The organism is Streptomyces sp. ICC4 (assembly GCF_003287915.1).
GTDB classification, from domain to species: domain Bacteria; phylum Actinomycetota; class Actinomycetes; order Streptomycetales; family Streptomycetaceae; genus Streptomyces; species Streptomyces tritrimontium.
This window is the reverse complement of sequence record NZ_CP030286.1, coordinates 3,445,948-3,560,306: the sequence shown is the minus strand read 5'-3', so window position 1 is coordinate 3,560,306 and position 114,359 is coordinate 3,445,948. Positions and strand designations below refer to the sequence as shown.

The window sequence follows — 114,359 nt, the reverse complement described above, 5'->3', positions numbered from 1 at the left end:
TCGCGGACCTGGTCGAATGCGGCTCGGTCGCCGAGGCCCGCTCCAAGGGCAAGGCCCGCATGGAGGGCAAGGACTACGTCATGCAGGACGGCGACGTGGTGGAGTTCCGCTTCAACGTGTGATCGAGTCGCCGCTGCAAGCTAGGTGATTGTCGAGCTTGCAGGTCGGAAGGGGTCGGACTCCGATGAGTCCGACCCCTTCCGCATTTCAGCCGCTTCGGGGCTGCGTGAGCTTGTCGAGGTCCAGGCTGACCTGGAAGGGCACCAGGCGTTGGAGGGTGCCCCGGAAGATCCCGGCGAGGAGCTTTACTGTGCGATCGCGATGGGCGGACTCGGGGGAGACGACCTCGATGACGAGCTGGACGTCCTCCGGTGCGAACCAGGTGCGGTCACCGTCGAAGTCGGCCCGGTCCGGGGGCGCGGCCAGTGGCCGGGTTTGGGGCCGGCCGGGCCCGCGGTGACGGTCAGCGGGCCAGGGGCCGTGCACGGTCGTCGGCGGGCTCGCCGCGGCCTTCGGCCGCTTTCCCGCGGGGCGGTCGGGCCCTGGTCAGATCGTGACCGGGCCGTGGGCGGTGGCGAACTCGACCGAGACCAGGCCCGGTTCCTCATCCTCGACCCAGGTGACGTCGATCTGGTCGAGGGGGTGGTCGGCCGGTTCGCCGAGGAATTCGGCGATGGAGGCGGCGTCGCCGGCGATGGAGACCCCGTGGATGGTGCTGGAGGTGCGCGGGTCGGCGCTCGGGCGCTCCTCGATGGGGACCGACCACTGAAGGAAGTAGGGCAGTTGCGGGTCCTCCAGCAGTTCCAGGAGGCCGATCTGCTTCCACCTCAGGTCGAACCCGTCGGGACGGACACGATGGCCCTCGGCCGAGGTGCGGCCGAGGCGGGCCTCGACCGGGGCGATGTCGTCGACGGAGACCACCCAGCCGAGCCAGCCGCCGCCCTCGGCGGCGCGGCGCGCGACCGCCTGGCCGAAGGGTGCGCGGTCGGCGGCGGGGTGGTCGAGTGTGGTGACGACCTCGACGTAGGTGCCGCCGCTCAGCGGGAGAATGAAATTGCGGGTGCCGAATCGTGGGTGCACGCCCCCGTCGACGAACCCGGCGCCGAGCGCCGATCCGATCCACTGGACGGTCGAGACGAAGCTGTCGCGGGCCACCGCATAGGACACGTGATCAAGTCGCACGGCGCCATCATCACCCGACAACCCGCACAAATCCCGACGCCACGCCCGCCGTCCCGGCCGCGTCCGCCGTGGATTCAGCCGTGGAGCGGATCGATCATCGTCATCCCGGCGGGGAGGCCCGGTCGAAGCCAGGCAGCAGCGCTGCCGCCTCGTCGAGGCCCACGACTGCCCCAGGCGGGCGGTGAGCGGGGGTGTGACCGGGGTGCGGGCGCCGAGTTCGGTCAGGGCTCAGCGGATGCCGACGGGCTCGCTCCAGTCCGGTGGGGTCGCCCGTTCCAGGCAGGCGCGGTCGGCGCGGCGCGGCGCGGCGCGGCGCAGGGATTCGACCGCGCCGTCGATCTCCAGGTTCCCCAGGGCGACCGCCGCCCATTCCCTGACGGTGGGCTCGTCGTCCTCCAGGAGGGCGATGAGGGCGGGGCCGTAGCGTGGGTCGGCCACCTCCTCGAAGACCTCGATGGCGGTCAGTCGGCCGAAGCGGCCCAGGGCGGGCGGCCCGTCGGCGATCGCGAGGGTCGCGCCCCCGCCGATGGCCACCAGCCGCGCGCGGGCGCCGTACGAGGCGTCGTCGTCACCGTCGAGCTGTTGGACGAGTGCCTCGATGGACGGGGAACGTCATGACGCTGCCGGTTGGTCGCGGCGCCAGAAGGTGGGGAGCCACCAGCAGAGCACCGAGCGGTCATCGGGCCACGGGGCGCGGTCCTCGGCTTCCCAGTCCTCGAAGGAGTCGCGCGTCAGGTCGATGGGGCGCCAGGCAGGATCGAGCGGCTCGTCCTCGGCCGGAGGGCGGACGTACTGCCGGCCGTGCTGGTCGCAGGCGCCGAAGTCCTGGTAGTTGAGCTGGGCCTCGATCAGGGAGATCTTGTTCGCTCCGCCGTCCATGGTCGGCCAGCGGAACTGGACCCCGTCGTCCTCCCAGGAGCAGACGGGGCAGATCTCGTAGGAGCCGGGCACGGCGTCGAGCACGCGGTGTCCGCAGCAGGGGCAGGGACAGGGGTAGCGGTGGCTCACCTGCGCAGTCTTGTTTACGGTCCGGCCGGAGTGCCATGGATTTCCGTGCCTCGGCACACCCGGCCAGTCCGCAGGACACTCGTAAACAGCCATCGGGAGCCACCGCACGTTAACGGACAAATGGCTGTTCAGGGCCCTGTGCGGGGCACCGCCGCAGGGCAGGGGCGGGGCGCAGGCATTCGGTCCCTGACGTGGCAAACATGCAGGTCAGGACGGGTTGCGCTCTGTCGAGTCCGACCCCTTCGTCGTGACCGTGCTGGATTGGTGCCGGATATTCTGACGTGGGGTCAGCGGCAATCAGGTCTCGTAGACGGTGGACCGGTGTCCCACGTGAACGATCCAGACCACCAGCTCTCCGTTGTCGATCGTGTAGACGACGCGGTAGTCGCCGACGCGCAGACGGCGGCGCTCGGGCTGGGACACGAGGGCGGTGGTGTTGAAGCCGAGGGGGTCGGTCTCCAGTTCGGTCAGCTTGGCCAGGATGCGCAGCGCCGTGTCGCGGGGGATCTTCCGAAGCTCGGCCTGTGCCTCGGGGCGGAAGACGGTTCGGTACTCACTCACCGCGTGCCAGCGTCTCCCTCATGATGTCCTCGATCGGGATGCCGGGCGCGGGGTTGGCCATGCGCTCGTCGATGATCCGGTTGATCTCGCGCTCTTCCCATTCCTGGTACTTGCGCAGCACCGCGATGGAGACGACGGCGGCCACTTCCTTGCCCCGGCGCGTGATCACCGTGGGTACGTCGTCACGGTCGGCGCGCTCCACGACCTCGGCCAGGTGTGCGCGTACGTCGCGGATGGACTCTATGGGTAGCGGCTGCGTCATGCGCACAAGCGTACCGAGTGTCCCATGTGTACACAACGTCTGGGGATCTGTGCCGGCCCATCGATGGTGCTGGAGAGGTGCCTACCGTGCTGGATCTGTGCTGGATGCGATCACTGGGAGCCGCGTTTTTTGCAGGTGGGAGCCCTGCACTCGATGTTCCGCTTCAACGTCTGACGCGTGACGTGCCCACGGGGCCCGGTTCTTCGGAGTCGGGCCCCGTGGGCTTACCTGCTTGCCGGATCAGCTTTCGTCCTCGTCCTTGTCTTCGCCAGCGCCAGTGCCGTCGCCCTGGTCGGGCGTCGGGAGGAGGGTTCGTCTGATCTCGTCGGCGGCCTCGTACAGCTCGGCCATCTCCAAGCTCATCACGACACGGTTCACGAGCACCGTGTACTCGTCCATGTCCGGCTTCACGCCCACCGCCGCCAGCAGCAGAACCAGCCGGTCTGCGGCCCCGACCTCCGCCTCGCGGTCGAGCGGCCCTGCTCCCGGGCCGGGGTCGTCCCACAGCGGGCGACCGCCGACGGCCGCTTCGCTCCGCGCGCCCACGGGTGGGACGAGCAGGTGACGGAAGAGTTCGGGCACCTCCTCGTCGTTGGCGGCCGCGGCGATCTGGGCGAGCGGTCCGATCATGTCGACCGCCTTCTCGATCTCGTTCTCGTGCCGGGCGAGCCACCAGACCACCGCACTGCCCGCGCTCTGGAGCACGTCGTCACCGAGGTAGCGCCGCTTGTTGCGTTCGTGTTGGCGCTCGTGCTCCCAGATCTCCTCGTCCTTGCGCAGGTCACTCAGCTTCCGCAGGCGCTCGCGGTCGGCGGGGGCGAGCGTCAGCGTCGCTTCGGCCGCCATGGCCATCACCCGTCCGTTCCGGTCGGGGAGCGGGACGCTCAGCTCTCCTTCCAGGAAGAACCGCGCGAAGCTCGCCCGGCCCGGCTGCTCGCGACGGACGATCTCCAGGGCCCGGCTGACGACCGCGGACACGGCGAGAGCCGGGGAGGCGCCGTCGGACCGGCCGGTGTGGTCGGGGACCGGCCGCCACCACACGGTGGCCGAGAAGAGGAAGTCGTAGCCGTCCACGGCGCTCGGCAGCGCCGCGTCGATCACCCGCGTCTCCTGGTACGGCTGCTCCGTGGGCGCTAAGGGCGGCGCGGGCTCCCCGGTCCGGGACGGATCGGCGGGCGGGTGGCCGCCCCCGAGGAACGTCAGCGCGAGCAGCAGCGAGCCCGAGGTCGTGCCCATGGACATGAAGCCCCACAGCCACGCCGACCAATGCAGGAGGTTGCCGAGCACAGCCGGTGCGAGGCCGCAGAGAGCGACGAGCAGCAGGCTGGGAGAGCGGAGTCTCATCGTGCCTCTTCCGTGGTCCGTGGTTCGTTGCCCGCACGCTGAGTACGGTCGGCGCGGGCGTACTGCGCCTGGTCGATGTGCTGCCACAAGCGGGCGGCGGCGGCCGTCCGGACCGGGTCGCGTGCCGCGCCCGCCCAGTCGCAGGCGATGGCATAGAGGCGGTGGAGGGCGATCGTGCGGCCGTGCGTCGCCCCGACCATCAACTCCAGCGCCATCTCTCGCGTACGGTCGCCCGCCACGGTGTCGAGCCAGCTCTTCACCAGTGGGTCCCAGAGCTTCGTCGGCGGCTGGGAGAACACCGTCTCCCAGCCCAGGAACAGGACCGGCCACCGTGGCGGGTCCGGTACCCGATCGCTTCTCAACAGCTCGGTGAGGAGCCGAAGAGGGGGCTCGGCCGCGCGGGACTCCCGGCGCGCCGGAACCCGTAGACGGTCGATCAGCAACCGGTACAGCCGGCGGTCGTTTCCGACGAGCCCGAAGAGCGCCTCCCCCGCCGCGCGGGCCGCCTCCCCTTCCCGTACGGCGAGGTGCCGCAGCCGCACCACGGCCTGATCGGGGTGGGTCGAGGCGAGACTCTGGACGCACGCGGCGGTCAGGGCGCGGACGAGACCGTCCGACAAGGAGGTGGAGTGCACGCAGTCGTACATCCGCCTGCGGAACCAGACCCCGAACCCCTCGTGGCTGAGGCCGAGTTCGAGGGCCGCAACGGCTCGCGGGTCGCTGGACGCCCCGGCCGCACCGTTCGCCCACAGGGCCGCGAGGTCGAAGAGGTCGTCGGGTCGCCCGGCGGCCAGCGATCGCTCGCCGAAGCGGACGACGACGTTCACCCGGTCGTCGGTGGTCAGACCGGGAAGCCCGGCGGCCACGCCGATCCATTCGGCGAGCTTGTCGCGCAGTCCGGGGAAGTTCGTCCAGAAGTACGTCCGTACCGCTTCGGCGTAGGCCAGTTGCTCGAAGCGGATCCGTCCGTCCGGGCCCCGATCGATCCCGAGGGCCGTCAACCGCTGCCCGAAATCCATCCGCGCGAGCTCGGTGGCCGCCTCTTCCTCGTGACCCACCGTCTTCAGCAGGCCGCGCCACGCCTCGTGGACGGTGTCGGCGTGCGCTTCCTCGAACACCGCCGCCGCGAGCAGCAGGGCCCGCTCGGGCGCGGTACTGGCCGCGGTCACTCGCTCGCGCACCTCGGTGGCGCGCCCGGTCACCGCGCTCAGGGCCTGGTCGAGCCAGCTTGTGAAGTCGGTGCCGAACCGGCCGCTGTCGCGAGCGGTCCTCACCAGGCCCGCCAGCCGGGCCAGTTCGCGCATGGGGGAGCGGTCGCACAGGAACCGGAGGTCGGGGCGCTCCAGGTCCGCGGGTCGGAAGGACATCAGGTCCATCCGGAGGTACCCGTTGATGACGGCGATGCCCCGGGGGCGTTCCAGCGTCACCGTGTGCGGTGCGAGCTCCGGTGGATGGGCGTGCATCATGCCCGAGGGCAGGACGACGACCAAGTGGGCCCCGGCCTCCTGGACCTGTGACCGGAGCCTGGCCAAGCGGTGCTGGGCCTCGGCGTACGCCTCCTCATCGGCGATCCGGGAGAGGTCGAGGAGGAAGAGGTCCCCCGCACCGGGGGCAGCAGGTTCCGCGTCCGCGTCCGCGTCCGCGTCCGCGTCCCCGTCCCCGTCCCCGTCCGTGGGCTTGTCCGGGGTGGGAAGCTCCTCGAACCGGACGTCTTCCCCTTCGGTGTCGCCGTCCTCACCGAGCTCGTGCAGCAGCATGATCGCCGCGGCGCGACGGCCGGTGCCGGGCTGGGCGTCGAGCAGCACCACCGAGCCGGGTTTCTCCAGGCGGTCGGCGGCGACGCGGTAGTTCACCGGCGGGGCGAACCGGTCGGCCAGATACAACCGGTCTTCGCGGACGATCCGCAGGGGTTCCGCAGTTCTGCGGATCTTCCGGGCAGCTCGGGCGCCGTAGATGACGTACTGGGGCCCCGGGCCGTTGTTCACCGGGCCACGCGCATCGTTGACGGTGACGCGGTCCTGCGCGGTCATCGTTGGTCGTCCGAGGGCCGGCGTTCGCGCTCGAAGCGCTGGTGGACCGTACCGCTGTTGTCGCCCGCGGTGAACTGCACCCCGGTGTTGTCGCCCTCGAAGTGGGGGGCGTTGTACTGGGGCCCCGGACCGGTGTTCACCGGCCCCTGCGGCTCGTTGACGAAGGTGCCGAGGTCGCCGTTGAGGTTTCCGATGCCGCCGCGCACGCGTTGCTCGACGTCGCGCGCCCGCATCCTGGTGTGCCCCGCGTCCTTGGCCGACCCCTTGCGGGACTTCGTTTCCGCCCTGTCGCGCGCCGCGGGGGCGTCGCGGTCCGCCTCACCCAGCTTGGGCAGCTGCCGGGCCAGGCGGTCGCCGAGCACCGCCAGGTCCGCGTCGCTGTTGCGGTGGTCGAAGCGCTTGTACTGGCAGTCCGCCAGCTCACGCAGGTCTTCCGGGAGGCCGGCGCGGTCGATCCGCGTGGTCCTCCCGACGAGCACGGGGATGACCACGACTCCGCGGTCGAGCACGGTCCGGATCTCGCGGCGGGTCCAGTCCTGCTCGGCTTCGATGGCGGGGCGGCCGTCGGGCCCCAGGACCTTCGCCCAGCGCGGGCCGATCACCGCGATGAGCGCGTCGCACTTCTCCACCGCCCCGTCCAGTTCCGCCGGGAAGCGGTGTCCGAGCTCGATCGAACTGCTGGCGAAGAAGATGTGCTCGCGGCCGAACCGCCGGACGAGCTCCCGGGCGATCAGGGTCGCGGCGGATTCCTCGTCGCCTGTGCGGTAGTTGATGAAGACGTCGGACATGCCGAATCCCTTCGTCAGAGGAACAGAGGGTGGAGATGGGGGCCTCGTGGTGGCATGGCGCAGCCATCGGAGGCGTACGGAGGAGGGCGCGCCGCCCGGCGGGTCACTGGGCGCGGGCAGCCTGAACGCAGGTCCCGACGGACCGGGAGCGGGGATCCGGCGAGCCGGGCGGCTCGAGCCGGTGTCGGTCGTGGAGCGGCTGTCAGTCGTGCGCGGGGGCGAGTACGCGTGCCAGCGCGGGCTGCAGATCACGTACGGCGCGGTTGCTCCGGAACCTGGAGAGTTCCCGTGCGAGACGCCGGACGTCGCTGTTTACGGTCGCCGACGGAACGGCCGGCATGACGCCGAGCAGCTCCGCGGCGATCGTGCACGCGTGCTCGACCTCTCCGGAAGCGGCATGGGCCAGGGACCTGCGGAAGCCGTACCGGGCGCGGGTGCGCAGCGCGTGCGGCGGGAGGCGGCGGTACTCCTGGTCGAGCACCTCGGCGGCGGCCTTGGGGCGGCCGAGGTCGTGCAGGCACCAGCCGGTCGACATCGCCGCCGGATCGCTCACATGGGAGGTGCCGATCACGGGCTCGGCGCCGTTGCGGGCGTCGTCGCTGCCGAGCAGTTCCCGCGCCCTGTCGAGGCTGCGGAGGCAGTCGACTTCGTTGCCGACGAGCGCGTGCCCCTGGGCCTCCCGTTGGGCCGCGAGTCCCCGGATGCGCGGCGGGAGTTCGCTGCTCTGGGCGCGGCGGGCCAGGGCGACGGTGCCGGCGGCGTCCCCGCCGTACATCGTGACCAGGGCGCGTCGCACCAGTGCGTAGGAACCGAGGTACGGGTCGCCCCCGGCGCGCGCCAGTTCGGTGGCCTCGCCCGTCCAGCCGAGTGCCGCGTCACCGTCCCCGGCCTCCTGGGCCATCCAGCCGGTGAACTCCGCGAACCGCGAGGCGAGCAGGAGCGCGGGGGCCCGAGAGGCGGACCGGGAGTCGGCGGCAAGTCCGGCGATCATGCGGGTCTGTGTCTCCAAGAGGGGCAGCAGGACCTTGGGCGCGGTGGACTGGCCGAGCTTCCGCAGCTGGTCGAACTGCATGCGGAAGGAGGGCAGGAGGGGGTCGTCGGTGGTTGAAACCGCCTGACCGCCGAGTTTGAGGCCGAGGTCGATCAGCGCTCCCGTACCCGCCGAGAGGACCGCCCGGCGCCCGACGAGCCAGCGGCTCGGACCGGCGGGGGATTCGGTGGTGCCCGAGCCCGAGCCCGAGCCCGAGCCCGTCTCGGGACGGGTGACCAGGAGCTGCAGCTCGCCGTCCGCGCCGAGGAAGGCGTCGCACCGCCGGGCCAGTTCGGGGGACGCGGAACGCTCCCCGCGCTCGACCTTGCTGAGGTGCCCCTTGTCGTAGTTGAGCGCCACGGAGAACTCGGTCAGAGTCAGCCCCGCTTCTACTCGTAAACGGCGAAGTTCCGGGCCGAAACGTAAAGTCGTGCTCATCGTCAACCTCCCCTTGAACAGTGACCGCGAGAGCCGTCCGCCCTCACGGGGAGCCGCCATCCGACGATCGCCGGGCGACACGAACCCGACGGCGAACACCCGCTGTGACGACGCCGTTTCGCTTCGCATTCGAGAGCGAGTCTGGCACGACGCGAGCCTGGAGAATCGGGGTTCGGCGGGGTTGCCCGTTGCCTCTTTCGTTCTCCCTTGTTCCCCGTCCGTTCCTTGGAGTGACCGAGGTCGAGCGTGATCGGGACAAAAGTGATCGGGAATGGTGGGGCGCTTGCGCGATCGCCCGGGTGCGGTCGTGGGCGGTGATCGACATAGGCTGCACGGCGAGGGCGCGATCGAGTAAGAGGAAAGCCGGGTAGGGAAGTTGAATCGCATGCGTATGACGGCAGTGGTCGGTACGGCACTGTCGCTGGGCCTTGTCGCCGGGTGCTCCGCAGGGGCGGGGACGGACGCCAAGGCCGGTGGGGGGACGCAGAAGGCGGGGGAGGCGTCACCGTCTGCCGCGAAGGGCCCGGTCTACGCGGGCGCGCCGGTGCCCGGGCTGGCCAAGGAGCAGGCGTGGAGCCTGCCGGGCGGCGGCGGGATGACCTGCGCGGGTGAAGCGTCCAAGGGGGACAAGACGGAGCGCAGCATCTGCGCGCTGGGGGACGCCGTCGTCGTCACCGGGCCATCGGACACGGGCGGCCTCACCGCCCGGCTCCTCGACGCCAAGAGCGGCGAGGTGCGCAAGAAGTTCGACTTCGAGAAGCCCGCGGACGGCGGGTCCGCGACGTACGCGCCGGAGCGGCTCGTGCAGGTCGGCGAGTGGCGGGACGGTTCGCCGGCGCTGCTGGTGCGTACCCGTGTCGACACGCCGGAGAAGGACCTGAAGAAGGCCTCCACCCAGACCGTGCTGACCATGTACGCGCCGTCCGGCGAGCAGTTGGGGAGCTCGACCTTCGACGGGGATTCCCGTATGGACACCCCGGTCCGGGGCGGCTACGTCGTGGACACCAGCGCCGGCGGCGGCGACGCCAGGTTCCTCCCGATCGGTGCCGGGGAGACGTTGAACCCCGGCTTCTCGTACCTCGGAAGCAAGGGGCAGGTCGGCCCCGGCCTCGGCTACTCCTGGACCGAGGAGACCACCTTCCAGCCGTACGCCGGGTGGCTGGTCGCGACGGACATCCGATCGGGCAAGAAGGCGTGGAGCACGAAGGACCTCGCGCCGCCGGCCGCCATCGCCAAGCTGGTCACCCCGGAGTCGGCGACCACCGCGCGGATGGCCCCGCTGCACGGGGACAAGGCCGTCCTCGAGTGGTCCGCGTACGGCCGGACCGAAGCGGTCCTGACGTCGATCGACCTCAAGACCGGTCGCCGGATCGCCGAGGGCCCGGGCATCGACGCCAACGGCACCGTCGATGACGACGGCCAGGCCGTCTCACCCGACGGCAAGACCGCCGTCGTGCAGTACGGCAAGGGCGCCGTCGCCTGGAATCCGGAGACCGGCAAGGAGCTGTGGCGCCAGGCGAAGGACGAGCAGAACATCAGGCCGCGGGCCCTCCCGGGCAACGGCGTCCTCTACGCGGTGCTGGAGAGCGGGAAGGCCGTCGCCCTCGGCGCCGGGGACAAGAAGCTGCTCACCGCCGAGATGGAGGAACTGCCGCAGTTCACGGCGAACGGGTACGCCGTCGTCCGCAGCGCCGACGGCCTCTTCGTCTTCGCCACCCAGCCCGTCTGACGGTCACCCCGGCCCCGCGCCTTGCGCCCGCGCGTGGCGGCGCAGCGCGCGGGCCGCCGGGAGGAGGGTGCTCAGGATCGCGAGGACGGTGCAGACGGCGGCCGCCGCGGCCATCGGGAGCCAGGGGACCACGACCGGGGAGTCGACACCGAGGACCGCCAGGGCGGCGCGCATGCCCGCCAGGTTGAATGCCGTGACCGCCGTGCCGAGGAGGGCTCCGACCGCGGCCGTCAGCAGGGACTCGGCGGTCGTCACGGCGAGGACCTGGGTGCGGGTGGCGCCGGCCAGGCGGAGCAGGCGCAGTTCGCCGGCCCGGTCCGAGGTCGCCATCAGCAGGGTGTTGGCCAGCGCGATCGCCGTGTAGACCAGCGCGATGCCGATGACCAGGACGAAGCCGAGCACGGTGAAGCGGTTGGCGCGGGGGTGCGTCGCCTCCACCCAGTCGGCCTTCGAGCGCAGCGTCGCGTCCCAGCGCCCCGCCGCCTCCCGGACCGCGGCGGACGCGGCCGGCGGGGCCTTCACCTCGATCCGGGAGACCTGCGCGCCCGGGGCGTTGCGCGCCGTCACGTAGGCGCCGTTGTCGCCGGTGCCGGTCCGCATCACCGCCACCACGCGCAGGTGCGCGGCCGTCCCGTCCGCCCGCCACAGGGGTACGGAGTCCCCGACCCGGTGCTGCCACCACTCCTCCGTGACCACGATGCCCCCGTCGTCCAGGTCCGCCACCGACCCCGCCACCACCGGCAGCCGGGAGACCGCCGCCAACGCCGCCGGATCGACCGCCGAGGCCTCCGTCCGGACCTTCACGAAGCCCTCCTCCAGGACCGTCAGCTCCGTCCCGGCCACCGACAGGGCGCTCGCGCCCGGGATCTCGGGGTGCTGCGGCAGCCGGCCGCCCGTCAGCACCCAGTCCGCGCCGGTCCTGCCGCGGGCCTCCACCGCCTTCGCCTCGGCCAGGGTCAGGACCGAGCCCACGAGCGACCCGGTCAGCGCGACCATCACCAGCACCGGCGCCGCCACCGCCGCCGTCCGGCGGATCCCGGCCGAGGCGTTCGCCCGCACCAGCCGGCCCGCGTAGGAGGTCAGCCGGACCGGGACCCACATCAGCAGCCGCACGACGGGCCGTACGAGCACGGGGGCCAGCAGGCCGCACGCGGAGATCAGCAGCATCGGCTGCCAGGTGTACGTCTTGCGCTTCAGCAGGCTGCCCGGATCCGTGCCGAGCCGCCAGCCGGCGAAGGCGACCGCGAACAGCAGCAGCCCGCCCCCGGCCGCCCACCGGCCCGGCGTCATCGGACGCTCGTCCGTCGCGGCCTCCCGCAGCGCCTCCAGCGGGCCGACCCGGCCCGCCCGGCGGGAGGCGGCGTACGCCCCCGACAGGGCGACCACCAGGCCGGTCCAGAACGCCGCGTGCAGCGGCCAGGCCTGATCCCCGATCAGGTACGAGGCGGGCGCCAGCCCCTGCGAAACCGTCCACCGCGCCATCAGCGGCGCACCCGCCCGCCCCAGGACGAGACCCGCCGCGGACCCGGCCAGCCCGACGGCCGCCGCCTCCGTCATCACCAGGCGCCGCAGCTGCCCCGGTGTCGACCCCGCCAGCCGCAGCAGCCCCAGCTCGCGCCGCCGCTGCGCCACGGCGTACGAGAACGTGGACGCGACCACGAACACCGACACGAACGAGCTCACCGCGCCCGCCGTGCCCAGCATCGAATTGAGGCCCACCACCTCCACACCCGCGGGCAGCGCCGCCGAAGCCGCGAGCCCCAGTCCCATGACGGTCATCAGCGCGACCCCCAGGGCCACTGCCACGAACGTCCCCACCTGTGTCATCCAGCGCCGCCGCAGCGACCTCAACGCGATGTTCAGCATGGTCCCCAGCCAACCGCCGCGGCCGCGCCCGGTCAGCGGGGCAGGGGCGAGTCCCGAAGGTAGGGCCAGCACTACCGCGCGGGGCCCGGCCACCCGCCTACGGTGGCCGCATGCCGCCTTCCCCCCTCGGCCGTCTCTTTCGGATCTTGCCGGGCCCGCGACGCCCGGCACCGCGCCTGGCCGCGTTGGCGGGACGCCCGAGTACGTCCAGTACACGGAGCGCCCCTCCGCCTTGCCATGCACGGCACCAGACGCCGCGGGTTCGGCCGACAAGATCCGAAAGAGACGGCCTCGGCCCGGATCCGGGCCGGTACCTGCGCTCCGCCCGGCCGTGGCGCTCCGCCGCCTACCTGCTCGGCGGCGGCCTCGGCGGCGCCCTCGCGTTCCTCGTGCTGCTGCTGCTCGCCGTCTGCGGGACGGTCCTCGCCGTCGTCCTCGTCGGCCTGCCGCTGCTGGCCGCCCTCGCGCTGGCCGGAGTGCCCTTCGCCGCCCTCGAACGGCGCCGGCTGCTGCTGGTCGACCCCGTGCCCGTGCCCGACCCGCACCGCGATCCGGACCGTACGGGGCTCACGGCGTGGGCCCGCACCCGCTTCCGCGAGCAGGCGACCTGGCGGGAACTGGGCTACGTGCTCCTCGCCGCCACCGTCCTGTGGCCGCTGGAGCTGCTCGCCGTCGGCGCGGCCCTCTACGTCCCCGCCGACCTCATCGCCACCCCCGTCCTGCTCGCCCTCGACGGACAGCAGGCCAACCCGCTCTCCTTCCACGGCGTCACCGGCTACCCGGCCGCCCTGCTGTGCGCCGCCGCCGGACTGCTGCTGCTCCCGCTCTTCCTCTACGGGCTCGGCGTACTGGCGGCCGCCCGCGCGGCCCTGGCCCGCCTGATGCTCAGCCCCGGCCGGGCCGATCTGGCCGTCAGGGTCACCGAGCTGACCAGCTCCCGGGCCCGGCTGGCGGCCGCCTTCGACGCCGAGCGCCGGCGCATCGAGCGGGACCTGCACGACGGCGCCCAGCAGCGGCTCGTCGCGCTGTCCATGACGCTGGGCCTGGCCCGGCTCGACGCCCCGCCGGGCAGCGCGCTCGCCGGGCAGCTCGCCGCCGCGCACGCCGAGGCCGGCCGGGTGCTGACCTCGCTGCGCGAGCTCATCCACGGCATCCACCCGCAGGTCCTCACCGACCGGGGGCTGCCCGACGCCGTCGCCGATGTCGCCGACCGTTCGCCGATCCCCGTCGACACCGACTTCGACCTCCCGGGCCGGCTGCCCGAACAGGCCGAGTCCGCCGGGTACTTCTTCGTCAGCGAGGCCCTCGCCAACGCGGTCCGGCACAGCGGGGCGAAGCGGATCACGGTCACCGGCCGCCACGACGGCGCGCGCCTGACCGTGGAGGTGGCGGACGACGGCCGCGGCGGCGCGGACGCGGCGCGGGGGAGCGGACTGACGGGACTGGCCGACCGGGTGTCGGTCGTGGACGGCAGACTGACCCTGACCAGTCCTCCCGGAGGCCCGACCCTGCTGCGTGTGGAGATCCCTTGCATTCCGAGCCCGCCGAAGGAACCGCAGCTCCCCTGAGCAGCACCGGCCCGACCGACCCGACCGGCCCGACCGACCCGACCGACCCGACCGGCCCGAGCGGACCGTCCGGCCCGAGCGGACCGACCGCCCGGGCGTCGCTGCGCGTCGTCCTCGCCGAGGACTCCGTCCTGCTCCGCGAGGGCCTCGTCGGCCTGCTCACCCGCTTCGGGCACCGCACGGTCGCCGCCGTCGGCGACGCGCGGGAGCTGGAGGAGGCCGTCGCCGAGCACCGGCCGGACATCGTCGTCACCGACGTGCGGATGCCCCCGGACCACACCGACGAGGGGCTGCGCGCGGCCGTGCGGCTGCGCGCGGCCCGGCCCGGCCTGCCCGTGCTCGTCCTCTCCCAGTACGTGCAGCGCTCGTACGCCGCCGAACTGCTCGACTCCGGCGACGGGACGGCCGTCGGCTACCTGCTCAAGGACCGGGTCGGCCAGGTCGAGGAGTTCCTCGACGCGGTCGCCCGGGTGGCGGCCGGCGGGACGGTGGTCGACCCCGAGGTCGTACGCCGCCTCATCAGCCGCCGGCGCGATCCGCTGGAGCGGCTGACGGTCCGGGAGGGGGAGGTCCTCGCGCTGATCGCCGAGGGCCACTCCAACGCCGAGGTGTCCCGCCGGCTCACCGTCTCCGAGGCGGCGGTCGGCAAGCACATCGGGAACATCTTCATGAAGCTCGACCTGCCCCCGGCACAGGAGTCCCACCGCAGGGTGCTCGCGGTCCTGGCCTACCTGCGGGGCTGACGGGCCCGGGCCGGGATCCGGCCGTGCCCCCCCCGCGTCAGAAGCCGCGGACCGAGGCGACCGTGAACGCGGTCGGGGCGCCGCTGGTGGAGGGCATGGGGCCGCCGTCCCGGTCGAACTGCGAGCGGACCACCAGGGTGCGGCCCGGGACCCGCACCAGCGTCGTCGGGATCTGGAGCGAGGGGTCCGTGACCGTGCGGACCAGGCGCGCCCGGGTGCCGTCCGCCGAGAGCTGCCAGCGGCTCAGGGTGTTGCGGGTGTTCTGGGCCGCGCGCAGTACGCCGCCGGGTGCCAGGTCGAGGCCGTCGGCGGTCTTCAGGTCGCCGCCGGTCAGGGCGGTGCGCGAGACCTCGCCCGAGCGGAGGTCGATGCGGTACAGATCGCCGGCCGTCATGTCGACGGTGAGGAGGAAGCGGCCGGCCGGGTCCGCGGCGATGCCGTTGAGGCTGAAGCTGCCCGCAGGCGACGGGGTGAGCCGCCCGCTCAGGTCGTACGCGGGCAGCAGCGGGCCGGAGCCGGCGGCGAGCTGGTCCGGGGTCACCCGGTAGACCACCGCGCGGACGCTGTCGGTCAGGTACGCGGTGCCGTCCGGGGTGATGGCCAGGTCGTTGAGGAAGCGCGGCGCGCTCCCGGGGATCTCGAAGTGGGCCACGCGCGCCCCCGAGCGGGTGTCGTACACCGAGACGCCCGAGGTGGAGTCGGTCACCCAGAGCCTCCCGCGGGCGTCGACCCGCAGCCCGTTCGCCGTGTGGCGGCCGTCGGTGCCCGAGGGCAGGAAGACCTCCGCGGCGCGGGCGCCGGGGCGGGCCCGGTAGACGGTGCCGTCCGTGTAGGAGCCGACGTAGACCGTGCCGGTGCGGGGGTCGGCGGCTATGCCCTCCGGGAAGACCTTGGCGCCGGGGAGGGTGAACGCCGTGGAGATCCGCGCGTCCGCCGGCCGGCTGCCGGCGGTCCGGCCGTCTGCCGTCGGGCCGTCCGAGGCGCGGGCGGCCGAGGCGCGGGCGGCCGAGGCGTGGGCGGCCGGGGCCGCGCCGAGGGCGAGGGCGGTGGTCAGGGTCAGCAGGGCCGCGGGCAGGAGCTTCTTCATCATCAGACGTCCTCTTCTGTGTAGGTGAGCACGAAGATAAGTTAGAGCTCTAATGCCTGCAAGGGCTTTATGATGCGGGAATGACTTCCATGCCCCCCGAGGAGCGCCTCGGCTCCCACATCAAGCGCGCCGAGCAGGCGCTCCTCGGGGCGAAGAACACGGCGGTGAAGCCGGCCGCAGTAACGGTTCCGCAGTACGCCGCGCTGCTCTGGCTCGCCGAAAAGCCCGGCATCTCCGCCGCCGCGCTCGCCCGTCTGTGCGGGGTGACGCCGCCGACGATGAACACCGTGCTGAAGAACCTCCAGGAGCGCGGGCTCGTCGAGCGGACCCCGCACGAATTGCACCGCAACGTCCTGGAGACCCGGCTCACCGACGAGGGCCGCGCCGTGATGGAGGTGGCCGACGCGGGGGCGGTCGCGGTGGAGCGGGCGCTCGCCGCCGAGTTCAGCGGCGAGGAGCGGGAGTCGCTGATCCGGCTGCTCGGGCGGTGCGCGGAAGCGCTCGATGCCCTGAGGTGATTCCGCGGGGCCCGGTTCCGGACTCCTGAGATTCGACGCATGTTTTTGCGTTGTTTTGGAACTCTCCGGGGGATTCACGCATCAGGACTAATGGTGATCCCAGTCCGTTCTGTCCCACCGGGGGGCAGCCCGACCGTACGGAGCGAAGTTCGTGCCCCAGAACCCGCAGCGTCCGCGGCCCGATGGCGAGCCGCACCGGCAGTACCCGCCGCCGCAGCACCAGCCGTCGCAGCACCAGCCGTCGTACTGGGAGGATCCCGAGGGCCGGCCGCAGGAGCCCCAGCAGGAGCCGCACCAGCCGTCGCCGGGCGGCCCGTACGTGCCCCCGCACATATCCGGGCCCCCCGCGGACCCCCTCCACCGCCAGCTCCGCCGCGTGCGCCCGCGCGATCTGCCGCGCCATCGCCAGCCCCAGCCCGGACCCCGGCAGGGCCCGGGCCGCGCCCGCCCGGTAGAACCGGTCGAAGACGTACGGCAGGTCCGCCTCCGCGATCCCGGGCCCGTGGTCCCGTACGGTCACCTCCGCGCGCCCGCCCGAGACCCTCAGCCCGACCTCCACCTCCGCCCCGCCCGGGCTGAACTTCGCCGCGTTGTCCAGCAGGTTCCCCAGCAGCCGGCTCAACCGCGCCGGCACCCCCGCCACCACCGCCAGCGCCTCCTCCCGCGCCGGCGTCCGCACCCGGAACTCCACCCCCGGCCAGTGCGCCCGCGCGGCCCCCACGCAGTACTCCACCAGGGGAGCCAACCGCACCTGTTCCACCAGCAGCTGCGGCTCCTCGTCCCGCGCCAGCTCGATCAGGTCGTTGACCAGCCCCGTCACCTCGCGCAGCTGCCGACCGAGCGCCAGTGAGGCCCGCTCGCGCTGCTCCACCGTCAGCCGCTCCCCCCGCGCCAGCAGCTCCGCGTTCGTCCGCAGCGCCGTCAGCGGCGTCCGCAGCTCGTGCGAGGCGTCCGCGACCAGCCTGCGCTGCGCGGTCACGGACTGCTCCAGCTCGCCGAGCATGGTGTTGAAGCTGCCCGCCAGCCGGGTGACCTCGTCTTCCGCGCCCCGCCCGGGCCCCGGCGGCGGCAGCTCGATGCGGTGCCGCGGATCCCGCGTGGCCGCGATCCGCTCGGCCATGGCGGTGAGCCGGGTGACCGGTGCCAGGCCCGTCCGCGCGACCCAGTAGCCGAGCAGCGCGGCCAGCAGCACCCCGGCGGTGGCGGTGAGGGCGAGCCAGCGGGCGGCCCGGTCGATGCCGGTCTCCACCGAGTCGGAGCGCACGGCGACCTGGAGGGCCCGGTCCTTGAGGAAGTCGGTGGTGAGCATCCGGGCGGGATGCCCCTCGACGACGATGTCGGTGTAGAAGGGGGCCCGCGCCTCCACGGCGACCTGCCGGGTGGCCGGTGCCACCGGCATCCGGTAGGCGGCCTCCCCTCCCGCCGGGTCCTTCGACGGGTCGGCCGGGACGATCTGGACGCAGGCGGGCGCGGCCAGGTACCGGCAGTCCCACGAGGCGGTCCCCGGCGGCGAGTCCCCGTACTGCTTCGCGGCGAGCCGGGCGGCCTGCGTCAGGCTCAGGTCGAGCTGCCGGAAGAGCGCGGCCCGCCCCTGCAGGAAGGCCGCGGTGCACACGCCGAGCGCGACGAAGGCCACGGCCGCGGTGACGGACAGCGCGAGCCGGGTCCGCAGCGGCCGGCGGCGGCGCCACGGCGCACCGCGCCGGCGCCGGCCCCCGCCGCCCCCGCCGGCCGCAGCGCCCGCAGCGCCCGCGCCGCTCACGCGGTCTCCAGCCGGTACCCGACCCCGTGCACGGTGTGCACCAGCCTGGGCTCGCCCCCGGCCTCCAGCTTCCGCCGTAGGTAGCCGACATAGACGGCCAGCGAGTTGGAGTCCGGCCCGAAGTCCCGCCCCCACACCAGTTCCAGGACGAGCTCGCGCGGCAGCACCTGCCCGGGGTGGCGCAGGAGCAGTTCGAGCAGGGCCGCCTCGGTGCGGCTGAACTCCAGCGGCCGTCCGCCGCGCCGCCCGGTGCGGGTCACCGGGTCGAGCACCAGGTCCCCGTAGGAGAGCTCGGGCGCGGCCCCGGCCGGTTCGGGGGCGGCCCGCCGCAGGAGCGCCCGCACCCTGGCCACGAGCTCGTCGAGCGCGAACGGTTTGACCAGGTAGTCGTCGGCCCCGGCCTCCAGTCCGTCGACCCGGTCGCTGACCGCGTCGAGGGCGGTGAGCACGAGGACCGGCGTACGGTCGCCCACCGCGCGCAGCTGCCGGCAGACACCGAGCCCGTCCAGCACCGGCATCATCACGTCGAGGACCACCGCGTCCGGCTGCCAGAGCGCCACCTCGGACAGGGCGGCCAGTCCGTCGGCCGCGCCCCGTACGTCGTACCCCTCGACGGCGAGGCCGTCCTCGACGGCGGCCCGCACCTCGGGCTCGTCGTCCACCACCAGAATCCGCTGCATGCCGCAAAGCCTGCCAAACCGGCGGCCGCAACCTCTTAGAACCTTCTTAGGACGCACCGGGAGTGTGCGTCCATGACCACTTCACCCTCGCGCGCACCGTCACACCGGCCGCTCTCCGTCGTGATCGGCGCGGGCGGAACCGGCGGCCACATCTACCCCGGACTGGCTCTGGCCGAGGCGCTGCGCGCCGCGGTACCCGGCGCCGTGGTCTCGTTCATCGGGACCGAACGCGGGCTGGAGACGGAGCTGATCCCGGCCGCCGGCTACCGGCTGCACACCGTCGACATGATCCCCTTCGACCCGGCGCTGGGCGCGGCCCGCTACCTGCTCCCGGCGGCGCTGCTGCGCTCGGCGGGGCAGGCGCGGGCCGTGATCCGGGCCCAGGGCGCGCACGTGGCCGTCGGCATGGGCGGCTATCCGAGCGCGCCCGCCGTGCTCGGGGCCCGGATGGCCGGGCTGCCCGCGGTGATCCACGAGTCCAACGCGGTGCCGGGCCGGGCCAACCGGTTCGCGGCCCGGCTCACCCCGCACATGGCGGTGGCCTTCGACCGCAGCCGGGCACACCTGGCGGGCGGGGCGCGGGCGCTGACCACCGGGATGCCGATCTCGGCGGCGCTGGCGCGGCTCGCGGTCCTGCCCGCCCGCGAACGGGCGGCGCTGCGCGCGCGGGCCCGCGGCGAGCTCGGGGTGCCGGACGGCCGGCGCCTGGTGGTGTTCAACGGCGGCAGCCTGGGCGCCGTCCGGCTCACGGAGGCCGCGGCCGGACTGGCGGCTGCCTGGCAGGCACGGGACGACGTACAGCTGCTGATCAAGACGGGCCCGGCCGTGCTGGCGGACACGGCGGCGCGGCTGTCGGCTTCGGGCGGGCAGCGGATCGCCCGGGCCGTGCCCTACCTGGACCGGATGGACCTGGTCTACGCGGCCGCCGACCTGGTGGTGTGCCGGGCCGGCTCCGCGACGGTGGCCGAGCTCGCCGCGACCGGCGTTCCGGCCGTGCTGGTCCCGTACCCGCACGCCCCGGGCGACCACCAGACCCACAACGCCCGGGTGCTGTCCGACGCGGGCGCCGGGCTGCTGCTGCCGGACGGGGACGCGACCGCCGACCGCCTCGCGCGGCTGCTCGCCCCGCTGCTGGCCGATCCGGCGGGGCTCGCCGCGATGGCCGGCGCGGCCGACCCCGGACCGCACGCGCGGGCCGCCGAACTGCTGGCGGCGCAGGTGCTGCGCGTCGCCGGCTTCCCCTCACTCTCCCCCTCTCCCCTGGAGCTCGTATGACCATGCCCACGACCCCCACGACCCCGATCATGCCCGCGCCCGCGCCCGCGGACTGGACGGGCCGCACGGTGCTCGTCACGGGCGCCGAGGGGTTCATCGGCTCCACCCTCGTGGACCTGCTGGTGGAGCGGGGCGCGAAGGTGCGCGCCTTCGTGCACTACAAGCCGTACGCGGAGAAGGGCCACCTGGCCCGTTACCTGGCCGGCGCCGAAGCTGACGCCTCCGCCCCCGCCTCCGTCGAGATGTGGGCGGGCGACATCCGCGACGCGGGCCGCGTGAGCGACGCCGTGGCCGGCTGCGACACGGTCTTCCACCTGGCGGCCCTGATCGGGATCCCGTACAGCTACGCCTCGCCCGGCGCGTACGTCCAGACCAACGTCACCGGCACCGAGAACATGGCGGAGGCCTGCCGCCGGCACGGCGTGCGCCGCCTCGTGCACACCTCCACCAGCGAGGTCTACGGGACGGCCCTGACGGCCCCGATCTCCGAGAGCCACCCGCTCCAGCCGCAGTCCCCGTACTCGGCGTCGAAGATCGGCGCGGACATGATGGCGCTGTCGTTCCACCACGCGTTCGAGCTGCCGGTGACGGTGGTCCGGCCGTTCAACACCTACGGTCCCCGCCAGTCGGCGCGCGCGGTCATCCCCACGATCCTCGCCCAGCTCCACTCGGGCGCCCGGGAGGTCCGCCTCGGCTCCCTGACCCCGACCCGGGACTTCACGTACGTGACGGACACGGCGGCGGGCTTCCTCGCGGTCGCGGAGTGCGACCGGGCACTGGGCGAGGTGGTCAACCTCGGCGCCGGCGAGGAGATCTCCATCGGCGACCTGGCGCGGGCCCTGATCACCGCGTCGGGCCGGGACGCGGAGGTCGTCGTGGACCCGGCCCGGCTGCGGCCCTCGGGCAGCGAGGTCCAGCGCCTGCTGTCGGACAACGCGCGGGCCCGCGAGTGGGCGGGCTGGAAGCCCCAGGTCTCCCTCCACGAGGGCCTGACCCGCACCTCGGACTGGATCGCGTCCCACCTCCACCTCTTCGCCCCGGACCGCTACCAGGTGTAGGCGGAGCCCAGGGACCGCGGAGCCCAGGACCGCGGGGCCTAAGGACTGCGCAGGCTGCGGACGTCCAGGTGGCGGAGCACCCGGTCGACGATCTCGGGATCGGCGCCGGGCTCGCTCCGGGCGGCCAGGACCTCGTGGCGGGCGGCGGACATCATCTCCAGCTGGATCCGCTGCACGTCGCGCAGCCGCTCCACCCGCTTCGCGTACGCCTCGCGCCGCTCCTCGTCGACCATGTCGGGGCTGATCCTGGCCCCCACGTCGTACGCCCGCCGGTAGAGGATCTCCACCAGGTCCTCGGGGAGGTCCTCCGCCTCCTCGATCTCCTTCAGCCTGCGCTTGGCGGCCTTGGCGGCGCGGATCGCGAGGGTACGGGCGATCTCCGCCTCCGCGTCGGTGTCCGCCTCCACGCCCAGCCTGCGGACCAGCCAGGGCAGGGTCAGCCCCTGGACCACCAGGGTCACCATGATCACGGCGAAGGCGATGAAGATGATCTGGTCGCGGCCCGGGAAGTCGGTCCCGGCGTCCGTCTTGAGCGGGATGGCCAGGGCGAGCGCCACCGAGGCCACGCCGCGCATCCCGGCCCACCACATCACCACGGACTCCCGCCAGCTCAGCGGGATCTCCTCGTCGTAGTCGCGCAGCGAGTGGAGCCGTTTCGCGAGCCAGCCGGCGGGCAGCAGCCACGCCAGCCGTACGCCGATCACCACGGCGACCACGGCCGCGGCCCAGCCGGCCATCTCCCACTCCCGGCCGCGGGCGACGCCGAACACGTTGTGCAGCTCCAGCCCGATCAGCCCGAACGCCACACCCGTGACCAGCATGTCGACGACCTCCCAGAAGGTGTGCCCGGCCAGCCGGCCCAGCACGTCGTCGGCGTCGGTCGCGTACTCGGCGAGGAACAGCGCCGTGGTCAGCACGGCCAGCACGCCCGAGCCCCGGAGCTCCTCGGCCACCACGTAGGCCACGAACGGCACGAGCAGCGTCAGCCCGATCTGGAGCGTGGCGTCGCCGAGCCGCCCCATGAGCCGGTTGGCGGCCCAGCCCAGCGCGAGCCCGACGGCCACGGCGACGACGGCGGAGAGCACGAACTCCCCGAGCGCCGCGGGCCAGGAGAAGCTGCCGCTCACGGCGGCGGCGATGGCCACGTGGTAGAGCACGATGGCGGTGACGTCGTTGAAGAGCCCCTCGCCCTCCAGGATCGACACCATCCGCCGGGGCAGCCCGAGCGAGCCGGCCACGGCGGTGGCGGCGACGGGGTCGGGCGGTGCGACGAGCGCGCCGAGCGCGACGGCGGCGGCGATCGGCAGCCCGGGCACGACGGCGTTCGCCACGGCGGCGACGGCGGCCGTGGTCACGAACACGAGCGCGACGGCCAGCAGCAGGATGGGCCGCACGTTGGCGGCGAACTGGCGCCAGGAGGTCCGCTGCACGGAGGCGTAGAGCAGCGGGGGCAGCACGAGCGGCAGGATGTACTCGGGCGGGATCTCGACATTGGGCACCGCGGGCACCAGCGCGAGCACCACCCCGCCGATGGTCATCAGCACCGGCGAGGGCAGCCCGAGCCGGTCCCCGAGCGGCACGGTCACCACGGCCCCGAGCAACAGCACGAACAGCAGAGCTAGCTGATCCACTCGCCCAGCCTGCCAGCCCGCCGTGTCCGGCGGCGCGGACCGGGACCCCGCACCCGCGTGTCGGGCTCCGCCGGGCCTCCCGGGGAACCCGGCCGGGGTCGCGGCACGGATGGCAACGGGTTGCGACGGGTTGCCGCGGGGGTTACGGCAGGGCGCGCCGCATGGACCGGTGCGGGATGTCCGCGTCCTGGAACTCCGGCCCGTAGGCCTCGTACCCGAGCCGCTCGTAGAAGCCCAGCGCGTGCGTCTGCGCGCCCAGGTCGACGAAGGACAGCCCCAGCCGCCCCGCCTCCGCCTCGATCGCCCGTACCAGCAGGGCCCCGACGCCCAGTCCGCGCGCGGACCGGGAGACGGCGAGCCGGCCCAGCGAGCCCACGTCGGCGGAGCCCGTCTTGCCCAGGGCCTCGGGCCCGTGGAGCAGCCGGCCGGTCCCGAGCGCGACCCCGTCCGGCCCCTCGGCCAGTACGTGGACCGCGATCGCGTCGTACGCGTCGTACTCGATCGACTCCGGCACGGACTGCTCGATCACGAAGACCTCGGTCCGCACCGCGAAGCAGGCCTTCATGTCGGCCTCGGTCTCGGCGACCCGCACCGAGACGGCGGGGGGACCGGGGTCCGTCACTCGCTTTCCTTCCGGATCACGTCCAGCGCGTGCTGCAGGTCCGCCGGGTAGGTGCTCGCGAACTCCACCCACTGGCCGTCCGAGGGGTGCTCGAAGCCGAGCCGCACCGCGTGCAGCCACTGCCGGGTGAGCCCCAGCCGCTTGGACACGGTCGGGTCGGCGCCGTACGTCAGGTCGCCGACGCAGGGGTGCTTGTGGGCGGCCATGTGCACGCGGATCTGGTGCGTGCGGCCGGTCTCCAGCTTGATGTCCAGCAGCGACGCGGCGCGGAACGCCTCGATCAGGTCGTAGTGGGTGACGGAGGGCTTGCCCTCCGTCGTCACGGCCCACTTGTAGTCGGCGCTGGGGTGGCGGCCGATCGGCGCGTCGATCGTGCCGCTCATCGGGTCCGGGTGGCCCTGGACCAGCGCGTGGTAGCGCTTGTCCACGATCCGCTCGCGGAACTGGTTCTTCAGGGAGGTGTAGGCGCGCTCCGACTTCGCGACGGCCATCAGGCCGGACGTGCCGACGTCGAGGCGGTGCACGATGCCCTGGCGCTCGGCGGCACCGGAGGTGGAGATGCGGTAGCCGGCGGCGGCGAGGCCGCCGATGACCGTGGTGCCGGTCCAGCCGGGGCTGGGGTGGGCGGCGACGCCGACCGGCTTCATGATGACGACGATGTCGTCGTCGTCATGGACGATCTCCATGCCGGGGACGGGCTCGGCGACGAGCTCGATCTTCCGCGGCGGTTCGGGCATCTCGACTTCGAGCCAGGCGCCACCGTGCACACGCTCGGACTTCCCGACGACACTGCCGTCGACCGACACCTTTCCCGCGGCCGCGAGGTCGGCCGCCTTCGTCCGGGAGAAACCGAACATACGGGCGATGGCGGCGTCGACGCGCTCGCCCTCTAGGCCATCGGGAACGGGCAGGGTTCGGATCTCGGGAATCGTACTCACTCGTCGAGTATGCAGGACCGGACAGACGACCGGTCCCGCGATCACTTCCGCGATCGCTTCCGCGACCCTCCGGAGGCCGGTCCCCCGGTCCGCCCCGGCGGGTCCCCGTCAGTCCTTGTGGACGGTGCCGTCCGGGTCCAGGCCCTTGAACGACAGCAGGACGATCAGGATCCCGCCGCACACGATCGCCGAGTCCGCGAGGTTGAAGACCGCGAAGTGGGAGGGGGCGATGAAGTCGACGACCGCGCCCCGGAAGACGCCCGGCGAGCGGAAGATCCGGTCGGTCAGATTGCCCAGCGCACCGCCCAGCAGCAGGCCCAGGGCGATCGCCCACGGCAGGCTGTAGAGCTTCCGCGCGAGGCGCACGATCACCACGATGACGGTGGCGGCGATGCAGGTGAAGATGATCGTGAAGGCCTCGCCGAAGCCGAAGGCGGCGCCGGGATTGCGGATCGCCTCGAACTTCAGGAGATCGCCGATGACCTGGATCGGAGGCTGGTGCTCCAGCTTCGCGACGACGAGCATCTTGCTGCCGAGGTCCAGCAGGTAGGCCAGCACCGCCACGACGAGCAGCGCCGCGATCCGCCGTCGCCCCTTGGGCGCCGCGGACTCCGGCTGGGTGTCGTCTTCCCCGGCCTCCGGCGTACCGATGATGCGCTCCGCCTCTGTCACGTGAGTCCCTCGAACTAGCTCGAACCAGGTGTTGGACGGCACCGCGCCGACCGCCCCGCCAGGTTCCTGGACCCTGACGAGACACGAGGGTACGTCAGGGCACCCACGGGCCGCCGCCCGGCGTCGTCACCGGACGGCCGGGGGCGTGCGTCACGCAGACCCGCCACACGCCCGGCAAGATCCGAAAGAGACGGCCTAGTGCCGCCGCTCCTGCTTCTGCTTGCAGTCCACGCACAGCGTGGCCCTCGGGAAGGCCTGCATCCTGGCCTTGCCGATGGGCTGGCCGCAGTTCTCGCAGATCCCGTACGTGCCCGACTCCAGGCGCTCCACGGCCCGCTCCGTCTGCTCCAGCATCAAGGAGGCGTTCGCCGCGAGGGACAGCTCGGACTCCCGGGTGATGTTCTTGGTGCCCGTGTCGGCCTGGTCGTCGCCCGCGCCGTCGCCGGAGTCCCGCATCAGGCCCGAAATGGCCGCCTCGGAGGCGTCGAGCTCGGCGCGCAGCCGCAGCACCTCGCTCATCAGCTCGCTGCGGGCCTCCTCGACCTCCTCGTGCGTCCACGGGTCCTCCCCGGGCCGTACGGCGAGCTCGCCCGGCGTGCCCGCCCCCGCGCCCCGCGCCTTGGGCAGCCCGCTCCTCGCGGCCGCGGCCGTCTTCCTGGCCGTGCCGGTGCTCTTCTTGGCGACCACTTTGCGGGCTCCCGTCTGTCGCGCGGCCTGCGCCGCCCCCTCGGCTCCGGCCGTCTTGGCCGTGGCCTTCTTCGCGGCCGTCTTCTTGACGGCGGCAGCCTTCTCGGCGGGCGCCTTCGCGGCGGCCGTCTTCTTCGCCGGCGCCGGCGAAGGCGCCGGCGTATCGGCGGCGGACTTCTTCGTCACGGCAGCCTTCTCCGCAGCCTTCTCGGGTGTACTCCCGGCGGTCTTCTTCGCCACCATGGCCGCGGCCCCTTCACATACTGTGATCATTGCTCGCGAATCATGCCGGAACGATAAATCGACTCCGGCCCCACGGCAACGGGGCACGCGTCCAACGAGGTCAACCTGCATCCGTTGTGCCCAGCGGGGGGCCCGGTAATCCGCCCCTCGCACCCCACCGCACCCCGGAACGCCGGATCGGCCCATTCGGGTCATTCCCCGCCCCGCCAACGGCCCTCTCCGGCACCCCCGCGCCACGCCCCGTAAACCGGTCTGCCGAGCCGCGCCCCGGCCCGTACACTGGGGCCCAGCGAGAGGCATGGATGGGGACGAGTAGCGTCGGACGCAGCCAGGAGCGACCCGGGGACGGTGAGAGCCCGGGGGCGAGCGCGATGCGAAGGATCACCCCGGAGCCGCCGGAAGAAAGCCGCAGGGAGCCGCAGGGGCTCCCGCGGACCGTAGAACCGGCTTCGCACCCCAATGAGGGGGCCCTCGGACCACGTGTCCGGAGGCCAAGGAGGGTGGTACCGCGGGAGCAGTCCCTGATCTTCAGGGCGTGGCTCTCGTCCCTCCGGACGGAAGTGACACCCCGCCGGAGGAAGAGTTCAGCCTCATGACCACACCGCCGCAGTACCGCCCGGTACCCGCCCAGGTCGACCTGCCTGCCCTCGAGCACGCCGTCCTCGACTTCTGGCGCGAGAGCAAGACCTTCGCCAAGACCCTGGAGCAGTCCGAGGGCCGCCCCGAGTGGGTCTTCTACGAGGGCCCGCCCACCGCGAACGGCATGCCCGGCGCGCACCACATCGAGGCCCGCGTCTTCAAGGACGTCTTCCCCCGCTTCCGCACCATGCGCGGCTACCACGTGGCCCGCAAGGCCGGCTGGGACTGCCACGGCCTGCCCGTCGAGCTCGCCGTCGAGAAGGAACTGGGCTTCAACGGCAAGAAGGACATCGAGGCGTACGGCATCGCCGAGTTCAACGCCAAGTGCCGCGAGTCCGTGACCCGTCACACCGACGCGTTCACCGAGCTCACGACCCGCATGGGCTACTGGGTCGACCTGGACGACGCGTACCGGACCATGGACCCCGAGTACGTCGAGTCCGTGTGGTGGTCGTTGAAGGAGATCTTCAACAAGGGGCTGCTCACCCAGGACCACCGTGTCGCCCCCTGGTGCCCGCGCTGCGGCACCGGCCTCTCGGACCACGAGCTGGCGCAGGGCTACGAGACGGTCGTCGACCCCTCGGTCTACGTCCGCTTCCCGCTGACCTCCGGCCCCCTCGCGGGCCAGGCGGCACTCCTCGTCTGGACGACCACCCCCTGGACCCTGGTGTCCAACACCGCGGTGGCCGCGCACCCGGACGTCACGTACGTGGTGGCGACGAACGGCACGGAGAAGCTGGTCGTCGCCGAGCCGCTGCTGGCGAAGTCCCTCGGCGAGGGCTGGGAGGCCACCGGCGAGTCCTTCACCGGCAAGGAGATGGAGCGCTGGACGTACGAGCGCCCGTTCTCCCTCGTGGAGTTCCCGGAGCCGGCCCACTACGTCGTGAACGCCGAGTACGTCACGACCGAGGACGGCACGGGTCTGGTCCACCAGTCCCCCGCCTTCGGCGCCGACGACCTCGCGGTCTGCCGCGCGTACGGCCTGCCCGTCGTGAACCCGGTCCGCCCCGACGGCACCTTCGAGGAGGAGGTCCCGCTCGTCGGCGGCGTCTTCTTCAAGAAGGCCGACGAGAAGCTCACCGCCGACCTCGACGCGCGCGGCCTGCTCTTCAAGCACATCGCCTACGAGCACAGCTACCCGCACTGCTGGCGCTGCCACACCGCGCTGCTCTACTACGCGCAGCCGTCCTGGTACGTCCGCACCACCGCCGTCAAGGACGCGATGCTGCGGGAGAACGAGAAGACCAACTGGTTCCCGGACTCCGTCAAGCAGGGCCGCTTCGGCGACTGGCTGAACAACAACATCGACTGGGCGCTCTCCCGCAACCGCTACTGGGGCACCCCGCTGCCGATCTGGCGCTGCGAGGAGAACCACCTCACCTGCGTCGGCTCCCTCACGGAGCTGAGCGAGCTGACGGGCACGGACCAGGCGAGCCTGGACCCGCACCGCCCCTACATCGACGAGGTCACCTTCACCTGCACGCACGAGGGCTGCGCCCTCGAGGCGGTCCGCGTGCCGGAGGTCATCGACGCCTGGTACGACTCGGGTTCGATGCCGTTCGCGCAGTGGGGCTACCCGCACAAGAACAAGGAGATCTTCGAGAAGCGCTACCCGGCGCAGTTCATCTCGGAGGCCATCGACCAGACGCGCGGGTGGTTCTACACGCTGATGGCGGTCGGCACCCTCGTCTTCGACAAGTCCTCCTACGAGAACGTGGTCTGCCTCGGCCACATCCTCGCCGAGGACGGCCGCAAGATGTCCAAGCACCTGGGCAACACCCTCGAGCCGATCCAGCTGATGGACCAGCACGGCGCGGACGCCGTCCGCTGGTTCATGGCGGCCGGCGGCTCCCCGTGGGCGGCGCGGCGCGTCGGCCACGGCACGATCCAGGAGGTCGTGCGCAAGACCCTCCTCACGTACTGGAACACGGTCGCCTTCCAGGCGCTGTACGCCCGTACGTCGAACTGGGCCCCCTCGGCCTCCGACCCGGCGCCCGCGGACCGCACGGTCCTGGACCGCTGGCTCCTCTCGGAGCTCCACGCCCTCACGACCGAGGTCACGGAGGCGATGGAGTCCTATGACACCCAGCGCGCCGGCAAGCTCCTCTCCTCCTTCGTGGACGACCTCTCCAACTGGTACGTCCGCCGCTCGCGCCGCCGCTTCTGGCAGGGCGACGCGGCCGCGCTGCGCACGCTGCACGAGGTCGTGGAGACGGTCACCCGCCTCCTCGCCCCCCTCACCCCCTTCATCACGGAGCGGGTCTGGCAGGACATGATCGTCCCGGTCACCCCGGACGCCCCGGAGTCGGTGCACCTGTCCACGTGGCCGGTCCCGGACACCGCGATGATCGACCCGGAGCTGTCCCGGCAGATGCTGCTGGTACGCCGCCTCGTGGAGCTGGGCCGCGCGACGCGCGCCGAGTCGGGCGTCAAGACCCGCCAGCCGCTGTCCCGCGCACTGGTCGCCGTATCGGGCTTCGAGACCCTCTCCCCCGAGCTGCACTCGCAGATCACGGAGGAGCTGAACGTCTCCTCGCTGGCCTCCCTCTCGGAGGTCGGCGGCTCGCTGGTCCACACCACGGCCAAGGCGAACTTCCGGGCGCTGGGCAAGCGGTTCGGCAAGGGCGTGCAGGACGTGGCCAAGGCCGTGGCCGCGGCGGACGCGGCGGCGCTGTCGCTGGCGCTGCGCTCCGGCGGGGCGACCGTCGAGGTGAACGGTGAGACGGTCACCCTCACCCCGGAGGAGGTCATCATCACGGAGACCCCGCGCGAGGGCTGGTCGGTGGCGTCCGACTCGGGCGCGACGGTCGCGCTGGACCTGGAGATCACTCCGGAGCTGCGGCTCGCGGGCCTGGCGCGTGATGCGATCCGGCTGATCCAGGAGGCCCGGAAGAACTCCGGCCTGGACGTCGCGGACCGGATCGCCCTGCGCTGGTCCTCGCCGGACCCGGAGGTCGTGACGGCCCTGACGGACCACGCGGGCCTCATCGCGGACGAGGTCCTCGCCACGGACTACGCGTCCGGCGACGCGGACGACACGTACGGCGACCCGTTCGAGGACGAGCCCCTCGGCCTGACCTTCCGCCTCCGCAAGGCGTAGCCCAGGCCCCCTGTGGCCCGGCACCCCTCCCGGGGGGCGTCGGGCCACAGCTGTTTCTCTCCCCTCCCCGCCCTTCCACCGTTCCCCGGGCCGGCCCGGACCCGGTCCTCGGGGCTGGATCTATCCAGCCCCGCCGGCGTTTGAGGCGCGGGGTCCGGGGCGGAGCCCCAGGGGGTCCGGGCGCAGCCCGGGGGCCGCGTACCGGCCGGGGTACGAAAACGGGCCGGGCCCGGTGCCCCCGAAGGGGAACCGGGCCCGGCCCGACCGTCTGCCGACGGATACCGCTTAGTTGTCGTCCTCGTCGATCAGGAAGCCCCGCATGGGAGACGGCGCCTGCTGCATCGGCTGCGGAGCGACAGGCCGCACCGGAGCCATCGGCTGCGTCATCGCCGGGGACATCTGCTGCTGGCCGCCACCGTAGGACGGGGCCATCGGCGACGGACCGCCCATCGGCGAGGGGCCGCCCATCGACGGACCGCCCATGGAGTGCATCGCACCGGCCGGGGCCATCGAAGGAGACGGCGACGGAGGCAGCGCGGGACCGGCGGGGTTCCGCGGCGGGGCCAGCGAGTCGTCGGCCTGGGTCTCCAGCTGGCGCAGCTGCGATTCCAGGTAGGACTTCAGACGGGTGCGGTACTCGCGCTCGAAGCCCCGCAGGTCCTCGACCTTGCGCTCCAGCGTGGCGCGGGCGGACTCCAGGGAGCCCATCGCGACGCGGTGCTTCTCCTGCGCGTCCCGCTCCAGCGCGTCGGCCTTGGCACGGGCGTCCCGCTCCAGGCCCTCGGCGCGCGACCGGGCCTCGCCGACGATCTTGTTGGCCTCGGAACGGGCCTCCGCGATCGCCTGGTCGGCGGTCTGCTGCGCGAGCGACAGGACGCGGGCGGCACTGTCGCCACCGGGGCCCTGCTGCGGGAGCTGCTGCGGCTGCTGCTGGTGCATCTGCTGGCCCATGGGCTGCATCTGCTGCCCCATCGGCTGCATCTGCTGGCCCATCTGCTGCTGGCCCATCTGCTGGCCGAGCGGGTTCTGGCCGCCCATGGACTGCTGCTGCATCGGGCCGCCCATGGGGCCGGGGCCCTGCTGGCCCATGCCCTGCTGGCCCATGCCCTGCTGGCCCATCTGCTGGCCCATGCCCTGCTGGCCCATCTGCTGCTGCCCACCCATGGTGTGCTGCTGCATGGGGCCGCCCATCGGGCCCGGACCCTGCTGGCCGTGCCCACCGGGACCGGCCGAAAGCTGGGGCTGGCCACCCGGAAGCTGCGGCGGACCCATCTGGGGCTGCTGCTGCGGGGGGCCGGATATGGCCGCGGGCACGGGGGCGCCGGGGCCGCGCTGGTCCTGGGGTTCCGGCTTGCGCATGCCCTGCTGCTGCTGGTTCTGCGCGGCGGCGCGCGTGGCGGCCGCGAGCTTGGCGCGCAGGTCCTCGTTCTCGCGCAGCAGGCGCGTCAGCTCGGACTCGACCTCGTCGAGGAAGGCATCGACCTCGTCCTCGTCATAGCCTTCTCGGAGGCGGACGGTCGTGAACTGCTTGTTCCGCACGTCCTCGGGGGTCAGCGGCATGTCTTCTTCACCTCTACGTAGTCGTCGGCAGTCGGCAAGACCGTATCGGGACTGTCCCCGCGCCTGCGGGGAAGCACATCGTTCACACGCTTCTCGCAGCGGTGCTCACGAAACTGATGAGGATGTAAACGATGATCATCAGAACGAAGAAGGACAGGTCGAGTGCCACGCCCCCGAGACGCAACGGCGGGATGAGCCGCCGGAGAAGCTTGAGCGGTGGATCGGTGACAGTGTAGGTGGCCTCCAGAACGACCACCATCGCCTTGCCGGGTGTCCATGAACGTGCGAACTGGAACACGTAGTCCATGACCAGTCGGAAGATCAGCACGATGAGGAAGCACATCAGCGCGATGTAGACCACTTGTAGTGCGACACCCATCCCGCGCTTCCCTCTCCCCTGCTCCCGCTCAGTTCCCGGTCCCGTATCTGACGGATCGGTCTAGCTTTGGTTGAAGAACCCGCCCTCCGCGATGCGGGCCTTGTCCTCCGCCGTGACATCGACGTTAGCAGGCGACAGCAGGAACACCTTCTGTGTCACGCGTTCAATGCTGCCGTGCAGGCCGAACACGAGGCCGGCGGCGAAGTCGACCAGACGCTTCGCGTCCGTGTCGTCCATCTCCGTGAGATTCATGATCACCGGAGTGCCCTCACGGAAGTGTTCCCCGATGGTACGGGCCTCGTTGTAGGTCCGGGGGTGGAGTGTCGTGATGCGGTACGGCTCCCGCTCGGAGACGACCTTGGGCATGATCACGGGGGCGTTCTTCTCCAGATTCGAGCGTTCGGGTGTGATGGATGCCACGGGGGCGATTCGCGCAGGACGTCCGTTTTCAACCGGCATTGGGAGGGGTTCCCTTGGCGCCGGAGGCTGTGCAACTCGTACCGGTTCGTCCGATACGGGCGATTGGTGCGAAACGGGCTGCTGTCGGCGGTCCCGCTCGCGCGACCGCTCCGGTTCCGGCTCGGGCTCGAACTCGTCGTCGGGGTCGTACCCCGGGTTGTCGTACCGGTCGTCCTCCACGAGGCCGAGGTAGACCGCCATCTTGCGCATCGCGCCGGCCATTCTCTGAGTCCTCCGCTCTGTGGTGGATCGCCCTGTCGCAGGTGTCTCGCCGTGTCACGAATGTCACCAACTGCCCGCGATCCACGTGGTCCATCCGCTCATCTGCGGAAATGACCATATTTTCTGCTGTGGTCCGACTTTCTTCGCGACGTTACCCGAGCCGGGGTCTCGCGCCGAGTACCGCAGTGCCGACGCGTACATGTGTCGCACCGGCCGCAATGGCCTGTTCCAGGTCCGCGCTCATCCCTGCGGACACCATCGTGGCAGCAGGATGGTCCACGCGCAGGCGGGATGACAATTCCATCAGCCGCTCGAAGGCCGCTTGTTCGCGTCCCGCGTAGCTCCCGGCCAGCGGTGCGACCGTCATCACGCCCTCGATCCGCAGTCCGGGCGCCGCCGCCACGAGGTCCGCCAGCTCCGCGAGCTGCTCCGGCGCGGCGCCGCCGCGGTCCCCCCTCCCGCCCGACTCGGCGTCGAGGGCGATCTGCACCAGGCAGCCCAGTTCGCGCCCGGCGCCCTCCGCCGCCGCCGAGAGCGCCGTGACGAGCTTCGGCCGGTCGACCGACTGCACGAACTGCGCGTATCCCGCCACGGAACGGACTTTGTTCGTCTGCAACTGGCCGACGAAGTGCCAGTCGAGTCCCAGATCCGCGCAGGCCGCCGCCTTGGGGGCCGCGTCCTGGTCCCGATTTTCCGCCACGTGACGGATGCCCAGGTCCGCCAGCAGTCGTACGTCGCTCGCCGGGTAGGTCTTGGTGACCACGATGAGGGTCACCTCTTCCCGCTTGCGCCCGGCGGCGGCGCAGGCGGCGAGGATTCGTTCCTCCACCCGCGCGAGGTTCTCGGCCAGCTCGGCCTTACGGTCCGTCATTCTTCAGTCCAACCAGACATATCCGGCAAGCCGCCCGGTCACCCGGTCGCGGCGGTACGAGAAGTGGTCCCGCGACTCCAGTGTGCAGAACGGGGAGCGGCGCGCGTCGGCCACCCCCGCCTCCGCCAGCTGCGCGTGCACCCCGGCGACCACGTCCACGGCCGGTGTCCCCCAGCTGGTCTCGGCGTACGCGGCCGGAACCACCTCGGCGACGGCCGCCCGCATCTCGGCGGGCACCTCGTAGCAGCGCCCGCACACCGCGGGTCCGGTCCGGGCGACCATGCGCGCGGGGTCGGCCCCCAGCGAGACCATCGCCTCGACGGCGGCGGTCACGACCCCGGCGACCAGCCCGGGCCGCCCTGCGTGCGCGGCCCCCGCGATCTTGGCGACCGGGTCGGCCAGCAGGACGGGCGTGCAGTCGGCGGTGAGGACCGCGAGGGCGAGCCTCCGACGGGTGGTCACCACCGCGTCCACCGGGGGGATCTGCGCGTCGGCGGCCCACGGGCCGTCGACCACCGCCACGTCGCGGCCGTGCACCTGGTTCATCCAGACCACCAGGTCCGGAGCGATACCGAGGGCCTGGGCCGTGGCGGTCCGGTTCGCGCGAACGGCGGCCGGGTCGTCTCCGACCGCGCCGCCGAGATTGAGCTCCTCGTACGGAACGGCGCTCACCCCGCCCCACCGGTCGGTGAAGGCGAAGTGGGCGCCGCTCTCGCTGTGCTGCTCCAGGGTCACTTCAAGAAGTCCGGGACATCCAGTTCCTCGGCCGGGCTGTCCTGGTACGGGCGGGCCGTCGGGACCTGCGGGGCCGGCGCCTCGGCGACCGGGACCGGCTCCGAGCGGACGGGCTCCTCGCGCGGGGTGACCGAGCCGAGTCCGCCGAAGGCCGGACGGACCGGGTCGGCGGCACGGACCGGAGCCGGGGCCGGCTCCTCGCGCTTGGTGGACGCCGCGCCGATGACGTTGTCCCGGCGGGCCGGGGGCTGTCCGCCGTCGAACCCGGCCGCGATCACGGTGACCCGCACCTCGTCGCCGAGCGCGTCGTCGATGACGGCGCCGAAGATGATGTTCGCCTCGGGGTGCGCGGCCTCGCTGACCAGCTGCGCGGCCTCGTTGATCTCGAAGAGACCGAGGTCCGAGCCACCGGAGATGGAGAGCAGCACGCCGCGGGCGCCGTCGATGGACGCCTCCAGCAGCGGCGAGGAGATCGCCATCTCGGCGGCGGCCACCGCGCGGTCGTCGCCGCGGGCCGAGCCGATGCCCATCAGGGCCGAGCCCGCCTCGGACATCACGGACTTGACGTCGGCGAAGTCGAGGTTGATCAGACCCGGGGTGGTGATCAGGTCGGTGATGCCCTGGACGCCGGACAGCAGGACCTGGTCGGCCGACTTGAAGGCGTCGAGCACGCTGACCTGGCGGTCCGAGATGGACAGCAGTCGGTCGTTGGGGATGACGATGAGGGTGTCGACCTGCTCGCGGAGCTGGGCGATGCCGTCCTCGGCCTGGTTCGCGCGGCGCCGGCCCTCGAAGGTGAACGGCCGGGTGACCACACCGATCGTCAGGGCGCCCAGCGAGCGCGCGATGTTGGCGACGACGGGTGCGCCGCCGGTGCCGGTGCCGCCGCCCTCACCGGCGGTGACGAAGACCATGTCGGCCCCCTTGAGGACCTCCTCGATCTCCTCGCGGTGGTCCTCTGCCGCCTTGCGCCCGACATCCGGGTTGGCGCCTGCGCCAAGTCCCCGGGTCAGTTCGCGGCCGACGTCGAGCTTGACGTCGGCGTCGCTCATCAACAGCGCCTGGGCGTCCGTGTTGATGGCGATGAACTCGACGCCCTTGAGACCGACCTCGATCATTCGGTTGATGGCATTGACACCACCGCCGCCGACACCGATGACCTTGATGACTGCGAGGTAGTTCTGCGGTGCTGCCACGTCGAAGGCCTCTCGCCTCGAGTTACGTGTCGTTCGCCTCGCGGGCCTGCGGTGCGACGACTGATGCCGAAATTGGGACGGTTCGTACACGCCGACCCGAACCCTAACCCTGAAGTTTAGGGTTATGAGTGTGTCTGTTCCTTGGACTCTCCGAACAGGACACTAAGTCGACAAGTAGCGCGTGTTCAACGAACACGCCGAACCTCCCGTTTTTCTTTTCACCCTATGTGATCACCCGTATCGCTGGCCAACCAGGGTGCGTCGGTGTTCGACCCGACGTCAACTACCGGACACCGCCGGGGCGGTGGGGACGCTCACGTCGAAGCGGTCAGCCTTGGGCGAGGCCTTCAGGAGCGCCGTCAGGGCTCGGCCCTTCGCCTCACCCTGTTCGCCGCTCCCCCAGACCACCGACCGGCCCCCCGACAGCTCCAACACCACGGAGTCGTAGGACCGGACCTTGACCTGCACGGTCTCCTTGCGGACGGCTTCCGGGAGGTCGCCGGCGACGCCGACGGCCTCGTGCAGCAGCCGCTCCTCGTCGAAGCGGCGGCCGCTCGGAGACTGTCCGGCGTTCAATTCGAGGACCGGAACGCCACCGGGTGCTTTCGCAACCGTGTCGAATCGCACACCGGTTGCGTCCACTTCGACGAACTCGGCGTCCTTTTTGATGAGCAGAACGGGCTTGCGTTCCGTCACCTTCAGCCCGATTCCGTGCGGCCAGGCCCGCACCACGTCGACCGAATCGATACGGGGCAGCCGGCCGCGGAGCCGGGCTTCGATCTCATCGGTGTCCACGGACACCATGGGCGCCCCGACGGGCACGGCCGCCGCCGACAGGACCTGCTCCGGGGTCAGGACCTCGGTGCCGCCCGCGGTGACCTTCTCGACCCGGAGCCAGGAGGACCCGTAGAACACCCAGGTGAGCCCGGCCGCCAGGAGCAGGACCAGGACGAGCCCGGCCACCAGGGCGGGGCCCCGGCGCAGGCCGCGCAGGGCGCGCGGCCCGCCCGGGCCGGATCGCCCGGGCGGCTTGGGAGCCTTGGGGCGGCCCGGAGAGCCGGCCCCCTTGCCCTGGCGGGCGGGCCCCGGACTGCCGCGCTGTGCGGTGCTCGCTCCGGCCACTCCTCGTGCCTCCTGCGTCAGTGCTTCCTGTTGGCGGCGATCGCCTCGTACACCATGGCGACCAGCAGGTCGTCCGCGTCCCGGCGGCCGAACTCCGCGGCCGCTCGGGACATCTCGTAGAGCCGGTGCGGGTCGGCCAGGACCGGGACGATCTGGCCGAGCACCCATTCGGGCGTCAGTTCCGCGTCGTCCACGAGCAGGCCGCCGCCGGCCTTGACCACCGGCTGGGCGTTGAGCCGCTGTTCGCCGTTGCCGATCGGCAGCGGTACGTAGGCGGCGGGCAGCCCGACGGCGGAGAGTTCGGCGACGGTCATCGCCCCCGCGCGGCACAGCATCATGTCGGCGGCGGCGTACGCGAGGTCCATCCGGTCCACGTACGGTACCGGCACGTAGGGCGGCATCCCGGGCATGTTGTCGACACGCGGCAGTTCGTTCTTCGGCCCGACCGCGTGCAGGATCTGGATCCCGGAGCGCTGGAGGGTCGGCGCGACCTGCTCGATCACCTCGTTCAGGCGGCGGGCGCCCTGCGAGCCGCCGGAGACCAGCAGCGTCGGCAGGTTGGGGTCCAGGCCGAAGGCGGCGCGCGCCTCCGGGCGGACCGCGGCCCGGTCCAGGGTGGAGATGGTGCGGCGCAGCGGGATGCCCACGTAGCGGGCGCCGCGCAGCTTGCTGTCGGGGGTGGAGACCGCGACGGCGTGCGCGTACCGGGAGCCGATCTTGTTGGCCAGTCCGGGCCGCGCGTTGGCCTCGTGGACGATGATCGGCACCCCGAGGCGCTTGGCCGCGAGGTAGCCGGGCAGGGCCACGTAGCCGCCGAAGCCGACGACGCAGTCGGCCTTGGTGCGGATGAGGATCTCCTCCGCGGCCTTGATGGTGCCGCGCAGCCGTCCGGGGACGGTGATCAGCTCGGGCGTGGGCCTACGGGGCAGCGGGACGGCCGGGATCAGTCCCAGCTCGTAGCCGCGCTCCGGCACCAGGCGGGTTTCGAGTCCGCGTTCCGTGCCCAGGGCGGTGATGCCCACGGAAGGGTCCTGCCTGCGCAGGGCGTCCGCGAGGGCGAGCGCCGGCTCGATGTGTCCGGCGGTCCCCCCACCGGCTAGTACGACATGCACCGAAATTCACCGCTCTCCGGACGGACGCTTCTTGACGCGCCGTCTCATCGACTTCCATCTCTGCCCGGTCCGCTGCCTGCCGTTCTTCGGCTTGCGCATCGCGAGTGCCGCGCGTGCCGCCGGTTCCTCACGCGCGAACGCGATGAGCAGTCCGACCGCGAACATGGTCGGCAGCAGGGCCGACCCCCCGTAGGAGAACAGCGGGAGCGGGACCCCGGCGATCGGCAGCAGACCGAGCACCGCACCGATGTTGATCACGGCTTGCGCCGTGATCCAGGTGGTCACGCCTCCCGCGGCAAACCGTACGAAGGGGTCCTCCGTGCGTCCGGCCACGCGGATACCCGCATAGCCTAGGGCCGCGAACAGGGCGAGCACCGACAGAGTCCCCGCCAGACCCAGTTCCTCGCCGGTGATGGCGAAGATGAAGTCGGTGTGGGCCTCTGGCAGTTGCCCCCATTTTTCCACACTGGCACCCAGACCGGAACCGAACCATCCGCCGGAGGCGAGGGCGTAGATTCCGTGGACCGCCTGCCAGCACAGGTCGTTCTTGCCCGGCTCGGTCGCGCCGATGCACTCGAGCCGGTCCATGCGGTGCGGGCTGGTCTTGATGAGCAGCACGACGAGCACGCCCGCGAAGGCCAGCACCGCCGCGAACATCCGCGTGGGCGCCCCGGCCAGCCACAACAGGCCGAACAGGACGGCCCCGAGGATCATCGCGGTGCCCATGTCCCCGCCCAGCATGATGAGCCCGAGCAGCAGGAAGGTGACCGGGACCAGCGGCACCAGCAGGTGCTTCCACTGGCTCAGCAGGTCCTTCTCGCCCTTGCGCGCGAGCAGGTCGGCGCCCCAGAGGATGAGGGCGAGTTTGCCGAACTCACTGGGCTGGAGCATGAACGGACCGCCAAGGGAGATCCAATTCTGGTTGCCGTTGACCGATACGCCTATCCCCGGGACCTGGACCAGGACCATGAGGAAGAGGGTGCCGGCGAGCACGGGGTAGGACAGCGCCCGGTGCAGTTTGACGGGCATCCGGGAGGCGATCAGCAGCAGTCCGGTGCCGATCAGGGCGGCGAGGAACTGCTTCTTGAAGAAGTACGCGTCGCCCAGGCCGAGCTGGAGGGCCTTGATCATCGAGGCCGAGTAGACCATCACCAGGCCGAGCACGGTGATGAGCAGCGAGCTGCCGAAGATCAGGTAGTACGCGGTGAGCGGCCGGTCCCAGGCCCTGCGCAACTGCCGCTGCGTACGCCGCAGGCCGGCCAGCGGCCCGCCCGCGGCGGACCGTCCCGCGCGCGCGGCGGGGCGCGGCCGGCCCGGTGTCCGGTCGGCCTTGGGTGCTCTGGCGCCCTTGGCGGGCTTGTCGGCTGACGGCCGCCGCCCCGGCAGCATCTGCTTGGCCGGCATCTGTGATCTTCCCCTCCACTCGTACGAGGCGAGCGGCCGGTCGGCCCGAGGGAACCCGCCCTGGAGCGGGCCGGCCCTAGGCCTTCTCGGCGGCCAGTTCGCGCACCGCGTCGGCGAACGCGTCGCCACGCTCGTTGTAGTTCGCGAACATGTCCATCGAGGCGCAGGCCGGTGCCAGCAGTACCGTGTCGCCGGTTTCCGCGAGCCGGGCCGCTTCCCGGACCGCCGCGAGCATCGCCCCAGTGTCGGTCTGCCCGAGGTCCACGACCGGGACCTGCGGGGCGTGTCGCGCCAGCGCCTCGGCGATCAGCGCCCGGTCGGCGCCGATCAGCACGACGGCGCGCAGCCGCTTCGCCGACTTCCGCACGAGCTCGTCGAATGTGGCGCCCTTGGCGAGGCCGCCGGCGATCCAGACGACCGGCTCGAAGGCGGCCAGGGAGGCTTCGGCGGCGTGGGTGTTGGTGGCCTTGGAGTCGTCGATGTAGGTGACCCCGGCGACCTCGGCCACGTGGCTGACCCGGTGCGCGTCGGGCCGGAAGGCCCGCAGTCCGTCACGGACGGCGCGCGGGGTCACTCCGAAGGCGCGGGCCAGGGCCGCGGCCGCGAGGGCGTTGGCGATGTTGTGGGGGGCCGGCGGGTTGACGTCCGCGACCTCGGCGAGCTCCTGGGCGTTCTTCTGCCGGTTCTCGACGAAGGCTCGGTCGACGAGGATCCCGTCGACGACGCCGAGCATGGAGGGGCCGGGGGCTCCGAGGGTGAAGCCGATGGCGCGGCAGCCCTCTTCGACGTCGGCCTCCATGACCAGGTTCTCGGTGGCCTTGTTGTCGGCGGCGTCCGCGTTGTAGACGCAGGCCACCGAGTTGCCCTCGTAGATGCGGCCCTTGTCGGCGGCGTAGGCGTCCATCGAGCCGTGCCAGTCGAGGTGGTCCGGGGCCAGGTTCAGGACGGCCGCGGAGTGGACGCGCAGCGAGGGCGCCCAGTGCAGTTGGTAGCTGGAGAGTTCGACGGCGAGGACGTCGTACCTCTCCTCGCCGGTGACCACGTCGATGATCGGGGTGCCGATGTTGCCGACGGCGGCGGTCTTGAGGCCGGCGGCCCGCAGGATCGACGCGAGCATCTGGGTCGTGGTGGTCTTGCCGTTGGTCCCGGTGATCGCGAGCCACGGCGCGGCGTTCTCGCCGCGCAGCCGCCAGGCGATCTCCACGTCTCCGACGACGTCCACGCCGGCCGCCGCGGCAGCCGCGAAGAGCGGGCTGCCGGGCTTCCAGCCGGGCGAGGTGACCACGAGGTCGGTGCCCTCGGGGAGGGTCTCCGCGTCCGCCAGGCGTACGGAGATCCCGGCCGCCCGGAGTTCGGCGGCCCGGGCCCGGTGGCCCTCGCCGTCGCCGCCGTCGACCACGGTGACGACGGCGCCGAGGCCGGCCAGGGCGCGGGCGGCGCTGACGCCGCTCACGCCGAGACCGGCGACGGTGATGTTCTTGCCGTGCCAGGACGTCACTTGTCGGCTGCCCATCCCGCGTAGAAGAGTCCGAGGCCCACGATCACGCACATGCCCTGGATGATCCAGAACCTGACCACGACAAGGACTTCGGACCACCCCTTCAGTTCGAAGTGGTGCTGCAGTGGCGCCATCCGGAAGACGCGCTTGCCGGTCATCTTGAAGGAGCCGACCTGGATGACGACCGACATGGTGATCAGGACGAAGAGGCCGCCGAGGAGCGCCATCAGGAACTCCGTGCGGGAGCAGATCGCCAGGCCGGCGAGCGCTCCGCCGAGGGCCAGCGAACCGGTGTCGCCCATGAAGATCTTGGCGGGCGAGGTGTTCCACCACAGGAAGCCGAAGCAGGCGCCCATCAGGGCGGAGGCGACGACCGCGAGGTCCAGTGGGTCCCGTACCTCGAAACAGGCGGCCGGGTTGGTCAGGGTCTGCGCGTTGGCGCAGGACTCCTGGTACTGCCAGACGCCGATGAAGGTGTAGGCGCCGAAGACCATCACGGCGGCGCCGGTGGCCAGGCCGTCCAGACCGTCGGTCAGGTTCACGCCGTTGGACATCGCCAGGATCATGAACAGCGCCCAGACGACGAACAGCACCGGGCCGATCGACCAGCCGAAGTCCGTGACGAACGACAGCTTGGTGGAGGCCGGGGCGAGCCCGCGCGCGTCCTTGAACTGCAGCGCGAGCACCGCGAAGGCGATGCCGACGATCAGCTGGCCGGCCATCTTGGCCTTGGCCCGCAGACCGAGCGAACGCTGCTTGACGATCTTGATGTAGTCGTCGAGGAAGCCGACCACTCCCATGCCCGCCATCAGCATGAGGACCAGCAGGCCCGAGAAGGTGGGCTGGCTTCCGGTGATCACCTTGGTGAGGGCGTACGCGATCAGCGTGGCCAGGATGAAGGAGATGCCGCCCATGGTGGGCGTGCCCTTCTTCCCGGCGTGGCCGCGCGGACCGTCGTCGCGGATGAACTGGCCGTAGCCCTTGCGGGCCAGACCCTTGATCAGCAGCGGGGTGCCGATGAGCGTGAGGAAGAGTCCGATGACTCCGGAGAACAGGATCTGCCTCATCGGCCGGCGACCTCGCCCTCGCGCTCCAGCAACGCCAGCGCGACCCGCTCCAGACCAATGGACCTGGAAGCCTTCACCAGCACGACGTCTCCCGGGCGCAGTTCACTGCGCAACAGGTCGACCGCCGCCTGCGCGTCGGACACGAGCACCGACTCCTCACCCCACGAACCCTCGTTATATGCGCCCAGTTGCAGCCAGGACGCTTCCCTGCCCCCGACTGCTACGAGCTTGCTCACGTTGAGCCGGACGGCAAGCCGTCCCACCGCGTCGTGCTCGGCCAGCGACGCGTCACCCAACTCGGCCATGGGGCCGAGCACCGCCCACGTACGTCCCCCGTTGGCCCTGGCGCTGCCGCCCATCGCGGCAAGCGCGCGCAGGGCGGCCCGCATGGACTCGGGATTCGCGTTGTAGGCGTCGTTGACGATCGTCACGCCGTCCGCCCGCTCGGTGACCTCCATCCGCCACCGGGACAGGGTGCCCGCCCCGGAGAGCGCGGTGGCGATCTCTTCGACGGACATGCCCAGTACGTGGGCGACGGCGGCCGCGGCGAGCGCGTTCGACACGTGGTGCTCACCGTACAGCCGCAAGGTCACTTCGCCGCACCCGGTGGGTGTGTGGAGTGTGAAGGAGGGCTGTCCCGCCGGTGTCATCCGCACCTCGGTGGCCCGTACGTCGGCGTCCTCGGCCTCCCCGAACAGGACCGTGCGGGCCTTGGTGCGCGCGGACATCGGGCGGACCAGGGGGTCGTCGGCGTTCAGCACGGCGATCCCGCCGTCGGCCGCCGCCGGCAGGGCTTCCACCAGCTCGCCCTTGGCCTGGGCGATCTGTTCCCGGCCGCCGAACTCGCCGATGTGGGCGGTGCCGACGTTCAGGACGAGGCCGATGCGCGGGGGCGTCAGGCCGGTGAGGTAGTCGATGTGGCCGATCCCGCGGGCACCCATCTCCAGCACCAGGTGCCGGGTGTCCTCGGCGGCCTTGAGCGCGGTGAGCGGCAGGCCGATCTCGTTGTTGAGGGAGCCGGGCGTCCACACCGTGGGCGCGTGGGTCTGGAGCACCTGGGCGATGAGGTCCTTGGTGGACGTCTTCCCGGCGGAGCCGGTCAGGGCCACCACGTCGGTGCCCAGGCGTTCGACGACGGCCCGGGCGAGGGCGCCGAGCGCCTTCTCGACGTCGGGGACGACGATCGCCGGGACGCCGACGGGGCGGGCCGCGAGCACGGCCGCGGCGCCGGCGGCGACCGCGCGCTCGGCGTAGTCGTGGCCGTCGACCTGCTCGCCGGCGAACGCGGCGAACAGGCTGCCGGGCTCCACCTGGCGGGAGTCGATGACGACCGGCCCGGTGATGCGGACGGACGGATCCGGTATGTCGTGGGGCCGCCCGCCGGTGATGTCGGCGATCTCGGCGAGGGAAAGGGCGATCACTACTGGTTCACCTCGGCCTGTCGGGGACTTTGACGCGCTTGGGTCTCGATGGCCGCGCGCAGGACCGCACGGTCGTCGAAGGGGCGTACGACGCCCGCGATGTCCTGGCCCTGCTCGTGGCCCTTGCCGGCCACCAGCACGGTGTCGCCGGCCTCGGCGCGCGCGACGGCGGCGGCGATGGCCGCCGCCCGGTCGGGGTCGACGAGGACGGCGCCCCGCTCGGCGGGGGGCACGGACACGGCGCCCCGGAGCATCGCGGCGAGGATCGTGAGGGGGTCCTCGGAGCGCGGGTTGTCGGAGGTCAGTACGGCGGTGTCGGCGTACCGGGCGGCCGCGGCGCCCATCGGGGCCCGCTTGGTCGTGTCGCGGTCGCCGCCGCAGCCGAGCACGATGTGCAGCTTGCCGGTGGTGACCTCGCGCAGGGCCCGCAGGACCGATTCGACGGCGTCCGTCTTGTGCGCGTAGTCGACGACGGCCAGGTACGGCTGCCCCGCGTCGACCCGCTCCAGGCGGCCGGGGACTCCGGGGACCGCGGCGACGCCGTCGGCGGCGCTCTGCGGGTCGAGGCCGGCGGCGGCGAGGGTGACGATCGCGGCGACGGTGTTGGCCACGTTGAACGGGCCGGGCAGCGGGGCGGTGGCCCGTACCCGCTCGCCCTGCGGACCCACCAGGGTCAGCGTGGAGTCCATGTGGCCCGATACGACGTCCTCGGCGCGCCAGTCGGCGGCCGGGTCGCCGGCGGCGGAGAAGGTGACGACCGGGATCGGCGACTCCTTGGCGAGGCGCCGGCCGTACGCGTCGTCCACGTTGACCACGCCGAGGCGGGCGCGGCGCTCGGTGAAGAGCTGCGCCTTGGCCTGGAAGTAGTCCTCCATGTCCGAGTGGAACTCCATGTGCTCCGGGCTCAGGTTGTTGAAGACGGCGACGTCGAAGACGCATCCGTCGACCCGGCCGAGCACCAGGGCGTGGCTGGAGACCTCCATGGCGACGGCCTCGACGCCGCGTTCGCGCATGACCGCGAAGAGCGCCTGCAGGTCGGTGGCCTCGGGGGTGGTGCGCTCGGACTTGATGCGCTCGTCCCCGATGCGCGTCTCGACGGTGCCGATGAGCCCCGTCGTACGTCCGACCCCGCGCAGGCCGCCTTCGACGAGGTACGCCGTGGTGGTCTTGCCGGAGGTGCCGGTGATGCCGATCCGGAGCAGGGCCTCGCCCGGCCGCCCGTAGATCGTGGCGGCCAGCTCGCCCATCCGGCCGCGCGGGTCGGCGACGGCGAGGACCGGGAGCCCGGTGGCCGCGGCGCGCTCGGCGCCGGCCGGGTCGGTCAGCACCGCCGCGGCGCCCAGGGCGGCCGCCTGCGCGGCGAAGTCCGCGCCGTGCATCCGGGCGCCCGGCAGGGCCGCGTACAGGTCTCCGGGGCGCACGGCACGGGAGTCGTGCGTGATGCCGGTGATCCGCGTCAGAGGACCGTGGGCGCCAGGGGCTCCGACTCCCAGCAGGTCCGCCAGCTCGCCGAGGGGGATCGGGTGGACGGACAGGGGGCGTGGCGCTCCCGGCGGCGCTGCCGGGGCGTCGTTCTGGGTGGTTCTGGGCTGATCAGCGTGGGGCACGGCGGTGAGCGTACCGGGCCCGGCGGGCCGCCCGCGAAGCGAGGGCCCGGCCTCGGTGGCGGCCGCCGTCTGGTTCCCGGGTCCGGGAGTGATCGTTGTCACTTATGGTGCCTCACGCGTTTCTGGGCGGGCCGCCGGGCGGACGGGTCACTGGCCGGGCTGCGGGCTCGGCTGGGTGCCGGGCTGCGCGCCGGGTTCGTAGGTGACCGGGAGTCCGGCGGGAGCGGTTCCTGTGGGGGCGACCTGGAGGGTCTTGAGGGCGAACTCCATGACCTTCTTGTAGATGGGTCCGCAGATCTGGCCACCGAAGTAACTGCCCTTGGTGGGGTTCTGGATGGCGCAGTAGACCGTGATGCGGGGGTTGTCCGCGGGCGCGAAGCCGGCGAAGGAGGCGGTGTAGCCCTTGTAGCGGCCGGTGGTCGGATCCACCCGGTTGGAGGTGCCGGTCTTGCCGCCGACGCGGTAGCCGGGGATCCGGGCCTTGGTGCCGGTCCCCTCCTGGTCGTCGACGACCGACTCCAGCATCTCCGCGAGGGTCTTGGCGGTCTCCGGGCTGACCACGCGGTGCTGCGCGGGCGCCGGGGCCGGGGTGAACCGGCCGTCGGGGCCCTTGGTGCCGCGCACCAGCGTGGGCGTGATCCGGACGCCGCCGTTGGCGATGGTCGAGTACACGGACGCGGCCTGCATGGCGTTGAGGGACAGGCCCTGGCCGAAGGGGATCGTGTACTGCTGGGAGGTCGACCAGGCCTCGGGCTTGGCGAGGATGCCGCGGGACTCGCCCGGGTAGTTCAGGCCGGTGGGCTGGCCGATGCCGAACTTGCCCAGGTAGGAGTACAGGACCTTGTTGGACTCGGCCTGCGTCGGACCGAGCTGGCCGGTGGCCAGGATCGTGCCGATGTTGGAGGACTTGGCGAGGACCCCGTTGAGGGTCAGGTACCAGGTCGGGTGGTCGATGTCGTCCTTGAAGAGGCGGTCCCCGCGGTGCAGCCGGTTGGGCACCTCGACGTGGGTGTCGGGGCCGGCCTTCTTCTCCTCCAGCACGGCGGCCATCGACATCACCTTGGCGGTGGAGCCGGGCTCGTAGACGTCCTGGAGGGCCGCGTTGCCCATGGCGGCGGAACTGGCCTTGGACAGGTCGTTGGGGTCGAAGCCGGGGGCGTTGGCCATCGCGAGGACCTCGCCGGTGCGGGTGTCCTGGACGATGACGTAGCCGCGGTCGGCCTCCGACTTGGCGACCTGCTCGGTGATGGCGCTCTGCGCGGCCCACTGGATGTCGCGGTCGATGGTCAGTTCGATGTCCTGGCCGGGCACGGCGGGCTTCTCGCTGGAACCGGCGGTCGGCACGCGGCGGCCGCCGGACTGGGCGTAGGTGAGCTCGCCGTCCTTGCCCGCCAGCTTCTTGTCGAGGGAGGATTCCAGGCCGCCGCCCCCCTTGCCCTCGGCGTTGACGTAACCCAGTATCCCGGCGGCGAGGTCGCCGTTGGGGTACACGCGCTTGCTGCTGTTCTCGTTGAACACGCCCGCGATGACGTTGGCCCCGGGGCCGTTGTTCTTCTTGTCGGCGCTCGCCTTCTCGGCGAAGACCTTCTTGAGGTCCTTGATCTGGTTCCAGACCTGCGGGGTCTGGCGGCGGGCGAGGACGACGTAGCGGGTGTTCTTCGTCTTGAGGCGCTCGGTGAGCTCCTTGGCGTCCTTGCCGATGATCGGCGCGAGGAGGGCGGCCGCCTGCTCGGGGGCGTCCGGGGCCTTGCTCTCCTGCGGGGTGAACATGTGCGGGTCGGCCGTGATGTCGTACGCGTCCACGCTGGTGGCGAGCGCCACGCCCTTGCGGTCGGTGATCTCCCCGCGCTCGGCGGCCAGGGTGTAGCTGGCGAAACGGTTCTCGGAGGCCTTGGCGGAGTACGCGGACGCGTCGACGGCCTGGACCTGCAGGAGCCGTACGACGAACGCGAGCATGACGAGCGTCAGCCCGACGCTGACCAGCCGCAGCCGGGGCTTGGGCGCGCCGAGCCGGATGGTGTGCGGCTTCCTCGCGGGGGCCTGTCCCTCTTACCCATCTCCCGCTCCCGCCGGCTCCCTCTGTGCCCTCCTGCTCGGTCAGCCCGCGAACCCGGACCGGTTGCGCCATCCCGCCTCCCCACGCTGATTGGAGAACTCCTTTCCAACCAGCACCACGAGCAACCCGGCGAACCTTCCCGGTCACAGCACTAGATCGCCGGATTCGAACCGTGCACTGCTGATTCCGGCGGTCGTGGTCAGGGACGAGCTGGATTTGTCCGGGACGCACTCCCCGATGTGGTGCCTGAGTGCCGTGTGCCTCCCGGGCCACGCCCCCCGCACGGCCCGCTGCCCGCGGGCTCGGAGAGGGATCGGTTGACGCGGCTGCTGCAGGCGATCGACGAAGCCGGCGCCAACGGGACCGGCACGGCGACGCCGTGGAGTCCGAGCGCATCGCCCTCCACGGCGTCGCCGTGCTCCCGTACCGCGAGTACGCGCCGCCGGACACGGCTACCCGCGCTCGTGAACCACGACCGACCCCGCTCCCCGCTGACCTGCGCTGAAGTTTGACCAGACAGGCTCACCGGCGCTGTCCTCGTGGGTGGGCCACTGCCGATTTTGATGACCTGGTCCGTCTTGGCCAGGCGGCGGACCGAAGGTGACCAGCTCGTTGGCTGAGGCCGGAGTGCCCGACGTAATGGGGAGGCGGTGTGTGGGCGGGATGCGGAACACTTCGTCGGGTGATCGTGATGCGGCCCGTCCTGGAGATGTGCACCCCTGACCCCTTCGACCTCTGGCCTGTAGCCGATGTCGAGCGGTTCGGCTTCTTGCCCCTCGCCGGGGAGCTCTCACCCGCCGAGGTCGGGGCAGCGATCGCGAGCATCGCCAGCTTCAATGACAGCGACCCCGACGAGGACGGGCCGCCCCGGCCGGCCGACCCGCTCGCCTCGTTCCTTCACGGACTGCTGACCTTCGAGAACGTCTTCGCTGCTGGCGGTCTGCAGGTCACGGACACGTCCACGGGCGTCACCTTCCAGCCCGGCTGCTGCGACGGGCTGGAGGACTGGCGCGACTGGCACCAATTCGCTGACGGTGGCAGCCTGCTCGGATTCGGCCACGACCCGGTGTCGCCCATGGCCGAGCGCTTCGGCGACACCGTCCGGCTCACAGTCAACGGCGAGCAGAGCGACAGCCCAGTGATCGAACTGTCCGTCACCGAGCTCCGCACCCTCCTCGAGGCTGTCGAACGCGACCTGACCGACTTCTTTACGCTGGCCACCGACTGGATCCTGCAACACCTGCCCGGCCACGGGGCTACCGTCACCGCCGCCCTCGCCCGCGCGCTCGACCTTGAGGCACCGGCCGTAACGCCACAGCCTTAAGCCACCGAACCTCGGTTCGCCAGCCAAGCGGCGGGGGGCGACCGGTCAGACCGCCCTTCGGCAATCAGGAGCCTGCATGTCGATCGCGCTCGACTTCCCGGAATTTCCCTTTGAGGAGCCCCCCGGCTCGATCAACTGCCTGCAGAAGCCCTGGAATGGCGTCCTCGTCAAGGTGGACCAAATACCCTTCACAGCCGGCGACAAGGTCACCTTCGAGGTCACGGTCTACAGCGACACCACCACCGGGCAGACCTTGGCCGCGAAGACCCAGGGCATCGTGAGCGTCACCGCTGACACCACCTCCGTCAGCTACACCATCCCCTGGGACGGCGTCCTGGACGCCGCCACCGAGGGCTCCATCACGGTCTTCTACACCCTCACCCCCGCCGACGGCAGCACGCCATCGACCGGATCCGGGTTGCTCCTTGCGAGGGGCGGCGTTGTCAGTAGCATCTGAGAACGTCGCTCGAGTGCATCGGCGTGCCGGCGCCCTGGCCGACGGATCAGCCGGGAGGTTGCGCTGCCCGGCCGCGGCCATTGCCGTCTCGTCCAGCACGATGCGCATCGCTTCGCTCACGGTCGCTGCACCTGCGCCAGGCGCCGGGCGAGTTCGTGCTGCTCGCTGGCGGTCGGCGCGTACCTGTTCCAGGCCGGCAACGCAGCCCACGCCTTCTCCGCCCGCTCAGCGCGTTCGGTCGGTGTCAGCGACGTCTCGGCCAGCCGGGCCTGAGTCGGCGGCCTCGGATGTGCAGGTTGGCGCCTTGGCATGCCTTGTCCGCCCACAGTTCCGCAGCGGCGAGCGTAGCGACTGTGCTCCTCTGGGCGGATAACCTCAAGGTGTTCAGGACGGTGCTCTGCCTGGCGTTGGACCGCGCGAACACCGAGGTGGATCCGGACGGCAACCCCAAGGACGATCCTGTGTTGATCGAGCACTTCGTCTTCCTGCTCGACGAGGTACGAGCGGAGGAGTTCGCGGCGGGGATCGATCATCCCGACCTGGTGGTCCGCGCGGAGGGCGAGTGCCTCACGACGACTCTGGACCTCGACGTCTGGCGGCCCAAGGCGGTCGGACGGCCGAAGATCTCCTGACTTCGGGCCGTACATCCGGTTTGACTCCACGCACCGGCCCAGCACCTGGGCCGCCGGCATGTCTGCGTGCACGCCGCCCACCGACCCAGCCGGTCGGAAAAGGCTCACTGATGCTGCTGGCGCACCGGAGCTTGGCTCGCTGGGGGAGAAGGGGGTAGATGCGCGGGTGGCGCATTGTTCTATGAGACCGCGTTCGCCGACTCGGTGTCAGGTCCTGTTGCGGGAGTGCTGACCAGGTTATAGTAGACGGAACGTCCCTGCTTGGAGCGCTCGAGGAGCCCCCGGGCGACGCCCTGTTCGAGGGTATTGCGGATGACGGCTGCCTGCACCTTGCGCTCAGGATGGGCCGCGCTCATCATGTCTGCGACTTCGGCCGCGGACTTCGGTCCTGTCTGACCGGTGACGACAGCGGTGACAAGCTCAAGCCAGGACGGACCCTCGGTCTTCTTCCGAGTCCGGGCCTTCTCGGTAGCCCCCCGCGTGGGGGAGGTCTTAGCGGCTTCCGGCTTGAGTACTGTGGCCTTCTTCTCCAGGGCGCCACTGCGCGCGGCAGGCACCGATGTACGCCGAGTACTGCGCTTCGCGACCTGAGGAGTCACAGGTTCTGCTTCGATACCCAAAGCTTCCTGCATCTTCAGCAGAACCTTCTCGTTGTCCTCCAGCTGACTCAATTCCACCTGCAGTCGTTGCAGTTCCGCGCGCGTCTGCTCCTGTGCAGTCTGGTTCGCTGCGAGATCGCCAGCGATTTGCTGCGCGTAATCGGTTTTGATCTGAGCAGGGTTGGTTGCTGTAGTCATGGGGTGCCCGCCATCTGCCGTGTTGAACAGTGTGAATGCGATGGTACGCAGTGCGGGTGTCGGCAGCACCGAATCTGTCACCCAGCACATCTGGTCATGCGGCACATGCCGGGAGGCCCACCGTGAACAACGCCGTTGGTCTGTGGGTAGCCGACGGGCGGCACAGGCGGGATCAAGTTACTCGAGCGCGGCAACAGCGACAGGTGCCTGGGCTGAGCAGTGCCACCCGAGACGAGGGCTTCGCGGCATAGTGCCGCGAAGCCCGCCGCGTTGCCGGGTATGGCAGAAGGGCCCGGATCCTTGTGGATCCGGGCCCTTCTGCTCAGTAGCGGGGACAGGATTTGAACCTGCGACCTCTGGATTATGAGCCCAGCGAGCTACCGAACTGCTCCACCCCGCGTCGGTGAAACCCACCCTACGGCACTGCGGGGCCGTCCTTCACCGTCTTTGCCCTGCTCAGCGGTCTGGCGGTGTGCCTCTTGGGACAACTACCTGCCCGGCTACCTGGTGACTGCCCGAGCGTGCGCACTGTGGGGGGCTTCCGTTCCGTGCCCGCTGTGCATGCGATCGCTGGCAGGTCCTAGCCGGCCGGCTGCAAGGCCCAGTGGTGCGGCTCGATGGGGGTCGGCCTCACCACGAGCCGGGCGGTCACGCCGGGGTCGTCGACGAGCTTTCCCCACGAGGTGGACCGGTCGCCGGGGGTGTGCTCGATGTCGGCCCACACCGGGCTGTCTGGCCCGGCAGAACCATAGAAGACGGTCCACTCGGCGTACTTGTCGCACTGGTCGCTGATCCCCACCTTGTGGTCGTCCGTCAACCTCATGCAGCCGCGCGGGAACGAGTTCGGCACGGAGACGTCCATCGTTCCGTTGGGCCGTTGCTGTACGTGCCAGTTCGCCGAGGTGTACGTGGCGTCCGCGCATTCGCCCAGTGACACTGTGCCGACAGGTGCGTGCATCTTGGGCCAGACCAGGCACTTGCCGTCCGCAAGGGACGCGAACCGGTAGACCCCGTCCATGAGCGGGGCGGCGTGGGCGGGCTGCGTGAGCGCCGCAGTGGCCGCGACGGCGGCGGCCATGAGGGCGATGACTCGTGAACGCATGGGACGGGACTCCTCGAACAGCCGTGGTCGAACCGATCGCACGGCACTGACTCGGTCGGCACACAATCCGCCGGAGACTGCGGCGGCACCGATCCTGGAACACCGGCCCGCCAGGTGGCATCCGGTGGTCGCCGCTGTCACTCGCCTGGCTGAGTCGCGTCACCCGACGGTGTGGCGGCTCGGGCTGCGGGCCTGCACGGTGCCGACGCAGTGTCGGGGGGTGGCCAGCCCGGTCCGGCGCGCGAACCCGGGCCAGCGTGGACCGTCGGCCTTCCCGCAGCCACGGGTAGCCCGTGGCCTGGGGCCCAGCGCCGGTTCCCATCCAGGATCAGGGCCAGGTGCCGGGGTACACGGGGCAGGCCTGCCGCCTGCGGCAGGGAGCACGCTGCGCTGGTCATGGCGCTGTTCTACACGATCGTCCACGCTTCTACGGGGCACCGATACTCGCGTCGATCAGGACCGCAGGCCCTCGCTGGCTACCTGAACTCGGCGGGTTCACTACCCCCGGGTATCGGTCGCGTTGTGTCACTGCGAACTGATCGTCGGCCGGAAACTGCAAGAAGCCGAGGGCTGGCCGGCGGACGGGTATAGGCAGGGCCAGAGGTCAAAGCCACCAGAGTTGTACATCTCCAGGACAGGCGGCGTCACGATCACCTGGAGCGAAGTGAGCCCATCCCCAGCCGCTATCGCTGGCGATTGCGCGGCGGTCACTTCCTCCCGGGGTTCCACTTGATGCCGAGCCGGTACGCCCGTGAGATGACGTCCTGGACGCCCGGGCCGTCCTGCGGCGTGAACCACCTGACCTCACGCCCCACGACGAGCTCCCGTCCTTGACGCTTGACCAGGGCGATCGCGCACGCGTGCGCCTGCGGCGGGCACTCGTCCAGGCGCACCTCGAAGGAATCGCCGCGGTCGGACGTGAGCGTTACGACGGCGTCGAGGCCGGCGAAGTCCCCGGCGCCGTCGTAGATGTAGACGAAGAGCAGCAGTTTGGAGAACACGTCCTGGTGGTCCAGATTGATCACCAGGTTCTCGCCCGCTGTACTCGTGCCGGTCCGGTCGTCCGAGTCCAGAGCGACGTAGGGGAAGCTATCCACCGCGCCGAACGCGTTGCCGAGCGCCTGGACCACGGTCTTACTGCCGTCGCGGCATTTGATCATGCAGCCGAGATCGAGGTCCACGTCCTTGGCCGCGCTCGTGCGCAGGGAGGACCGGATCCTCCGGAAAAGCCCGCGTGCCTCGCGGGCGTCCCTCTCTGCCACTGCCCGCCGTGAGGTCCATTGCAGGTTGACCCTAATCAGCCCCGAGGTCACGCCGTGCTTGCCGAGGGAGACCGTCGGGGATGCCTTGGTCAGGACTACTTTCCTGGGCGATGTCATCGTCGGCGCCTTTCTGCCGGGACGGTCGTGGACGGGGGACGTCCGCACATCCAACCCTTGGCCCCGGACGGAGGAGCCCGGGTTTGCCGATCCGTGATCGCAGACCGGAGCGGGGGAACCCGGGGGGCCGCCCTCAGTGGGTGGGGGCGGCCGCCCGGCGGATGGGGGCGCCGGTGGGATGAATCAAGCCTGAACCAGCGACGGAGGCTGAGCACCTTGGGCTGTACCTCGCTGAGCACATGGCGTACGCCGACACACTGCCGGCCAAGGCGACCGCGACGGCCTCAACCACAAGCTGCAGAGCAGGGGTCCGCCGCTGGTAGCGCACGGTCAACCCGCAGACCTGCTCGACGAACGTCACCTTGGAGCATGCAGTGTTCTCGCAGTACAGACGGCGCACCGATAAGTCGATCCGCACCGCCCGGCCACCAATGGCCTCGTCTCCGAGGCGGCGTACGTAGCGGCTGTGCTCCCAGGACGACTGCTGCCCGCACCCTGGACATCGCACTGGCCCCGCACGAGTACGTGCGGTCACCACCACCATGTCCCTCTCGACCTCCACGGACTCGACCACGACCACGTTGAGCTGCGGCAAGAGCGTCGTCAACATCTCGTCACACAGTCGCAGCATCCCGCCGCAGGGAACGGATGTCACGACCCGTCAGCAATCCCGATCAAGACCTACGAAAATCTTGTAAGAGCCCAGTTTTCCCGCGATGAGCAGCGCCAGGAAAAGGACCATGACCGGACACCTCCCGGGAAGAAGACACAGCGGCAAGGGGAAGATGCGGGGCCCAGATGCGACAGGAGGAGGCAGGCCCCGGCTAGTACCAACGCGAAGCGCCGGCCGAAGGCCTCATCACGTTCCGACAAGTCCTCACCCAGATGCTCGACTACGGACGTGCGGACGCCGTACCCACGCGTGTAGGCATCTGATCGGCCTCTCCTTGAGGCTCGGAAGCGCCCTGCCCAACGAGCCAGAGATGATGCAGTTGACACCCCAGCATCTCGCGGCTGGCCGGCCGCGCAGCCACACACTTGACCTTCACCACCCGCCTGCGCTTTCTATCTGTATCGCAAGCCACACGAGCGGTGCCGCTGCCAGAACGATCAGCACCAGACAGCACGGTACCTGGGACGGCCCCTTGAGTGGCTCGGCTGCTACCTGCGCGGCCACTCGGCGCACGTCGTCGGCGTGATACCACATCTTGCCGGCATAGCCCGTAGTGGTCATCCAGCTCTCCGTACGGGTCCGCACCCCATGGGCCAGCGCATTCACATACACCGAGCCAGTACCGACGCCCGGCCACAAGCTGCTCACCTGGCGCTCCGTCAGCCAGCCGTCCCCCTCGTCCGCCATATTCCGCCCTTCCCCCAGCAGCCGGTGACACAACATCATGAACTGTCCCATAGCCAGGCGCAGTTCGCCCCCCCCGCGTTCCCCGGGGTTCCGACGCGCGATATCCACCTCCCGGGCCCCGAACGCCTGGCGCGAGCGGGTTGGCCCTCGTCGTCGAGAACGGGCGGTCAGGGTCCGACCGCCCGCCCTGCCCCGAATCACGGCGCCGGGGCGCGAGCACCGTCAGTACAGTCAACAGGCCACCTCGCACACGGGCCGATCTGGGCGGGTGCGCAGGTCGGTACGGGCTGTCTCACGGGCGGCCCTCCGCCCCTTCAGCTTGGTCCGCTGGAGGGGCGGTCGTGGAAGTCCGAGACACTCCCCGGTCCGTTCCCGAGGAGTACGGGCTGACCACTGTCAGGGACAGTGCGGCGGACCCGGGACGCTGCGGGTTGAACGGGAGCGCCTCACCGTCCGGATACTCGGTCGGAAGCGTGGGGCCAGTGCCGTAGGGTGGTGTTCACCGACGCGGGGTGGAGCAGCTCGGTAGCTCGCTGGGCTCATAACCCAGAGGTCGCAGGTTCAAATCCTGTCCCCGCTACCAACGCAACAGCCTCCTCGACCACCAGGTCGAGGAGGCTGTTCGCATTCAACGCCCGCGTGGGCGGTTCTACTCGCCGGGCCGCACCTTCACGATCTTGATGTCCGTGGCGCTCTCCGCCTCGAGATCTGCCTTGCGGTGTTCGGCGCTGGGCTGGTCGTAGCTCACCGTGGACACCATGGCCTTGCCGTCGCTCGCGCGTACCCACTTCACCCGGTAGTTGACCATCGCCATGCTCCCTCGTCCGCTCCGCACTCGTCGGCCCAGGGCAGCCGGCCGTAGCTTCGCATCCGGCACGGACATCCGCCCGCCCCAGATCGACCGGATCTCATCCAACAACTCGGGGTAGTGCTCTCCGTACGTGTTCAGCGCATCCCACACCGCATCAAGAGCTCCTTTGAGCGGGTCGGGTTCGGCAGCAGCGAGTACGGCGGGGAGAGCGTAATGCGGCTGTGAGATGGGCCCACGGACCTGCGGTGTGATGGCAGGGAACACGAGCTCGGTGGACACCCACGGTGCCTGGCTGCCCGGTACCCGGCCAAGCTCGTAGCTCGTCTCCCCGTCGCTCGCTTCTGCGGTCTTGACCCACATAAACCCTGCCGGCGCCGGGGGGAAGTACCGCCCCCGCTGGGTGATGGGGATATTTGGATTTCCTCACTTGTCGCTCTGGGGTGGGGCAAACCTGCTCTCTTGATCTCCCCATCGATTGTGTGATCCTCCCGGCGTGTCGAACTGGTGTCGGCGTGTCGTGGAGAGCCTGCGTGAGCTAGGAGTTCGGCCTGTTCGGGGGCCTGAATGCTCACTCGGGAGGAAGACGTGGACGCTCATGCTCTGCGTCGTCAGGGATGGACGATCTCTGCGATCGCACGGCATCTGGGCCGTGATCGCAAGACGATCCGTGCCTATCTGAACGGCGAGCGGACCCCCGGCGAGCGACGCGAGGGCCCGGACGCGTTCGTGCCGTTCCTGTCCTACTGCCGCCAACGCCTCGCCGACGATCCGCATCTGTGGGCCTCGACCCTGTTCGACGAGGTGACCGAACTCGGCTATGAGGGCGCGTACTCGACCTTCACCCGGGCACTGCGCCGCTACCAGGTTCGCCCGCATTGCGAGCCCTGCCACGCCTCCACCGGCAGGAACGTCGCGGTGATCGCGCATCCGCCCGGCGAGGAGATCCAGTTCGACTGGCTGGAGCTGCCGAGCCCGCCAGAGGGGTGGGGAGTGGGTGAGCACGCCCATCTGCTGGTCGGGGCGCTCGCGCATTCGGGCCGGTGGCGGGCGGTCCTCTCGGAGTCCGAGGACTTCCCTCACCTGGTCCAGGCCCTCGACGAGGTCATGCGCAAACTCGGTGGAACGGCCCGCCGGTGGCGCTTTGACCGGATGGCGACGGTCTGTTACCCCTCCAGCGGGCAGGTGACCTCCTCCTTCGCCGCCGTCGCCAAGTACTACGGAGCCGGCGTGGATATCTGTCCGCCCCGTCGCGGCAACCGCAAGGGAGTGGTGGAGAAGGCCAACGACTCGGCCGCTCAACGATGGTGGCGCACGGTCCCGGACGGGCTGACCGTCGTCCAGGCCCAGTCCGGCGTCGACAAGCTGGCCGTCCGGATGGACGAGCGGCGGCGGCGCATCGACGGAGTGGCCACCACGGTCGGTGAGCTCGCCGCGGCCGAGCCGATGCTCGACATCCCGGTGAGGCCGTTCCCGGCCGAGCTGGAAGTCGAGCGGACGGTCAGCCCGCAGAGCCTGGTCCACTTCGACGGGAACTTCTACTCCGTCCCTCCCGGCCTGCCCGGAGTCCAGGTCAGGGTCCTCATTCGCCTGGGCGACGACGTCCTGCGGATCGCCACCGCGGGCCGGGCGGTCATCGCCCAGCACCGCCGGGCCCCTCGGGGATCAGGGCAGACCGTCCGGGACAACGGCCACGTCATCGCACTGGAGCGAGCCGTGCTCGCGTCGTTTTCCGACCGGGCTCCATGCAAGACCAAGGTCCGAAGGCCGCCCTCGGCGGCCGCTCTCGCGGAGGCCGAGCGTCTGCGCGGGCTTCCGGCGGCCGGGGATCCGGCCGAACGGGTCGTGATCGACCTGTCTCACTATGCCGCCGTGGCCGACCGGCTGCGGACAGCTCCCTCACCGAAGGAGGAGAACGAGGAGTGAGTACACCATCGTCGCCGATGCAGATGAGCGAAGCACGCCGCTTCCAGCAGCTGCGAGGCCATCTGTCCTACCTCAAGTTGAACGATGCCGCCGAGGCCCTGAACCGGGTCCTGGACCAGGCCCGGAGTGAGCGGATGTCGCTGACCGCGGCCCTGGAGCGGCTGCTGGAGATCGAGGTCGAGGCCACCGAGGCCCGCCGGCTGGCGGCCCGGCTCCGGTTCGCCTGCCTGCCCGAACCCTGGACCCTCAACGACTTCGACTTCGCCGCCCAGCCCGGCGTCGACGAGAAGCTCATCCGGGACCTGGCCACCCTCCGCTTCCTCGACGACGCCTCCAACGTCCTGTTCGTGGGGCCGCCCGGAGTCGGCAAAACCATGTTGTCCGTCGCGCTCGGCCGGGCCGCGGTCGAAGCGGGGCACCGTGTCTACTTCACCACCGCCGCCGAGCTCTCGGCCCGCTGCCACAAGGCCGCTCTCGAAGGCCGGTGGAAGTCCTGCATGAACTTCTTCGCCGGCCCGAAGCTGCTGGTCATCGACCTATGCCGACACCGCGACTATGCCGAGCGGGACAGTAGTGGAACGGTTGTAGGCGGTCGAAAGCGCATCCCGGTTCGGCATAGTCGGCACCATGGATACGCCCAGTTTGACGGAAGCTGCAGTTGGGTTGAGGCGGTGCCGAGTGCTGCTTGGGTCTGGGAGCGGGGCGATATCGTGGGGGCATGTGGGATATCGACGCGCTGCGTGAGCGACTTCGGACGCGGGCGGAGGCAGACCCCGAATGCCGGGACTTCGGTGCGCGGAGGCACCGCTGGATGCTCGGGCCGCCTGTGGCCGAGGATGTCGTGGCCAAGTTCGAGCAGCGGCACGGGTTCGAGTTCCCGGGCGCCTACCGCTCTTTCATCACCACGGTGGGCAGCGGGGGCGCTGGACCGGCATACGGACTGTACGAGTTCGGCAGCAAGCCGTGGGTCGACTCACAGGGCGACCTGGGCGCCAACTGGGCCGATCTGCTGTCTGTTCCTTTCCCTCACACGGGTCCCTTTTTGCCCTCGGACGAGCGGTCCGTCTGCGCTGAGCACTCCCCCGGCGAGGAGGACTTCTCGCCGTGCTGGTTCACCGGATCACTGATCATTGCCGAGATCGGCTGCGGCTCCTTCTATCGCCTGGTGGTCACCGGCCCGGGGCGTGGACAGGTCTGGACGGACGACATCGGCTGCGGACACCCCCTTAGCCCAGGGCCGGACTTCCACGATTGGTATATGCAATGGCTGGCAGGGAGTCAGCTGACCACGCCCTGAGACGGGCGAGAACACTTCGAGCGACTCGATTCGCGTCGATCAAGGCAGTCACAGACGGTCGAGAAATGCGAGGATCTTGTCGGTGGGTTGGTAGCGGCCCGGGCGGGCGGTGACCGGTGCGGTGAGGGCGAGGGCCTTTTCCTTGATGGTCATGTCGGCGTGGACGTAAGCGTCGGTGGAGCGGACGCCGGCGTGGCCGAGCCACAGCGCGATGACCGTGGTGTCGACACCGGCCTGCAGCAGCGACATCGCGCAGCTATGCCGTAGGACGTGCGGGTGGATGCTCTTGTCGATCAGGGACGGGCAAGCTTGTGCGGCAGTGCGTACGTGGGTGCTCAGGCGCTGGGCGACGGCGTCGCGGCTGAGCCGACGCCCGGTGCGGGTGCAGAACAAGGGGTCGCCGCCGTGGCCGGCGCGTTCGTTCACCCAGGAGCTCAGCAGGCTCTGGATAGGGCGGTCGAGTGGGACGGTGCGCTGTTTGCGCCCCTTGCCCTCGCAGCGGACGGCGGCGCCGTCGCCGAGGGTGATGTCGTCGCGGTTCAGGCTGGTGAGTTCAGAGACGCGTAGGCCGGTCTGGACGGCCAGGGCCAGCATGGCCTTGTCCCGTCGTCCTTCCCAGCGTTTCGGATCCGGCGCGGCCAGCAGCGCATCGACTTCCGGACCGGTCAGGAAGGTGACAGTCCGCTTATCGAACCTCTTGGGTGGGATGTCCAGGACCCGCTGGATGAGCAGGGCGTGTTCGGGGTGCTGGAGGGCGGCGTAAGAGAACAGGGAGCGGATCGCGGTCAGGCGGACGTTGCGGGTTCGGGTGCTGTTGCCGCGCTCGTCCTCCAGGTGGTTCAGGAATGCCGAGATCACGTCCGCGCTCAGGTCGTTCCAGTCCAGTTTCGCCGGAGCGGTGCCGGTCCGTTGTCGGACGAAGCCGAGCAGGAGGCGGAGCGCGTCGCGGTAGGCGGCGATGGTGCGGGGGCTGGCCTGGCGCTGGCGGGCGAGCCGGTCGGTGAAGAACGCCTGCAGGGTGGGTGCGATCAGGGTCATGGGCGGGCCGCCTTCCGGACGCCGTCGCGGCGGACGGCGGCTAGGGCGAGCAGTTCCGGGGCCGCTGACAGGTACCAGTAGGTGCAGGCCGGTTCGCGGTGTCCCATGTAGGTCGACAGTGACGGGATCCTGGCCTGGATGTTGTCCTCGGTGCGATACCAGTGCAGCAGGGTTCGAACGGCGAAGGTGTGTCGCAGTTCGTGCAGTCGAGGTCTGTGCGGGGCGTCGAGGCCGACGCCGGCGGTGTCGACCAAGGCCCGGAAGACCGGGTGCACGCAGGCGTAGATCAGCCGCTTGCCGGTGCGGGAGATGAAGAACGCGGGGTCCTGGGGCCTGGGCATCAGGTCTTCGCGCACCTTGTCGTACTTGCGCAACGCGTTCGTGGTGCTGCCCTGCAGCGGGACCAATCGGGACTTGCCGAACTTGGACTCGCGGATGTGCAGCACACCCTGGTTCCAGTCGATGTCGTCGCGGTCCAGCTTGATGGCCTCGCCGATGCGCAGGCCCGATGCGGCCAGCAGCCCGATCAGCGTGTGATAGGTCGCCGCCCGCAGCGGCTGCGGGATCGTCTCCTTGGCCGTGGCCATGATTGCTGCGATGTCGGCGTCGGAGTAGAGGAAGACCCGGCCCCGGCGCCGGTTGTAAGGCACCAGTCCCAGCGGCGGCACCTCGGTTGCCGGGTCGATCCCGCTCAGGTAGCGGGCGAACCCACGAACAGCGGTGATCCGACGAGGGCTGACCGTCGTGATCACCTCGAGCTCGCGGCTGTTCATCCACTCCAGTGCGGCGGCGATAGTCACGGTCTGTTCGCCGCGGAGGTCCATGAAGGTCACGAAGTCCGGCAGCAGGTGAGCGGCTTCGGCCATCTGGTGCCCCAGTGAACGGCGGAGCCGCAGGTAGTCGTCGAGGGCTTGGTGAAGATCGGTCACGCCGCCTCCATCCCGGGCCACGGCTGGGCGACTGCGCGCAATGCGACGAAGTCGACCTTCGCGTAGAGCGCGGTCGTTGCCAGGTCCTGATGCCGAAGCACCTGCCCGATGGCGGTGAGCCCCGCGCCGTGACGCAGCATGTCGGCGGCTAGTGCATGACGCAGCCGGTGCGGCCCAACCTTGGAAGCGCCGGCCCGCAGACACGCCCTCTCCACCACGTCGCCGACCAGGTCCGCCCGGATCGGCCCGCGCGGAGCCCTGCAGGTCAAGAACACATGGCGGTCCTTCAGATGCGGTCTGGGACCGTCCAAGTAGGCGACCAGGGCCTCGCCGACGTCGGCGGGCAGCGGGAGCCGGTCCTCGCGGCGTCCCTTGCCCCGGACCACGATCTCGCCGCAGCGCCAGTCCACATCGTCCAGCAGCAGCCGGGCCACCTCGATCGAGCGCAGGCCGAGCCTGGCCACCAGCATCAGGATCGCGTAGTCGCGGACGCCCACCATCCCCTCGCGCGGAGTGTGGTCCAGCAGCCGCTGAACGTCGCCGACCGCCATCGTCGGCGGCACGGAAGCGAAGCGCCAACCGCCCACCGGAGGCACCGCGCCGCCAAGCTTCATCGGGATGATGCCGTGCAGGTGCAGGAACCGCATCAGCGACCGCAGCTCGGCAACCCGCCCCTTCGCCGAGCCCGCCGAGACCCTGGTGCACTCCCGCAGCAGGAACGCGCTCAGATCCGCCCCCGTCAGCCCCTCCGGCGCGAACTCCCCATCGTCTGTCGCCTGTTCGGCCAGGAAGCGTCGGGCAGTGTTCCCGTAGCGCAGCATCGTCGACGCCGACAGGCCACGCTCGGACTCCATCCAGCACCGGTACCGCTCCAGCAGAGCCTCCGCCGGCGAGGACGTCACCTGCGGCACAGGTACCACCCCGGCCTCACGCAGGAACATCAGCAGCGGGACCATGCCGCGCGGCCCAGCCACCCGACGACGACCCGCCCTCTGTAGATCGGAAAGGTGCTGGTCCACCCGCTTCGCGTCCAGATCGGCGGCATCAAGGCCCTGCCCGGAAAGCCACAGGCCGACCTGCCCCAGATCCTTGAGCATGTTCCTGACAGTCAGGGTCGTGTACCCGCGCTCCGCCAGCCAGGCCCGGTAGCCCTCGACCTGCCCGGTCAGGACACCCGCCTTCCGACGCGCACTTCCGAACGGCATCGCCACCCCCTCGCGGGAGCCCCCTGCCCCCTCGCACTCGAGGCTGCCCGGAACAGAAACTATGCAGAGCTATGAACAGCCGAAACCCCACGAAGGAGCGGACCTAGTCACACAGCTTCGGCATAGTCGCGGTGTCGGCATAGGTCGACGACGATGAGGTCCGCCCGGCAGATCCGTGCAACGGTGCGGGCGGTGGACCCGTCGACCTTCGACTTGCTGATCGCCGCGCTCAGGGTCTCCAGGGTGAACCAGGCCACTCGCAGGTCCTTCTCGATCGCGGCCTGTGCCAGACCCTCCGTGAAGTGCGACTTTCCAGTTCCCGACGGGCCGGCGATCACCAAGTTCTCCGCCCGGCCGATCCACTCCAGGGTGACCAGCGAGTTCTGGGTGGGCTCGGGAATCGTGGAGTCCTCGGCCCGCCAGGAAGCCAGGGTCTTGCCGGTGGGGAAGTTCGCAGAGTGCCGCCTCAATCGTCGGGTGGCGGCGTCACGGCCGGTGACCTCCTCGGCGATCAGCAGCCGCAGGACCTCGGCGGGATCCCAGCGTTGCGCGCGGGCGGTGGCCAGCACGTCGGGGGCGGCTTTGCGCATATAGGGCAGGCGCATTCGGCGCATCAGCCTGTCCAGCTCCTCTGGCAGGGCCGGGGCCTGGGGAAACGTCACGGGTCGTATATTCCTTCGCAGGTCGGGATGGGCGCCGATAAGCTCGGCGGATGATCAATCTGGCCGTGCGTGGTGACAGCAGGAAAATCGTGGCTCGCGCTGAGGCCGGTGTGGAGTGGACCGCGGCTTTTGCGGATCTGGACCCGGCGGACTTCCCGATGCTCATCGCCCTGACTCCGTATGGGGACGCTGTGTTCAATCATCGGCAGATGCCATTGCTAGTGGCGGAACTCGACCGGCTTCCCGCCGTCTGCGGTGGCGACTGGGTTGCCCAGGCCCGCGAGTTGTGTCAGGTCGTCGAGCGCGGGACGCACCTGTATCTGTGGTTCATCGGTGACTGACCCCGATCGGCTGGTTTTCAACCAGCTCCCGGTCGCTGTCTACTGCCCCAGGGCCTGTCAGCCGATCGTGCCGCTCTGGACGGAGTGCGCCTCGTCCGCGCGTACGAACTCACCGGCGGGCCTCTTCGCCGCGAGGTGCTCCAGAATGGAAAGCAGGTCGTCGTCGGCGAAGCGTCCGGCGGTCGCGGCCAGCCCCAGAGCCTGATCGACGCTGCCGGAGCCCATGACGGTGGCGAGCTCGACGGCGCGGGCCATCTTGGCGCGGATACGGACCGCGCTGGCGGGTCCGGCCTCCTTGAGCCAGCGGCCGGCTCCCGGGCCGATGCCCACGAACGCGATCTCCGCTTCCGAGCGCGGCTGCAGTCTGGGCTGGTGGACGCCGCGGCCGTCAGGGTGATCGGGGTAGTGCGCGTCGATGATCTGCGGAATCCCTGGGACCGACAGCTGGTGGCGCCAGATCTCCGACAGGTCACCGGAGTTGGTGCGAGCGGTGATGGACAATTCCTCGCCGACCACCCGGCACCAGACCCGGGCGCCGGTATAGCCCGGCGGGGTCGAGTAGCGCACCGAGTTGAAGCTGATCGTGCGGTCCGAGCCGACCACCCTCTCCTCGCCCAGCGCGAGCGCCAGCGGCTCCAGCGGGAGGACGTGCAGCGTGGTGCGTTCAATGTCCAGGCGGTCGGCGGGTATCTGTCCGGTCGCCCGGTGGCGGCGCGCGTTCACCGCATCAGACCAGGTCAGGCAGGCGTCCGCGAGCTCGGCGAAGGTGTCGTAGGCGGGCAGCAGGTTCGCGTCCGTGGGCACCAGGTCGGCCTTCGCGATACGGACCGTGGCCTCCGCACCACCCTTGGACTCGGGGTCGTAGGGGACGCAGCTGACCACCTGGCAACCGTAGTGCCGGCCGGCGGCGACCATCTGCGGGTGCCGGACCGGGATCCCGGCGATGTGCTCGACGGTGACCGTCTTCGCGTTGTCGGTCAGTACGTAGGTCGGCGCCCCGCCGATCCGGCGCAAGGCGGTGTCCAGGCAGGCCACCAGCGTGCCCAGGGTGCAGTCCCAGACCGGAATGACCACTCTGAATCGCGACCACGACAGCCACGCGCAGAACAGCCAGGTCCGACGCCCGCCGATACGGGGCCCTTCTCCCCAGTCGAACTGCAGCCATCGACCCGGCTCGGGGATCCAGGGCCGGTAGGTCCGGCGTTTGCCCGCCTTCCACGCGGTCTTCGCCGTGTTCACCGCACGCCGGGTCGAGCGCGCGCTGCCCGGGTAGCCCATCTTCGCCAGCTTCTCGTGGACCACGTCGGCGCGGATCGTCGCCTTGGACTGCTCGACCCACTCCTCGATCTTCTCCAGGAAGGCGTCGATCATCTTCGGCCGCGGCTCGCGTTCATACGGGTTGCGCCCGGCCTCGCGGGCCTCGACGTACCGCTTGACCGTCTTCGGGTCGTGCCCCGTCAGGGTGGCCGCCGACCAGACCGTCTCGGTCAGGTCGTACGCCTCGAATATCTCCATGATCTCTCTGTCAGACTTCGTCACAGGACCTCTTCGACCAGTTCGCTGATGCTTCGCAAACAACAGCAAACCGGACGGAGGGGTCCCCTCCAGACAAGGAAGCGATCAGGAACACCGCGGGCCGGAAGGCCATCCACCTGGATTTCTGGTGGCCATCAGCCGGGACTCAACTGGCCGCACACCTGGACTTTGCCACGTCCGCCGACAACCTGCCCCACCTGCCGACAACCCACCCCAAGACAGGCCCACAACAGCACGTAACAAAGCACTACTAGGCAGTGTCTTCAAAGAGGGTTGAGCCAGAGGAAGAGGGAGGCGATGGTGACGGCGGCGTGGTAGGACTCGCGGGTTTTGTCGTAGCGAGTGGCGATGCCGCGCCACTGTTTCAACCGGTTGAAGCAGCGCTCGACGACGTTGCGTCTTTTGTAGAGCTGCTTGTCGAAGCCGCAGGGGCGGCCGCCGGTTCGGCCTTTGCGTCGTCTGTTGGCTCGCTGGTCGCGGCGTTCGGGGATGGTGTGGTCGATCCCGCGTTTGCGCAGGTAGGCGCGTATCTTGCGGGAGCTGTAGCCCTTGTCGCCCAGAACGTGGTCCGGGCGGGTTCGAGGCCTGCCGGGCCCGACCCGGAGGACCTTGATCGCGTCCATCACCTGCTCGAAGTGGGTGCAGTCGGCCGCGTTGCCGCCCGTGAGGACGAAGCCGAGGGGCCGGCCGCGGCCGTCGCAGGCGAGGTGGATCTTGGTCGTCAGTCCGCCTCGGGATCGTCCGAGGGCGTGATCGTGTACTTCGTCCCCTGTCCCTGCCCCTTTTTACGGGCGCCCGCGGCATGTTGATGGGCACGGGCGACGGTGGAGTCGACCGACACCAGCCAGTCGATGTCACCGGCCGCGTCCTTCTCCGCCTGGACCGCCATCAACATTCTCGTGAACGTCCCATCCAGAGCCCACCTGCGGAAACGCGTATACAAGGTCTGCCAAGGCCCGTACCGCGCGGGTACGTCACGCCAGGCCGTGCCCGTCCGCAACTTCCAGACGATGCCGTTCAACACCACTCGATCATCCAGCCGAGGCCGCCCTGATGACGCCCGCGGCAACAGTCCGGACAACACTTCCCACTCGACATCCGTGAGCTCATGACGACGCACCATACGGACATGATGCCCCCTCATCACTCTTTGAAGACACCCCCTAGGGCGTGTTTTAGAACTGGGGTCCGTGTCTCGCCTCGTGCCGTGATGATCTCGGTGTGGGGCGAGGGGATCTTTCAGATGACCAGTGGGCGGTGCTGGGGCCGTTGTTGCCGGTCGCGGTGTTGGGCAGGCCTTCGGTGTGCCGGCGGCGGTTGATCGATGGGATCCGCTGGCGGGTGCGAACCGGTGCCCCGTGGCGGGATCTGCCAGCCGAATACGGTCCGTGGCAGACGGTGTATGGGCTCTTCCGCCGCTGGCAACGCGATGGTGTCTGGTCGGCGGTGTTGGCCGGGTTGCAGGCACGGGCGGACGCGGCCGGTCTGATCACCTGGGAGGTGAATGTCGACTCCACGGTCTGCAGGGCCCATCAGCACGCGGCCGGTGCCCGGCGCGACGGCCAGGCTCAGAAGGAGCCGCCGGGCGGCCGCCAGGACGAACCCGACGACCATGGCCTGGGCCGGTCGCGCGGAGGCTGGACCACGAAGATTCACCTGGCCTGCGAACAAGGGCAGAGGCCGTTATCGCTGCTTGTCACAGCCGGTCAGTGGGGAGACAGCCCGCAGTTCACGGCCGTCTTGGAAGCCATCCGGGTTCCTCGCCTCGGGCTGGGCCGGCCACGGGTCCGTCCATTGCGGGTGCGGGGCGATAAAGCGTATTCGTCGCGCGCGAACCGTGCCTATCTGCGTCGGCGCGGGATCCGCTGCACGATCCCGGAACCGGCCGATCAGGCCGGCCACCGCAAACGGCGGGGCATGGTCGGCGGGCGGCCTCCGGCCTTCGACCGCGAGGACTACAAGGCCCGGCACGCGGTCGAGTGCGGTATCAACCGGCTGAAGCGGAACCGGGCGGTGGCCACCCGGTTCGACAAGCTCGCGGTCCGCTTCGAAGCGACCGTCCTCATCGTCGCGATCAACGAATGGCTGTGACCTGCCTGAAGTGTCAGCCCCGCGTGTCATTCTGGCCGCGATCAGGTCAGCGGGCTGAGGGGAGACAGGGCCGATGGGGGCTGCGTACTACCGGGCCGAGAGCGAGAGCGGCGACCACATCGAGGACCCGTCCGAGGACGCGCTGTTCATGCTGATCGACGACCTCAACGACTCGGACAACACCTTCGTCGTCATCCAGCCCGACGAGGACGACCCGGTGTGGTTCACCTCGGTCGCGGTCTTGGACGAAGGCGGCTACGAGGTCGTCCGACGCGACACCACCCGTCGCGAACACGACGTCGCCACCGTGACCAGCATCGACCAGATCGCCCGTGACCTCACCATCTGGATGGCCGCCCGCGACTTTCCCGGATGGCCCACCCAGCACACCAGCAACTTCTAAAACACGCCCTAGGTGTCGGTGGCAGTGACCGGAGTTCTTGTTCCATCTGTGTCGATCTTGAGGTGACGTCCTATTAACCAGGCCATGTGGTCGTCCGTGTTCCCCGCGTGCTGTGTTGTCGCACGTGTCCGGGGGCGGACGTCGCGCTGGCCTGAGTTGCGTCACCCATCCCCGCAGTTTTCTGTCCCGGGTGCAGCTCTGCCGTCTGCCCCGGGCTTTGGTGTTTTTCGGCCCCGGTGCGGCTGTCGGCAGGGCTCCCCGATTCCTTTGGATCAGGAGTTCCCGTTTTGTCTTCCTCCGCGCTCGACAACGAGCCAGAGCACACCACCACCCAGACCCCGACCCACCCATCACCTCGACCCTCGAAGATGGCCCTGGCAGCCTGGATCGCCCTCCTGGTTCTGCTGACCGCCGAGCTGATGAACATGCTCGACCAGTCCGTCGTCCTGACCGCCCTGCCTGCGATCCAGGAGTCGACCGGTGCCGGGCCGGTCGCGGTGCAGTGGCTGACCACCGCCTATTCGCTGCCCGTCGCCGTCGGGCTGATCACCGGCGGACGGCTCGGTGACATCTACGGCCGGCGCAGGATCCTGCTGATCGGCACCCTCGTGTTCACCGGCGCCTCGCGGCTGTGCGGCCTGGCCACCAGCCCGGGCGAGCTGATCGGCGCCCGCCTGCTCCAGGGCGTCGGCGTGGCCGTGATGATCCCGCAGGTCCTGGCGACCATGCACGTCACCTTCGAAGGCCACAACCGCAGCAAGGCGTTCGGCCTGTACGGGGCCGTCCTGGCCATCGCCAACGTCCTGGGCCCGGTCCTGGGCGGCGTGCTCACCCAGGCCGACCTGTTCGGGCTGTCTTGGCGGCCGATCTTCCTGGTCAACGTGCCCGTCGGCCTGGCCGTACTCCTCCTCGGACGCAAGGTCATCCCCGAATCGACCGTCCGTAAGGCCGACCGACTCGACCTGCCGGGGGATGCTGCTGTCCGGCCTGGCCATCGTCCTGATCCTCTTCCCGCTCACCGAGGGCCACGCCCACCGATGGCCGCTGTGGTGCTTCGCCATGCTCGCCGCCGGCGCCCTCGTCCTCGGTGTCTTCCTGCGCCAGCAGCGGCGCAGGCAGGGCAACGCCCCGCTGGTGACCCTGTTCCTCTTCCGGGTCGGGCAGTTCTCCGGGGGCATGGCCGCGGACCTGATGCACGGCCTGCTGTGCGGCCTGTTCTTCATGACCTGGACGCTGTACCTGCAGCGCGGACTGGGCATGAGCCCGCTTGAGGCGGCCGCGGCCGTCGTACTGCTCTCCGTGGGAGAACTGGCCGGCGCGACCATCGCGGCGAAGACCGCCGGACGTTTCGCCCGCCGTCTGCCGCAGGCCGGCGCCCTCATCGCGACCGCTGCGATAATCGCCTACGGGCTCCAGATCGGCAGCCACCAGGCCGACCTGACCCTGCTGGCGATGACCGCTCCGGTGGTACTGATCGGCTTCGGCCTGGGCATGGTCTCCGGCCCACTCGCCGATCTGTCACTGGCCAGGGTCCCGCACGAGGACGCAGGCTCGGCCTCGGGCCTGTTCAACACCGCCATCCACCTGGGCATCGCGCTCACCGCCGTGGTGTTCTTCGCCATCACCCGCGGTTCGCCCGACGGCGCGGTCAACCGCGACGCGTTCGTCACCGTGCTGTGGTGGGTCGGCGGCCTCCTCGCCCTGATGTGGGCCCTGATGTTCTGCCTGCCCAAGCAAGCCGCCAACCAGGCCGACTGACACCCCCAGGTCCCGGCCGGCACCTCGGCCGGGACCTGCACCCTCAGCCCTCCTCGACCTCCCCGTCCTCGGAGGCAGCGGGGTCCCGGAACTCAGAGGAACTCACGTGATGTCGCACATCAACCGAGGTTCTTCAGAGCGTCGGCTTCCTGCGCGGAGAACTGATGGTGGGCCACGGAGATGCCGCGGAGGATCCCGCCGATGCCCTGATCGCCGTTGAAAGCCGACATCGCGCCTAGAGCCGTCTTCGAGGCGTCGGCATAGTCCTGCTCCGCCTGCGCTGTGTCCGTGGCCGGCTTCGGGACACTGGACTGCCGTGCCGCTTCCAGGTCGTAGCGCAGGTCGGCCACGCGGCGACGCGCCTCGTCAATGGACTTCTCCCGCTTCTTCAGCTCCCCGAGCGCTTCCTGCTGCGCGGTCAGGGCGAGGTTCATTCGCTCCTTGGACGCGGCGATCGTCAGATAGGCGGCCTAGAAGGCCGCGGCAGTGGCGGTGAGCGGACCGGGCGGGAGAGCGGCCTTAAGGCTGGTGCCCACCCGGGCGATGTCCGTGTACATGTCCTCGCGCTTCAGCGCCGTCGTCTCCGGGTCGGCCGTCAGCAACGGCACCTCGGCGACCTGCCGGAAGAACTGACCCCCGAACTCGTAGGACGTCAGCGACTTCAGGCATGCACTCACCATGTCCAGGTGGGCTCGGAAGTGCTTGTACAGCTTTTCCGCGTCCTCGTACCCGTCGATCAGGGGGGTGTGGCGGTACTCCTGGACGTGGAGTTTCCGCTCTAAGGAGCGCTTCGCGTCTTCGAAGATCAAGGGGTGGCTTCCCTATCTGCGTGAACTCTCGGTCTGGTGTCGACCGCCGGCGTCGGACTAGCGCGTCGGCGGGCGGGAGGTCGAGGTGGATGCGGATCATCCAGGGGCTGATCGTACCGAGGCGCACACCCCGAACGCAGGGCAAATGATCAAGGTGAACACAGGGTCCGAGTAGGCGGCCAGGAATCCGCCCCCAGGGTCAGCGACGCCTTCGGGGCCCTTTCCGCTGGCTGGACCACACGCCGCGGCTCTCGCCCGGGCCCGGTGGGTGCGTGTCGGCGTGGCCAAGTGGTGGAGGACGGCCTCGTAGGTCGGACACCAGGGTACAAGTGGCCGGCTAGTGAGTTCGTCAACACCCCCGCTTCCCGATGTTGATTCCCGGCGGGTGTTCTCGACCTGCCGACCTCCGGAAAAGCCGTGTCCGGGACAAGTATCGGCAGACCCTCATTTTCCAGCGCTTACCCCTTGGTGGCCTGGTGACAGCGTTCTCACCTCGGCGCCTGCCGAACCGCAGCGGATACATGTACTTCACACCCCGTGTCGCCTGCAGCCCTGGGCGTTTGGCGCATTTTCTAACTGGCCCTGCAAATAGCTGCCTTGGGTGGCTATCGTTGGAGCATGACGTGGTGGCAGGCGGCAATGTGGGGCTTGGCTGGCGGTGGAGCGGCCTCGGTGTTCTCCCTGTCTGCAGCTGTCGTGTCGGCGGGATACACCTGGCCGTGGCGTAAGGAAGGCGAACTGGGGCCGCGGCTGTTTGTTGTGGCCGCCGGGCTCATGCTGGGATCCTTGGTGGCCGCCGCCGCACATAGTCAGATCAGTGGGCCGTGGCCAGCCTTCATCTTCGGCATCGGTGCCCCCGCTACGATCCGGGGCCTCCTCTCCGGTGTAGAGGTCGAACCGCGGCGCCGACGCCGCCCTCAGGCTGCCGTAGCCCCGCCGCTGCCGCCTGTGCCCGGGGAGGGGGAGGTCCATGAGGACGCGCTCTGACACCTTCCTTGGTCGGCTTGCCGTAGCTGCCAGCCCTTCCCGTCCCTGGCTGCGCATTCAGGCCTCCAACTGGTGGACTCGGGTACTTCTGACTGGCGGCGCTCGGCGCCAGTCCCTGCGCGGCGCGGACCTGCACGGCGCGCAACTGCGCGGCGCGGACCTGCGCGGCGCGAAACTGCGCGATGCGTACCTGCGCGGCGCGGACCTGAACGGCGCGGAACTGATCCGCGCGGACCTGCGCTACGCGGACCTGCGGGGCGCGGACCTGAACGGCGCGAAACTGCGCTACGCGAACCTGAACGGCGCGGACCTGATCCTCGCGCATCTGACCGGCGCGGATCTGACCGGCGCGAACCTGACCGGCGCGTACCTGCGCGACGCGAATCTGCGCTACGTGAACCTGAATGGCGCGAATCTGACCGGCGCGGATCTGACCAGCGCGGACCTGTCCCACGGGGACCTGCGCGACGCGAAACTGCGCTACGCGAACCTGAACGGCGCGGACCTGACCCGCACGCACCTGACCGACGCGAACCTGCGCGGCGCGCACCTGAACGGCGCGGACCTGATCCGCGGGGAGCTGCGCGACGCGGACCTGCGCGGCGCGAAACTGCGCGGCGCGAAACTGCGCGGTGCGGACCTGAACGGTGCGGACCTGAACGGCGCGGACCTGACCGGCGCGGACCTGCGCTTCGCGAAACTGCGCGGCGCGAAACTGCGCGGTGCGAACCTGAACGGTGCGGACCTGACCGACGCGGACCTGAACGGCGCGAACCTGACCGAAGCGGACCTGACCGAAGCGGACCTGACTGACGTGGACCTGACCGACGTGGACCTGGTGGGGGTGGAGTGGTCGGATCAGACACGTTGGTCTGATGGCGTTGCAGCGGTAATGCGGGGTCGGTCCGTGCCGATCGGGGGTGGCCGGTATCGCGTGCAGGGTTCCGGGAACAGCGGGGCGGATCTGCCAGTACCCCCAGTACCGGTGTCCTGACTGCTGGCAAGGCCAGACGAGTATGCGCGACCTCAGGCGCTTCCGGCGAGTAGTACCCGCCCGGGTGAACCGGCAAGGTCAGGCGTTGACGGGAGTCTGCGTGGGAATCTCCGTGCCTGAGTCGCGTGTAGCGGCACCGGCGGCCTTGCCGTCGGGCTTGGACCGCCGGGTGCGGGGCCGCGGTGTTGGCTCGGTGGCAGCAGCCGTGCCCAGGTGGCCGGCTGCTTTTGCTGTTGGAGCCACTTGCCGACGTCGTCGCCGTCGAAGACGACGCCCGGGGCAATGTCGGGCAGCTGCCCGTCGGCGTCGACCAGGTCGGCGAGCACGCGGTAGCGGCGCTGCCAGTCCAGGGGCCAGGGGCAGTCCCAGTCTTTGTCGAAGTCCAAACGGTGCTCGGGGCCGGCCCAGCCACAGACGATCCAGCCCCGGCCTCTCTTCACGCTTCCTCAGCGGTAGGTGGTGCCGCCTGGCACGGGTTGGGTCCCGTTCTGGCAGGTCCTTTCATGCTCAGAACGGGGCACCCGCGGCTCCAATCTCTCCACGGGTCTTGATCCGATGGCGCGGACGGCAGTGCGGTTGAACATTCCCGTCCGCGTCCATCTCGCAGCCCTCGCCCCTTCGGGTGGGCAGTTTGACCCTTTCTGCTGGTCATGGTGGGTGTGTGTCATCCGACAGTCACTTCACCTTGCGTACGAAACTGTTGATGCAGTCAACGGCCACAGCCTCACGGACCGTCGCGGACCTCCGCGGGCCCGGGTCTGCTCGGGACACCCGGGAATCCGGCAGGGGGTGCGCGGTTTGCGGGGCATGGGGTACCTCCGATCTGTCAAGACGGATATGGCGGGGCTTGTGGGCGCGCGTGGACCGGGTACGGGCGGCCTGGTGGGCGCTGTCGGGCCGGGACCGGATCGCGGTCGAGGGCCTGCTGGTGACCGGTGTGCTGCTCGCGGCCGCCTGGCGGGCGGGCGACCTGGGTCTGGTGCAGGCGGACTTCGTCCTGTCGGTCCTGGGCGGCACGGCAGGCGTCGCCAAAGGACTTGTTGTGTGCGGGTGGTGGGTTGGTGTCTGCGCGGGCAGCAGTGGTTCAACGCCGGTCAGCTGAGTAGGCCAACGGGATCGTCGAAGCCGAGGTTCTGCGGAGTTGCCAGGAATTCGTAGCCGGCTGGTGTGGTCTGCGTCGTGGGTACCTCAAGGCCCACCTCTTCGAAGGAGAAATCGTCTGCCCAGACTCGGCCTCGACCGGAGAGCATGAAGCCGAACGCGAGCATCAGGCTTTCGGAGGTGACGTTCAGAACGATGCTGTACTGACACCAGCCTGTAGTTCCTTTGATCGGCCGGTTGGACATGTTGTCGAATGCGAGCATGTTGCCGTCGGGCCCGTCCACCCGCATCCAGATCGCGGCTTTCCGGACGCTCTCGGTCCTGACCCAGGCGGTCATACGGAGCCGTTGTCCGCGAAATGGCGTGGCGTCGACGGACTGCATGAGTGTGGCGAAGCCCCGGGCCCTTGGCATTGCGTCGATCCGGGCGCTGCAGCCGGCATGGCGCGTGACCTCGGAGTCGAGGAGGGCCTCGTAGTCCTCGAATGCCCTGTCTCCGGTCACTTGCCATGCGGGGATCTCGGTTTTCGGGTCGATGCTCAGCCCAGTGCTCATGTGTGTGGAGGTCTGAAACCGGATTTGCTCGGCTTCTGCACGGAGTTTGTCGGCCTCAGCTTTGCCCTTCTCCCGAGTCCCGAGGTGGTTGACGAAGGCTACGGCGGAGCCGCCGAAGAGTGCTGAGCCGAGCCCAAGCAGAGTTTCTGTGTTCACGCCGCCCCCAGAGTGAGCCTTCAAGATGGCCAGTCAGAAGTCTGGTCATGTGGGGATAGCTGCACAAGACCGTGCTGATGCTGAGCAGGGTGGCCCTGAGGAGCCGGAAGGGCTCTGGGATGGGGAGCGGAGCGGACCCGCCCCACGGGCCGTAGGCCCGGACCTTGTGAAACGAGGTCATTGAGGCCTGCGCAGCGGGCCGTTCGGGGTGGGGCGGAGCGAGACCCGAACCCGTCCGGAGCGAAGCGCAGGTGTGACGGAGCGCTAGGTGGGTGGTAGCGGGGCTGTTATGGCCTGGTGTTTCACTGTTTGGCCTGGGATTACGGTCGGGTTGGGCGGGTGCCGATGGTCGTGGCCGAGTGCTCTGTGGTGGTGTTCGGTTTGGTTGTTCGTGGTGCTGGTCTGGGGTTTCGTCGTTGTGTGGGATTGATCTTGGTGTTGTTGTGTATGTGGTGACACGCCTGTAGGTGACGGCGGAGCCTGTGGCCATGCGCGCTTGTTATTTCTGGTCAGAGCCGTGTTATGAGTTCTCATTGATACTGCGGCAGCAATGCGGCTCTGACCTGTGGTCCTGCTTATGGAATGAGGCAGTCCCGGGGAGGGGAGCATGCCTGAACTGGCATCCTGCAAGGTGCTTGTGATTGCCGCAGATCATGTGAGAACGCCTATGGTCCTTGGCGGGTCGAGGCGCTGCGGACATTCATGGCCGGTTGGAGGCCCGCGAGGCTACAGTCCGGCGCCAAGGCCGCCGTCGGCAAGACCCTCACGATCGCCGACGGCGGCTACCCGGGAACCGGACTCGTCATCCCGCACCGCCGCGAGCGCGGCCAGACCAGGCTCCCGGCCTGGTAGGAGGACCACAACAAGTCCCACAAGCAGGTTCGAGCCAGCCCGCGTCGAGCGCGTCTTCGCCCGCATGAAGACCTGGAAGATCCTCTGCGACTGCGGCCTCAGGGGCGACGGCGTATCTCGAGATCGTGACGATCGTGCGGGCTCGGGTGAAGGGCCGCCTGGTGATGAGCAAGTACAAGTTGGCTCGTTTCCGGGCGCGTTGACGCCATCGACAGTCATGCTTGGTCGATAGGTCCGGGGCGGGGGAGTGAGGGGGGCGCTTGTCGGATCAGCCTGATCTGTTCTCCGCGCAACTAGAGGACAGTGCCGATGGTCTCCAGCACATACCGCCGTTCGTCGCGCCAGTGGCCGCCACGGCCGGCGCGGTAACCGCCGATCCGGTGGCGCTGCGCATCGCCGAGGCGATTCGAGATGTGTTCGGGGACTCCGGCTCCGAGAACGGCCTCAGCCGCGCGGAGATCTCCCAGGCATGCGAGTCAGTGGCCTCCGCCGACGAGTTCGATGCACGCTTCCATGTCTTCACCAGGCTCCAGCTGCTGGAGCCGCTGCGGCTCAAGGCCCACGACCAGCGCTATGTCTTCAACCCCACCAGCGGGGCGGCGCTCCTGGTCTATGAGCGCCTGCGGGAGGCCGGCGGAGTCCACGAGATCACGATGCTCCTGGACCGGACCCGTGAAGGCATCCTGAACGGTTCCCTGACCGGGGCGGACCTCGCCACGAAGATCGCCAAAGTCCGGCGCAGCCTGGCGAACTACACCAACCATCTGCTCAGGCTCGTCCGGACCAGGCCCATCGAGGAACTCCTCGGTCAGCGCCACCATCACGCCCATGCCGCGTCGATCCAGGAGGCAAAGTACGTCGTCGACGCCATCGCGGAGCGGTACCCCGGGCTGCGCCCCGCCGGTACGCGGCTGATCCAGGAGGCGCTGCGATACACGGCGGCTGTTCAGGAGTTCCACGACCGGCTCATGCGGCAGGCCATTACCCGCCGCGACTTCAGCATGCTGCTGCCCGAGCAGTACCTGACTGCTGCCCGTCGGGCGCCTCTCGACGCGCTGGCAGGCGTGTTCGCCGCGACCGTCTTCGACCCGCCTCGTGTGGACATCACTGTCGGCCAGGTTCTCACCGCCGCCGCCGACCACCGGACCCCGCCGCCGCGGCAGCGCTTGCCGCGGCCTCCCGCCAGGCCGCCGGGTCCGGATCCGGTCGAGACCGCGCGGGCCAGGGTCGCCCGGGCACGGGAGCGACGCGAAGCCGCGGTGACGCTGCTGATGGGGGGCAGGGCCGGAGCCGACCTCACGGAGGAACTGCGCGCGATGCCGTGGCAGACAGCGGTCCGACATGTCGTCGATCTGCTACGTGCCGCGGCCGACCCGGCCCTGCCGTTCATGCTCGCCATTTCCCGGAAGGTTGTGGTGGATCCCGACGGCCCTGTCACCTACGCCTCGCCCATGGCCGTGTACCGGGTTCCCGACGGCCCTCAGGACATGCAGGACCGCAACGACGACTCCGAGACCACGCCGGCAGAGCCCTCATGAGCGAGGACCGCTACCAGCTGGCGCGTGCCAGGGCATCGCGCACCTTTCCTGTCCCGGCCGACCGTGAAGAGCTCGCTCGGCTGCGCAGCGCTGTCGATGACGTGGACCGGCGCCTGACCGACGTCGTCACCGCAGGAGGAAACCGTGAACTGATGCTCGCCTTCAGCCCCGACGTCGAACCCGCCAACGGTTCCCTGGACGACAGCGATGTCCGCCGCCCTGCCTCGGCCTTCCGCCTGGTCACCCTCGCGGCCTGTATCCGCCATTGCTGGCCCGACCGGAGCCAGCCCCTGTACCCGGGACAGGCCGCCAGACAGGACGACGTCATAGCCACCCTGGCCCCGCTCCACGATGCCCTCGCCCCCCGGGAGGGCATCGGCGCACTGGGCCGCACCTCGCATTTCCTCGCCGCCGTACGTTTCTTGCGCGCCTGCGGCTACCTCGCCCCGGACGAAGACGACGGCACGATCCGCCTCGGCCCCATGTGCGCACTGTGGTCCGAGCGTGACGTCACCGAACTCCGAAGCGGCTACGACGTCCTACCCGGCCCGAGGAAGGAGTGACACGGTGGACATACCGGCACTGGACTCCCTGCCCTACGGCCGGCGGGCGGACGTACGCGCCGCGGTCAGCGCCGTGGAGACCGCCAGGCTGCCAGTACGGCCGGCCCACTACCGCGCCCTCGCGGAGACTGCGCTTCGAGTCGTCGTGGAACAGGTCCTGGCCGCGTCCGGACGTACCCTGCTCGCTGTGGGCGGCGGCTACCTCTCCGGCTACGACGACGACGTCAGGCAGCGCCTGGCACACGAAGGCATCGGCATCCTGCCGCGCGCCGACCGCGCCGTCCTCACCCTGGTCCTGCTCCACAGCGTTGCCATTCCCCAGGCCTCGGGCGTCACCCTGCCCGACCAGCCCTGGACTCTCGGCACGCCCGTGCCCGTGCAGGAACTCAAAGGCTGCCGGGTGCCCGACGGAGTCGTCACCGGCGCTCTGCAGCGACTGGTCGACGCGGACCTGGTTCGCCACACGAGGACCGGCTACGTCCTGGGTCACCAGTTTCTTCGCCTGACGAAGTCCGCGGGCAGTGAACTGTTCGAAGAACTCATCCTGTTGGCCGACCCCGCCGGTCCGCTCGCCGAGTCGATCCGGCGCCGACGAGCTTTCCGCCCGGCATCCCCGACCGTCGTCCCTGATCGACAGAGACAGGACACGCCATGACCACCCCACCCGCGTCCGACCTGCCACGGGGCGTCGTCGGCGACCGCCAACTCGTCGCCATGCAGACCTTTGACATTGCCAGGCTCACCTCACACCCCGTCCCGATCGTCCCCGAGACATTCATCGCGGTCTCCGGCCTCGGTCCCAAGGAGGACTCCAACGGCTCCGGGAAGACCAGCTTTCTCATCGCCGTCTCCCTGCTGCTGGCCGATCCGCAATGGCGACTGGACACCAACGGGGGACGACCTGCCAGCGGCATCCTGTTCCATCCCGAAGCCGCCGGAGTCGACCAGGCCCACCGGGCATCGCCGGTCGACCACGGCTACATCGTCGGCGTCTTCGCCCACCCTGCCGACCCCGCGGCCAACCCCTTGACCGTCTGGATCCGCATCGCCACCACCGCGCCCTACCTGCAGGCCAACTGGACCGAAAGTCTGCACCTCGCCGACGCCGCCACCGACCACGAACGCAGCATCCAGGCCGACGACCTCTGGCGCGCACTGGGCACACGCGAACTGCTCTCCGCCCGCGCCATGGCCGACAAGCTCTACGGCATCGCCCTACTGCACGGGTGGCCCCCGGAATCAGACGCGGGTAAGTCCTCGGCAGCGTCCGATGTGAATAAGAGACAGCCTTGGGAGACCGCGCGACGGCAGGAGGTGCAGGTGCCCGTCCAGCAGGTGCCCCGGCGGGACAGGAGGCGGCCCAGCCAGAGTTCCATCGAGACGAGTTCCGCCAGGCCGTCCAGCGGGACCGGGCGGCCGTCCGCCGCGTCGAGGAGGGCCTGGCGGACGACCCGGGCTTCGATGAGGCCCGCGTCCGCGAGGAGGGGGGCGGTGAAGAGGGTCAGGAGGTCGGGGAGGGCCGCGCGCAGGCCCAGGCGGGTCGCCGATTCGTTCGGGGTGTGGGACGGGGTGCCCCACCCCGGGGGGAGTTCGCGGACCCCGGACGAGGACAGGATGGTGCGCAGGATCGCCGCCCGCGCGCCGGGCTGGACGCGCAGGTGGTCGGGGAGGGCGCGGGCGGCCAGTACGACCTGGTTGTCCAGGAACGGGGCGTGCAGGCGCTGGCTGCGGACCTCCACGGCCTGTTCGAAGACCCGGTGGTCGGCCGCGTGGCGGGCCAGGACGGCGCGGGCCCGGGCCTCCCCGGGCCGGAGGGAAAGCGGGGGGCGGCCCGCGGCCGCGGTGAGGCGGATCGATACCTCCGCCAGGGCTTCGCCCGTCAGCCAGGCCGCCGCCGGGCCCGGGCGGGACCAGGTCAGGGCCGCGAGCGACGCGTCCACCGGGGAGGCGGTGCCCGCGGCCGGGACCCCGTCGCGCAGGCGGGCCGCCGCCGCCTCCATGCCCGCGCGGTACGTCGTACGGGCCAGGCGGCGGGCCGCCGAGTACACGGTCAGGGGGACGAGGAGGGAGTCGGCGGGGGACGAGCGGGCCAGGGCCAGCGTCGGGCGCAGCAGGTGGCGCCGGCGGCGGTCGAGGAGGAGGTCGGCGAGCCGGGCGGGGTGGGCGTCGAGGACCTGGCGGGCTCCGTGCCCGGTGAAGTGGTCCGCGGAGCCGGCGGCGAGGCGGCGGCGCTCGCGCGCGGCGAAGACGAGGGAGGGGCCCGGTTCGTCGGTCAGCGGCCCGTCGAGGTCCGCGTACGGGAGGGCTTCCTCGGAGGCGGCCACGACCACGTGGTGCAGGCGGGGGTCGGCGGCGATGGCGTGGGCGCGTTCCAGTTCGGCCTCGCGGCCCTGCGGGGTGGCCAGGTCGTTGAAGGTGACCGCGAGGAGGCGTTCGCCGGTGCGGCTGAGGATGGTGCCCGGTGCTCCCGGGAGTCCTGCCGCGAGCAGGGCGAGGGTGGCGGAGGCGCTGCCGCCGGAGAGGTCGGCGCCCACTCCGGGGACGGGCGCGGGGGCGCCGCGGGCCGCGCGCCGGTCGGCGGGGCCCATTCCGGGGACGGGCCCGGGGTCGTGGACCGTGGTCTCGGGGGCATGGCGGGGAGCCGTGAGCCGGGCGCGCACCGCGTCGACCAACGCTTCCCGCACGCCCTCCACCGCGCGCTCGGGGTCGGCCTCGGCGGCGGCCACCGCGAGGGAGGCCACCGATTCGTACCCGGTGATCTCCCGTGAGCCCTCGCGCAGGATCAGCGCGTGCCCGGGCGGGATCCGGCGTACGCCGACGTACGGTGTGCCGTCGCCCAGCGCCTCCGGACTGTCGGGGCAGGCCAGCAGGGCGGCGAGATGGCCCACGTCGAGCTGCGCCTCGATCAGGTCGGCGAGCGGGAGGGCCGCGGTGGCGTACGCGGTTCCGCTCGCCCAGGGCGTGTAGAAGACGGGCCGGGCGCCGGCGAGGTCGCCGAGGACGGTGATGCGGCGGCCGGCCTGGACGACGGCGGTGTAGCTGCCGGGCCATTGGGTGAGGTGGCGCAGGGCGCCGCCGCGGGCGGCGTAGAGGGCGCGGCGCAGTTCTTCGTCGGTGGCGCCGCAGCAGCCGAGGACGACGAGCCGGGTGAAGGGGTCGGCGGGGTCGGCGGTGAGGGTGCGGATCTCGTCCGGGCGCCAGTCGCCGACGGCCCAGAGGGGGTCGGGGTCTCCCCAGAGCAGTTGGGCGCCCACGGGGACGACGGTGCGGTCGGCGTCGGGGGCGGCCGGGCCATAACCCGACGGGGTCTGGTCGGCGTCGGCGAGGCCGCCGCGGAGGGGGCCGTCGGCCCATCCGTCGGGGCCGGGGCCGGATCCGTACGGGCTGTGGCCGTAGCCCTGCCTGTGGTCCTGGCCGTAGCCCTGGCCCGAGCCGTATGCGCCCTGGCCGGAGCCTTGCGCGGCGTTCCGGGCGGAGCCGTTGCCCGCGACGCGTCCGGCCGTGCCGAAGCTCGCGGCGATACTGCTCCAACCCACCAACCAGCGCACCGCCGCCTCCCCAGCCCGTGGGCACCTGACCGGGGTACGAACGGCGCGGTCGGCTCTCTGGGCACGGCCGGCGGGACCCCGGGTGGCTCGGGGACCATGCTGCCACGAGACAGGCGTGCGAGAGTGGTTAAGGGGGGCGCACGTGCGAACGAACACGCCCCGGCCATGCGGTATTTGGCGTTCCGTTCCCACCGTCCCATAGGTCGCTTTCGGCCATTCTTCGGCCGCGACGAGGGCCCGCCGGACCCGTCCGGCGGGGTGCTGCGGGACACGGCGGAGCGCGGCCCGGGAGACGGCATCCGCCCCCCGGACCGTTCCGCCACCCGCGGGGATTGAGGCAGCGGCGTCCCCCGGCCCGCCTGATCCACGCGGCGGGCCGACCCACGCACCGCACATCGAATCGCCGGGCCCACGGAGCGGCCAGAGCGCACGGCCGGGCGCACGGCCACACGGGCGGAGCACGCGCTGACACGTGCGCCCCGGGCCCGGGACCCCGCCCGACTGTGCATACGGACAACAATCCCGCCATACGGAACAGGGGGCCTTAACGCTTGGGAGGCGGGGAACTACGCTGGGTTTACGAAATGCCGGGCGCCTATGCCCCGGCGGCGTATGCGTTCCGCGTGTGACGAGGGGTGGCGCATGTCCAGGGAGCTCCGCGAGCCCAATGAGAAGCTCGGCGCCGTCCTCGCCCTCGCGGGCATCAGCAATGCCGGGCTCGCCCGCCGGGTCAACGACCTCGGCGCGCAGCGCGGCCTGACACTTCGGTACGACAAGACGTCCGTTGCCCGGTGGGTCTCGAAGGGGATGGTGCCGCAGGGCGCCGCCCCGCACCTGATCGCGGCGGCCATCGGCGCGAAGCTCGGCCGGCCGGTGCCGCTGCACGAGATCGGGCTCGCGGACGCGGACCCGGCGCCCGAGGTGGGGCTGGCCTTCCCGCGCGACGTGGGCGCCGCCGTACGCTCGGCCACCGACCTCTATCGGCTCGACCTGGCCGGGCGGCGCGGTGGTGGCGGGATCTGGCAGTCGCTCGCCGGTTCCTTCTCGGTGTCCGCATACGCGACACCGGCCTCGCGGTGGCTGATATCTCCGGCCGACAGCTCGGTGGCGCGCGAGCCCGGACAGGCACCCGCCCCGGGGCAGGGACGGGCGAAGAACAGCGGGCAGAGCGGGCAGAACAATCAAGGCAGTGGTCAAGGGCACCATCGCTCGGCCTCGTCCCGCGCGACCGTGGCGTCGCGCGAACCGGTGCCGGGCGCGGCTCCGCCGGAAGGCCTTCCGGCGCCGCCCGGCGCCCTCGTCGGGGGTGTGCCCGCCCAGCCTCCGGGTGAAACGCCCTCCCCCGCCGGGCCCGACGCGGGCCCGCAGCGCGTGGGCCACAGCGATGTGACCAAGCTGCGCGAAGCCGCCGAGGACGCCCGCCGCTGGGACTCCAAATACGGCGGCGGCGACTGGCGTTCGTCGATGGTCCCCGAGTGCCTGCGGGTGGACGCGGCCCCGCTGCTGCTCGGCTCCTACACCGACGAGGTGGGCCGCGCGCTGTTCGGCGCGACCGCCGAACTGACCCGGCTGGCCGGCTGGATGGCCTTCGACACCGGGCAGCAGGAAGCGGCCCAGCGGTACTACATCCAGGCGCTGCGCCTGGCCCGCGCGGCGGCCGACGTACCGCTCGGGGGGTACGTGCTGGCCTCGATGTCGCTGCAGGCCACCTACCGGGACTTCCCGGACGAGGGCGTGGACCTCGCGCAGGCCGCCGTCGAGCGCAACCGGGGGCTGGCGACCGCCCGCACCATGAGCTTCTTCCGCCTCGTCGAGGCCCGGGCGCACGCGAAGGCCGGCGATTCCGCGGCCGCCGGGGGCGCGCTCAAGGCCGCCGAGAGCTGGCTGGAGCGGGCCCGGGAGGGCGACGCCGACCCGACCTGGCTCGGCTTCTACTCGTACGACCGCTTCGCGGCGGACGCGGCGGAGTGCTACCGCGACCTCAAACTCCCGAGGCAGGTAAGGCGTTTCACGGAACAGGCACTGTCCCGGCCGACGGAGGAGTACGTACGATCACACGGGCTGCGGCTCGTGGTGAGCGCGGTGGCCGAGCTGGAGTCCGGGAACCTCGACGCCGCGTGTGCGGCGGGTACCCGGGCGGTGGAGGTCGCGGGGCGGATCTCGTCCGCACGGACGACCGAATACGTACGGGACCTCCTGCACCGGCTGGAACCGTACGGGGACGAACCGCGCGTGGCCGAACTGCGCGAGCGGGCCAGGCCTCTGCTGGTGACCCCGGCATAGGCCCCGCGTCGCCCGGCTGTCAGTGGCGGGGTGCACTATGCAGGGGTGGGAGGTGTCAGTGTGGGCGGCGTGGGCAGCATGGGCAGGGTGGACTGCGATGTGCTGGTGATCGGCGGCGGAATCGTCGGCCTGTCGACGGCGCATGCCCTCGCGGGGCTCGCTCCGGGGACGCGCGTGGTCGTCCTGGAGAAGGAGGCCGGCCCGGCGCGGCACCAGACGGGCCGCAACAGCGGCGTGATCCACAGCGGGATCTACTACAAGCCCGGATCGCTCAAGGCGCGCTTCGCGGTGCGCGGGGCGGCCGAGATGGTCAAGTTCTGCGCGGAGCACGACATCCCGCACGAGGTGACGGGCAAGCTCATCGTCGCCACCGAGCGGGACGAGCTGCCGCGCCTGCACGCGCTCGTGCAGCGGGGCCGGGAGAACGGCATCCCGGTGCGGGAGCTGGGGCCGACGCAGATCGCGGAGTACGAGCCGCAGGTGCGCGGGCTCGCCGCGATCCATGTCGGGACCACCGGGATCGTGGACTACGGGCGGGTCGCGGAGCAGCTGGCGGAGTCCTCCGGGGCGGAGATCGTCTACGGCGGGGCGGTCGAGCTGATCTCGCGGCGCGCGTCGGGCATCGCGGTGCGGACGAGCACCGGCCTGGTGGTGCGGTCGCGGATCCTGGTGAACTGCGCGGGACTCCAGTGCGACCGGATCGCGCGGCTGGCCGGGGACGACCCGGAAATGCGGATCCTGCCGTTCCGGGGCGAGTACTACGACCTGGCGCGGCCCGAACTGGTGCGCGGCCTGGTCTACCCGGTCCCGGACCCGGCGTTCCCCTTCCTCGGCGTGCACCTGACGCGGGGCATCGGCGGCGGGGTCCACGTCGGGCCGAACGCGGTGCCGGCGCTGGCGCGCGAGGGGTACGGGTGGGGCGTGGTGCGGCCGCGGGACCTCGCGGACGAGCTGGCCTGGCCGGGATCCTGGCGGATGGCCGCGCGGCACTGGCGGTACGGGGCGGGCGAGGTGCGGCGGTCGCTGTCGAAGGCGGCGTTCGTCGAGGCGGTACGGCGGCTGCTGCCGGCGGTGCGCGGGGAGGACCTGGTGCCCGCGGCGGCCGGGGTGCGGGCGCAGGCGGTGCTGCGGGACGGGACGCTGGTGGACGACTTCCTGATCCGGGAGGGGGAGCGGACGGTGCACGTGCTGAACGCTCCGTCGCCGGCGGCCACCGCTTCGCTGCCGATCGGGCGGGAGATCGCCTCCCGAGCGCTCACCGCGCTGCGCGCGGCGTAGGACCGGGGCGGCCCGGGCTCGGCTGCGGGGGCGAGGGGTCGGGCTGCGCCCGGACCCTCCTGGGGCTCCGCCCCAGACCCCGCGCCTCAAACGCCGGCGGGGCTGGAATTGCGGCCCCGGGCCTCGGGCTCCGGCGGGGCTGGAAGCGCGACCGGGCGTGGTTGTGGGGCGGGCGTAGAATCCGGGGATTGTGTCTGAGTCATCGAGTCCCCAGAATCCCGCCTCCCAGCCCGCGCCGGAGGCGGCCGGAACCTACACGCCCCCGAAGTGGCGGACCGAGCCGCGGTTCCCCGACGGGCCCGCGCCCGATCCGGCCGGCTCGCACCACGAGCGGCGGATCCGGAGCTTCCAGCCCCGGCGCAGCCGGGTGACCACCGGGCAGGGCGAGGCCCTGAAGCGGCTCTGGGGCACCTGGGGACTCGACATCGACGGGCACCACGTCATCGACCTGAAGCAGATGTTCGACGGGCTTCCCGTCGTGCTGGAGATCGGCTTCGGCATGGGCGAGGCCACCGCGCAGATGGCCGCCGCCGACCCCGGGACCGGGATCCTCGCCGCCGACGTGCACACGCCCGGCCAGGGCAACCTGCTCGCGCTCGCCGAACGCGGCGGGATGACCAACGTCCGCGTCGCGAACGGTGACGCGATCATCCTGCTCCGCGAGATGCTGCCGCCCGACTCGCTCGCCGGGCTCCGCGTGTACTTCCCCGACCCCTGGCCCAAGGCCCGCCACCACAAGCGGCGGCTGATCCAGCCCGAGTTCCTCGCGCTGGCAGCCACCCGCATGGCACCCGGGGCGATCCTGCACTGCGCGACCGACTGGGAGCCGTACGCCGAGCAGATGCTCGAAGTACTCACCGCCCAGCCGGAGTTCGAGAACACGCAGGCCGACGGGGGCTACGCGCCCCGGCCCGACTTCCGCCCCCTCACCCGTTTCGAGGGGCAGGGGCTCGACAAGGGCCACGTCGTACACGACTTGCTCTTCCGGCGCATCGACAACGCCGACAACAAGGGGAACTGACCCGACGTCACTCCCCGTGTCGGAGTCGCTCGGTAGAGTCATCGCGTGCTCCGAGCGACAACCCGGCTGTCCCGTGCGGTCCGTGCGGTCCGTGCCGTCCGTGCGACCCGTGTACCCATGTGCGTGCTCGTCGTGCTGCTCGCCGGCTGCGGCATCTCGATCCTGGAGCTCGTGCGGGAGCAGACCGGCACCCCCGGGTTCTTCGTCGGGCTCGGCCTGGCCCTGGTGCCGGTGCCGCCGCTCGTGGCGGCGTTCCGGTGGGTGGGCCGGGCCGCACCGCATCCGTGGGCGCAGCTGCTGTTCTGCTTCGGCTGGGGAGCGTGCGCGGCGGCGCTGATCGCCATACTGGCCAACAGCTTCGCCACCCGGTGGATAGCCGCGGCCACCGCCGATCCCTCCAACGCCGACCAGCTCGGCTCGGTGGCCATCGCCCCGGTGGTCGAGGAGAGCGCCAAGGCGGCCGCCCTGCTGCTGGTGTTCCTCTTCCGAAGACGCCAGTTCACCGGCCCCGCCGACGGTTTCGTGGTGGCCGGATTCACCGCCACCGGCTTCGCCTTCACCGAGAACATCCTCTACCTCGGCAACGCCTTCGACGAGGACGCGGAGAGTGGCGCCGGGGTGCTGGACTCGGTCACGGCGGCGACCTTCTTCGTCCGGATGGTCATGTCGCCGTTCGCGCATCCGCTGTTCACGGTCTTCACCGGCCTCGGTTTCGGCGCGGCCGCGCTCGCCGCCCGCCGCTCGCGGCGGGCCGGGCTGCCGCTGCTCGGCCTGGCCGCCGCCATGGGCCTGCACGCGCTGTGGAACAGCTCCTCCGACTTCGGGGAGTCCGGCTTCTACGTGGTCTACGGCTGCGTGATGTTCCCCTTGTTCGGGCTGCTGGCGTGGCTGGCCGTGTGCATACGGCGCCGGCGCCTGCGGGCCGTCGCCGGGGAGCTCGCGGTGTACGCGGCCGCCGGCTGGCTGGGCCCCGCCGAGGTCCCCGCGCTGGTGTCCATGCCGGCGCGGTCGCTGGCCCGCGAGCTGGCCCGGAGCACGGGCGGCCGTCCGGCCGGGCGTGCGGTGGCCCTGTACGAGGCCGACGCGGCGGCCCTGGCCCTGCTGCGGCATCGGGCGCGCAGCCGGGGACCGGCGCGCGAGCCCGACTTCGCGGGCCGGGAGCGGGAGTTGCTGCACCGGCTCTGGCTGCGCCGCGCCACGGCGGGACCGGCCCTGTCGCGGGCGGCGGTGCTGGAGGAGCTGCTGCCGCCCTGGTTCGACCCGCTGGACCACCGGGTCCCGGTGGAGCGGCCCGCGCTGGCCGGCGTACCGGCTCCGCGGGACCACCGCGCTCCGCGAGACCACCGTGCTCCGCGAGACCACCGCGATGCGCGGGACCACCGCGATGCGCGAACCGGGGCCGGGCCCGAACCCTGCCCGGACAGGTCTTAGGCCGTCGTACGGCTCAGACGTTCAGGCCCTTCGACGTCAGCCAGGCCAGCGGGTCCACCGTGGAGCCGCCCTGGCGGACTTCGAGGTGGAGGTGCGGGCCGGTGACGTTGCCGGTGGCACCGACCCGGCCGATGGTGGCGCCCGCGGCGACCGAGCCGCCGGTCACCGACATCGAGGACAGGTGGCAGTACCAGACCTCGGTGCCGTCGGGGAGTTCGAGCACGATCCGGTACCCGTACGCGCCGGACCAGCCGGCCGAGGTGATCTTGCCGGCGGCGACGGCCTTGACGGGGGTACCGGTGGGGGCGGCGAAGTCGAGGCCGGTGTGGTGGCCGGAGGACCACATGGAGCCGGCGACCCCGTAGTGCGAGGTGAGGGTGTAGGCCGAGGTGGGCAGGGCGTAGCCGCCGGCCGCCTTGGCGGCGGCCTCCTGGGCCTTGGCCTCGGCGGCCGCCTTGGCCTCCTGAAGCTCGCGCTCCTCCTTGGCCGCCGCTTCGGCCGCCGCCGCTTCGGCCGCCTGGCGGGCGCGCTCCTGGGACTCGCGGGCCTCCTTGGCGGCGGCCTCCTGGGCGACCCGCTCCGACTCGGCCTGCTCCTGGGCGGCGGCCGCCTCCTGCTGGTTCTCGGCCTGCTGGAGGATGCGGCTGCGCAGCAGCTCGCCCGCGTCGGACCGGCGGTCGGCCTGGCGCGGGAAGAGCCCGGTCCGGGCCGCGGCGTCCGGGCCCGTGCCCTCGCGTCCCGCCGCGTCGGCGGTGGCGGCGTCGTCCTCGCCGCCGAGCACGCCGGGCAGGGACGGCAGGGAGGGGAGGGATATGGCGACCTGGGGACGGTCCTGCGCGGTGGCGATGCCGCTCGCGCCGACCGCCGCGATGACGCCGACGCCGAGGACGGTGGAGGAACGGGCCAGTCCCCCGCGCTGCTTGAGCACGCGGTGCTTGCCGCGCGGCGGGCGGGCCGAGTCCTCGGTGGGGTTCCATTCGCCCCAGGCTCCGGCGGTGGGCGGCTCCTGGACTTCGATGCCTTCAGGGGCAGGCGAGTTGGAGGCCACCGGGGCACACTCCTCATGAAGTCCACGCACACGGCGCCGTCTCTTGCGACGGCTGGGACGACCGCGCTGCGTTATCGAACGGTAATAGAAGAAGGGGAGTGATTCCAAGCAGTTGCGATTGATCGTTAACGACAATCAGCCACCCACTGAACTGCTCTGGCCAGGACTTATGGCCGCACTCAGGGATCAACTCGGGCAAAAATCGGCCGACTCGCCCACCCCTCCCGCCACATCTTCACATTGACGGTCTGTCAGCAATCTCGCTGAGCGCGCCCCTGCGGTCACGCTCCGTCCCCTCGCGGGACCACCGGGACCGTCCGCCGCCGCTCCGGCTGCCCCTCGGCGGGCCGGGCGAGGGCCAGCAGCGCCATGTCGTCCGTCGCCCCGCCGCGCGTGTGACGGCGGACATCGCTGCCGAGCGCGCTCAGCAGTTCGTCGGGCCCGGGGAACACCCGGCCGCGCAGCCGGGCCGCCGGATCGTAGAAGACCCCGGCCCCGTCCCGGGCCTCGGTCAGCCCGTCCGTGTAGAGGAGCAGCGTCGCCCCCGCCGGGAACTCCCACTCCTGCACCCGGTCCGGCCAGCCGCCCAGGTCGCCCATGCCCAGCGGCAGCGCCGGGTCGGTGGGCGCGAGCACCACCAGAGCGCCGTCCGCGTGCAGCAGCAGCGGCTCGGGGTGGCCCCGGTTGACGAGGCGCAGGACGCCCGCGCCCGACGGGATCTCCCCGAGCACGCACGTCGTGAAGCCCTCCACCGCGTCCAGGCTGTCGCGCCGGTTGCCCTCGCGGGCCAGCGCCCGCTCCAGCCGCTGCGCCACCCCTTCCAGTGTGGCCTCGCTCTCCGCCGCCTCCCGGAACGCGCCGAGGACCACGGCGACGGCCTCGACCGCCCCGAGCCCCTTGCCCCGGACGTCGCCCACCGCGAGGCGGACCCCGTACGGGGTGTCCTGGACGGCGTACAGGTCGCCGCCGATGAAGGCGTCCGCCTGCGCGGCCTCGTAGGAGGCGCTGACGTGCAGGCCCCCGATGCGTTCGGCGGGCGTCGGCAGGACGGCGCACTGCGCGGCCTCGGCGATCCCGCGCGCCGAGGCGAGCTGCTCGGTGCCGCGCCGCACCACGACGTTGATCAGCGTGGCCAGCCCGGAGACGGTCAGGACGGTGGCGAGCTCGGTGAGGGCCTCCACCTTCACGGTGGTGCCGTTGTAGAGGTGCAGCAGGACCACGGCGAGCGTGGCGAGCACCCCGGTCAGCACGGTCCAGCGGAGCGTGAACAGCGGGGCGGCGATCAGCGGGGCCGCGGAGAAGAAGGGGGAGCCCGTGAAACTGGGCGGGGTCAGGACGTCGAAGGCGAAGCCGACCGCGATCAGGGTGACCGGGAGCATCTTGACGACCCGGCGGACCACGGGGCTGCCCGCGACCGCGCCGAAGAAGCGCTCGCTCCTGCCCTGCCGGCCCAGCCCCGCCACGCTGCTCTCCTGCCGCCCGGTCCCTCGCACGGGTGCGGGCCGCCGTCGCCTCGCCCCCCAAGGCTGGCGGCCGGAGGGCCCGTCCGGCCAGCCGGGCGGGACCGTTCGGGTGAGGGAGGGGACGGGGTGAGGGGAGAGGGGAGAGGGAGCAAGAGCGGGGAGCAAGAGGGGGCAACGACGAAGGTCCGGTTCCCCTGGGGGAACCGGACCTTCGTACTGAGTAGCGGGGGCAGGATTTGAACCTACGACCTCTGGGTTATGAGCCCAGCGAGCTACCGAGCTGCTCCACCCCGCGTCGGTAAACCCAACTCTACGCCATCCGGGGGGAGGGCTCCGCCAATTAACGTCCACACCCCCCTGGGAACGGGTATCACCGCAGGTCAGGGGCGTAAAACCAGGGTTTTGGGCCGGTCAGCGGCCGGGTGGAGGCGCCTCGTGGCCCGGCCCCGCCGGAACCGGGAACGGAGCGGGAGGGGTTCGGGAACCGCCGGCGGGAGTGTGTGACCAGTCGAAGGCCTGCCGACCGGGAGGCCGAAGAGAAGGGGTCCCCGTGGCGAAGATCGTTCTGGTGTCCGGCAGCACGCGCCGAGACTCGGTGAACACCGCAGTACTGGCGACCGTGCGCCACATCATCGAGGGTCTGCCCGGCGCGCACGAGGCCGTCTCCCTCTCCGTCGCGGAACTGCCGTTCTACGAGGCCTCCCTGGAGCAGGCCGACGGTTCGGCGGCGGTGCGCGGGGCCAAGGAGCTGGTCGCCGGCGCGGACGCGCTGTTCATCAGCACCCCCTCCTACAACGGCGAGATGCCGGGCGCGCTGAAGAACGCGCTGGACTGGCTGTCCCGGCCGGGCGGCGAGAGCCCGCTCAGCGGCAAGGTCACGGCCGTGGCCAGCGCCTCCCCCGGAGCGCGCGGCGGGCTCGACGCCCAGCCCGGTCTGGTCGGCGTACTGCGCCGCTGCGGCGCGCAGCTCGTCGAGCACGAGCCGGTGGCCGTCGGCGGCACGGGTGCGCTGGCCGCCGAGGGCGGGCGCTACACCGACCCGGAGCTCGTGGCCCGGCTCGAAAGCCTGACCCTCGCCGTGCTCGCCGAGGTCTCCGGGCACACCGCCGTCGGGGACCGCGCCGAGGCGCTCGTCTGATGGCCGCCGACCGGCCCGGTCTGCTCAGGATCATGAAGGAGGACCTGGACGTGGTGGTGGCCCGCGATCCCTCGATCCGCAGCCGCCGCGAGGCCCTGCTGCACGCCGCGCTGCCCGCGCTGTGGGCGCACCGGATCGCGCACCGGCTGCACCGGCGGGGGCTGCGGATGACCGCGCGGGCCATCGCCTGGCACGCCCGGCGCGGCACCGCCGTGGAGATCCACCCCGGTGCGGTGCTCGGCCGGCGGGTGTTCATCGACCACGGTGCGGCCGTGGTGATCGGCGAGACCGCGGTGGTCGGCGACGACGTGACCATCTACCACCAGGTGACGCTGGGCGCGGTCGGCTGGTGGAGCGACAACAACCGGGCCGACGGGGAGCGCCGCCACCCGGTGGTGGGCCACGACGTCGTGCTCGGTACGAACGCCACCGTGCTGGGGCCCGTCACCATCGGCGAGCACGCCGTCATCGGCGCCCAGGCCCTGGTGAACAAGGACGTGCCCCCGGGGGCGCGGGTGCTGGCCGCCACCGCCGTGATCAAGGCGGTGGGCGCGGAGCCGCAGCCCATGGAGGACCTGTACGCGACGACCGCGTCGGCCGGGTCCTGGTAGGCCCCCGCTCCTTCCCCGACCTGCCCGACACCGCGGATCCCCGCGGATCCCCGCGAAGACTTCACCGGCGTGCGGCTGACCGTACGACCACCCGAAACGCAGCCGTACGAACCGAACTTGTGAGGAAACAGACGTGGACAGCACCGAGAGCCGTGACATGCGCCCCATCGCCGACAGCATCGAGGACCTGGTCGGTTCGACCCCGCTGATCCGCCTGCGCTTCGAGGACACCGCCCCGGGCACCGAGGTGCTGGCCAAGCTGGAGTCGGCCAACCCGATGTCCAGCAGCAAGGACCGGGCCGCCCTGTACATGCTGCGGGCCGCCGAGCTGCGGGGCGAGCTGACGCCCGGCAACGGCACCGTCATCGAGGCGACGTCCGGCAACACGGGCATCTCGCTGGCCGCGTTCTCCGCCGCCCGCGGCTACCGCTGCGTCATCGTGCTGCCCGACAGCGCCACCCGGGAGCGGGTCTCCCTGCTCAAGGCGCTCGGCGCGGAGATCGTGCAGACCCCGCGCGAGGCCGGGTACCCCGGTGCGATCGCCAAGGCCGAGGAGCTGCACGCGGCGACCCCCGGCTCCTGGTTCCCCTGCCAGCACGAGAACCCCGACAACGTGCGGGCCCACTACGAGACCACCGGCCCGGAGATCTGGACCGACACGGCCGGCCGCGTCGACGTCCTGGTCTGCGGCGTGGGCACCGGCGGGACCCTGACCGGCGCCGCGAAGTACCTGAAGGAGCAGGACCCGTCGATCCGCGTCATCGCGGTCGAGCCGGAGAACTCCCCCGTGCTCTCCCGGGGCACCGGCGGCCTGCACCGGATCCCCGGTCTCAACGGCGGCTTCGTCGCCCCCACCACGGACGTCGCCCTGATCGACCACGTGGTCACCGTGTCCGACGAGGACGCGATGACCGCCGCCCGTGCGCTCGCCCGCCGCCAGGGCATCTTCGTCGGGGTCTCCTCCGGCGCCGTCGCCCACGCCTGCGCCGAGCTGGCCGCGCACCCGGACTACATCGGCGCCTCGATCGTCACCGTGCTGCCCGACACGGGCGAGCGCTACCTCAGCCTCTGGGACGAGGCCGGCGACCCCACCGCCCGGGCCACGGCCCGGCCGGCCGGGCAGCCGCTCCTCCAGCCGGTCGCCAAGGTGCCCGTCCAGCCCGTCGCCTGACCTTCACCGCTCCACCCGCTCCACCCGCTCCACCCGCTCCACCCCCGCTCCGACCTCCCCCACTCCGCAAAGGAACCCCGACATGCCGGTGATCACCGTCGACTGGTGGCAGGGCAACGACCGTGCCCAGCGTGCCGAGCTCGTCCGCGAACTGACCGAGACCGCCTCCCGCGTCGCCCACTGCCCGCACGAGGCCGTGACCGTGATCGTCCGGGACGTGGAGCCGGCCTACTGGGGCAAGGGCGGCACCCTCGCCGACGAACTCCTCGGCGCCGACGACGGCGCCCACGGCGGAGCCGACGACGGAGCCGACGGAGCCGGGTCGTGAGCTTCCGCGAGCTGCACCCCAACATCAAGCTGCGGCTCGGTGTCGGCTTCGTGCAGCGGCTGCTCGGCATCATGCTGATGCCGCTGATGGTCATCCACCTGGCCGCGCTGTACGGCGCGGCGACGGCCGGCGCGCTCACCCTGGCCGTGGCGGTCGCGGGCATCGCCTGCAACTTCCTCGGCGGCCACCTCGCCGACGTCCACGGCCGCAAGCCGTTGATGGTCGCGGGCGAGATCGGGGCGACCCTCACCTTCGGGCTGCTCGCCCTGGCCAACTCGCCCTGGTGGCAGTCGGGAGCGGCGACCTTCGTCCTCTTCCTGCTCAACACCTGCCTGGCGAGCGCCGCCACTCCCGCCGCCGACGCGATGATGATCGACGTCTCCACCCCGGAGAACCGCACGCTCGTCTACACGATCAACTACTGGTCGATCAACATGGCGTTCACCCTGGGCGCCCTGATCGGCGGGTTCTTCTACGGCGACCACTTCGCCCTGCTGCTGACCGCGGCGGCCGCGCTCTCCGCCGCGACCACCCTGGTGACCTGGTGGTGGATCGCCGAGAGCGCCCCGCAGTACGCCAAGGCCCAGGCGGCCGGCGTGTCGGCCATGCTCCGCGGCTACCTCGCGGTCTCCCGGGACCGGGTGTTCCTGCGGCTGATGGTCGCGGCGACCTTCACCCGGGCCGTCGAGGTGCAGATCGGCTACTACATCGCCGTACGGCTCTCCGACGAGTTCCCCGAGCAGGCGCTGACCGGCCTGGAGCGCTGGTTCCCGGCGGTCGACGGGGTCGCGATGCTCGGCATCCTGCGCGCGGTCAACACCGCCCTCGTCGTCGTCTTCGCCCTCTTCGCGGGCAGCATGTTCCGCCGCCTGTCCGACCGCGTCCGGCTGTACGCGGGCCTGGTCGTCTTCACCGCCGGGTACATGGTCCTGGCCGTCAGCAACAGCGGCTGGATCCTGATCGCCGCCGCCGTCCTGATGACCCTCGGCGAGATCGCCAACGTCCCGGTCAAGCAGGCCCTGCTGGCCGACCTCGTGGACCCGGCCGCCCGCACCAAGTACCTGGCCGCCTACGGCCTCAACGCCCGCGTCGGGCTGCTCGTCGGCTCGCTGTGCGTGAGCGTCGGAGCCTTCGTCTCCCCGGTCGGCATGAGCCTGCTCTACGGGGCCTTCGGCCTCGGCGCCATCCTCGTCTACCGCTCCCTGCTGCCGCTGCGCGAAGCCCGCCGGAGCGCGGCCGAGCAGAGCGAAGCCGGCCCGGCCGACACCGAGCGGAACGACACCGGGCGGAACGACACCGAGGCCGCGGAGGCGGCCCGGCCGGCCGCCGCGCCGGCCCAGAACGGAGCCACGTCATGACCCACCCCCGCAGCACCGGCCGGCTCCTGATGGTGATGCCGTACGAGCAACTCGTCCGCAAGGCCGTCGAGGCCGGCTTCCGGGTCTGGTCGATCTGGGACCCGAAGCTCCGGCCGGCCGCCTACCTCGACAAGGTCGCGGCGCACTCGGAGCAGGTGGCGCTGGTCGACTTCGAGGACGAGGCCGCCCTGCGCGCCCTGGTGGCCCGCATCGCCGGCGAGTACCGGGTGGACCACGTCCTGCACCTGGGCAGCGAGTCCAGCATGGCCCCGGTGCTCGCCGAGGCCGAGGCCCTGGGCCTGTCGCCGAACCGCGCGGAGTCCGTCCGGCTGCTCAACGACAAGAACGCGATGCGCCGGCTGCTCAACCGCAACGGCGTCTCCGTGGTCCGCGCCCGGGAAGCCGCCGTGCTCCGCGAAGTGGCGGGACTGCTCGCGGAGTTCGGCCTGCCGGCCGTCGTCAAGCCCGCCAACTCGGCGGGCAGCCGCGGCATCGCGCTGGTGCGCACGGCCGCCGACCTCGCGGAGTGGACCCGGCTGGTCGAGGCCGCGGGCCTCGAAGGCCCGTACATCATCGAGGAGTTCCTCGACGGGCCCGAGTTCAGCGTCGAGACCCTGACCGTCGACGGCATGCACGAGGTCGTCGGGATCACCGCCAAGCAGACCAGCGGCGCGCCCCGGTTCATCGAGACCGGGCACGTCCACCCCGCCCCGCTGTCCCCGGTGGACGAGGGCGCGATCCGCTCGACCGTCACCGCCCTGCTCGACCTCGCGGGGTACGAGTTCGGCCCGGCGCACACCGAGGTGATCCTCACCCCGGCCGGGCCGCGCATCGTGGAGTCCCAGGCCCGGCTCGGCGGCGACCGGATCCCGCTGCTCGTGGAGGTGGCGACCGGCTTCGACCTGGAGGCGGCGATCTTCAGGGCACTGGCCGGCGAGGACGTCAAGGTCCCGGCGCCCCACCGGTACGCCTCCATCGGCTACTTCCGGCTGCCGGCCGGGCCGCTGGAGTCCGTCGGCGGCCTGGCCGAACTGGCCGCCCTGGAGCACGTGCACGCCGTGCACTTCCCGTACGAGGCCGGCGACGTCCTGCCGCACACCACCGACTCCGCCACCCGCCACGGCTACGCCGTCGTCGACGCCGCGAGTCCCGCCGAGGCCGCCGAGCGGATCGCCTCGGCCCGCGCCGCGCTGCGCACCACGACCGCTCCCGGCGCCGCTCCCGCCGCCGCACTCGCCGCCGCTGCCGCCCCGAAGGAGGCCCTGCGATGACCGCAGCCGACCCGACCGCCGACACCACCGGGACCGGCCCGGCCGCCCGGGACCGGACCATGCTGCTCGTCGGCGGCACGGACCAGCACCTGGAGCGCGCCAAGGCCCTGGGTGTGCGCGTGGTGCTGATCCAGCACCCCGACAAGATCAACGCCTTCCAGACCGGGCTCGCCGACGCCCTCCTGATGGTCGACTACACCGACTGGGCCACCGTGCGGCCGCTCGCCGAGGCCGCCCGCGAGGTCTGGGGGTTCGACGCCGTCGTCTCCCTCACCGAGGGCGGACTGGACACCGCGGCCCGGCTGAGGGAGCACTTCGGCTTCCCCGGCACCCGCCCGGAGGTGAGCCGCCGGCTGCGCGACAAGCACCTCATGCGGCGCCACCTCGCCGAGCACGGCACGTCGGCCATGCACTGGGGCCGGGTCACCGACCGGGCCTCCCTGGAGGACTTCGGCGGACGCGCGGGCTTCCCCTTCATCGTCAAGCCCACCGACGCGACCGCGAGCTTCGGCCTGATCCGGGTCGCCGGCGCGGGTGACCTGGACGCCGTGTGGGAGCGGATCGAGGAGCTGCGCGGCCGGCGCACCGACCGCGGCTCGACCCTCTTCACCGTCCGCGAGTTCCTGATGGAGTCCTACCTCGACGGACCCGAGTTCAGCGTGGAGGCCTTCAGCTTCGGCGGCCGCCACGTGGTGGTCGCGGTGACCGAGAAGCTCGTCGACGACACGCACTTCGCGGAGCTGGGCCACGCCCTGCCCGCGCGCCTCGCGCCGGACGCGCACGCCCGGGTCACCGCCGCGGTGGCCGAGTTCCTCGACACGATGGGCGTGAGCGACGGGCCCAGCCACACCGAGCTGCGCCTGGGCTCGCGCGGCCCCGTCGTCATCGAGTCCCACAACCGGGTCGGCGGCGGCCACATCAACGAGCTGGTCGAGGCGGCGTACGGGATCGACCTCATCGCGTACGGGGTGGCCTGGCCGATGGGCCTGGTCGAGGAACTCGCCGGGCCCCCCGCGGCCCGCGCGGGGGCCTGCACCCGCTTCGTGCTGCGCGACCCGGGGACGGTCACCGCCGTGTCGGGCGTCGCGGAGGTCGCGGCCCGCGCCGACGTGCTAGCCGTGGAGGTCTCCGTACGCCCCGGCGACACGGTCCGCCCGCTGCGGGACAACTGGGACCGGCTCGGCTTCGCCGCCGTCACGGCGGCCGACACCGATGCCGCGATCGCGCTCTGCGAGCGGCTGACCGGCGGGATCCGCATCGACGTGACCGCACACGAGAACACCGCGCCCGCCGCCGATCACGGCATCGCCGCGGACCCGCACGACGACGACATGGAGGTGGCGGCATGACCGCGCTCGTACTGCACCGGTTCCCGCTCGGCCCCTTCCCGTACGACCGGTGGCTCGCGGAGCTCGACGGCGGCGTGGTGATGATCGCCGCCCGCGACAAGATCGCGGCGGGCGGCGAGCGGGTCCCGGACGGCCCCGGCGGCTACCGGCACCTGGAGCTCGTCGACTCCTTCGACGACGAGGAGCTCATCGACCGTCTCGCCCGCGACCTGGCCCACGAGTACCGGGTCACCCATGTCATCGCGCACCACGAGGCCGATCTGATCCGGGCGGCCGCGCTGCGCGAGAAGTTCGGCCTGACCGGTCAGCTGCCCGCCGGGGTGCTGCCCTTCCGGGACAAGGTCCTGATGAAGCGGAAGCTGGCCGACGCGGGCATCGCGGTGGCCCCGCACACCGTGCCGGGGACGGCGGACGCGGTACGGGCCTTCGCCGCCGAGCACGGCCTGCCGCTGGTCTTCAAGGCACGCGACGGCTTCGGCTCCATCGGGCTGCGGATCGTGCGGACCGGGGAGGAGCTGGCGGAGCGGATCGCCGAGGACTTCGCGCCCGGCACCGGACCCCGCGAGGACCTGCTGCTGGAGGCGTACGTCCCGGGCCCGATGTGCCACGTGGACGGGGTGGTCGCGGGCGGCCGCACGGTCATGGCCTGGCCCTCGCAGTACCAGTACGACCTGTCCTCCTTCCAGGCCGACGGCGGCGCCCGGGTGGACCTCACGCTGGACCCCTCGGACCCGCTGACCCCGCGGCTGCTGGAGCTCGCGCAGGAGGCGCTGGCGGCGCTGGGCGGGCCGGCGGACTTCGCCTTCCACGCGGAGGTGTTCCACACGCCCGACGACCGGCTCGTGGTCTGCGAGGTCGCGGCCCGCCCGGCGGGCGCGCGCATCCGGGACGTGCTGACGGCGGTCTTCGGGGTGCACCCGGTGGAGCTGGCGTCGCGGGCGCACACGGGGCTGCGGATGCCGGCCCTGCGGGAGGCCGGTGACGGGGCCGGGTGGGAACGGCTGGAGCCGGTCCGCATGGCGGGGCAGGTGCTGATGATGAAGCGGCCGGGCACGGTGCGCGGCATTCCGCTCACGCCGGAGGAGCCGTGGGTGGAGTTCTACGGGGTCTTCGCGGAGCCGGGCGAGGTCCTCGCCGAGGCGGCCATCTCCTCGGACTTCCTGGCCGCGGCGGTGCTGTCGGCGCCGACGCGGGAGGTGTGCGAGCGCAGGCTGCGGGCCCTGGGGGCGCGATTCGAGTCAGAGATAGTGATCGATTGAGCCAATGCCCGGGGCGGGGGCACGGCGCGTGCTCAACCAACGGACAGAGCCTGGTTCTTGATCCGTTCCCGCTGTAGCGTCCGAGGTCGGTATCGGAGTGGGAACCGTTGGGGAACGGTTCCGGAGAACCTCTCCCTTGTCGAACGCAGCACGCACGACAGCACAGACCAACGGGGCGGGGAACAATCATGCGCAGCAAGCTGGCCGGAATCGTCGGGGGCATCGCACTGGGGCTCACGGCCGCACTGGGCGCGACGATCGACCTGGGCTGGGACTTCACGGACCAGCCCCACGTCCAGGCGGACAACCACGGACCGGGCAGCCCGGCCCCCGTCATCTCCCCCCGCGTCTTCTGACACGCACCACCGGCCCCTGGGGCCCACGCGCGGCGGCGGCCCACCCCCGGACCAGGGGCGGGCCGCCGCCGCGCGTCGTGCCTCGTGCCTCGTGCCTCGTGTCAGAGCGGGCAGCGGGCGCCCGGGGGCACCCCCATCGCGGTGAACAGTCCGACGGCGCGGGCCCGGCTCCCGTCCGCCCTCGCCGTGTCGCCCAGCGCCTGCGCGGCCCGGGCGATCCCGGCCAGCGCACGGGCCTCCTCCATCCGGTACTCGGCCGCGGCCGCGCGCCCGAGCGCGCTCGCGTAGAACTCCAGGGCCTGGGCGTGCTCGCCGCGCGCCAGCCGGAGGTTGCCGATCCGCCGCTCGACGACCGTCTGGCGGGCCAGGGTGGGCCGGCGCCGGAGCAGTTCCAGCGCCTCCTCCTCGCAGGCGCGCGCGTCCTCGGCCAGGCCGAAGTGCTGCTGGACGGCGGCCATGAGGACCCGGGTCATCGCGAAGTCGTCGGGCCTGCGCGAGACCTCGACGAGCGCCATCGCCTCCTTCAGGCAGGTCTCCGCCTCCGCGAACCGGCCCAGGTCCAGGTACGCGCTCGCCAGGTCGTTCAACACCATGACCTCGTCGCCGAGGATGCCGATCCCGCGGGCGAGGTCCACGGCCCTTTCCGCCGCCAGGGCGGCTTCCTCGCCCCGCCCGAGGCAGGAGTAGGTGGTGCTCAGCGAGCACAGGACGTGGATCTCCGCCTGGACGGCCCCGGTCTCGCGGAACACCGCGACGGCCTCCTCCTGGTGGCGCACGGCCTCGGTGAACTCCCCGAGGCAGCTCAGCAGCAGGCCGAGGGCCTCCAGGCCGGCGCCCTCGCCGAGCCGCTCGCCCTGCGCGTGGGCCAGTTCCAGCGCCTCTTCCGCGACGGCGATGCCCTCGCGGAAGCGGCCGAGCTTCCACAGGGCGGTGACCTGGTTGGTCAGGCTCAGCCGCAGCGCCCTCGCGTCTTTGAGCCGCCGGGCCGCGGCCGCCGCGACCTTGCCGACCTGTAGGTACTGCTCGGTGTACGTCCGCATGTTGAGGAAGAACATCAGGTTGCGGGCGAGCCACACGGCGTGCCGGGGGAAGCCCCCGGCTTCGGCGGCCGTCACCGCGGCGATCAGCGCGGCGGCCTCGCGGTCGAACCAGGCGGTGGCCGGGTCGGCGTCCCCGAGCGCGGGCAGGGTCGCCGCCGAGCCCGTCAGGCCCGTCTCGTAGGGCGAGCGTGCGGGGAACAGCACCCCGCACGCCGCCTCCGTCGCCGTGTAGAAGTAGTCCAGCAGCCGCTCCACCGCCGCCGTGTCGTCCACGGCCGTCTCCGTGTTGCGCAGGCTCTGCGCGAAGCTGCGCACCAGGTCGTGGAAGGCGTAGTAGCCCAGCTCGGGCTGCTGGACCAGGTGCATGTCGAGGAGGTCCTCCAGGAGGTCCTCCGCTTCGCGGGTGTGCACGGCCAGCAGGGCCGCCGCCGAGTGGACGTCGATCTCCGCGCCCGGGTGCAGGCCCAGCAGCCGGAAGGCCGTGCGGTGGTCCTCGTCCATCGCCTGGTACGAGAGCCGCAGCGTGGCCGCCACGCTCCGCTCGCCCGAGCTCAGCTCGTCCAGCAGCCGGGTCTCGTCGCCGAGCCGGTCCACGAGGTGCCGCACGGTCCACCGGGAGCGGTTGCGCAGTCTGGCCGTGGCGATGCGCAGGGCCAGCGGCAGGTGCCCGCACAGCGCGGCGAGCGCCCGGGCCGCCTCCGGCTCGCGCTCGGTGCGCTCGGCGCCCAGGGTCTCGGTGATCAGCGCGAGGCTGTCCGCGGGCGACATCACGCCGATGGAGATCCACTCGGCCCCGTCCAGCTCGACCAGCCTCGCCCGGCTGGTGACCAGGACCAGGCAGCCGGGCGAAGCGGGCAGCAGCGGGCGGACCTGGGCGGCGTCGGAGGCGTTGTCGAAGAGGAGCAGCAGCCGGCGGCCGACCAGGGTGGCCCGCCACAGGGCGGCCCGCCCGGCGGGGTCCTCGGGGATCCGCTCGCCCGGCACCCCGAGGGTGCGCAGGAGGCCGGCGATGACCGTTCCGGGCCGCAGCGGCTGCTCGCCCGGGGTGTAGCCGCGCAGGTCCACGTGGAGCTGGCCGTCCGGGAACCGCTCGGCCAGCCGGTGCGCGGCGCGGACCGCGAGCGAGGTCTTGCCGGTGCCGCCCATGCCGTCGACGGCGACGATCCGGGTGCCGGTCTCGTCCCCGTCCCCGGCGGCGGCCAGCAGGTCGGCCAGTTCCCGGTCGCGGCCGGTGAAGTCGGCGAGGTCGTACGGGAGGGTGCAGGGCGCGGCGCCGGGGGCGGGTCCGGCGGCTTCGCGGGCGGCGGCTTCGCGGGCGGCGCGGGCGCGGCGAGTTCCGGGCTGTCGCGCAGGATGTCCTCGTGGAGCCGGCCGAGCCGCGGGCCGGGATCGACGCCGAGCTCCTCGACGAGGAGCTCGCGCACCCGGCCGAACTCCTCCAGGGCCTCGGCCTGCCGGCCCGAGCGGTACAGGGCCAGCATCAGGTGGCCGCGCAGGTTCTCGCGCAGCGGATGGGCGGCGACGAGCTCGCGCAGGTCGCCGACGAGCTCGGAGCTCTCGCCGTGTTCCAGGCGGAGCTGGAAGAGCTGTTCGGCGGCGGTCAGCCGGCGCTCCTCCAGGGCGGTGGAGGCGGATTCGACGACGGGGCCGCCGGCGCCGGACAGTACGGGACCCCGCCACAGCGCCAGTGCGGCGCGCAGCTCGGCCTCGGCGTCCGCCGCGCGGCCGCCGGCCAGTGCCTCGCGGGCCCGCTGGGTGTGCAGCAGGAACGCGGAGAGGTCGAGCTGCCCGTCTTCGAGGACGGCCCGGTAGCCGGGTCCGTCGGTGGCGATCAGGTCGCTTCCGCCCGGGATCCGCTGGCGGAGGTCGGCGACGGCCTTGCGGATCTGGTGTGAGGCGGTTGCGGGCGGTTCGTCCTCCCAGGCGGCTTCCACCAGGCGGGTGACGGGCACGACACGACCCGGTTCCAGAAGCAAAGTGACGAGCACCCGTTCCTGGATGGGACCGCCGAGTCTCAGCCTGTTCCCGCCGGACCAACCCTCCAGCGAGCCAAGGACGTTGAACCTCACCCTGGTATCGGACCGATCCGCCATGTTCCCCACCTGTCGTACTCGCAAAACCCCAGGTAGAGGCCCCGCTGAGAAAGAGCGTAAAGGGTTCCCGGATCGGGCGGTACCGCTCCGGGAGGTGATCGGGAACCCCGAAACGGAAGCTTCACGGGCCAGCAGGAGTGCGTACAGACGGAGCCCCCAATGAAGACTTTCAGCCACCTCGGCAGTGCCCGGATCATCACCTCCCACGAATTCGAGTTCGAGCCCGTTCCCGACGGTTCCGGGACCGAGGTCGCCACCCCGGTGAGCCCGGCCGCGGGCGCGCCCTGCGTGACCCTGCACGTCGTACGGGTCGCCCCGGGCGCCGTGTGGAGCCCGGAGGCCAGCGCGGCCGAGGAGAACACCGTGGTGGTCTACGCGGGCTCCGGCAGCCTCGCCGTCGGCGCCGAGAGCCGCGAGGCGCACCGCTCCTCCGCCGCCTACGCGCCGACCGGCCGGGAGCTGGCGCTGAGCGCCGGCCCGGAGGGCATGACCGCGTACGTGTGGCGCACCCCGCTGGCCGAGGGCCGCACGCCGGGCACCGACCCGAAGGTGTTCTCCACGCTGTGGGACGACGAGACCCAGCTGCGCGGCTTCGCGGGCACCGGCGAGGTCGACCCGGAAGCGGCCCCGCGCGCCACCATGAACTTCGTCTTCTGGCCCGGCGCCGGCAGTGCCCAGCTGTGCCTGCACTGCGGGATCCAGCAGCCCGGCGAGACCTTCAACGTGCACCTGCACACCCACAGCGACGAGGCGTTCATCGCCTTCGAGGGCATCGGCCAGATGTACCTCGTCGACCGCTGGATCGACGTCGAGGCCGGCGACGTGCTGTTCGCGGCCCCGGGCGTGCTGCACGGCGCCCGCAACCCCCACACGGGCCCGGACGCCCGCCGCTTCGTGACCTGCGGCGGCCCGGCCCCCTTCGACCCTGCCCTCTACGCCGCAGCCGGCGTCTCCTCCCAGGTGGTCTGACCGACATGTGCCGCATCTACGGATCCTTCAATGCCGGTACGAGCGACCAGGAACTGCGCACCGTCGCCGCCCTGCTGCGCCACGGCGGCCCCGACGCCCAGACCTACACCGGCCGCGCCGACTGGGCGCTCGGCAACAACCGGCTCTCGATCATCGACCCCGAGGGGGGCGGGCAGCCGTACCGGCTGGGCGCCGTCACGGTCGTCTTCAACGGCGAGCTGTACAACCACCGCGAGCTGGCCGCCCGCCTGGAGGCGCGCGGCCACCTCATCCCGGACCGCTGCGACGGCTCCGTGCTGCCCGCCCTGTACCTCGAGTACGGCGAGCGCTTCGCCGAGCAGCTCGACGGCATGTACTCCGTCGCCGTGATGGACCTGCGCGAGGAGCCCAAGCTGGTCGTCGCCACCGACGGCTCGGGCATGAAGCCGCTCTACTACGCCTGGGACGAGCGGGGCGGGCAGTTCCGCTTCGCCTCGGAGATCCCGGCGCTGCTCGGCTTCGCCGACGTCACGGCCGAGGAGGACGAGTTCGGGCTCGACGCCTACCTCGTCTCCAAGACCCCGTTCGGCGACCGGACGATGTTCCGCGGCATCCGGGTCCTGCCGCCCGCGGCCACCGCCGTGGTCGGCCGGCGCGGCGGGCTGCGGATCACCACCCGCCCGCTCGGCCACACCGAGGCCGTCGCGGACCCCTCGCGCAGCCTGCACCAGGCCGGCGAGGAGCTCCGCGAGCTGCTGTCGAGGGAGGTCTCGCGGCTGCTCATCGCCGACGCGCCGGTCGCCGCCATCACCTCCGGCGGTCTCGACTCCAGCCTCGTCACGGTGCTCGCGGCCCGCTCCGCGGCCGACCTGCACACCTTCAACATCGCCTACACCGGCGACTGGCCCGGTGACGAGCGGGCCTTCGCGGCCGAGGTCGCGGGCCGGGCCGGCACCGTCCACCACCAGGTGGAGGTCGATCCCGCCACCTTCCCCGACCTGCTCGCGGACGTGGTGTGGCACCTGGGCCAGCCGAACGCCGACCCGATCACCCTGTCCACGTTCTCGCTGTTCCGCGCGGTGCGCGACGCGGGCTTCAAGGTGGCCCTCACCGGCGACGCGGCCGACGAGCTCTTCGGCGGCTACGCCCGCATGACGCAGGCGATGGCCGCCCCCGGCGGGCTCGGCTGGGTCCAGGACTACCTCGACCACCTCTCCGCGGTCCCGCGCGCCCTGCGCGAGCGCCTCTACACGGACGAGTACACGGCGGCCGTACGGGCCCACGGTCCGGCCCTGCCCGCCGGCCTGACCGAGACCCTGGAGAACGGCGCGGGCACCCGGATGCGCCGGATCTGCGCCATCGAGCAGGAGTACCGCCTGCCCTCGTACCACCTGCGCCGCGTGGACCACCTGTCGATGGCCAGCTCGGTCGAGGCCCGGCTGCCCTTCTGCCAGCCGGACGTGGTGCGCTTCGCCACCACCCTCACCGACGCCCAGAAGATCGACACCTCCTCGGCGGGCGGCGTCAAGCGCGCCCTGTACGCCGCCGCCCGCGGGCTGGTCCCGGACAGCGTCCTGAACCGCCCCAAGCAGCCGTTCACCCTGCCCATCAACGCGATGCTCCGCCCCGGGCAGGCCCTGTGGGACGTGGCCCGCGACGCGCTGTCCGAGTCCGCGCTGCGCGCCGACGGCCGGATCCGCCCCGAGGTCGTCTCCGGCCTCTTCGAGGAGCAGGCGGCCCGTCCGTCCGACGGCGCCTCCCTGGCGCTGTGGGCGCTGATGTCCCACCAGATGTGGCGCTCCCAGTTCTTCGGCCCGACCGCCCCGAACGCGGCCGCGGCCGCGGCCCCGCGGGGGGCGCAGTGAGCGGCTACTTCGCCAACGCGCACGGCGCGCCCTGCCCCACCCTGGTCCTGGACGGCCGGGGGCTGCCCGAGGAGACCGACGAGCTGCTGGAGCGGCTGGCCGCGATCCGCGCCGACCTGGGCGCGGGGGGCGCCGGGCACGTGCTGAAGAACGCGATCGTCCGGCCGTCCCCGCACCCGCTCTTCGACCTCGACTACCGCTTCGTGCAGTCGCTGCCGCGCTCCCCGTCCTCCTTCGACCTGCGCGGGTCCTGCGGCCACTCGATCCTGGCGGCCGTCGAGGCGGCCGCCCGGTCGGGGATGATCCCGCCGCTGGTCGCCGGGGCCCGGGTGCGGGTGAACGTCCTGAACAACGGCGACAACGTGGTGTGCGAGGTGGAGGAGGCCGCCGACGGCGGGACCCGCTTCACCGCGCACTTCCTGTGCACGCCCACCAAGCCGGTGCGCGAGCTGCTGATCACGGGCGACCCCGTCACCGAGGTCCGCGTGGACCGTACGGTCATCCCCGTCTCGCTCGTCTCGATGGGCAATCCGTACGTCTTCGTACCGGCCGGGCACCTGGGCGTGACCAGCCGCCAGGAGCTGTTCGCCGCCGGTGACGAGCTCTTCGCGCAGTTCGGCCGGATCCGGCTCGCGGTCTGCGAGCAGCAGGGCTGGGACGCCTCCGGGGCCTTCCCGAAGATCGCCGCGGTGCTGCCCGAACCGGGCGGCGCGCTGGCGGTCCGCGCGGTGTCGGTGCCGTCCTGGCACCCGACGCTCGCGCTGACCGGCGCCATCTGCCTGGGCACCGCCGTCGGGATCGAGGGGACCGTCCCCTGGTCGCTGGCCCGGGCCGGCGGCCACCGGGACGGGCTGGTCCGGCTCGTCACCCCGGGCGGCGAACTGCAGGTCTCGGCCTCGTCCGTGCTGACGGACACCGGTCCGCGCCTGGCCTGGGTCTCGGTGGCCGGCAAGCAGGTCGACTACCAGGGCTGGGCGGGCCTGCCCGCCGGCCGCTTCAACCACCCGTCCGGGAACACGTCCGCGTCCACGTCCACGCCCACCTCCACGTCCGCGTCCGCGTCCGCGTCCGCGTCCGCCAAGGAGCTCGCATGTCTGTCACTGTCAGTCTGAACACCGCGGGCGCGGACGTGCGGTTCTCCGTCGCCGCGCTCGACCCCGAGGTGCGGGCCGCCCTGGAGCGGTGCGCCGTGGCCGCGGACCGTACGGGCGAACCCGACCGGGACGCCGTCGCCGTACTGCGCGAGAGCCGGCTGCTCGGCCTCGCCGTCCCGCGCGAGTTCGGCGGCGCGGGCGCCGGCCCGGTGGACCTGAACCGCTGCGTCGAGCAGGTGGCCGCCGTCAACGGCTCCGCCTCGATCATGCTCTTCCAGCACTTCGCGGTCAGCAGCCGGATCGTCGAGCAGGGAACTCCGGCGCAGCACCGCGAGCTGCTGCCCAAGCTGGCCTCCGGCGAGTGGCTCGCCGCCTCCGCGTGGAGCGAGACGGGCGCGGGCGCCAACAAGAAGAACCTGGCCACGCGCGGCCGCCGGACCGACGCGGGCGGCTGGGTGCTGGACGGCGCCAAGGCGTTCACGACCAGCGCCGGGCTCGCCGACGTCTACCTCGTCCTCGCCCAGACCGGCACGGACGAGCCGGCGGCCGGGAGCGACACGGGCTACGGAGCCGCCGGGCAGACCTTCTTCCTGGTCCGCGGGGACAACCCGGGCCTGATCCCGGACACCTCGATGCGGCTGGCCGGCATGCGCGGCTCCGCCACCGGCTTCGTCGACCTGCGCGACTGCCGCCTCACCGACACGGACCGGCTCGGCGCCGAGGGCGTGGCGGCCTCCGTCATCGCCCGGGTGCGCGAGAGCGGCGCCACGCTCGGCGCGGTCGCGGTGGGCCTGGCCCAGGCAGCCCTGGACTGCGCCCACGAGCACGCGCGCAAGCGCGGCCTGCACGTCCACCAGTCCGTGCGCTACCGGCTGGTCGACCTCACCACACAGGTCGAGGCGGCCCGCGCGGTCGTGGAGCGGGCGGGCCGGCGCGACGCGGCCGATCCGGGCATGGCCACGCTGCACTCCAAGCTGTTCGCCTCCTCCGCCGCCGACCGGGTCGTCTCCGAGGTGGAGCAGATCCTCAGCTCGGCCGGCTACGTCGAAGGCCACCCGCTCAACCGGTACGGCCGTGACGCCCGTGCCGTCGCCCTCATGGGCCCGACCAACGACCTCTGCAGGGAACTGGTGAGCATCTCGTGGAACCGCTGAACCCCGCCGGCCGCCTGAGCGGCCGTACCGCCACCGCCGACCTCATCGTCGAAGGCGGCCGCCTGGTCACCCCCGAGGGCGTCCGGAACGGCTCCGTCGTCATCCGCAACGGGCACATCGACGCCCTGCTCGGCCCGGACGAGGAACTGCCCGAGGGCCCCCGGATCGACGCGTCGGGACGCTACGTCCTGCCCGGCCTCATCGACAGCCACGTCCACTTCCGCACCCCGGGCCTGGAGTACAAGGAGGACTGGGCCCACGCGGGCCGGGCGGCCATCGCCGGCGGCGTCACCACCGTCGTCGACATGCCCAACACCCGGCCACCGTCACTGAACGAGGCCGACCTGCACGCCAAGGCCGCGCTCATCGAAGGGCGTTCGTGGGTGGACTACCGCTTCCACATCGGCGCGGACCCCGAGCACCCGGAGGTACTGGCCACCCTCGATCCCGAAGTCGCCACCTCCGCAAAGGTGTTCATGGCCGGGCACCACACCGCCCCGGTGGTCTTCCGCGACTGGCGGGCCCTGGAGGCCGCCTTCGAGGCCGCCGCGCGCGGCAACGTACAGCTGGTGCTGCACGCGGAGGACCAGCACATCTTCGACCTGCTCGACACGTGGCGGGGCGATCCGGGCTCCTACGACGAGTACGAGCCGCACCGGCCGCGCTCGGGCGCCATCGTCGCCTGCGCCAAGGTGATCCAGCTGGTCCGCACCTACGGCACCCGCGCCCACGTCCTGCACGCCTCGACGGCGGAGGAGGCGGACATGCTGGTCGCCGCCGCCCAGGAGGGGCTGCCGCTGACCTTCGAAGTCACCGGCCACCACCTGTCGTTCACCGACGCCGACACCTGCCGGCGCGGCCCGCGCACCCGCCTCTCGCCCGCCATCCGGGGCCTGGGCGACCAGGACCGGCTGTGGCGCGCGGCGCTGACCGGCGAGGCCGCGAGCCTCGGCAGCGACCACGCGCCGCACACCATCGAGGAGAAGAACAAGGTCCCCGCGGACGCACCGCCCGGCCTGCCCGGTGTGCAGGAGCTCGCCGTCGCCTCCTGGACCGGCATGATGCAGCGCCGCGTCGCCCCCGACGAGGCGGCCTCGCACCTGGCCCGCCTGATGGGCTCCGGCCCCGCCGACCTGTTCCGGCTGCCCGGCAAGGGCCGGCTCGTGCCGGGCGCCGACGCCGACCTCGCCATCCTCGACCCGGCGGAGCGCTGGCAGCCCACTCGGGACGACATCCAGGCCAAGTGCGGCTGGTCCGCGTACGAGGGCTGGCTGTTCCGGGGCCGCTTCACCGACGTGGTCAAGGGCGGCGAGCGGGTCTGGAACGTCCGCGAGGGCTTCGCGGGCACCCCCGCCGGCCGCTGGCTCGCGCCCTCGCCGGCCGTGCTGCCCGCACCGGCCGCGCTGGACCGGGAGGCCGGCCGATGAGCGCCGCCGTACTGGAGCGCGCCGGTGTCCGCGCGGAGGAGTTCCGCGCGGCCATGGCCGCGCTGGCCGCCCCCGTGACCGTCGTGACCTGCTACGACGGCTTCGGAACGGCGCGCGGGCTGACCGCGAGCGCCGTCTCCTCGCTCTCCCTGGACCCGCCGCTGTTCCTGGTCTGCCTGGACAAGGGGTCCTCCAGCCACGACGCGCTGGCCGGTGCCGACGCGTTCTGCGTGAACCTGCTGGGCCCCGGCGACGAGGCGCTGGCCATGAAGTTCGCGGGCCGCCCGGACCGGCGCTTCGACGGGGTGCCGCTGGCCGGCTCCGCACGGGCCCCGGAACTGGCCGACGTTGCCCTGCGCCTGGTGTGCGAGCACCACGAGGCCGTCGACGCGGGCGACCACACCATCCTGATCGGCCGGGTCACCGCGGTCGAGGGCGCCGGGACCGACGGGGCCGGCCCGGCCCCGGCCCCGGCCCCGGCCGGCGGCCTGGTCTGGCACCAGCGCGGGTTCGCCCACGCCCTACACAGGGGAGTTCGTCGCAAGGGTCAGATGGGTATACGAGACAGCCCGCCCCACCCCGTGAGAGCTCAGCTCATCCCGATTCTTGGTTAAGGAGCCGCGCAGCGATGGCCCGCCGCAGCACGAAGACCCCGCCGCCGCCGGAGGATTTCGAGGAGAAGATCCTCGACATCGACGTCGTCGACGAAATGCAGGGCTCCTTCCTCGAGTACGCGTACTCGGTGATCTACTCCCGCGCCCTGCCCGACGCCCGCGACGGCATGAAGCCGGTGCACCGGCGCATCGTCTACCAGATGAACGAGATGGGCCTGCGCCCCGACCGCGGCTACGTCAAGTGCGCCCGCGTCGTCGGCGAGGTGATGGGCAAGCTGCACCCGCACGGCGACGCGTCGATCTACGACGCCCTCGTGCGCATGGCGCAGCCCTTCTCCATGCGGCTCCCGCTGGTCGACGGCCACGGCAACTTCGGCTCGCTCGGCAACGACGACCCGCCGGCCGCGATGCGTTACACCGAGTCCAAGATGGCCGACGCCGCGTCGATGATGACGGACGGGATCGACGAGAACACCGTCGACTTCGCCGCGAACTACGACGGGCAGGAGCGGGAGCCGGTCGTCCTGCCGGCCGCGTACCCGAACCTGCTGGTCAACGGCGCATCCGGGATCGCGGTGGGCATGGCCACCAACATGGCCCCGCACAACCTGGGCGAGGTCATCGCGGCGGCCCGCCACCTGATCCGCTATCCGGAGGCGGACCTGGAGGCGCTCATGCGCTTCGTGCCGGGTCCCGACCTGCCCACCGGCGGCCGGATCGTGGGCCTCGCGGGCATCAAGGACGCCTACGAGAACGGGCGCGGCACCTTCAAGATCCGCGCCACGGTGGCCCTGGAGGACGTGACCCCGCGCCGCAAGGGCCTGGTCGTCACCGAACTGCCCTTCACGGTCGGCCCCGAGAAGGTCATCGCGAAGATCAAGGACCTGGTCGGCTCGAAGAAGCTCCAGGGCATCGCGGACGTCAAGGACCTCACCGACCGCTCGCACGGCCTGCGCCTGGTCATCGAGATCAAGAACGGTTTCCACCCGGAGGCCGTGCTGGAGCAGCTGTACAAGCTGACGCCGATGGAGGAGACCTTCGGCATCAACAACGTCGCGCTGGTTGATGGGCAGCCGCTGACGCTGGGCCTCAAGGAGCTGCTGGAGGTCTACCTCGACCACCGCTTCGAGGTCGTGCGCCGGCGCAGCGAGTTCCGCCGCGGCAAGCGGCGCGACCGCCTGCACCTGGTCGAGGGCCTGCTGGTGGCCCTGCTCGACATCGACGAGGTCATCCGGATCATCCGGGACAGCGACAACTCCGCGCAGGCCAAGGAGCGCCTGATGGAGCGCTTCTCGCTGAGCGAGATCCAGACCCAGTACATCCTGGACACGCCGCTGCGCCGCCTCACCCGCTTCGACCGGATCGAGCTGGAGTCCGAGCGCGACCGGCTGGCCGGCGAGATCGACGAGCTGTCCGGGATCCTCGACTCCGATGCCGAGCTGCGCAAGCTGGTCTCCGCGGAACTGGCCGCGGTCTCGAAGAAGTTCGGCACGGAGCGCCGTACGGTGCTGCTGGAGTCTGCGGGCACGGCCGTCGCGGCGGTCCCGCTGGAGGTCGAGGACACCCCGTGCCGGGTGCTGCTGTCCTCCACCGGCCTGCTCGCCCGCACCGCGAACGCCGACCCGCTCCCCGAGGAGGAGGGCGGCGCCCGCGCCAAGCACGACCTGATCGTCTCGCAGGTCGCCGCGACGGCCCGGGCCGACATCGGCGTGGTCACGTCGTACGGACGGCTCCTGCGGCTGCCGGTCATCGACCTGCCGCAGCTGCCGGACACCCATGCCGCGCCGAACCTGGCGGGCGGCGCCCCGGTCTCGGAGTTCCTCTCCGGGCTGGAGGCGGACGAGAAGGTCGTGTGCCTGACCTCGCTGGACGAGTCCGGGCAGGGCCTCGCGATCGGCACCGAGCAGGGCGTGGTCAAGCGCGTCGTGCCGGACTACCCGGCCAACAAGGACGAGCTCGAGGTCATCACGCTCAAGGACGGCGACCGGATCATCGGCGCGGTCGAGCTGCGCACCGGCGAGGAGGACCTGGTCTTCATCACGGACGACGCCCAGCTGCTGCGCTACCCGGCGGGCCAGGTGCGCCCGCAGGGCCGCCCGGCGGGCGGCATGGCGGGCATCAAGCTCGCCGACAACACCAAGGTGATCCACTTCTCGGCCGTGGACCCCGCGCGCGACGCCGTGGTGTTCACGGTGGCGGGCTCGCACGGGACCCTGGACGACTCGATGCAGTCCGGGAAGCTGACCCCGTTCGACCAGTACCCGCGCAAGGGCCGCGCCACCGGCGGCGTCCGCTGCCAGCGCTTCCTGAAGGGCGAGGACGTGCTGCTCCTGGCCTGGGCGGGCGGTTCGCCGGTCCGCGCGTCGGCGGCGAACGGCACCCCGGCCGCGCTGCCCGCCGCCGACCCGCGCCGGGACGGCTCGGGCACGGCGCTGCCCGCCGTGGTCGCGGCGCTGGCGGGAGCCGCGCTGTAGGAGGTTCCAGCTCATTCGGGTGGTACGTCCGGGGGACGTACCACCCGAATGGCGACTAGTGTTTTCTCTCTTGGCACTGTCGGTGGGGCGGGGAGACACAGAACTGATGAGTCGTCGGTCGGACGGATCGATCAGGGACTGGGCCGAAGCCCAGCGCCGGACGCAGCAGATGCAGCTGGTCCGCCAACGCGAGGCGGAACACCTCCAGCGGCCCCACGGAGGCGGTGGGGTCCGGGGCCAACGGCAGCAGCAGGCAGCCGACCGGCAGCACCACGACGCCGAGGCGCGACGGCGTTCCGCCCAGCTCGACGCCGAGGTCGAGGCCCTCCAAGTCCTGTTGGTCACGGGATGCGGGGCACCGGCCTTCCGAACGGCGGCCATGGTCCGGCCGGAGCAGTTGGAACCGTTCGCCCCGGGAGACCTCGCGCACCCGGTGGCGCTGCCGCTCATCGAGCAGTTCCAGCACCAGAGCAGCGGCTGGACCCTCGGCTCGGGCCAGCGGGCGCAAGCGGAGCGCGACGCGCACGCGCGGTACGCAGCCGCCTGGCAGGCCGCGCAGGCAGCCGAGACGCAGCGCCAGCACCAACTGGCCGCGTACCGGCAGCAGTACGACGTCTGGGCGGCGGAGCAGCTCGCCGGGATCCGGGCGCACAACGGAGGGCTCGCCGAGCTGACCGCCGCACTGCGCGCCGGCGACCCCGAGGCGGTGGTGGAGTACTTCTCGGCCGCCCTGTACGTCTCGACGGCCTGGCCCGAGACGCTGCCGAGGCAGGTGGCGGCCGCCTACGACCCGGTTGCGCGTCAGCTCGTGCTGGACTGGGAGCTGCCCGGGTACGAGGTGGTGCCGGAGGCCAGGTCGGTCCAGTACCTGCCGAGCACGGGCCAGTACAGGGTGAAACCCCGCCCGGTGACGGAGCGGCGGGCGCTGTACCGGGACCTCCTGGCGCAGTGCGTGCTCTTGGTGCTGCGCGAGCTGTACGCGGCCGACGAGTTCGGAGTGCTGGATTCGGTCCTGGTGAACGGCTTCGTGGACCGCCCCGATCCCGTGACGGGACAGGAAGCTCAGTTCGTCCTCGCCACGGTGACCGTGGCGCGCACCCCGTTCGGGGGACTGCGCCTGGAGCAGGTCAGCGCGGTGGACTGCCTCGTGGAGGGCTTGCGCGGGCAGCTCTCGGCGAAGCCGGACCAACTGACCACGGTGCGTCCCGGGCGTCGCCCCGACGAGGTCGGCACGGTCATCGGCCACGGCGGGCACGCGGACAGCGGCGAGGAGGAGCCGGACCTCTTCGCGATGGATCCCATCGCCTTCGAGAACCTGGTGGCCGAACTCTTCCGGGCGATGGGCATGGAGGCGGTGACCACGCAGCGCTCGGGTGACGGCGGCGTGGACGTCGAAGCGCTGGACCCGACCCCGATCCGGGGCGGGCGGATCGTGGTGCAGGTCAAGCGCTACCGGAACACGGTCCCGCCGACGGCCGTGCGGGACCTGTACGGCACGGTCCAGGACCGGGGGGCGAACAAGGGGGTGCTGGTCACCACGGCGACCTTCGGGCCCGGGTCGTACACCTTCGCCAACGGCAAGCCCCTGGAGTTGGTTCCCGGTGCCGAACTGGTGGACCTGCTGCACCGGCACGGGTTGCGCGGACGCCTCGGCGGGGGCGCGCCCAACGCGGCCCCGGCCCCGGTGCCGGCCCCGCGGACGGCGGAAGAGCCGCCCCCCGCCGATCACAACGTGCTCGGCATGTCCTGGACGGGGTCGGTGGCGCTGGACGTGTGCGCGCTGGTCTGCGAGGGCAGCCGGGTGCTGAGCGAGGAACACTTCGTGTTCTTCAACAACCCCCGCACCCCGGACGGTTCGGTACGGACGCACGCGCACGCGGCGCCCGACAAGGCCGCGCTGCTGGTCGCCTTCGACTCTCTGCCGCAGGCCGCGGACCGGCTGGTCCTCGTGGCCGCCATCGACCCGGAGGTAGATCCGCACGCCGACCTGGCGGGCTTCACCGACGCCCGGATCCGGCTGCTGGGGCAGGATGGCGAGGTACTGGGCCAGTTGGAGGTCTCGGACGGCCGCGCCGGCGAAACCGCCCTGGTGCTGGGCTCCTTCCGGCGCCGGGCCGCCGGCGACTGGGACTTCATCCTCGGCGGCAAGGGGTACTCGGGCGGCCTGGAGCCCCTGCTCGGCGACTTCGGCATCGAGGTCGCCTGAGCCCGCGGCGGGTCCCTCAGGAGTACTCGGGGTCGGAATCCGCATCAGGGTCGAGGTCGGCGGCCTCCGGATCCGGGTCCGGCCCCGCCGGGCGGTGCACGTAGCGCAGGACGCCCCACATGCTCTCCGGCCGGGCGTGCCGCGGTTCCGCTTCGCGGCAGGCCTCCAGCTCGCGGAGCAGCGCGGGGCCGTCGGTGCCCGAGCCGATCAGGACGAGCTGCGTCAGGCGCGGTTCGCCCCGCCCCCAGGGCTGCGGGGTGAAGCGCAGGAAGCGGCCGACCGCGTGGACCTCGTAGCGCTCCTCGTGGCCGGGCACGCCGAAGTACACGTAGCCCTTGATCCGGTACAGGCCGGCCGGTCGGCGGTCGAGGAAGTCGATGAACCGGCGCGGGCTCAGCGCCTGCTCGGACACGAACTCGGTGCTCTCGTACTCCGTGTGCACGTGGCCCGCGTGATCATCGCGGTCGTGCGTCTGGGCCAGCAGGTCCTCGAAGGACAGCTGTCCGCGCGTCTCGGTCCACGGGCGGCGGTCGAAGAGCAGCTCCGGGTCGATCCGCCCGTGGTCGGCTCCGACGATCGGGATCCCGGGAGCGCACAGCGCGGCGAGCTCGTCCTCGATCCCGGCCCGTGCCGCGGCGTCGACGCGGTCGGTCTTGTTGAGCACCACCAGGTCCGCGACCGCCAGGTGCCGGTCGGTCTCGGGGTGCCGGGCCCGGGTCGCGCCGAACTCGGCGGCGTCGACGATCTGCACCATGCCGCCGTAGCGGACGGCCGGGTTCTCGTTGGCGACGAGCATCCGGACCATCTCCTGCGGCTCCGCCAGCCCGCTCGCCTCGATGACGATCACGTCGATGCGGTGGACGGGGTCGGCGAGCTTCTCCAGGTACGCGTCCAGCTCGCTGCCGTCCACCGCGCAGCACAGGCAGCCGCCGCCGAGGGAGACCATCGAGTCTCCGACCTGGCCGGCCACGGACATCGCGTCGACCTCGATGGAGCCGAAGTCGTTGACGACGACCCCGATCCGGGTGCCTCCCCGGTTCCCGAGGAGGTGGTTGAGGACGGTCGTCTTCCCGGAGCCGAGGAATCCTGCGAGGACGACCACAGGGATGCTGTTCACCCGGTCGATCGTAGTCACCCGAGGGCGGGTACCGGCTGGGGCGGGGTGGGGCCGGTGTAGCGGGCGGCCGGACGGATGATCTTGGGGTCGGTGGCCTGTTCGAGGACGTTCGCGCTCCAGCCGACCACGCGGGCCGCGCAGAAGGTCGGCGTGAACATCTCGCGCGGCAGCCCGCACAGCTCCATGACCACCCCGGCGTAGAACTCCACGTTGGCGTGCAGCTCCCGGCCCGGCTTGAGCTCGGCGAGGATCGCCTCGACGTGCCGCTCGACCTCCACGGCGAAGTCCACGAGCGGGCCGCCGAACCCGCGGGCGATCTCGCGCAGCATCCGCGAGCGCGGGTCCTCGGTGCGGTAGACGGGGTGTCCGAAGCCCATGATCCGGTCTCCGGCGAGCACCCGTTCGCGGATCCACGGGTCGATCCGGTCCGCCGTGCCGATGGCGTCGAGCGTGTCCAGGGCGCGGCTGGGGGCGCCCCCGTGCAGTGGGCCAGAGAGCGCGCCGATCGCCCCGGTGAGGCAGGCGGCGACGTCGGCGCCCGTCGAGGCGATCACGCGGGCGGTGAAGGTGGAGGCGTTGAAGCCGTGGTCGACCGTGGAGATCAGGTACTGCTCGATCGCGCGGGCCCTGACCGGGTCGGGCTCCTGCCCGGTCAGCATGTACAGGTAATTGGCGGCGTACGGGAGGTCCTCGCGCGGTTCCACGGGCTCCAGGCCCCGGCCGAGCCGGTGCAGGGCGGTGAGCAGGGTAGGTACGGCGGCGCAGGCGGCCATCGCGTCGGCGGCCCGGCGTTCGGGGGTGAGGTCGTAGACCGGGCGGAAGCCGGCGGAGGCGCCGAGCAGGGAGAGCGCCGTGCGCAGCCCGGCGAGCGGGCCGGAGGCGGCGGTGGCGTGGGCCAGGGCGGGCAGGGCGTCCCGTACCTCGGCGGGGAGCCTGCGCAGCGGGGCGATCTCGGCGGCGAAGGCGGCGCGTTCGGCGACTCCGGCCGGCAGGGAGCCGTGGAACATCAGGTGCCACACGTCCTCGAAGGTGCGGCTCCCGGCGAGCTCGACGGCCGAGTACTGGCGGTAGTGATAGAAGCCCTCGCGGCCCCGGACGTCACCGAGCCGGGTCTCGGTGACCACGACTCCGGCGAGGCCGCGCGGGCTTTCGACGGCGGCGGATGCGGGCGATGCGGCGGGTGCGTCGATGGTGTCCATGGATCGACCATCGATGATGGAGTGAATCACTGTCAATATTGATTCAATCAATCTATGTAGGGTGACGTCATGAACGAGGAGTCCGGGGAGCGAAGGATCGGCACCCGCGAGGCGGCCCGGCTGCTGGGCGTGAAACCCGCGACCGTGTACGCGTACGTCAGCCGCGGCCAGCTCACCAGCCGTCGCGATCCGGTCGGGCGCGGCAGCAGCTTCGACGCCCGCGAAGTGGAGGCCCTGGCCCTGCGCAGCCGGCGCGAAGCGGCGGTGCCCTCCGGCAGCGCCGGGGAGCTCTCCGTGCGCACCGCGCTCACGCTCATCGAGCCCGACCGGTACTACTTCCGGGGCGTCGACGCTGTGGAGCTGGCCTCGCGCTACCGCTACGAGGAGGTCGCCGAGTGGCTGTGGACGGGGACCCTGCTGCGCGGGGCCCGGTTCACCGCTCCTCCGGAGGCCCTCGCCGCGGCCCGGCGGGCGGTCGCCTCGCTGCCGGAGCACAGCGGTCCGGTCGACCGGCTGCGCGTGGCCGTGGCGGCCGCGGCGGTCGCGGACCCGCTGCGTTTCGACCTGTCCGAGGCATCCGTACTGGGCTCCGCGCGCTCCCTGATCCCCACCCTGGTCGGCGCCCTGCCCGAGGTGGGCCCGGCCCAGTGGGCCGGGGACGGCCGGCTCGCCCGGCAGCTGTGGCCCCGGCTCTCGGCCCTGGAACCGGATCCGGATGCGCTGGCCGTGCTGGACCTGGCGCTGGCCCTGCTCACGGACCACGATCTGGCCGCCTCCACGCTGGCCGTGCGGGTGGCCGCGTCGGCGCGCGCGCATCCGTACGCGGCGGTCTCGGCCGGGCTCGGCGCGCTCGAAGGCCCCCTGCACGGATCGGCCGGGCGGCTCGCGCACCGGATGCTGGTCGAAGTCCTCGAACGCGGCGGCGCGGCGCCGGTGGTGGCCGAGTACCTGCGGGCCGGTCGCCGGGTGCCCGGGCTCGGGCACCGGCTGTACCAGGGCGAGGACCCCCGGGCGACGGCCTTGTTCGCCCGGCTGGAGGGGCTGCCGCAGGCCGGTCCGGCGCTCGGCGCGGCCCGCGGGGTGGCCGCCGTGACGGCCCGGCACGGCGGCGGGCTCCACCCCAATGTGGACCTCGCGCTGGCGGTGCTGACGGTGTCCTGCGCGATGGCGGCGGAGGCCGGGGAGACCGTGTTCGCGGTGGCCCGCACGGCCGGCTGGATCGCGCACGCCATGGAGGAGTACCAGGAGCGCCCGCTGCGGATGCGGCCGAGCGGGCAGTACCAAGGCCCCCGCCCGCCACAGCCGATGCCGTGACGGGCGGGGGTGTCCGGAGGGGGTTCCGGCGGTCTGGCCGCGGCGTCAGGTCCGCAGCCAGACCGCCGTGTCCTGCGGAAGCAGCCCGCCGCCGTCCAGGGCGGAACTGCTCAGCAGGAGGCTCGTGTGGGC

Annotated in this window: 97 protein-coding genes, 3 tRNA genes and 7 pseudogenes (2 of these 107 only partly in view); 48 read left to right on the top strand and 59 right to left on the bottom strand. The window is 71.7% G+C overall.

The window, feature by feature from the left end; genetic code table 11:
* A protein-coding gene (gene ychF, locus DRB89_RS16550; RefSeq protein WP_112446840.1) for a redox-regulated ATPase YchF crosses the window boundary here: on the top strand, positions 1-122 show its 3' portion. 967 nt of this gene lie to the left of the window's left edge; the window shows 122 of its 1,089 coding nt (coding positions 968-1,089); its start codon lies off the left edge, out of view; it ends in the stop codon at positions 120-122.
* Positions 123-207: 85 nt separating this feature from the next.
* Here the strand turns inward: ychF and DRB89_RS16545 are convergent.
* The 10 genes and pseudogenes from DRB89_RS16545 to DRB89_RS16500 form a co-directional block, all read right to left on the bottom strand.
* Positions 208-405 (bottom strand): annotated as a pseudogene (locus DRB89_RS16545) (Uma2 family endonuclease); the annotation flags it as partial.
* Between the two features lie 141 nt (positions 406-546).
* The gene (locus DRB89_RS16540) at positions 547-1,182 is read right to left on the bottom strand and encodes a VOC family protein (RefSeq protein ID WP_112446841.1); all 636 of its coding nucleotides are present in this window, start codon (positions 1,180-1,182) and stop codon (positions 547-549) included.
* 228 nt (positions 1,183-1,410) lie between these two features.
* Entirely contained in the window at positions 1,411-1,716 is a 306-nt protein-coding gene (locus DRB89_RS16535; RefSeq protein ID WP_239516183.1) for a HEAT repeat domain-containing protein, read from the bottom strand.
* Positions 1,717-1,794: 78 nt separating this feature from the next.
* On the bottom strand, positions 1,795-2,190 hold the full coding sequence (locus DRB89_RS16530) for a CPCC family cysteine-rich protein (RefSeq protein WP_239516182.1): 396 nt from the start codon (positions 2,188-2,190) through the stop codon (positions 1,795-1,797).
* 297 nt (positions 2,191-2,487) lie between these two features.
* Positions 2,488-2,751, bottom strand: coding sequence for a type II toxin-antitoxin system RelE/ParE family toxin (locus DRB89_RS16525; protein ID WP_112446847.1), 264 nt, complete (start codon positions 2,749-2,751; stop codon positions 2,488-2,490).
* Entirely contained in the window at positions 2,744-3,013 is a 270-nt protein-coding gene (locus tag DRB89_RS16520) for a type II toxin-antitoxin system Phd/YefM family antitoxin (RefSeq protein WP_112446849.1), read from the bottom strand. The genes DRB89_RS16525 and DRB89_RS16520 overlap by 8 nt, the downstream gene beginning before the upstream one ends.
* Before the next feature lie 240 nt (positions 3,014-3,253).
* Positions 3,254-4,357 (bottom strand): hypothetical protein, encoded by a 1,104-nt coding sequence (locus tag DRB89_RS16515; RefSeq protein WP_239516181.1) that lies wholly within the window; start codon positions 4,355-4,357, stop codon positions 3,254-3,256.
* On the bottom strand, positions 4,354-6,387 hold the full coding sequence (locus DRB89_RS16510; protein WP_112446851.1) for a hypothetical protein: 2,034 nt from the start codon (positions 6,385-6,387) through the stop codon (positions 4,354-4,356). The genes DRB89_RS16515 and DRB89_RS16510 overlap by 4 nt, the downstream gene beginning before the upstream one ends.
* Positions 6,384-7,175 (bottom strand): toll/interleukin-1 receptor domain-containing protein, encoded by a 792-nt coding sequence (locus DRB89_RS16505; protein WP_112446853.1) that lies wholly within the window; start codon positions 7,173-7,175, stop codon positions 6,384-6,386. Before DRB89_RS16505 ends, DRB89_RS16510 begins: the two co-directional genes overlap by 4 nt.
* A gap of 202 nt (positions 7,176-7,377) precedes the next feature.
* Positions 7,378-8,643 carry a helix-turn-helix transcriptional regulator gene (locus DRB89_RS16500; protein WP_112446855.1) on the bottom strand — a complete coding sequence of 422 codons (1,266 nt, stop codon included), beginning with the start codon at positions 8,641-8,643 and terminating at the stop codon, positions 7,378-7,380.
* 385 nt (positions 8,644-9,028) lie between these two features.
* Between DRB89_RS16500 and DRB89_RS16495 the strand changes: the two genes are divergently transcribed.
* The gene (locus DRB89_RS16495; RefSeq protein ID WP_162688605.1) at positions 9,029-10,372 is read left to right on the top strand and encodes a PQQ-binding-like beta-propeller repeat protein; all 1,344 of its coding nucleotides are present in this window, start codon (positions 9,029-9,031) and stop codon (positions 10,370-10,372) included.
* 3 nt (positions 10,373-10,375) lie between these two features.
* On the opposite strand, the gene DRB89_RS16490 is transcribed toward DRB89_RS16495, so the two are convergent.
* On the bottom strand, positions 10,376-12,178 hold the full coding sequence (locus DRB89_RS16490; RefSeq protein WP_239516180.1) for an FtsX-like permease family protein: 1,803 nt from the start codon (positions 12,176-12,178) through the stop codon (positions 10,376-10,378).
* 374 nt (positions 12,179-12,552) lie between these two features.
* Here DRB89_RS16490 and DRB89_RS16485 point away from each other — a divergent pair, with 374 nt between their 5' ends.
* A complete protein-coding gene (locus DRB89_RS16485; protein ID WP_239516804.1) occupies positions 12,553-13,806 on the top strand; it encodes a sensor domain-containing protein in 1,254 nt (417 codons plus the stop codon).
* Positions 13,807-13,907: 101 nt separating this feature from the next.
* On the top strand, positions 13,908-14,549 hold the full coding sequence (locus DRB89_RS16480; protein WP_112453200.1) for a response regulator transcription factor: 642 nt from the start codon (positions 13,908-13,910) through the stop codon (positions 14,547-14,549).
* A 37-nt stretch (positions 14,550-14,586) separates the two neighbouring features.
* Here the strand turns inward: DRB89_RS16480 and DRB89_RS16475 are convergent, their stop codons facing one another.
* Complete coding sequence (locus DRB89_RS16475) at positions 14,587-15,639, bottom strand: SMP-30/gluconolactonase/LRE family protein (protein WP_239516179.1); 1,053 nt, start codon at positions 15,637-15,639, stop codon at positions 14,587-14,589.
* Between the two features lie 77 nt (positions 15,640-15,716).
* On the opposite strand from DRB89_RS16475, the gene DRB89_RS16470 reads away from it, so the two are divergent.
* The gene (locus tag DRB89_RS16470; RefSeq protein WP_112446863.1) at positions 15,717-16,154 is read left to right on the top strand and encodes a MarR family transcriptional regulator; all 438 of its coding nucleotides are present in this window, start codon (positions 15,717-15,719) and stop codon (positions 16,152-16,154) included.
* 364 nt (positions 16,155-16,518) lie between these two features.
* Here the strand turns inward: DRB89_RS16470 and DRB89_RS16465 are convergent.
* Both DRB89_RS16465 and DRB89_RS16460 read right to left on the bottom strand, forming a co-directional pair.
* A pseudogene (locus DRB89_RS16465) lies at positions 16,519-17,826 on the bottom strand (HAMP domain-containing sensor histidine kinase); the annotation flags it as partial.
* 86 nt (positions 17,827-17,912) lie between these two features.
* On the bottom strand, positions 17,913-18,596 hold the full coding sequence (locus tag DRB89_RS16460) for a response regulator transcription factor (protein ID WP_204357888.1): 684 nt from the start codon (positions 18,594-18,596) through the stop codon (positions 17,913-17,915).
* A gap of 72 nt (positions 18,597-18,668) precedes the next feature.
* Here DRB89_RS16460 and DRB89_RS16455 point away from each other — a divergent pair, with 72 nt between their 5' ends.
* Together DRB89_RS16455 and DRB89_RS16450 are read left to right on the top strand one after the other, a co-directional pair.
* Entirely contained in the window at positions 18,669-19,871 is a 1,203-nt protein-coding gene (locus tag DRB89_RS16455; RefSeq protein WP_112451994.1) for a UDP-N-acetylglucosamine--N-acetylmuramyl-(pentapeptide) pyrophosphoryl-undecaprenol N-acetylglucosamine transferase, read from the top strand.
* A gap of 2 nt (positions 19,872-19,873) precedes the next feature.
* The gene (locus DRB89_RS16450; protein WP_275432091.1) at positions 19,874-20,929 is read left to right on the top strand and encodes a GDP-mannose 4,6-dehydratase; all 1,056 of its coding nucleotides are present in this window, start codon (positions 19,874-19,876) and stop codon (positions 20,927-20,929) included.
* 38 nt (positions 20,930-20,967) lie between these two features.
* Here the strand turns inward: DRB89_RS16450 and DRB89_RS16445 are convergent, their stop codons facing one another.
* From DRB89_RS16445 to DRB89_RS16425, 5 genes are all read right to left on the bottom strand, one after another.
* Positions 20,968-22,560 carry a Na+/H+ antiporter gene (locus DRB89_RS16445; protein ID WP_112451993.1) on the bottom strand — a complete coding sequence of 531 codons (1,593 nt, stop codon included), beginning with the start codon at positions 22,558-22,560 and terminating at the stop codon, positions 20,968-20,970.
* A gap of 142 nt (positions 22,561-22,702) precedes the next feature.
* The gene (locus tag DRB89_RS16440; RefSeq protein ID WP_112454081.1) at positions 22,703-23,125 is read right to left on the bottom strand and encodes a GNAT family N-acetyltransferase; all 423 of its coding nucleotides are present in this window, start codon (positions 23,123-23,125) and stop codon (positions 22,703-22,705) included.
* Between the two features lie 53 nt (positions 23,126-23,178).
* Positions 23,179-24,120 carry an RluA family pseudouridine synthase gene (locus DRB89_RS16435; protein ID WP_112451992.1) on the bottom strand — a complete coding sequence of 314 codons (942 nt, stop codon included), beginning with the start codon at positions 24,118-24,120 and terminating at the stop codon, positions 23,179-23,181.
* 108 nt (positions 24,121-24,228) lie between these two features.
* The gene (lspA, locus tag DRB89_RS16430; RefSeq protein ID WP_112451991.1) at positions 24,229-24,792 is read right to left on the bottom strand and encodes a signal peptidase II; all 564 of its coding nucleotides are present in this window, start codon (positions 24,790-24,792) and stop codon (positions 24,229-24,231) included.
* A 195-nt stretch (positions 24,793-24,987) separates the two neighbouring features.
* A complete protein-coding gene (locus tag DRB89_RS16425; protein WP_112451990.1) occupies positions 24,988-25,722 on the bottom strand; it encodes a TraR/DksA C4-type zinc finger protein in 735 nt (244 codons plus the stop codon).
* Positions 25,723-26,314: 592 nt separating this feature from the next.
* Between DRB89_RS16425 and ileS the strand changes: the two genes are divergently transcribed.
* On the top strand, positions 26,315-29,461 hold the full coding sequence (gene ileS, locus DRB89_RS16420) for an isoleucine--tRNA ligase (protein ID WP_112450283.1): 3,147 nt from the start codon (positions 26,315-26,317) through the stop codon (positions 29,459-29,461).
* Positions 29,462-29,746: 285 nt separating this feature from the next.
* On the opposite strand, the gene DRB89_RS16415 is transcribed toward ileS, so the two are convergent.
* The 14 genes from DRB89_RS16415 to DRB89_RS16345 form a co-directional block, all read right to left on the bottom strand.
* A complete protein-coding gene (locus tag DRB89_RS16415) occupies positions 29,747-31,021 on the bottom strand; it encodes a DivIVA domain-containing protein (protein ID WP_112450284.1) in 1,275 nt (424 codons plus the stop codon).
* 82 nt (positions 31,022-31,103) lie between these two features.
* The gene (locus DRB89_RS16410; RefSeq protein ID WP_112450285.1) at positions 31,104-31,400 is read right to left on the bottom strand and encodes a YggT family protein; all 297 of its coding nucleotides are present in this window, start codon (positions 31,398-31,400) and stop codon (positions 31,104-31,106) included.
* Between the two features lie 60 nt (positions 31,401-31,460).
* Positions 31,461-32,081, bottom strand: coding sequence for a cell division protein SepF (gene sepF, locus DRB89_RS16405; protein WP_112450286.1), 621 nt, complete (start codon positions 32,079-32,081; stop codon positions 31,461-31,463).
* 151 nt (positions 32,082-32,232) lie between these two features.
* Complete coding sequence (locus DRB89_RS16400; protein ID WP_112450287.1) at positions 32,233-32,952, bottom strand: YggS family pyridoxal phosphate-dependent enzyme; 720 nt, start codon at positions 32,950-32,952, stop codon at positions 32,233-32,235.
* Positions 32,953-32,955: 3 nt separating this feature from the next.
* Positions 32,956-33,687, bottom strand: a complete 732-nt coding sequence (gene pgeF, locus DRB89_RS16395; protein WP_112450288.1) for a peptidoglycan editing factor PgeF — start codon at positions 33,685-33,687, stop codon at positions 32,956-32,958.
* Complete coding sequence (gene ftsZ, locus DRB89_RS16390; protein ID WP_112450289.1) at positions 33,684-34,883, bottom strand: cell division protein FtsZ; 1,200 nt, start codon at positions 34,881-34,883, stop codon at positions 33,684-33,686. The genes pgeF and ftsZ overlap by 4 nt, the downstream gene beginning before the upstream one ends.
* Positions 34,884-35,162: 279 nt before the next feature.
* Positions 35,163-35,867, bottom strand: coding sequence for an FtsQ-type POTRA domain-containing protein (locus tag DRB89_RS16380; protein WP_112453665.1), 705 nt, complete (start codon positions 35,865-35,867; stop codon positions 35,163-35,165).
* Positions 35,868-36,022: 155 nt separating this feature from the next.
* The gene (murG, locus tag DRB89_RS16375) at positions 36,023-37,117 is read right to left on the bottom strand and encodes an undecaprenyldiphospho-muramoylpentapeptide beta-N-acetylglucosaminyltransferase (RefSeq protein WP_112450290.1); all 1,095 of its coding nucleotides are present in this window, start codon (positions 37,115-37,117) and stop codon (positions 36,023-36,025) included.
* 6 nt (positions 37,118-37,123) lie between these two features.
* On the bottom strand, positions 37,124-38,521 hold the full coding sequence (ftsW, locus tag DRB89_RS16370) for a putative lipid II flippase FtsW (RefSeq protein ID WP_112450291.1): 1,398 nt from the start codon (positions 38,519-38,521) through the stop codon (positions 37,124-37,126).
* Between the two features lie 76 nt (positions 38,522-38,597).
* Complete coding sequence (gene murD, locus DRB89_RS16365; RefSeq protein WP_112450292.1) at positions 38,598-40,034, bottom strand: UDP-N-acetylmuramoyl-L-alanine--D-glutamate ligase; 1,437 nt, start codon at positions 40,032-40,034, stop codon at positions 38,598-38,600.
* Complete coding sequence (gene mraY, locus DRB89_RS16360) at positions 40,016-41,086, bottom strand: phospho-N-acetylmuramoyl-pentapeptide-transferase (RefSeq protein ID WP_112450293.1); 1,071 nt, start codon at positions 41,084-41,086, stop codon at positions 40,016-40,018. The genes murD and mraY overlap by 19 nt, the downstream gene beginning before the upstream one ends.
* A complete protein-coding gene (murF, locus tag DRB89_RS16355; RefSeq protein ID WP_112450294.1) occupies positions 41,083-42,507 on the bottom strand; it encodes a UDP-N-acetylmuramoyl-tripeptide--D-alanyl-D-alanine ligase in 1,425 nt (474 codons plus the stop codon). Before murF ends, mraY begins: the two co-directional genes overlap by 4 nt.
* Positions 42,507-44,216 (bottom strand): UDP-N-acetylmuramoyl-L-alanyl-D-glutamate--2,6-diaminopimelate ligase, encoded by a 1,710-nt coding sequence (locus DRB89_RS16350; RefSeq protein WP_112450295.1) that lies wholly within the window; start codon positions 44,214-44,216, stop codon positions 42,507-42,509. The genes murF and DRB89_RS16350 overlap by 1 nt, the downstream gene beginning before the upstream one ends.
* 45 nt (positions 44,217-44,261) lie before the next feature.
* Positions 44,262-46,070, bottom strand: a complete 1,809-nt coding sequence (locus DRB89_RS16345) for a penicillin-binding protein 2 (RefSeq protein ID WP_112450296.1) — start codon at positions 46,068-46,070, stop codon at positions 44,262-44,264.
* Positions 46,071-46,861: 791 nt separating this feature from the next.
* On the opposite strand from DRB89_RS16345, the gene DRB89_RS16340 reads away from it, so the two are divergent.
* From DRB89_RS16340 to DRB89_RS16325, 3 genes are all read left to right on the top strand, one after another.
* The gene (locus tag DRB89_RS16340; RefSeq protein ID WP_204358017.1) at positions 46,862-47,494 is read left to right on the top strand and encodes a hypothetical protein; all 633 of its coding nucleotides are present in this window, start codon (positions 46,862-46,864) and stop codon (positions 47,492-47,494) included.
* 76 nt (positions 47,495-47,570) lie between these two features.
* A complete protein-coding gene (locus DRB89_RS16335; protein WP_112448490.1) occupies positions 47,571-47,951 on the top strand; it encodes a hypothetical protein in 381 nt (126 codons plus the stop codon).
* A gap of 353 nt (positions 47,952-48,304) precedes the next feature.
* On the top strand, positions 48,305-48,583 hold the full coding sequence (locus tag DRB89_RS16325) for a hypothetical protein (RefSeq protein ID WP_112448488.1): 279 nt from the start codon (positions 48,305-48,307) through the stop codon (positions 48,581-48,583).
* A gap of 179 nt (positions 48,584-48,762) precedes the next feature.
* Here DRB89_RS16325 and DRB89_RS42975 read toward each other — a convergent pair whose 3' ends face one another.
* From DRB89_RS42975 to DRB89_RS16290, 6 genes are all read right to left on the bottom strand, one after another.
* Positions 48,763-49,461: a hypothetical protein gene (locus tag DRB89_RS42975; RefSeq protein WP_162688404.1), complete on the bottom strand. Its 699-nt coding sequence runs from the start codon at positions 49,459-49,461 to the stop codon at positions 48,763-48,765.
* A 245-nt stretch (positions 49,462-49,706) separates the two neighbouring features.
* Positions 49,707-49,780 (bottom strand) — tRNA-Met (locus tag DRB89_RS16315).
* Positions 49,781-49,960: 180 nt separating this feature from the next.
* Entirely contained in the window at positions 49,961-50,482 is a 522-nt protein-coding gene (locus tag DRB89_RS16310; RefSeq protein ID WP_112448486.1) for a hypothetical protein, read from the bottom strand.
* 707 nt (positions 50,483-51,189) lie between these two features.
* Positions 51,190-51,744 (bottom strand): hypothetical protein, encoded by a 555-nt coding sequence (locus tag DRB89_RS16300; RefSeq protein ID WP_239516178.1) that lies wholly within the window; start codon positions 51,742-51,744, stop codon positions 51,190-51,192.
* Between the two features lie 250 nt (positions 51,745-51,994).
* Positions 51,995-52,405 carry a transposase family protein gene (locus DRB89_RS16295; protein ID WP_239516803.1) on the bottom strand — a complete coding sequence of 137 codons (411 nt, stop codon included), beginning with the start codon at positions 52,403-52,405 and terminating at the stop codon, positions 51,995-51,997.
* Between the two features lie 501 nt (positions 52,406-52,906).
* Positions 52,907-53,272, bottom strand: a complete 366-nt coding sequence (locus DRB89_RS16290; RefSeq protein ID WP_112463316.1) for a hypothetical protein — start codon at positions 53,270-53,272, stop codon at positions 52,907-52,909.
* 455 nt (positions 53,273-53,727) lie between these two features.
* Here DRB89_RS16290 and DRB89_RS16285 point away from each other — a divergent pair.
* Positions 53,728-53,804: transfer RNA gene (locus DRB89_RS16285), tRNA-Met, on the top strand.
* A gap of 66 nt (positions 53,805-53,870) precedes the next feature.
* Here the strand turns inward: DRB89_RS16285 and DRB89_RS42970 are convergent.
* Positions 53,871-54,035: a hypothetical protein gene (locus DRB89_RS42970; protein WP_162688403.1), complete on the bottom strand. Its 165-nt coding sequence runs from the start codon at positions 54,033-54,035 to the stop codon at positions 53,871-53,873.
* A 582-nt stretch (positions 54,036-54,617) separates the two neighbouring features.
* Between DRB89_RS42970 and DRB89_RS16275 the strand changes: the two genes are divergently transcribed.
* The 3 genes and pseudogenes from DRB89_RS16275 (at position 54,618) to DRB89_RS16265 (ending at position 57,252) form a co-directional block, all read left to right on the top strand.
* Positions 54,618-55,955, top strand: a complete 1,338-nt coding sequence (locus DRB89_RS16275) for an IS21 family transposase (RefSeq protein ID WP_239516177.1) — start codon at positions 54,618-54,620, stop codon at positions 55,953-55,955.
* Between the two features lie 17 nt (positions 55,956-55,972).
* Positions 55,973-56,437 (top strand): annotated as a pseudogene (locus DRB89_RS16270) (ATP-binding protein); the annotation flags it as partial.
* Positions 56,438-56,673: 236 nt separating this feature from the next.
* A complete protein-coding gene (locus tag DRB89_RS16265) occupies positions 56,674-57,252 on the top strand; it encodes an SMI1/KNR4 family protein (protein ID WP_112448481.1) in 579 nt (192 codons plus the stop codon).
* Between the two features lie 48 nt (positions 57,253-57,300).
* Here DRB89_RS16265 and DRB89_RS16260 read toward each other — a convergent pair whose 3' ends face one another.
* The 4 genes from DRB89_RS16260 to DRB89_RS16245 all read right to left on the bottom strand — a co-directional run bounded on the left by DRB89_RS16260 (position 57,301) and on the right by DRB89_RS16245 (position 61,086).
* The gene (locus tag DRB89_RS16260; protein ID WP_112448480.1) at positions 57,301-58,290 is read right to left on the bottom strand and encodes a tyrosine-type recombinase/integrase; all 990 of its coding nucleotides are present in this window, start codon (positions 58,288-58,290) and stop codon (positions 57,301-57,303) included.
* Positions 58,287-59,219, bottom strand: a complete 933-nt coding sequence (locus DRB89_RS16255) for a tyrosine-type recombinase/integrase (RefSeq protein WP_204357701.1) — start codon at positions 59,217-59,219, stop codon at positions 58,287-58,289. The genes DRB89_RS16260 and DRB89_RS16255 overlap by 4 nt, the downstream gene beginning before the upstream one ends.
* A complete protein-coding gene (locus DRB89_RS16250) occupies positions 59,216-60,316 on the bottom strand; it encodes a tyrosine-type recombinase/integrase (RefSeq protein ID WP_204357700.1) in 1,101 nt (366 codons plus the stop codon). Before DRB89_RS16250 ends, DRB89_RS16255 begins: the two co-directional genes overlap by 4 nt.
* Before the next feature lie 215 nt (positions 60,317-60,531).
* On the bottom strand, positions 60,532-61,086 hold the full coding sequence (locus DRB89_RS16245; protein ID WP_204357699.1) for an ATP-binding protein: 555 nt from the start codon (positions 61,084-61,086) through the stop codon (positions 60,532-60,534).
* 50 nt (positions 61,087-61,136) lie between these two features.
* Between DRB89_RS16245 and DRB89_RS16240 the strand changes: the two genes are divergently transcribed.
* Positions 61,137-61,427 (top strand): hypothetical protein, encoded by a 291-nt coding sequence (locus DRB89_RS16240; protein ID WP_112463314.1) that lies wholly within the window; start codon positions 61,137-61,139, stop codon positions 61,425-61,427.
* A gap of 57 nt (positions 61,428-61,484) precedes the next feature.
* Here DRB89_RS16240 and istA read toward each other — a convergent pair whose 3' ends face one another.
* Both istA and DRB89_RS16230 read right to left on the bottom strand, forming a co-directional pair.
* A complete protein-coding gene (gene istA, locus DRB89_RS16235) occupies positions 61,485-62,942 on the bottom strand; it encodes an IS21 family transposase (RefSeq protein WP_112463313.1) in 1,458 nt (485 codons plus the stop codon).
* A gap of 284 nt (positions 62,943-63,226) precedes the next feature.
* Positions 63,227-64,086 (bottom strand): IS5 family transposase gene (locus DRB89_RS16230; protein WP_204357697.1). Its coding sequence is split into 2 segments (ribosomal slippage): positions 63,227-63,738 and positions 63,738-64,086, totalling 861 coding nucleotides; the frame shifts between segments, so codons are not numbered across the junction.
* A 98-nt stretch (positions 64,087-64,184) separates the two neighbouring features.
* Here DRB89_RS16230 and DRB89_RS16225 point away from each other — a divergent pair.
* From DRB89_RS16225 to DRB89_RS44560, 4 genes and pseudogenes are all read left to right on the top strand, one after another.
* Positions 64,185-65,054 carry an IS5 family transposase gene (locus DRB89_RS16225; RefSeq protein ID WP_112448477.1) on the top strand — a complete coding sequence of 290 codons (870 nt, stop codon included), beginning with the start codon at positions 64,185-64,187 and terminating at the stop codon, positions 65,052-65,054.
* A 73-nt stretch (positions 65,055-65,127) separates the two neighbouring features.
* Positions 65,128-65,457, top strand: coding sequence for a hypothetical protein (locus DRB89_RS16220; RefSeq protein WP_112448476.1), 330 nt, complete (start codon positions 65,128-65,130; stop codon positions 65,455-65,457).
* Between the two features lie 368 nt (positions 65,458-65,825).
* A pseudogene (locus tag DRB89_RS44565) lies at positions 65,826-66,332 on the top strand (MFS transporter); the annotation flags it as partial.
* Between the two features lie 97 nt (positions 66,333-66,429).
* Entirely contained in the window at positions 66,430-67,215 is a 786-nt protein-coding gene (locus tag DRB89_RS44560) for an MFS transporter (RefSeq protein WP_239516176.1), read from the top strand.
* A 119-nt stretch (positions 67,216-67,334) separates the two neighbouring features.
* On the opposite strand, the gene DRB89_RS16210 is transcribed toward DRB89_RS44560, so the two are convergent.
* Positions 67,335-67,649 (bottom strand): hypothetical protein, encoded by a 315-nt coding sequence (locus tag DRB89_RS16210; protein ID WP_112448475.1) that lies wholly within the window; start codon positions 67,647-67,649, stop codon positions 67,335-67,337.
* A gap of 36 nt (positions 67,650-67,685) precedes the next feature.
* Positions 67,686-68,024, bottom strand: a complete 339-nt coding sequence (locus DRB89_RS16205) for a hypothetical protein (protein WP_112448474.1) — start codon at positions 68,022-68,024, stop codon at positions 67,686-67,688.
* Positions 68,025-68,994: 970 nt separating this feature from the next.
* Between DRB89_RS16205 and DRB89_RS16195 the strand changes: the two genes are divergently transcribed.
* Complete coding sequence (locus tag DRB89_RS16195) at positions 68,995-70,005, top strand: pentapeptide repeat-containing protein (RefSeq protein WP_112448473.1); 1,011 nt, start codon at positions 68,995-68,997, stop codon at positions 70,003-70,005.
* 194 nt (positions 70,006-70,199) lie between these two features.
* Here DRB89_RS16195 and DRB89_RS44555 read toward each other — a convergent pair.
* Positions 70,200-70,376 (bottom strand): annotated as a pseudogene (locus DRB89_RS44555) (helicase associated domain-containing protein); the annotation flags it as partial.
* 476 nt (positions 70,377-70,852) lie between these two features.
* On the opposite strand from DRB89_RS44555, the gene DRB89_RS16185 reads away from it, so the two are divergent.
* Positions 70,853-71,107: a hypothetical protein gene (locus DRB89_RS16185; protein ID WP_112448471.1), complete on the top strand. Its 255-nt coding sequence runs from the start codon at positions 70,853-70,855 to the stop codon at positions 71,105-71,107.
* Here the strand turns inward: DRB89_RS16185 and DRB89_RS16180 are convergent.
* Positions 71,100-71,816 (bottom strand): hypothetical protein, encoded by a 717-nt coding sequence (locus DRB89_RS16180; protein WP_112448470.1) that lies wholly within the window; start codon positions 71,814-71,816, stop codon positions 71,100-71,102. The two genes, DRB89_RS16185 and DRB89_RS16180, sit on opposite strands and share 8 nt — an antisense overlap.
* Before the next feature lie 634 nt (positions 71,817-72,450).
* Here DRB89_RS16180 and DRB89_RS16175 point away from each other — a divergent pair.
* From DRB89_RS16175 to DRB89_RS16160, 4 genes and pseudogenes are all read left to right on the top strand, one after another.
* A pseudogene (locus tag DRB89_RS16175) lies at positions 72,451-72,783 on the top strand (transposase family protein); the annotation flags it as partial.
* A gap of 145 nt (positions 72,784-72,928) precedes the next feature.
* Entirely contained in the window at positions 72,929-74,206 is a 1,278-nt protein-coding gene (locus tag DRB89_RS16170) for a hypothetical protein (protein WP_112448469.1), read from the top strand.
* Complete coding sequence (locus DRB89_RS16165) at positions 74,203-74,769, top strand: hypothetical protein (protein ID WP_112448468.1); 567 nt, start codon at positions 74,203-74,205, stop codon at positions 74,767-74,769. The genes DRB89_RS16170 and DRB89_RS16165 overlap by 4 nt, the downstream gene beginning before the upstream one ends.
* 4 nt (positions 74,770-74,773) lie before the next feature.
* On the top strand, positions 74,774-75,424 hold the full coding sequence (locus tag DRB89_RS16160; RefSeq protein ID WP_112448467.1) for a hypothetical protein: 651 nt from the start codon (positions 74,774-74,776) through the stop codon (positions 75,422-75,424).
* Between the two features lie 547 nt (positions 75,425-75,971).
* On the opposite strand, the gene DRB89_RS16150 is transcribed toward DRB89_RS16160, so the two are convergent.
* A complete protein-coding gene (locus DRB89_RS16150) occupies positions 75,972-78,317 on the bottom strand; it encodes an asparagine synthase-related protein (RefSeq protein WP_204358142.1) in 2,346 nt (781 codons plus the stop codon).
* Positions 78,318-78,959: 642 nt separating this feature from the next.
* Between DRB89_RS16150 and DRB89_RS16145 the strand changes: the two genes are divergently transcribed.
* The 4 genes from DRB89_RS16145 (at position 78,960) to DRB89_RS16130 (ending at position 84,330) form a co-directional block, all read left to right on the top strand.
* Positions 78,960-80,600 (top strand): sporulation protein, encoded by a 1,641-nt coding sequence (locus DRB89_RS16145; RefSeq protein ID WP_112451723.1) that lies wholly within the window; start codon positions 78,960-78,962, stop codon positions 80,598-80,600.
* A 78-nt stretch (positions 80,601-80,678) separates the two neighbouring features.
* On the top strand, positions 80,679-81,878 hold the full coding sequence (gene lhgO, locus DRB89_RS16140) for an L-2-hydroxyglutarate oxidase (protein ID WP_112453988.1): 1,200 nt from the start codon (positions 80,679-80,681) through the stop codon (positions 81,876-81,878).
* Positions 81,879-82,068: 190 nt separating this feature from the next.
* Complete coding sequence (gene trmB, locus DRB89_RS16135; protein WP_112451722.1) at positions 82,069-82,899, top strand: tRNA (guanosine(46)-N7)-methyltransferase TrmB; 831 nt, start codon at positions 82,069-82,071, stop codon at positions 82,897-82,899.
* Positions 82,900-83,016: 117 nt separating this feature from the next.
* Positions 83,017-84,330: a PrsW family intramembrane metalloprotease gene (locus DRB89_RS16130; protein WP_239516175.1), complete on the top strand. Its 1,314-nt coding sequence runs from the start codon at positions 83,017-83,019 to the stop codon at positions 84,328-84,330.
* 13 nt (positions 84,331-84,343) lie between these two features.
* Here DRB89_RS16130 and DRB89_RS16125 read toward each other — a convergent pair whose 3' ends face one another.
* The 3 genes from DRB89_RS16125 to DRB89_RS16115 all read right to left on the bottom strand — a co-directional run bounded on the left by DRB89_RS16125 (position 84,344) and on the right by DRB89_RS16115 (position 87,136).
* Positions 84,344-85,378, bottom strand: a complete 1,035-nt coding sequence (locus DRB89_RS16125) for a M23 family metallopeptidase (protein ID WP_112451721.1) — start codon at positions 85,376-85,378, stop codon at positions 84,344-84,346.
* Between the two features lie 281 nt (positions 85,379-85,659).
* The gene (locus DRB89_RS16120; protein ID WP_112463311.1) at positions 85,660-86,841 is read right to left on the bottom strand and encodes a PP2C family protein-serine/threonine phosphatase; all 1,182 of its coding nucleotides are present in this window, start codon (positions 86,839-86,841) and stop codon (positions 85,660-85,662) included.
* A 221-nt stretch (positions 86,842-87,062) separates the two neighbouring features.
* Positions 87,063-87,136, bottom strand: a tRNA-Met gene (locus DRB89_RS16115).
* Positions 87,137-87,391: 255 nt separating this feature from the next.
* Between DRB89_RS16115 and DRB89_RS16110 the strand changes: the two genes are divergently transcribed.
* The 9 genes from DRB89_RS16110 to DRB89_RS42965 all read left to right on the top strand — a co-directional run bounded on the left by DRB89_RS16110 (position 87,392) and on the right by DRB89_RS42965 (position 95,682).
* The gene (locus tag DRB89_RS16110; RefSeq protein WP_162688602.1) at positions 87,392-87,979 is read left to right on the top strand and encodes an NADPH-dependent FMN reductase; all 588 of its coding nucleotides are present in this window, start codon (positions 87,392-87,394) and stop codon (positions 87,977-87,979) included.
* A complete protein-coding gene (gene epsC / locus DRB89_RS16105) occupies positions 87,979-88,590 on the top strand; it encodes a serine O-acetyltransferase EpsC (protein ID WP_204357654.1) in 612 nt (203 codons plus the stop codon). Before DRB89_RS16110 ends, epsC begins: the two co-directional genes overlap by 1 nt.
* A 157-nt stretch (positions 88,591-88,747) precedes the next feature.
* The gene (locus DRB89_RS16100; protein ID WP_112453242.1) at positions 88,748-89,761 is read left to right on the top strand and encodes a cysteine synthase family protein; all 1,014 of its coding nucleotides are present in this window, start codon (positions 88,748-88,750) and stop codon (positions 89,759-89,761) included.
* 82 nt (positions 89,762-89,843) lie between these two features.
* A complete protein-coding gene (locus DRB89_RS16095; RefSeq protein ID WP_112447418.1) occupies positions 89,844-90,089 on the top strand; it encodes a 4-oxalocrotonate tautomerase family protein in 246 nt (81 codons plus the stop codon).
* Positions 90,086-91,447: an MFS transporter gene (locus DRB89_RS16090; RefSeq protein ID WP_112447416.1), complete on the top strand. Its 1,362-nt coding sequence runs from the start codon at positions 90,086-90,088 to the stop codon at positions 91,445-91,447. The genes DRB89_RS16095 and DRB89_RS16090 overlap by 4 nt, the downstream gene beginning before the upstream one ends.
* Entirely contained in the window at positions 91,444-92,718 is a 1,275-nt protein-coding gene (locus DRB89_RS16085) for an ATP-grasp domain-containing protein (RefSeq protein WP_112447414.1), read from the top strand. The genes DRB89_RS16090 and DRB89_RS16085 overlap by 4 nt, the downstream gene beginning before the upstream one ends.
* Entirely contained in the window at positions 92,715-94,067 is a 1,353-nt protein-coding gene (locus tag DRB89_RS16080; protein ID WP_112447412.1) for an ATP-grasp domain-containing protein, read from the top strand. Before DRB89_RS16085 ends, DRB89_RS16080 begins: the two co-directional genes overlap by 4 nt.
* Positions 94,064-95,326: a hypothetical protein gene (locus DRB89_RS16075; protein ID WP_112447410.1), complete on the top strand. Its 1,263-nt coding sequence runs from the start codon at positions 94,064-94,066 to the stop codon at positions 95,324-95,326. The genes DRB89_RS16080 and DRB89_RS16075 overlap by 4 nt, the downstream gene beginning before the upstream one ends.
* Before the next feature lie 188 nt (positions 95,327-95,514).
* Positions 95,515-95,682, top strand: a complete 168-nt coding sequence (locus tag DRB89_RS42965) for a hypothetical protein (RefSeq protein ID WP_162688601.1) — start codon at positions 95,515-95,517, stop codon at positions 95,680-95,682.
* Between the two features lie 101 nt (positions 95,683-95,783).
* Here DRB89_RS42965 and DRB89_RS16070 read toward each other — a convergent pair whose 3' ends face one another.
* Positions 95,784-97,868, bottom strand: a complete 2,085-nt coding sequence (locus DRB89_RS16070) for a tetratricopeptide repeat protein (protein ID WP_239516174.1) — start codon at positions 97,866-97,868, stop codon at positions 95,784-95,786.
* Between the two features lie 263 nt (positions 97,869-98,131).
* Positions 98,132-98,815: pseudogene (locus DRB89_RS44550) on the bottom strand (BTAD domain-containing putative transcriptional regulator); the annotation flags it as partial.
* A 159-nt stretch (positions 98,816-98,974) separates the two neighbouring features.
* On the opposite strand from DRB89_RS44550, the gene DRB89_RS16065 reads away from it, so the two are divergent.
* The 8 genes from DRB89_RS16065 to DRB89_RS16030 all read left to right on the top strand — a co-directional run bounded on the left by DRB89_RS16065 (position 98,975) and on the right by DRB89_RS16030 (position 110,597).
* Positions 98,975-99,784 carry a cupin domain-containing protein gene (locus tag DRB89_RS16065; protein WP_112447406.1) on the top strand — a complete coding sequence of 270 codons (810 nt, stop codon included), beginning with the start codon at positions 98,975-98,977 and terminating at the stop codon, positions 99,782-99,784.
* Positions 99,785-99,789: 5 nt separating this feature from the next.
* Positions 99,790-101,628 (top strand): asparagine synthase (glutamine-hydrolyzing), encoded by a 1,839-nt coding sequence (gene asnB / locus DRB89_RS16060; protein WP_112447404.1) that lies wholly within the window; start codon positions 99,790-99,792, stop codon positions 101,626-101,628.
* Positions 101,625-102,740: a PrpF domain-containing protein gene (locus DRB89_RS16055; RefSeq protein WP_112447402.1), complete on the top strand. Its 1,116-nt coding sequence runs from the start codon at positions 101,625-101,627 to the stop codon at positions 102,738-102,740. The genes asnB and DRB89_RS16055 overlap by 4 nt, the downstream gene beginning before the upstream one ends.
* Positions 102,719-103,876 carry an acyl-CoA dehydrogenase family protein gene (locus DRB89_RS16050; RefSeq protein WP_112447400.1) on the top strand — a complete coding sequence of 386 codons (1,158 nt, stop codon included), beginning with the start codon at positions 102,719-102,721 and terminating at the stop codon, positions 103,874-103,876. The genes DRB89_RS16055 and DRB89_RS16050 overlap by 22 nt, the downstream gene beginning before the upstream one ends.
* Positions 103,864-105,303 (top strand): dihydroorotase family protein, encoded by a 1,440-nt coding sequence (locus tag DRB89_RS16045; RefSeq protein ID WP_112447398.1) that lies wholly within the window; start codon positions 103,864-103,866, stop codon positions 105,301-105,303. The genes DRB89_RS16050 and DRB89_RS16045 overlap by 13 nt, the downstream gene beginning before the upstream one ends.
* Positions 105,300-105,917: a flavin reductase family protein gene (locus DRB89_RS16040; protein ID WP_239516173.1), complete on the top strand. Its 618-nt coding sequence runs from the start codon at positions 105,300-105,302 to the stop codon at positions 105,915-105,917. The genes DRB89_RS16045 and DRB89_RS16040 overlap by 4 nt, the downstream gene beginning before the upstream one ends.
* Positions 105,918-105,931: 14 nt before the next feature.
* Positions 105,932-108,391 (top strand): DNA topoisomerase IV subunit A, encoded by a 2,460-nt coding sequence (locus DRB89_RS16035; RefSeq protein WP_112452385.1) that lies wholly within the window; start codon positions 105,932-105,934, stop codon positions 108,389-108,391.
* A gap of 106 nt (positions 108,392-108,497) precedes the next feature.
* Positions 108,498-110,597, top strand: coding sequence for a restriction endonuclease (locus DRB89_RS16030; RefSeq protein ID WP_112452386.1), 2,100 nt, complete (start codon positions 108,498-108,500; stop codon positions 110,595-110,597).
* A 16-nt stretch (positions 110,598-110,613) separates the two neighbouring features.
* Here the strand turns inward: DRB89_RS16030 and DRB89_RS16025 are convergent, their stop codons facing one another.
* Both DRB89_RS16025 and DRB89_RS16020 read right to left on the bottom strand, forming a co-directional pair.
* Complete coding sequence (locus DRB89_RS16025; protein WP_112454218.1) at positions 110,614-111,714, bottom strand: GTP-binding protein; 1,101 nt, start codon at positions 111,712-111,714, stop codon at positions 110,614-110,616.
* Positions 111,715-111,728: 14 nt separating this feature from the next.
* Positions 111,729-112,913, bottom strand: coding sequence for a citrate synthase/methylcitrate synthase (locus DRB89_RS16020; RefSeq protein ID WP_112463310.1), 1,185 nt, complete (start codon positions 112,911-112,913; stop codon positions 111,729-111,731).
* Between the two features lie 69 nt (positions 112,914-112,982).
* On the opposite strand from DRB89_RS16020, the gene DRB89_RS16015 reads away from it, so the two are divergent.
* Positions 112,983-114,227, top strand: a complete 1,245-nt coding sequence (locus DRB89_RS16015) for a citrate synthase (protein ID WP_112449113.1) — start codon at positions 112,983-112,985, stop codon at positions 114,225-114,227.
* A gap of 45 nt (positions 114,228-114,272) precedes the next feature.
* On the opposite strand, the gene DRB89_RS16010 is transcribed toward DRB89_RS16015, so the two are convergent.
* Positions 114,273-114,359, bottom strand: partial view of an alpha-amylase family glycosyl hydrolase gene (locus DRB89_RS16010; RefSeq protein ID WP_239516172.1) — the final stretch only. The gene runs 1,521 nt beyond the window's last position; only the last 87 of its 1,608 coding nucleotides appear in the window; the start codon falls outside the window, past its right edge; it ends in the stop codon at positions 114,273-114,275.

Excerpts from the sequence above, each read along its gene's own strand:
- DRB89_RS16035 (WP_112452385.1), top strand. The coding sequence starts at position 105,932 with ATGGCCCGCCGCAGCACGAAGACCCCGCCGCCGCCGGAGGATTTCGAG.
- DRB89_RS16095 (WP_112447418.1), top strand. The coding sequence starts at position 89,844 with ATGCCGGTGATCACCGTCGACTGGTGGCAGGGCAACGACCGTGCCCAG.
- istA (WP_112463313.1), bottom strand. The coding sequence starts at position 62,942 with ATGGAGATATTCGAGGCGTACGACCTGACCGAGACGGTCTGGTCGGCG.
- DRB89_RS16400 (WP_112450287.1), bottom strand. The coding sequence starts at position 32,952 with ATGACGGACCGTAAGGCCGAGCTGGCCGAGAACCTCGCGCGGGTGGAG.
- DRB89_RS16210 (WP_112448475.1), bottom strand. The coding sequence starts at position 67,649 with ATGAACCTCGCCCTGACCGCGCAGCAGGAAGCGCTCGGGGAGCTGAAG.
- DRB89_RS16130 (WP_239516175.1), top strand. The coding sequence starts at position 83,017 with ATGTGCGTGCTCGTCGTGCTGCTCGCCGGCTGCGGCATCTCGATCCTG.
- DRB89_RS16220 (WP_112448476.1), top strand. The coding sequence starts at position 65,128 with ATGGGGGCTGCGTACTACCGGGCCGAGAGCGAGAGCGGCGACCACATC.
- DRB89_RS16295 (WP_239516803.1), bottom strand. The coding sequence starts at position 52,405 with ATGGTGGTGGTGACCGCACGTACTCGTGCGGGGCCAGTGCGATGTCCA.
- DRB89_RS16310 (WP_112448486.1), bottom strand. The coding sequence starts at position 50,482 with ATGCGTTCACGAGTCATCGCCCTCATGGCCGCCGCCGTCGCGGCCACT.
- DRB89_RS16070 (WP_239516174.1), bottom strand. The coding sequence starts at position 97,868 with ATGGGCGGCACCGGCAAGACCTCGCTCGCGGTCCGCGCCGCGCACCGG.
- ftsW (WP_112450291.1), bottom strand. The coding sequence starts at position 38,521 with ATGCCGGCCAAGCAGATGCTGCCGGGGCGGCGGCCGTCAGCCGACAAG.
- murD (WP_112450292.1), bottom strand. The coding sequence starts at position 40,034 with ATGGGCAGCCGACAAGTGACGTCCTGGCACGGCAAGAACATCACCGTC.
- DRB89_RS16195 (WP_112448473.1), top strand. The coding sequence starts at position 68,995 with ATGAGGACGCGCTCTGACACCTTCCTTGGTCGGCTTGCCGTAGCTGCC.
- DRB89_RS16015 (WP_112449113.1), top strand. The coding sequence starts at position 112,983 with ATGAACGAGGAGTCCGGGGAGCGAAGGATCGGCACCCGCGAGGCGGCC.
- DRB89_RS16075 (WP_112447410.1), top strand. The coding sequence starts at position 94,064 with ATGACCGCGCTCGTACTGCACCGGTTCCCGCTCGGCCCCTTCCCGTAC.
- DRB89_RS16100 (WP_112453242.1), top strand. The coding sequence starts at position 88,748 with ATGCGCCCCATCGCCGACAGCATCGAGGACCTGGTCGGTTCGACCCCG.
- DRB89_RS16240 (WP_112463314.1), top strand. The coding sequence starts at position 61,137 with ATGATCAATCTGGCCGTGCGTGGTGACAGCAGGAAAATCGTGGCTCGC.
- DRB89_RS16030 (WP_112452386.1), top strand. The coding sequence starts at position 108,498 with ATGAGTCGTCGGTCGGACGGATCGATCAGGGACTGGGCCGAAGCCCAG.
- DRB89_RS16425 (WP_112451990.1), bottom strand. The coding sequence starts at position 25,722 with ATGGTGGCGAAGAAGACCGCCGGGAGTACACCCGAGAAGGCTGCGGAG.
- DRB89_RS16080 (WP_112447412.1), top strand. The coding sequence starts at position 92,715 with ATGACCGCAGCCGACCCGACCGCCGACACCACCGGGACCGGCCCGGCC.
- DRB89_RS16520 (WP_112446849.1), bottom strand. The coding sequence starts at position 3,013 with ATGACGCAGCCGCTACCCATAGAGTCCATCCGCGACGTACGCGCACAC.
- DRB89_RS16145 (WP_112451723.1), top strand. The coding sequence starts at position 78,960 with ATGTCCAGGGAGCTCCGCGAGCCCAATGAGAAGCTCGGCGCCGTCCTC.
- DRB89_RS16065 (WP_112447406.1), top strand. The coding sequence starts at position 98,975 with ATGAAGACTTTCAGCCACCTCGGCAGTGCCCGGATCATCACCTCCCAC.
- DRB89_RS16455 (WP_112451994.1), top strand. The coding sequence starts at position 18,669 with ATGACCACTTCACCCTCGCGCGCACCGTCACACCGGCCGCTCTCCGTC.
- DRB89_RS16340 (WP_204358017.1), top strand. The coding sequence starts at position 46,862 with ATGCGGCCCGTCCTGGAGATGTGCACCCCTGACCCCTTCGACCTCTGG.
- DRB89_RS16450 (WP_275432091.1), top strand. The coding sequence starts at position 19,874 with ATGCCCACGACCCCCACGACCCCGATCATGCCCGCGCCCGCGCCCGCG.
- epsC (WP_204357654.1), top strand. The coding sequence starts at position 87,979 with ATGGCCGCCGACCGGCCCGGTCTGCTCAGGATCATGAAGGAGGACCTG.
- DRB89_RS16040 (WP_239516173.1), top strand. The coding sequence starts at position 105,300 with ATGAGCGCCGCCGTACTGGAGCGCGCCGGTGTCCGCGCGGAGGAGTTC.
- DRB89_RS16020 (WP_112463310.1), bottom strand. The coding sequence starts at position 112,913 with ATGGACACCATCGACGCACCCGCCGCATCGCCCGCATCCGCCGCCGTC.
- DRB89_RS16515 (WP_239516181.1), bottom strand. The coding sequence starts at position 4,357 with ATGAGACTCCGCTCTCCCAGCCTGCTGCTCGTCGCTCTCTGCGGCCTC.
- DRB89_RS42970 (WP_162688403.1), bottom strand. The coding sequence starts at position 54,035 with ATGGCGATGGTCAACTACCGGGTGAAGTGGGTACGCGCGAGCGACGGC.
- DRB89_RS16165 (WP_112448468.1), top strand. The coding sequence starts at position 74,203 with ATGAGCGAGGACCGCTACCAGCTGGCGCGTGCCAGGGCATCGCGCACC.
- DRB89_RS16260 (WP_112448480.1), bottom strand. The coding sequence starts at position 58,290 with ATGACCCTGATCGCACCCACCCTGCAGGCGTTCTTCACCGACCGGCTC.
- DRB89_RS16495 (WP_162688605.1), top strand. The coding sequence starts at position 9,029 with ATGCGTATGACGGCAGTGGTCGGTACGGCACTGTCGCTGGGCCTTGTC.
- DRB89_RS16505 (WP_112446853.1), bottom strand. The coding sequence starts at position 7,175 with ATGTCCGACGTCTTCATCAACTACCGCACAGGCGACGAGGAATCCGCC.
- DRB89_RS16345 (WP_112450296.1), bottom strand. The coding sequence starts at position 46,070 with ATGCTCGCGTTCGTCGTACGGCTCCTGCAGGTCCAGGCCGTCGACGCG.
- lhgO (WP_112453988.1), top strand. The coding sequence starts at position 80,679 with ATGGGCAGGGTGGACTGCGATGTGCTGGTGATCGGCGGCGGAATCGTC.
- DRB89_RS16410 (WP_112450285.1), bottom strand. The coding sequence starts at position 31,400 with ATGGGTGTCGCACTACAAGTGGTCTACATCGCGCTGATGTGCTTCCTC.
- DRB89_RS16510 (WP_112446851.1), bottom strand. The coding sequence starts at position 6,387 with ATGACCGCGCAGGACCGCGTCACCGTCAACGATGCGCGTGGCCCGGTG.
- DRB89_RS16470 (WP_112446863.1), top strand. The coding sequence starts at position 15,717 with ATGACTTCCATGCCCCCCGAGGAGCGCCTCGGCTCCCACATCAAGCGC.
- DRB89_RS16290 (WP_112463316.1), bottom strand. The coding sequence starts at position 53,272 with ATGGGACAGTTCATGATGTTGTGTCACCGGCTGCTGGGGGAAGGGCGG.
- DRB89_RS16440 (WP_112454081.1), bottom strand. The coding sequence starts at position 23,125 with ATGAAGGCCTGCTTCGCGGTGCGGACCGAGGTCTTCGTGATCGAGCAG.
- DRB89_RS16050 (WP_112447400.1), top strand. The coding sequence starts at position 102,719 with ATGTCTGTCACTGTCAGTCTGAACACCGCGGGCGCGGACGTGCGGTTC.
- DRB89_RS42965 (WP_162688601.1), top strand. The coding sequence starts at position 95,515 with ATGCGCAGCAAGCTGGCCGGAATCGTCGGGGGCATCGCACTGGGGCTC.
- ileS (WP_112450283.1), top strand. The coding sequence starts at position 26,315 with ATGACCACACCGCCGCAGTACCGCCCGGTACCCGCCCAGGTCGACCTG.
- DRB89_RS16250 (WP_204357700.1), bottom strand. The coding sequence starts at position 60,316 with ATGCTCAAGGATCTGGGGCAGGTCGGCCTGTGGCTTTCCGGGCAGGGC.
- mraY (WP_112450293.1), bottom strand. The coding sequence starts at position 41,086 with ATGAGGCAGATCCTGTTCTCCGGAGTCATCGGACTCTTCCTCACGCTC.
- DRB89_RS16085 (WP_112447414.1), top strand. The coding sequence starts at position 91,444 with ATGACCCACCCCCGCAGCACCGGCCGGCTCCTGATGGTGATGCCGTAC.
- asnB (WP_112447404.1), top strand. The coding sequence starts at position 99,790 with ATGTGCCGCATCTACGGATCCTTCAATGCCGGTACGAGCGACCAGGAA.
- DRB89_RS16460 (WP_204357888.1), bottom strand. The coding sequence starts at position 18,596 with ATGCAGCGGATTCTGGTGGTGGACGACGAGCCCGAGGTGCGGGCCGCC.
- DRB89_RS16475 (WP_239516179.1), bottom strand. The coding sequence starts at position 15,639 with ATGATGAAGAAGCTCCTGCCCGCGGCCCTGCTGACCCTGACCACCGCC.
- DRB89_RS16415 (WP_112450284.1), bottom strand. The coding sequence starts at position 31,021 with ATGCCGCTGACCCCCGAGGACGTGCGGAACAAGCAGTTCACGACCGTC.
- DRB89_RS16335 (WP_112448490.1), top strand. The coding sequence starts at position 47,571 with ATGTCGATCGCGCTCGACTTCCCGGAATTTCCCTTTGAGGAGCCCCCC.
- DRB89_RS16500 (WP_112446855.1), bottom strand. The coding sequence starts at position 8,643 with ATGAGCACGACTTTACGTTTCGGCCCGGAACTTCGCCGTTTACGAGTA.
- sepF (WP_112450286.1), bottom strand. The coding sequence starts at position 32,081 with ATGGCCGGCGCGATGCGCAAGATGGCGGTCTACCTCGGCCTCGTGGAG.
- DRB89_RS44560 (WP_239516176.1), top strand. The coding sequence starts at position 66,430 with ATGCTGCTGTCCGGCCTGGCCATCGTCCTGATCCTCTTCCCGCTCACC.
- DRB89_RS16265 (WP_112448481.1), top strand. The coding sequence starts at position 56,674 with ATGTGGGATATCGACGCGCTGCGTGAGCGACTTCGGACGCGGGCGGAG.